Annotated in this window: 129 protein-coding genes, 3 tRNA genes, 2 rRNA genes and 1 other annotated feature (2 of these 135 only partly in view); of the genes, 11 read left to right on the top strand and 123 right to left on the bottom strand. The window is 30.4% G+C overall.

What is annotated here, in order from left to right:
* Positions 1-394: the beginning of an ABC transporter substrate-binding protein gene (locus ACH36K_RS03570; protein WP_411169589.1), read on the bottom strand. Its footprint begins 551 nt before the window's first position; 394 of the gene's 945 nt are visible here — the first part of the coding sequence; it begins with the start codon at positions 392-394; its stop codon lies beyond the left edge, outside the window.
* Positions 395-504: 110 nt separating this feature from the next.
* Positions 505-1,350, bottom strand: coding sequence for a helix-turn-helix domain-containing protein (locus ACH36K_RS03565; RefSeq protein WP_411169588.1), 846 nt, complete (start codon positions 1,348-1,350; stop codon positions 505-507).
* 67 nt (positions 1,351-1,417) lie between these two features.
* On the opposite strand from ACH36K_RS03565, the gene ACH36K_RS03560 reads away from it, so the two are divergent.
* Positions 1,418-2,152: an alpha/beta hydrolase gene (locus tag ACH36K_RS03560; protein WP_411169587.1), complete on the top strand. Its 735-nt coding sequence runs from the start codon at positions 1,418-1,420 to the stop codon at positions 2,150-2,152.
* A gap of 62 nt (positions 2,153-2,214) precedes the next feature.
* On the opposite strand, the gene ACH36K_RS03555 is transcribed toward ACH36K_RS03560, so the two are convergent.
* From ACH36K_RS03555 to cdaA, 25 genes are all read right to left on the bottom strand, one after another.
* Entirely contained in the window at positions 2,215-2,379 is a 165-nt protein-coding gene (locus ACH36K_RS03555) for a hypothetical protein (RefSeq protein ID WP_322379274.1), read from the bottom strand.
* A 26-nt stretch (positions 2,380-2,405) separates the two neighbouring features.
* Positions 2,406-4,232 carry a glutamine--fructose-6-phosphate transaminase (isomerizing) gene (glmS, locus tag ACH36K_RS03550; protein WP_411169586.1) on the bottom strand — a complete coding sequence of 609 codons (1,827 nt, stop codon included), beginning with the start codon at positions 4,230-4,232 and terminating at the stop codon, positions 2,406-2,408.
* A 682-nt stretch (positions 4,233-4,914) separates the two neighbouring features.
* Entirely contained in the window at positions 4,915-5,175 is a 261-nt protein-coding gene (locus tag ACH36K_RS03545) for a GIY-YIG nuclease family protein (protein WP_411169585.1), read from the bottom strand.
* A 95-nt stretch (positions 5,176-5,270) separates the two neighbouring features.
* The gene (locus ACH36K_RS03540) at positions 5,271-5,906 is read right to left on the bottom strand and encodes a CatA-like O-acetyltransferase (protein ID WP_411169584.1); all 636 of its coding nucleotides are present in this window, start codon (positions 5,904-5,906) and stop codon (positions 5,271-5,273) included.
* A 261-nt stretch (positions 5,907-6,167) separates the two neighbouring features.
* Positions 6,168-6,620 (bottom strand): hypothetical protein, encoded by a 453-nt coding sequence (locus ACH36K_RS03535; protein ID WP_411169583.1) that lies wholly within the window; start codon positions 6,618-6,620, stop codon positions 6,168-6,170.
* Positions 6,621-6,840: 220 nt separating this feature from the next.
* Complete coding sequence (gene menA, locus ACH36K_RS03530; RefSeq protein ID WP_411169582.1) at positions 6,841-7,797, bottom strand: 1,4-dihydroxy-2-naphthoate polyprenyltransferase; 957 nt, start codon at positions 7,795-7,797, stop codon at positions 6,841-6,843.
* 79 nt (positions 7,798-7,876) lie between these two features.
* A complete protein-coding gene (locus ACH36K_RS03525; protein WP_322412729.1) occupies positions 7,877-8,296 on the bottom strand; it encodes a hypothetical protein in 420 nt (139 codons plus the stop codon).
* Positions 8,297-8,367: 71 nt separating this feature from the next.
* A complete protein-coding gene (ygiD, locus tag ACH36K_RS03520) occupies positions 8,368-9,144 on the bottom strand; it encodes a 4,5-DOPA dioxygenase extradiol (RefSeq protein ID WP_411169581.1) in 777 nt (258 codons plus the stop codon).
* A 66-nt stretch (positions 9,145-9,210) separates the two neighbouring features.
* Positions 9,211-9,834: a DsbA family protein gene (locus ACH36K_RS03515; protein ID WP_411169580.1), complete on the bottom strand. Its 624-nt coding sequence runs from the start codon at positions 9,832-9,834 to the stop codon at positions 9,211-9,213.
* Between the two features lie 133 nt (positions 9,835-9,967).
* Positions 9,968-10,396 (bottom strand): Rrf2 family transcriptional regulator, encoded by a 429-nt coding sequence (locus ACH36K_RS03510; RefSeq protein WP_411169579.1) that lies wholly within the window; start codon positions 10,394-10,396, stop codon positions 9,968-9,970.
* A gap of 143 nt (positions 10,397-10,539) precedes the next feature.
* Positions 10,540-12,582 carry a beta-galactosidase gene (locus ACH36K_RS03505; protein ID WP_411169578.1) on the bottom strand — a complete coding sequence of 681 codons (2,043 nt, stop codon included), beginning with the start codon at positions 12,580-12,582 and terminating at the stop codon, positions 10,540-10,542.
* A 130-nt stretch (positions 12,583-12,712) separates the two neighbouring features.
* Complete coding sequence (locus ACH36K_RS03500) at positions 12,713-14,989, bottom strand: glycoside hydrolase (protein ID WP_411169577.1); 2,277 nt, start codon at positions 14,987-14,989, stop codon at positions 12,713-12,715.
* Positions 14,990-15,008: 19 nt separating this feature from the next.
* Positions 15,009-15,857, bottom strand: a complete 849-nt coding sequence (locus ACH36K_RS03495) for a carbohydrate ABC transporter permease (protein WP_411169576.1) — start codon at positions 15,855-15,857, stop codon at positions 15,009-15,011.
* Positions 15,857-16,819: a carbohydrate ABC transporter permease gene (locus ACH36K_RS03490; RefSeq protein ID WP_411169575.1), complete on the bottom strand. Its 963-nt coding sequence runs from the start codon at positions 16,817-16,819 to the stop codon at positions 15,857-15,859. Before ACH36K_RS03490 ends, ACH36K_RS03495 begins: the two co-directional genes overlap by 1 nt.
* A 147-nt stretch (positions 16,820-16,966) precedes the next feature.
* Entirely contained in the window at positions 16,967-18,250 is a 1,284-nt protein-coding gene (locus ACH36K_RS03485) for an ABC transporter substrate-binding protein (protein WP_411169574.1), read from the bottom strand.
* Positions 18,251-18,340: 90 nt separating this feature from the next.
* On the bottom strand, positions 18,341-19,660 hold the full coding sequence (locus ACH36K_RS03480; protein WP_411169573.1) for a glycoside hydrolase family 30 protein: 1,320 nt from the start codon (positions 19,658-19,660) through the stop codon (positions 18,341-18,343).
* A gap of 51 nt (positions 19,661-19,711) precedes the next feature.
* Positions 19,712-20,740: a LacI family DNA-binding transcriptional regulator gene (locus tag ACH36K_RS03475; protein ID WP_411169572.1), complete on the bottom strand. Its 1,029-nt coding sequence runs from the start codon at positions 20,738-20,740 to the stop codon at positions 19,712-19,714.
* A gap of 452 nt (positions 20,741-21,192) precedes the next feature.
* Complete coding sequence (gene glmM / locus ACH36K_RS03470) at positions 21,193-22,536, bottom strand: phosphoglucosamine mutase (RefSeq protein ID WP_411169571.1); 1,344 nt, start codon at positions 22,534-22,536, stop codon at positions 21,193-21,195.
* 114 nt (positions 22,537-22,650) lie between these two features.
* Entirely contained in the window at positions 22,651-22,950 is a 300-nt protein-coding gene (locus tag ACH36K_RS03465) for a YerC/YecD family TrpR-related protein (protein WP_411169570.1), read from the bottom strand.
* A 100-nt stretch (positions 22,951-23,050) separates the two neighbouring features.
* Positions 23,051-23,884, bottom strand: coding sequence for an AIM24 family protein (locus ACH36K_RS03460; RefSeq protein ID WP_411169569.1), 834 nt, complete (start codon positions 23,882-23,884; stop codon positions 23,051-23,053).
* Positions 23,885-24,035: 151 nt separating this feature from the next.
* Positions 24,036-25,106 (bottom strand): butyrate kinase, encoded by a 1,071-nt coding sequence (gene buk, locus ACH36K_RS03455; RefSeq protein WP_411169568.1) that lies wholly within the window; start codon positions 25,104-25,106, stop codon positions 24,036-24,038.
* A gap of 25 nt (positions 25,107-25,131) precedes the next feature.
* On the bottom strand, positions 25,132-26,040 hold the full coding sequence (ptb, locus tag ACH36K_RS03450; protein ID WP_411169567.1) for a phosphate butyryltransferase: 909 nt from the start codon (positions 26,038-26,040) through the stop codon (positions 25,132-25,134).
* 238 nt (positions 26,041-26,278) lie between these two features.
* Positions 26,279-27,880, bottom strand: a complete 1,602-nt coding sequence (locus ACH36K_RS03445; RefSeq protein WP_411169566.1) for an NAD(P)/FAD-dependent oxidoreductase — start codon at positions 27,878-27,880, stop codon at positions 26,279-26,281.
* Positions 27,881-28,091: 211 nt separating this feature from the next.
* Entirely contained in the window at positions 28,092-29,351 is a 1,260-nt protein-coding gene (locus ACH36K_RS03440; RefSeq protein ID WP_411169565.1) for a YbbR-like domain-containing protein, read from the bottom strand.
* Positions 29,324-30,175 carry a diadenylate cyclase CdaA gene (gene cdaA / locus ACH36K_RS03435; protein WP_411169564.1) on the bottom strand — a complete coding sequence of 284 codons (852 nt, stop codon included), beginning with the start codon at positions 30,173-30,175 and terminating at the stop codon, positions 29,324-29,326. The genes ACH36K_RS03440 and cdaA overlap by 28 nt, the downstream gene beginning before the upstream one ends.
* Positions 30,176-30,326: 151 nt before the next feature.
* On the opposite strand from cdaA, the gene ACH36K_RS03430 reads away from it, so the two are divergent.
* On the top strand, positions 30,327-31,322 hold the full coding sequence (locus ACH36K_RS03430; protein ID WP_411169563.1) for a hypothetical protein: 996 nt from the start codon (positions 30,327-30,329) through the stop codon (positions 31,320-31,322).
* 64 nt (positions 31,323-31,386) lie between these two features.
* A complete protein-coding gene (locus ACH36K_RS03425; RefSeq protein ID WP_411169562.1) occupies positions 31,387-31,977 on the top strand; it encodes a cell wall hydrolase in 591 nt (196 codons plus the stop codon).
* A gap of 114 nt (positions 31,978-32,091) precedes the next feature.
* On the opposite strand, the gene iadA is transcribed toward ACH36K_RS03425, so the two are convergent.
* The 10 genes from iadA to ACH36K_RS03375 all read right to left on the bottom strand — a co-directional run bounded on the left by iadA (position 32,092) and on the right by ACH36K_RS03375 (position 44,131).
* Positions 32,092-33,264 (bottom strand): beta-aspartyl-peptidase, encoded by a 1,173-nt coding sequence (iadA, locus tag ACH36K_RS03420; protein WP_411169561.1) that lies wholly within the window; start codon positions 33,262-33,264, stop codon positions 32,092-32,094.
* Between the two features lie 17 nt (positions 33,265-33,281).
* Positions 33,282-34,427 carry a tetratricopeptide repeat protein gene (locus tag ACH36K_RS03415; protein WP_411169560.1) on the bottom strand — a complete coding sequence of 382 codons (1,146 nt, stop codon included), beginning with the start codon at positions 34,425-34,427 and terminating at the stop codon, positions 33,282-33,284.
* A 21-nt stretch (positions 34,428-34,448) separates the two neighbouring features.
* Entirely contained in the window at positions 34,449-34,973 is a 525-nt protein-coding gene (locus ACH36K_RS03410; RefSeq protein WP_322545415.1) for a chromate transporter, read from the bottom strand.
* Positions 34,973-35,509 carry a chromate transporter gene (locus ACH36K_RS03405; RefSeq protein WP_411169559.1) on the bottom strand — a complete coding sequence of 179 codons (537 nt, stop codon included), beginning with the start codon at positions 35,507-35,509 and terminating at the stop codon, positions 34,973-34,975. Before ACH36K_RS03405 ends, ACH36K_RS03410 begins: the two co-directional genes overlap by 1 nt.
* Positions 35,510-35,793: 284 nt before the next feature.
* Positions 35,794-37,413, bottom strand: a complete 1,620-nt coding sequence (gene ptsP, locus ACH36K_RS03400) for a phosphoenolpyruvate--protein phosphotransferase (protein WP_411169558.1) — start codon at positions 37,411-37,413, stop codon at positions 35,794-35,796.
* A 335-nt stretch (positions 37,414-37,748) separates the two neighbouring features.
* Positions 37,749-38,783 (bottom strand): ribonucleotide-diphosphate reductase subunit beta, encoded by a 1,035-nt coding sequence (locus tag ACH36K_RS03395; RefSeq protein WP_411169557.1) that lies wholly within the window; start codon positions 38,781-38,783, stop codon positions 37,749-37,751.
* A 27-nt stretch (positions 38,784-38,810) separates the two neighbouring features.
* A complete protein-coding gene (locus ACH36K_RS03390; protein ID WP_411169556.1) occupies positions 38,811-41,042 on the bottom strand; it encodes a ribonucleoside-diphosphate reductase subunit alpha in 2,232 nt (743 codons plus the stop codon).
* Positions 41,043-41,266: 224 nt separating this feature from the next.
* A complete protein-coding gene (locus ACH36K_RS03385) occupies positions 41,267-41,623 on the bottom strand; it encodes a Spx/MgsR family RNA polymerase-binding regulatory protein (RefSeq protein ID WP_411169555.1) in 357 nt (118 codons plus the stop codon).
* A gap of 53 nt (positions 41,624-41,676) precedes the next feature.
* A complete protein-coding gene (locus tag ACH36K_RS03380; protein ID WP_411169554.1) occupies positions 41,677-43,452 on the bottom strand; it encodes a sensor histidine kinase in 1,776 nt (591 codons plus the stop codon).
* Positions 43,436-44,131, bottom strand: coding sequence for a response regulator transcription factor (locus tag ACH36K_RS03375; RefSeq protein WP_411169553.1), 696 nt, complete (start codon positions 44,129-44,131; stop codon positions 43,436-43,438). The genes ACH36K_RS03380 and ACH36K_RS03375 overlap by 17 nt, the downstream gene beginning before the upstream one ends.
* A gap of 200 nt (positions 44,132-44,331) precedes the next feature.
* Here ACH36K_RS03375 and ACH36K_RS03370 point away from each other — a divergent pair, with 200 nt between their 5' ends.
* A complete protein-coding gene (locus tag ACH36K_RS03370; protein WP_411169552.1) occupies positions 44,332-45,192 on the top strand; it encodes a YitT family protein in 861 nt (286 codons plus the stop codon).
* Between the two features lie 147 nt (positions 45,193-45,339).
* On the opposite strand, the gene cwlD is transcribed toward ACH36K_RS03370, so the two are convergent.
* From cwlD to ACH36K_RS03050, 64 genes are all read right to left on the bottom strand, one after another.
* The gene (gene cwlD / locus ACH36K_RS03365; RefSeq protein WP_411169551.1) at positions 45,340-46,029 is read right to left on the bottom strand and encodes an N-acetylmuramoyl-L-alanine amidase CwlD; all 690 of its coding nucleotides are present in this window, start codon (positions 46,027-46,029) and stop codon (positions 45,340-45,342) included.
* Positions 46,030-46,158: 129 nt separating this feature from the next.
* Positions 46,159-47,775: a Na/Pi cotransporter family protein gene (locus tag ACH36K_RS03360; protein WP_411169550.1), complete on the bottom strand. Its 1,617-nt coding sequence runs from the start codon at positions 47,773-47,775 to the stop codon at positions 46,159-46,161.
* Positions 47,776-48,058: 283 nt separating this feature from the next.
* The gene (gene rpsI, locus ACH36K_RS03355; protein ID WP_411169549.1) at positions 48,059-48,451 is read right to left on the bottom strand and encodes a 30S ribosomal protein S9; all 393 of its coding nucleotides are present in this window, start codon (positions 48,449-48,451) and stop codon (positions 48,059-48,061) included.
* Between the two features lie 25 nt (positions 48,452-48,476).
* The gene (gene rplM / locus ACH36K_RS03350; RefSeq protein ID WP_411169548.1) at positions 48,477-48,911 is read right to left on the bottom strand and encodes a 50S ribosomal protein L13; all 435 of its coding nucleotides are present in this window, start codon (positions 48,909-48,911) and stop codon (positions 48,477-48,479) included.
* Between the two features lie 170 nt (positions 48,912-49,081).
* The gene (gene truA, locus ACH36K_RS03345) at positions 49,082-49,816 is read right to left on the bottom strand and encodes a tRNA pseudouridine(38-40) synthase TruA (RefSeq protein ID WP_411169547.1); all 735 of its coding nucleotides are present in this window, start codon (positions 49,814-49,816) and stop codon (positions 49,082-49,084) included.
* A 27-nt stretch (positions 49,817-49,843) separates the two neighbouring features.
* The gene (locus tag ACH36K_RS03340; protein ID WP_411169546.1) at positions 49,844-50,647 is read right to left on the bottom strand and encodes an energy-coupling factor transporter transmembrane component T family protein; all 804 of its coding nucleotides are present in this window, start codon (positions 50,645-50,647) and stop codon (positions 49,844-49,846) included.
* A gap of 11 nt (positions 50,648-50,658) precedes the next feature.
* The gene (locus ACH36K_RS03335; protein WP_411169545.1) at positions 50,659-51,519 is read right to left on the bottom strand and encodes an energy-coupling factor transporter ATPase; all 861 of its coding nucleotides are present in this window, start codon (positions 51,517-51,519) and stop codon (positions 50,659-50,661) included.
* Entirely contained in the window at positions 51,504-52,349 is an 846-nt protein-coding gene (locus ACH36K_RS03330; RefSeq protein ID WP_411169544.1) for an energy-coupling factor transporter ATPase, read from the bottom strand. Before ACH36K_RS03330 ends, ACH36K_RS03335 begins: the two co-directional genes overlap by 16 nt.
* 206 nt (positions 52,350-52,555) lie before the next feature.
* The gene (rplQ, locus tag ACH36K_RS03325; protein ID WP_322459178.1) at positions 52,556-52,897 is read right to left on the bottom strand and encodes a 50S ribosomal protein L17; all 342 of its coding nucleotides are present in this window, start codon (positions 52,895-52,897) and stop codon (positions 52,556-52,558) included.
* Between the two features lie 14 nt (positions 52,898-52,911).
* On the bottom strand, positions 52,912-53,859 hold the full coding sequence (locus ACH36K_RS03320; RefSeq protein ID WP_411169543.1) for a DNA-directed RNA polymerase subunit alpha: 948 nt from the start codon (positions 53,857-53,859) through the stop codon (positions 52,912-52,914).
* Between the two features lie 102 nt (positions 53,860-53,961).
* Positions 53,962-54,582, bottom strand: coding sequence for a 30S ribosomal protein S4 (rpsD, locus tag ACH36K_RS03315; RefSeq protein ID WP_411169542.1), 621 nt, complete (start codon positions 54,580-54,582; stop codon positions 53,962-53,964).
* Between the two features lie 23 nt (positions 54,583-54,605).
* Entirely contained in the window at positions 54,606-54,998 is a 393-nt protein-coding gene (gene rpsK, locus ACH36K_RS03310; protein WP_411169541.1) for a 30S ribosomal protein S11, read from the bottom strand.
* Between the two features lie 15 nt (positions 54,999-55,013).
* Positions 55,014-55,379: a 30S ribosomal protein S13 gene (rpsM, locus tag ACH36K_RS03305; RefSeq protein WP_317274669.1), complete on the bottom strand. Its 366-nt coding sequence runs from the start codon at positions 55,377-55,379 to the stop codon at positions 55,014-55,016.
* Between the two features lie 219 nt (positions 55,380-55,598).
* Complete coding sequence (gene rpmJ / locus ACH36K_RS03300; protein ID WP_016205879.1) at positions 55,599-55,712, bottom strand: 50S ribosomal protein L36; 114 nt, start codon at positions 55,710-55,712, stop codon at positions 55,599-55,601.
* Positions 55,713-55,752: 40 nt separating this feature from the next.
* Entirely contained in the window at positions 55,753-55,971 is a 219-nt protein-coding gene (infA, locus tag ACH36K_RS03295; protein ID WP_322412699.1) for a translation initiation factor IF-1, read from the bottom strand.
* A gap of 7 nt (positions 55,972-55,978) precedes the next feature.
* Positions 55,979-56,290, bottom strand: a complete 312-nt coding sequence (locus tag ACH36K_RS03290) for a hypothetical protein (protein ID WP_411169540.1) — start codon at positions 56,288-56,290, stop codon at positions 55,979-55,981.
* Positions 56,291-56,341: 51 nt separating this feature from the next.
* Positions 56,342-57,091: a type I methionyl aminopeptidase gene (map, locus tag ACH36K_RS03285; protein WP_322412562.1), complete on the bottom strand. Its 750-nt coding sequence runs from the start codon at positions 57,089-57,091 to the stop codon at positions 56,342-56,344.
* The gene (locus tag ACH36K_RS03280; RefSeq protein ID WP_411169539.1) at positions 57,091-57,741 is read right to left on the bottom strand and encodes an adenylate kinase; all 651 of its coding nucleotides are present in this window, start codon (positions 57,739-57,741) and stop codon (positions 57,091-57,093) included. The genes map and ACH36K_RS03280 overlap by 1 nt, the downstream gene beginning before the upstream one ends.
* A 22-nt stretch (positions 57,742-57,763) precedes the next feature.
* Positions 57,764-59,038 (bottom strand): preprotein translocase subunit SecY, encoded by a 1,275-nt coding sequence (secY, locus tag ACH36K_RS03275; RefSeq protein WP_411169538.1) that lies wholly within the window; start codon positions 59,036-59,038, stop codon positions 57,764-57,766.
* Between the two features lies 1 nt (position 59,039).
* Positions 59,040-59,480, bottom strand: a complete 441-nt coding sequence (rplO, locus tag ACH36K_RS03270) for a 50S ribosomal protein L15 (protein WP_411169537.1) — start codon at positions 59,478-59,480, stop codon at positions 59,040-59,042.
* A gap of 21 nt (positions 59,481-59,501) precedes the next feature.
* Entirely contained in the window at positions 59,502-59,681 is a 180-nt protein-coding gene (rpmD, locus tag ACH36K_RS03265; RefSeq protein WP_322412614.1) for a 50S ribosomal protein L30, read from the bottom strand.
* Positions 59,682-59,693: 12 nt separating this feature from the next.
* On the bottom strand, positions 59,694-60,191 hold the full coding sequence (gene rpsE, locus ACH36K_RS03260; protein WP_411169536.1) for a 30S ribosomal protein S5: 498 nt from the start codon (positions 60,189-60,191) through the stop codon (positions 59,694-59,696).
* Between the two features lie 19 nt (positions 60,192-60,210).
* Positions 60,211-60,573 carry a 50S ribosomal protein L18 gene (gene rplR, locus ACH36K_RS03255; protein WP_411169535.1) on the bottom strand — a complete coding sequence of 121 codons (363 nt, stop codon included), beginning with the start codon at positions 60,571-60,573 and terminating at the stop codon, positions 60,211-60,213.
* A gap of 20 nt (positions 60,574-60,593) precedes the next feature.
* Positions 60,594-61,136, bottom strand: a complete 543-nt coding sequence (rplF, locus tag ACH36K_RS03250; RefSeq protein ID WP_411169534.1) for a 50S ribosomal protein L6 — start codon at positions 61,134-61,136, stop codon at positions 60,594-60,596.
* A gap of 60 nt (positions 61,137-61,196) precedes the next feature.
* The gene (gene rpsH, locus ACH36K_RS03245; protein WP_411169533.1) at positions 61,197-61,595 is read right to left on the bottom strand and encodes a 30S ribosomal protein S8; all 399 of its coding nucleotides are present in this window, start codon (positions 61,593-61,595) and stop codon (positions 61,197-61,199) included.
* 31 nt (positions 61,596-61,626) lie between these two features.
* Complete coding sequence (locus ACH36K_RS03240; RefSeq protein ID WP_008681179.1) at positions 61,627-61,812, bottom strand: type Z 30S ribosomal protein S14; 186 nt, start codon at positions 61,810-61,812, stop codon at positions 61,627-61,629.
* A 15-nt stretch (positions 61,813-61,827) separates the two neighbouring features.
* On the bottom strand, positions 61,828-62,370 hold the full coding sequence (rplE, locus tag ACH36K_RS03235) for a 50S ribosomal protein L5 (protein WP_411169532.1): 543 nt from the start codon (positions 62,368-62,370) through the stop codon (positions 61,828-61,830).
* 22 nt (positions 62,371-62,392) lie between these two features.
* The gene (gene rplX, locus ACH36K_RS03230; protein ID WP_322458564.1) at positions 62,393-62,707 is read right to left on the bottom strand and encodes a 50S ribosomal protein L24; all 315 of its coding nucleotides are present in this window, start codon (positions 62,705-62,707) and stop codon (positions 62,393-62,395) included.
* A gap of 17 nt (positions 62,708-62,724) precedes the next feature.
* Positions 62,725-63,093 (bottom strand): 50S ribosomal protein L14, encoded by a 369-nt coding sequence (gene rplN, locus ACH36K_RS03225; protein ID WP_411169531.1) that lies wholly within the window; start codon positions 63,091-63,093, stop codon positions 62,725-62,727.
* A gap of 28 nt (positions 63,094-63,121) precedes the next feature.
* A complete protein-coding gene (gene rpsQ, locus ACH36K_RS03220) occupies positions 63,122-63,376 on the bottom strand; it encodes a 30S ribosomal protein S17 (protein ID WP_016205891.1) in 255 nt (84 codons plus the stop codon).
* 22 nt (positions 63,377-63,398) lie between these two features.
* Positions 63,399-63,611 (bottom strand): 50S ribosomal protein L29, encoded by a 213-nt coding sequence (gene rpmC, locus ACH36K_RS03215; protein WP_032117032.1) that lies wholly within the window; start codon positions 63,609-63,611, stop codon positions 63,399-63,401.
* Positions 63,611-64,045 (bottom strand): 50S ribosomal protein L16, encoded by a 435-nt coding sequence (gene rplP, locus ACH36K_RS03210; RefSeq protein WP_008681186.1) that lies wholly within the window; start codon positions 64,043-64,045, stop codon positions 63,611-63,613. The genes rpmC and rplP overlap by 1 nt, the downstream gene beginning before the upstream one ends.
* 17 nt (positions 64,046-64,062) lie before the next feature.
* Positions 64,063-64,731: a 30S ribosomal protein S3 gene (gene rpsC / locus ACH36K_RS03205; protein WP_411169530.1), complete on the bottom strand. Its 669-nt coding sequence runs from the start codon at positions 64,729-64,731 to the stop codon at positions 64,063-64,065.
* A gap of 19 nt (positions 64,732-64,750) precedes the next feature.
* Entirely contained in the window at positions 64,751-65,086 is a 336-nt protein-coding gene (rplV, locus tag ACH36K_RS03200; RefSeq protein WP_016205894.1) for a 50S ribosomal protein L22, read from the bottom strand.
* Between the two features lie 21 nt (positions 65,087-65,107).
* Positions 65,108-65,392 carry a 30S ribosomal protein S19 gene (gene rpsS / locus ACH36K_RS03195; RefSeq protein ID WP_136006846.1) on the bottom strand — a complete coding sequence of 95 codons (285 nt, stop codon included), beginning with the start codon at positions 65,390-65,392 and terminating at the stop codon, positions 65,108-65,110.
* Between the two features lie 68 nt (positions 65,393-65,460).
* Positions 65,461-66,294 carry a 50S ribosomal protein L2 gene (gene rplB / locus ACH36K_RS03190; RefSeq protein WP_411169529.1) on the bottom strand — a complete coding sequence of 278 codons (834 nt, stop codon included), beginning with the start codon at positions 66,292-66,294 and terminating at the stop codon, positions 65,461-65,463.
* Between the two features lie 64 nt (positions 66,295-66,358).
* Positions 66,359-66,649 (bottom strand): 50S ribosomal protein L23, encoded by a 291-nt coding sequence (rplW, locus tag ACH36K_RS03185; protein WP_411169528.1) that lies wholly within the window; start codon positions 66,647-66,649, stop codon positions 66,359-66,361.
* On the bottom strand, positions 66,649-67,269 hold the full coding sequence (gene rplD / locus ACH36K_RS03180) for a 50S ribosomal protein L4 (RefSeq protein ID WP_411169527.1): 621 nt from the start codon (positions 67,267-67,269) through the stop codon (positions 66,649-66,651). The genes rplW and rplD overlap by 1 nt, the downstream gene beginning before the upstream one ends.
* A 24-nt stretch (positions 67,270-67,293) precedes the next feature.
* Entirely contained in the window at positions 67,294-67,923 is a 630-nt protein-coding gene (gene rplC, locus ACH36K_RS03175; protein WP_411169526.1) for a 50S ribosomal protein L3, read from the bottom strand.
* A 78-nt stretch (positions 67,924-68,001) separates the two neighbouring features.
* The gene (gene rpsJ / locus ACH36K_RS03170) at positions 68,002-68,310 is read right to left on the bottom strand and encodes a 30S ribosomal protein S10 (protein ID WP_322413296.1); all 309 of its coding nucleotides are present in this window, start codon (positions 68,308-68,310) and stop codon (positions 68,002-68,004) included.
* 644 nt (positions 68,311-68,954) lie between these two features.
* Positions 68,955-70,148: an elongation factor Tu gene (gene tuf / locus ACH36K_RS03165; RefSeq protein ID WP_411169517.1), complete on the bottom strand. Its 1,194-nt coding sequence runs from the start codon at positions 70,146-70,148 to the stop codon at positions 68,955-68,957.
* Between the two features lie 187 nt (positions 70,149-70,335).
* Positions 70,336-72,399: an elongation factor G gene (gene fusA / locus ACH36K_RS03160; protein ID WP_411169525.1), complete on the bottom strand. Its 2,064-nt coding sequence runs from the start codon at positions 72,397-72,399 to the stop codon at positions 70,336-70,338.
* A gap of 75 nt (positions 72,400-72,474) precedes the next feature.
* Entirely contained in the window at positions 72,475-72,945 is a 471-nt protein-coding gene (gene rpsG / locus ACH36K_RS03155) for a 30S ribosomal protein S7 (RefSeq protein ID WP_411169524.1), read from the bottom strand.
* Positions 72,946-73,096: 151 nt separating this feature from the next.
* Positions 73,097-73,477, bottom strand: coding sequence for a 30S ribosomal protein S12 (gene rpsL, locus ACH36K_RS03150; RefSeq protein WP_322458589.1), 381 nt, complete (start codon positions 73,475-73,477; stop codon positions 73,097-73,099).
* Between the two features lie 64 nt (positions 73,478-73,541).
* Positions 73,542-73,781: a ribosomal L7Ae/L30e/S12e/Gadd45 family protein gene (locus tag ACH36K_RS03145; protein WP_322458590.1), complete on the bottom strand. Its 240-nt coding sequence runs from the start codon at positions 73,779-73,781 to the stop codon at positions 73,542-73,544.
* Positions 73,782-73,935: 154 nt separating this feature from the next.
* Positions 73,936-77,469: a DNA-directed RNA polymerase subunit beta' gene (gene rpoC / locus ACH36K_RS03140; RefSeq protein ID WP_411169523.1), complete on the bottom strand. Its 3,534-nt coding sequence runs from the start codon at positions 77,467-77,469 to the stop codon at positions 73,936-73,938.
* A 21-nt stretch (positions 77,470-77,490) separates the two neighbouring features.
* Positions 77,491-81,198: a DNA-directed RNA polymerase subunit beta gene (gene rpoB / locus ACH36K_RS03135; RefSeq protein ID WP_411169522.1), complete on the bottom strand. Its 3,708-nt coding sequence runs from the start codon at positions 81,196-81,198 to the stop codon at positions 77,491-77,493.
* Positions 81,199-81,551: 353 nt separating this feature from the next.
* Positions 81,552-81,917 (bottom strand): 50S ribosomal protein L7/L12, encoded by a 366-nt coding sequence (rplL, locus tag ACH36K_RS03130; protein ID WP_411169521.1) that lies wholly within the window; start codon positions 81,915-81,917, stop codon positions 81,552-81,554.
* A gap of 31 nt (positions 81,918-81,948) precedes the next feature.
* Complete coding sequence (gene rplJ / locus ACH36K_RS03125) at positions 81,949-82,452, bottom strand: 50S ribosomal protein L10 (protein WP_411169520.1); 504 nt, start codon at positions 82,450-82,452, stop codon at positions 81,949-81,951.
* Between the two features lie 37 nt (positions 82,453-82,489).
* Positions 82,490-82,618, bottom strand: a sequence feature (ribosomal protein L10 leader region).
* A gap of 42 nt (positions 82,619-82,660) precedes the next feature.
* Positions 82,661-83,350, bottom strand: a complete 690-nt coding sequence (rplA, locus tag ACH36K_RS03120; RefSeq protein WP_411169519.1) for a 50S ribosomal protein L1 — start codon at positions 83,348-83,350, stop codon at positions 82,661-82,663.
* Between the two features lie 52 nt (positions 83,351-83,402).
* Entirely contained in the window at positions 83,403-83,828 is a 426-nt protein-coding gene (gene rplK, locus ACH36K_RS03115) for a 50S ribosomal protein L11 (RefSeq protein WP_008681208.1), read from the bottom strand.
* Between the two features lie 69 nt (positions 83,829-83,897).
* Complete coding sequence (gene nusG / locus ACH36K_RS03110; RefSeq protein ID WP_411169518.1) at positions 83,898-84,419, bottom strand: transcription termination/antitermination protein NusG; 522 nt, start codon at positions 84,417-84,419, stop codon at positions 83,898-83,900.
* A 33-nt stretch (positions 84,420-84,452) separates the two neighbouring features.
* Positions 84,453-84,686 (bottom strand): preprotein translocase subunit SecE, encoded by a 234-nt coding sequence (gene secE / locus ACH36K_RS03105; RefSeq protein WP_322458501.1) that lies wholly within the window; start codon positions 84,684-84,686, stop codon positions 84,453-84,455.
* 51 nt (positions 84,687-84,737) lie between these two features.
* A complete protein-coding gene (gene rpmG, locus ACH36K_RS03100) occupies positions 84,738-84,887 on the bottom strand; it encodes a 50S ribosomal protein L33 (RefSeq protein WP_008681213.1) in 150 nt (49 codons plus the stop codon).
* A 174-nt stretch (positions 84,888-85,061) separates the two neighbouring features.
* Positions 85,062-86,255 carry an elongation factor Tu gene (gene tuf, locus ACH36K_RS03095; RefSeq protein WP_411169517.1) on the bottom strand — a complete coding sequence of 398 codons (1,194 nt, stop codon included), beginning with the start codon at positions 86,253-86,255 and terminating at the stop codon, positions 85,062-85,064.
* 138 nt (positions 86,256-86,393) lie between these two features.
* A tRNA-Thr gene (locus tag ACH36K_RS03090) sits at positions 86,394-86,469 on the bottom strand.
* 86 nt (positions 86,470-86,555) lie between these two features.
* Complete coding sequence (gene sigH, locus ACH36K_RS03085) at positions 86,556-87,203, bottom strand: RNA polymerase sporulation sigma factor SigH (RefSeq protein ID WP_411169516.1); 648 nt, start codon at positions 87,201-87,203, stop codon at positions 86,556-86,558.
* Positions 87,204-87,253: 50 nt separating this feature from the next.
* Entirely contained in the window at positions 87,254-87,766 is a 513-nt protein-coding gene (locus ACH36K_RS03080; protein ID WP_411169515.1) for an NYN domain-containing protein, read from the bottom strand.
* 20 nt (positions 87,767-87,786) lie between these two features.
* Complete coding sequence (gene rlmB, locus ACH36K_RS03075) at positions 87,787-88,683, bottom strand: 23S rRNA (guanosine(2251)-2'-O)-methyltransferase RlmB (protein WP_411169514.1); 897 nt, start codon at positions 88,681-88,683, stop codon at positions 87,787-87,789.
* A gap of 40 nt (positions 88,684-88,723) precedes the next feature.
* Positions 88,724-89,140 carry a Mini-ribonuclease 3 gene (locus ACH36K_RS03070; protein WP_411169513.1) on the bottom strand — a complete coding sequence of 139 codons (417 nt, stop codon included), beginning with the start codon at positions 89,138-89,140 and terminating at the stop codon, positions 88,724-88,726.
* Positions 89,141-89,189: 49 nt separating this feature from the next.
* A complete protein-coding gene (gene cysS, locus ACH36K_RS03065) occupies positions 89,190-90,590 on the bottom strand; it encodes a cysteine--tRNA ligase (protein ID WP_411169512.1) in 1,401 nt (466 codons plus the stop codon).
* 11 nt (positions 90,591-90,601) lie between these two features.
* The gene (locus ACH36K_RS03060; protein ID WP_411169511.1) at positions 90,602-92,314 is read right to left on the bottom strand and encodes a proline--tRNA ligase; all 1,713 of its coding nucleotides are present in this window, start codon (positions 92,312-92,314) and stop codon (positions 90,602-90,604) included.
* Positions 92,315-92,659: 345 nt separating this feature from the next.
* Entirely contained in the window at positions 92,660-93,328 is a 669-nt protein-coding gene (gene ispD / locus ACH36K_RS03055) for a 2-C-methyl-D-erythritol 4-phosphate cytidylyltransferase (protein ID WP_411169510.1), read from the bottom strand.
* Positions 93,329-93,343: 15 nt separating this feature from the next.
* On the bottom strand, positions 93,344-94,435 hold the full coding sequence (locus ACH36K_RS03050; protein WP_411169509.1) for a PIN/TRAM domain-containing protein: 1,092 nt from the start codon (positions 94,433-94,435) through the stop codon (positions 93,344-93,346).
* Between the two features lie 257 nt (positions 94,436-94,692).
* On the opposite strand from ACH36K_RS03050, the gene ACH36K_RS03045 reads away from it, so the two are divergent.
* Entirely contained in the window at positions 94,693-95,088 is a 396-nt protein-coding gene (locus ACH36K_RS03045) for a DUF1573 domain-containing protein (protein ID WP_411169508.1), read from the top strand.
* Positions 95,089-95,158: 70 nt separating this feature from the next.
* Here ACH36K_RS03045 and disA read toward each other — a convergent pair whose 3' ends face one another.
* From disA to ACH36K_RS03025, 4 genes are all read right to left on the bottom strand, one after another.
* Positions 95,159-96,223 (bottom strand): DNA integrity scanning diadenylate cyclase DisA, encoded by a 1,065-nt coding sequence (gene disA, locus ACH36K_RS03040; RefSeq protein WP_411169507.1) that lies wholly within the window; start codon positions 96,221-96,223, stop codon positions 95,159-95,161.
* Positions 96,224-96,239: 16 nt separating this feature from the next.
* Positions 96,240-97,607, bottom strand: coding sequence for a DNA repair protein RadA (gene radA, locus ACH36K_RS03035; protein ID WP_411169506.1), 1,368 nt, complete (start codon positions 97,605-97,607; stop codon positions 96,240-96,242).
* Positions 97,608-97,777: 170 nt separating this feature from the next.
* Positions 97,778-98,503, bottom strand: a complete 726-nt coding sequence (nagB, locus tag ACH36K_RS03030; protein ID WP_411169505.1) for a glucosamine-6-phosphate deaminase — start codon at positions 98,501-98,503, stop codon at positions 97,778-97,780.
* A complete protein-coding gene (locus ACH36K_RS03025) occupies positions 98,500-99,222 on the bottom strand; it encodes a GntR family transcriptional regulator (RefSeq protein WP_411169504.1) in 723 nt (240 codons plus the stop codon). Before ACH36K_RS03025 ends, nagB begins: the two co-directional genes overlap by 4 nt.
* Before the next feature lie 132 nt (positions 99,223-99,354).
* Here ACH36K_RS03025 and ACH36K_RS03020 point away from each other — a divergent pair, with 132 nt between their 5' ends.
* Together ACH36K_RS03020 and ACH36K_RS03015 are read left to right on the top strand one after the other, a co-directional pair.
* Positions 99,355-99,516 (top strand): hypothetical protein, encoded by a 162-nt coding sequence (locus ACH36K_RS03020; protein WP_411169503.1) that lies wholly within the window; start codon positions 99,355-99,357, stop codon positions 99,514-99,516.
* Between the two features lie 150 nt (positions 99,517-99,666).
* Positions 99,667-99,894, top strand: coding sequence for a glutaredoxin family protein (locus tag ACH36K_RS03015; protein WP_411169502.1), 228 nt, complete (start codon positions 99,667-99,669; stop codon positions 99,892-99,894).
* An 80-nt stretch (positions 99,895-99,974) separates the two neighbouring features.
* Here ACH36K_RS03015 and ACH36K_RS03010 read toward each other — a convergent pair whose 3' ends face one another.
* From ACH36K_RS03010 to ACH36K_RS02985, 6 genes are all read right to left on the bottom strand, one after another.
* On the bottom strand, positions 99,975-101,435 hold the full coding sequence (locus tag ACH36K_RS03010) for an NADP-dependent glyceraldehyde-3-phosphate dehydrogenase (protein ID WP_411170648.1): 1,461 nt from the start codon (positions 101,433-101,435) through the stop codon (positions 99,975-99,977).
* 8 nt (positions 101,436-101,443) lie between these two features.
* Positions 101,444-101,671, bottom strand: coding sequence for a glutaredoxin family protein (locus ACH36K_RS03005; protein ID WP_322412497.1), 228 nt, complete (start codon positions 101,669-101,671; stop codon positions 101,444-101,446).
* Positions 101,672-101,697: 26 nt separating this feature from the next.
* Positions 101,698-102,633, bottom strand: a complete 936-nt coding sequence (gene trxB, locus ACH36K_RS03000; RefSeq protein ID WP_411169501.1) for a thioredoxin-disulfide reductase — start codon at positions 102,631-102,633, stop codon at positions 101,698-101,700.
* A 60-nt stretch (positions 102,634-102,693) separates the two neighbouring features.
* Positions 102,694-102,819: a hypothetical protein gene (locus ACH36K_RS02995; protein ID WP_322379428.1), complete on the bottom strand. Its 126-nt coding sequence runs from the start codon at positions 102,817-102,819 to the stop codon at positions 102,694-102,696.
* Between the two features lie 22 nt (positions 102,820-102,841).
* Positions 102,842-105,280: an ATP-dependent Clp protease ATP-binding subunit gene (locus ACH36K_RS02990; protein WP_411169500.1), complete on the bottom strand. Its 2,439-nt coding sequence runs from the start codon at positions 105,278-105,280 to the stop codon at positions 102,842-102,844.
* Between the two features lie 66 nt (positions 105,281-105,346).
* The gene (locus tag ACH36K_RS02985) at positions 105,347-105,802 is read right to left on the bottom strand and encodes a CtsR family transcriptional regulator (RefSeq protein ID WP_411169499.1); all 456 of its coding nucleotides are present in this window, start codon (positions 105,800-105,802) and stop codon (positions 105,347-105,349) included.
* Positions 105,803-105,960: 158 nt separating this feature from the next.
* Here ACH36K_RS02985 and ACH36K_RS02980 point away from each other — a divergent pair, with 158 nt between their 5' ends.
* On the top strand, positions 105,961-106,596 hold the full coding sequence (locus ACH36K_RS02980; RefSeq protein ID WP_411169498.1) for an MBL fold metallo-hydrolase: 636 nt from the start codon (positions 105,961-105,963) through the stop codon (positions 106,594-106,596).
* Between the two features lie 39 nt (positions 106,597-106,635).
* Here the strand turns inward: ACH36K_RS02980 and ACH36K_RS02975 are convergent, their stop codons facing one another.
* The 7 genes from ACH36K_RS02975 to ACH36K_RS02945 form a co-directional block, all read right to left on the bottom strand.
* Positions 106,636-106,806, bottom strand: coding sequence for a DUF362 domain-containing protein (locus ACH36K_RS02975; protein WP_322458838.1), 171 nt, complete (start codon positions 106,804-106,806; stop codon positions 106,636-106,638).
* 106 nt (positions 106,807-106,912) lie between these two features.
* Positions 106,913-107,116 carry a heavy-metal-associated domain-containing protein gene (locus ACH36K_RS02970; RefSeq protein WP_322458837.1) on the bottom strand — a complete coding sequence of 68 codons (204 nt, stop codon included), beginning with the start codon at positions 107,114-107,116 and terminating at the stop codon, positions 106,913-106,915.
* 14 nt (positions 107,117-107,130) lie between these two features.
* Positions 107,131-108,036, bottom strand: coding sequence for a stage 0 sporulation family protein (locus ACH36K_RS02965; protein ID WP_411169497.1), 906 nt, complete (start codon positions 108,034-108,036; stop codon positions 107,131-107,133).
* Between the two features lie 2 nt (positions 108,037-108,038).
* Positions 108,039-108,974: a DNA polymerase III subunit delta' gene (locus ACH36K_RS02960; RefSeq protein WP_411169496.1), complete on the bottom strand. Its 936-nt coding sequence runs from the start codon at positions 108,972-108,974 to the stop codon at positions 108,039-108,041.
* A 17-nt stretch (positions 108,975-108,991) separates the two neighbouring features.
* A complete protein-coding gene (locus tag ACH36K_RS02955; protein ID WP_322413024.1) occupies positions 108,992-109,321 on the bottom strand; it encodes a cyclic-di-AMP receptor in 330 nt (109 codons plus the stop codon).
* A 92-nt stretch (positions 109,322-109,413) separates the two neighbouring features.
* Positions 109,414-110,043, bottom strand: a complete 630-nt coding sequence (gene tmk, locus ACH36K_RS02950) for a dTMP kinase (RefSeq protein WP_322458713.1) — start codon at positions 110,041-110,043, stop codon at positions 109,414-109,416.
* A 15-nt stretch (positions 110,044-110,058) separates the two neighbouring features.
* Positions 110,059-110,268, bottom strand: coding sequence for a sigma factor G inhibitor Gin (locus ACH36K_RS02945; protein WP_411169495.1), 210 nt, complete (start codon positions 110,266-110,268; stop codon positions 110,059-110,061).
* 145 nt (positions 110,269-110,413) lie between these two features.
* Between ACH36K_RS02945 and ACH36K_RS02940 the strand changes: the two genes are divergently transcribed.
* Entirely contained in the window at positions 110,414-111,565 is a 1,152-nt protein-coding gene (locus ACH36K_RS02940; RefSeq protein WP_411169494.1) for a M20 family peptidase, read from the top strand.
* Positions 111,566-111,585: 20 nt separating this feature from the next.
* Here ACH36K_RS02940 and ACH36K_RS02935 read toward each other — a convergent pair whose 3' ends face one another.
* A complete protein-coding gene (locus tag ACH36K_RS02935; RefSeq protein ID WP_411169493.1) occupies positions 111,586-112,104 on the bottom strand; it encodes a hypothetical protein in 519 nt (172 codons plus the stop codon).
* Positions 112,105-112,389: 285 nt separating this feature from the next.
* Between ACH36K_RS02935 and ACH36K_RS02930 the strand changes: the two genes are divergently transcribed.
* Together ACH36K_RS02930 and ACH36K_RS02925 are read left to right on the top strand one after the other, a co-directional pair.
* A complete protein-coding gene (locus ACH36K_RS02930; RefSeq protein WP_411169492.1) occupies positions 112,390-113,337 on the top strand; it encodes a magnesium transporter CorA family protein in 948 nt (315 codons plus the stop codon).
* Positions 113,338-113,419: 82 nt separating this feature from the next.
* Positions 113,420-114,340 (top strand): LD-carboxypeptidase, encoded by a 921-nt coding sequence (locus ACH36K_RS02925; RefSeq protein WP_322381985.1) that lies wholly within the window; start codon positions 113,420-113,422, stop codon positions 114,338-114,340.
* A 34-nt stretch (positions 114,341-114,374) separates the two neighbouring features.
* Here ACH36K_RS02925 and ACH36K_RS02920 read toward each other — a convergent pair.
* The 4 genes from ACH36K_RS02920 to ACH36K_RS02905 form a co-directional block, all read right to left on the bottom strand.
* A tRNA-Cys gene (locus tag ACH36K_RS02920) sits at positions 114,375-114,449 on the bottom strand.
* A 5-nt stretch (positions 114,450-114,454) separates the two neighbouring features.
* Positions 114,455-114,530: transfer RNA gene (locus ACH36K_RS02915), tRNA-Phe, on the bottom strand.
* Between the two features lie 7 nt (positions 114,531-114,537).
* Positions 114,538-114,654: ribosomal RNA gene (gene rrf, locus ACH36K_RS02910) — 5S ribosomal RNA — on the bottom strand.
* A 55-nt stretch (positions 114,655-114,709) separates the two neighbouring features.
* Positions 114,710-115,343: ribosomal RNA gene (locus tag ACH36K_RS02905) — 23S ribosomal RNA — on the bottom strand (it continues 2,273 nt past the right edge of the window).

The following is a 115,343-nucleotide window of genomic DNA, read 5'->3' as shown; positions in this document are numbered from 1 at the left end:
TTAATTTAGTCATCGTTTCCTCTCCAAATTTTGAAGTTCCCACAATAACATCAGGATTTAAGCCTAAGATAACTTCTGAATTAGGATTCATTTTATCTCCTATTAAAGTTGCATCTTTAAAGTCTTCTTCTAAATATTTAGGTACCTTGCCAGCAACATCTAATACTCCTACTGCTTCAACCCCTAAAGTTGCTGCATCTTCCATTCCTTCTAAGCTTGCAAGAACTACATTCTCAACCCTTTTATCAAAAGAATATTCTTTACCTAAATAATTTATTGTAAATGCTGTATCTTTATTTTCTGCATCATTTTTTTCTGAAGAACCTTTTGCAGTACAAGCAGTTAAGCTTACTAATAAAACTGTTGATAATAATAATGTTAAATATTTTTTCATAGCAATCCCCCATCGTTATTGATAATCATTTTCAATTCATAATTATTTTAGCAAAATCTAATGAAATGTAAAATGGACTTTCGGGATATTTTTTTGTACTTTTGCCGAATCTACTTCTTAATTATTATACTTGTAACAACATTATTATTAATCTCTCTATATTTTCTAGGGCATATTCCTACATTTTTTTTAAAAGTTTTACTAAAATAAAAACAATCATTATATCCAGTCATATCAGCTATCTCAGAAATTGTATAAGAAGAAAATTTTAATAATCTTTTAGCTTCTTTTAATCTATATTCTGTTAAGTATTTTACAGGCGACAATCCTGTAACCTCTTTAAAAACATCACTAAACCTTCTTCTATCTATTTCTAAAATATCTGATATCTCACTTACTGTTATTAATTTATTAAAATTTTTATTTATATATTCAACTCCCTTATTTACTAGCTTTAATTTATTACTATATTGTGACACTCTTACATTCTTTATTAGTGAATTTATTAAATTTATAAAATCTACTTTACAGGAAAATTTTGAGTAGTTATCTGGACTTAATGATTTATCAGTAATAGTTTCACAATACTTTAGTAAAGACAGCCTGTCCTCAATTTCTAAATAAAAAGATTCTTTTTCTATGTTTTCGAACTTTTCTGTAGTCAAAATATTTTTATAATGAACTACGTAGTATTCTATACCTAAATCCTCTGTTTCAACTTTTATATTCATATTTGATCCACAGTGCAGTATTGTATTTTTATTTAAACTATATTTTTTATCATTTACAGAAAATGAACATTCTCCTCGTATAGGTATTACTATTCCACATAAATTTTTTGCAGTTTTTCTATTAATATCTTTTTCTTTAGGCGGTAAACTGCTCTTAAAAATATCAACAAACTCCATAGAATTTTCAGAAAAATATTCAATTAACCAATTAATACTTCGTTTCATAATCGTTGACCTTTTCCTTTTGTTATTTTATACTTATTACTAAATCTTAGCACAAGGGGGTAAATTTATGAATAATTTTAAGATAAAATCGAATTATACTAATAGCTTTTATGATATTAATTTCTATATTCCGGAAGAATCAGAAACTGATAATTTACCGTTAATAATAGTCCTAGACGGTGGAAATTGTTTTGAAATAGTAAAATCTTGTGTAAAACAACAAGGTCCAGTACACGTTAAAACTGGAGTTAAACCTTCAATAGTTGTAGGTATATCTCATCAAGAATTTGAAAAAAAAGAAAAAAGATTTTTAGACTTTACAGCTCCAGCAGAAGAATACTTCATAGATGAAAAAAGAAAATTTATGATACCTGATAATCTTGGAGGTAGTGAGAATTTTAATTCTTTTATAGAAAAAGAACTTCTACCAATAATTGAACCTAATATTAACTTCGATAAAAATAATATTACTATAATTGGTCATTCTTTAAGTGGTTATTATGTATTATGGAATTTATTAAAAGGATCAAATATATATAAAAATATAATTTCTTTTAGTCCTTCAGTGTGGTGGAATGACTATGAACTTTTAAGCTTCCCTAACCTAGAAAATAGCGAAAAGAATATATTTATAGGTGTTGGAGAAAAAGAAGGTTATATGGTTGACGGAGCTCAAAAAATATACAATAAAATTAAAAGCTTTAATAATAACTGTGATATCTATATTGCACCAGAAGAAAATCATGGTTCTGTAGTAGTTACTAGTATAAGTAGGGCTCTTAGATATATTTTTTCACTTTAATAAAAAAACTGCACACTCATCCACTAATGTTGAGAGTGTGCAGCCTTATATTATACTTATTACTAAATTTCTTTAGACAGCTTTTCTAAATCATCTATTATAACTTTTACTAAATCTAATTTTCCTTTAGCATAATCTTTATCATCTAGCCAATCCATTCCTAATTCTAATGCTTTTTCAGTTTCTTTGTATTCATTTAATAAAGTATTAATTAATTCTTGACTCATAATTATTTATCTCCTTTATAATAAATTTATTCAACAGTAACTGATTTTGCTAAGTTACGAGGTTTATCTACGTCACAGCCCTTTTGCTTAGCCATATAATATGATATTAATTGAAGTGGAACTACTGATAATACTGGTGTTAATAAAGAGTTTGTCTTTGGAATGTATATTACATCATTACAAACTTCTTTAGCATCATCATCTCCTTCATTTGCTATTGCTAAAACTCTTGCCCCTCTTGTAATTACTTCTCTGATGTTGCTTATCATCTTATCTTTTAATCTGTCTTCTGTTAATAAAGCTATTACTGGAGTTCCTTTTTCTATTAATGCTATTGGACCATGCTTTAATTCTCCACCAGCATAAGCTTCTGAATGAATATATGATATTTCTTTTAATTTTAAAGATCCTTCTAATGCTACTGCATAATCTAATCCTCTTCCTAAGAAGAAAAGATCTTTATCCATATAATTTTTTGAAGCAAACTTTTGAAGTTCATCTTTTCTTTCTATTATTTCTTTTACCTTTTCTGGTAAGTTTAATAACTCTTCTTTAATACTTTCTGATAAATCATTATTTAATGTTCCCTTAACTTCTCCAAAGTATATTCCTAAAATATACATAGCTATTAATTGCGTTTCATAAGCCTTTGTTGAAGCAACTGCTATTTCTGGACCAGCCCAAGTATAAACAACATGATTAGCTTCTCTTGAGACTGAACTTCCAACAACATTTGTAACTGCAAGAACCTTTGCTCCTATTTTCTTAGCATCTCTAAGAACTGCTAATGTGTCAGCTGTTTCTCCTGATTGACTTACAACTATTAATAATGATTTTTCTGTTATTAATGGATCTCTATATCTAAATTCTGAAGCTATATCAACTTCAACTGGTATTTTAGCTAATTTTTCTATAATAGTTTTTCCAACTAAACCTGCATGGTAAGCTGTTCCACATGCTACTATAAATACTCTATCAAAAGCTTCAAGTTCTTCTTTTGTAAGATTTATATTCTCTAATTGTATAGGTGAATTCTTTAAAACTCTTGATGTTAATGTATCTTTTATTGCCTTTGGTTGTTCATGGATTTCTTTTAACATGAAATCTTCATATCCACCTTTTTCAGCTGCATCAACATCCCAAGTAACATGGTAAATTTCTTTATTTATAGCTTCTCCATCTTCTGTTTTTATTTCTATTCCATCTCTATTTATTATTACAAACTCTTTGTCCTCTAATAAATAAATATCTCTGGTATGGTTAAGAACTGCAGGTATATCTGAAGCTATAAAGAATTCTTCTTTACCTAATCCAACTATTAATGGACTGTCTTTTCTAACTGCAATTAGTTTATCAGGTTCATTTTTGCAGATAACACCTATAGCATAGCTTCCTTCCATTTTAGTTGTTGCCTTTGTTACAGCTTCAAATAAATCACCTTTGTAATAGTAATCTATTAAATTAGGAATAACTTCTGTATCAGTTTCTGAATAAAATTCATATCCCTTTGTTTTAAGCCATTCTCTTAATCTCATATAATTCTCTATTATTCCATTATGAACAACACTTATTGTTACATTCTCATTTGTATGAGGATGTGAATTTATATCAGACGGTTCTCCATGAGTCGCCCATCTTGTATGTCCTATTCCTATAGTTCCATTTAAAGGACTCTGCTTTAAATTATCGTCTAAATTCTTTAAACGTCCTTTAAACTTTCTTACTTTAATATCTCCATCTTCTAATATAGCTACGCCTGCTGAGTCATATCCTCTATATTCAAGTTTTGATAATCCTTCAACTAATATTTCAGATGCTTGTTTCTTTCCTACAAATCCAACTATTCCACACATATATTTTCTTCCTTCCTTTTCTTCAACTGTATTTTTAATTATTAATGCTAATAAAGAATTTACTTCTTTATTGAAGGTTTTAACACCAAGCTAATGTTGTCCTGCAAATCACTTTACAGTTTTATTAGCTGTTAACGGTAGTGTGCATACCGTGGGGCACCCGCCGAAGTATCGATACTCCCCAACCTCGTCAACTTAAGTGAGCCTCCAAATTTTACATTTGGCAAGGTGAACTTACTCCTTGGAATGAATATGAGAAGGAGTTTCCTTTTTCCCTTTAAATCTAAAATATTATTAAATCTATTTTAAACAGGAAACTCAACTCCTTTTAGTCGTTGAGTAAGTTCCACCAACCAAATCGTAGATTTGGGGTGTCACTTAAGTTCTGGCGCTTTAATATTATTAATTAATTTCATCTCCTTTAATATCAATTTTTAACACTATATTTTATGCATATAAAATTAAAAGCTACACTAATTCTATCATATTTTTTCCTAAAATCAATGATTTTTATTTAAATTCAATTAATTTTAGCTATTTATTCAAATTACTTTATTATTTCTTTAGTTTACTCCTGTTTACTCCTATTAATAACTATACATGTAGATGTCTAGACATATATCTTTATACTATTTGTAATTTCTAATATAAAAATAGCAATATAAGACTCATTAACATAGTTTTATATTGCTACACTTTTATTAAAATATTCTATTAAATTTAACTTCTCTTTTCTAGACAACTTCTTTATTTCACATTCTCTTTTCATTGCATCTTTTTTATTATCAAATTCTTCAAAATATACAATCTCTACCGGAAGCCTAGCTCTTGTATATTTGGCTCCTTTTCCATTATTATGAGTTTTAAGTCTTTTATCTAAATTGGTTGTCCACCCTGTATATAAAGTATTATCTGAACATCTTAATATATATACGTAATTCATTTTCTTCTCCTAATATTATTTAATGTTATTATCAGCTAAGTTATATAAACGTACTCATATAAGTAAATTATACATTGAATAATATTATTTATATACTATAAATGTATTTCTGGATTATCTAAAATTTCTTGAATTGTGTTAAAGTATTGTCCAACATGCATACCATCAGCTAAAGCATGATGCAACTGAATAGACAATGGCATTTTAATTTTTCCGTTTTCCTCAAAATATTTACCCCATGCTATTCTTGGAATACTATCAACAGGATTCATATGAATTGGAAGAGTTATATTAGTAAATGAAACCCAAGGAATACTTGTAATATATAAGACATTATCACAACCTGGCTCGTCTTCCATAACTACAGTCTTCTTTATTCTCTCCATTTCCATTAATGTACTAGTTTTAAAATCATTAAATCCTTCTATAAATTTTACCGTGCAAAAACTAAATACTTCACTTTCAGTCATTAAAGTAAAGGATGGGTTTACAGTTTCATGTTCAATTACCTTATCTTCTCTTATCCTAAATCGAAATTCTTTTATGTTATTTGCTGTTTTTGTGGCCACATACAAAAATGATATAAAAAACGGTATTTCATTTTCTTTAATATATCTATAAAATTTTGTAATATCAATATTTGCACAAATACTAAAATGTGGATAATTAAGTTCCTTAAAATGATTATAGTGCTTTTTTCTATTCCAAGTTTCCATATCTATAAACTTCATTATATATCACTCTCCATAAAAATATTAATATGTATATCTCTTAATATTATCGTATGGTTACTAAATTTACATTACATTTTATGTAAATTATAACATAAATATATTCTTACTGGTTAATTATTTCTATAAAAGTAATTTTTTAATAAGATGTAAAACTTACATTAAAAAAGCTACTAATTAATATTCATCCATACATAATAATAAAACAATAGGGCTACCCCAATTTAGAAATTGCTTTCTATTTTAGAATAGCCCCTTGACTTATTTCTTTAGTGTTTCTTCTATTTTATTTTTCATTTCTGTAATTTTTTCTTTGCTTACATCAACACCTTGTCTAATTGCAGTATCATATTCATTAGATAATTTCTCTAAATTATCTACAGCTTCATTTAAATAATTGTCCTCTACTGAGCCTTTTACAGAATTTAATTTATTATTAAAGTCAGTTTTAAATTTTTCCCACTCCTCAGGATTAAGTTTTTCCTTTTGCTTTTCTACCTCATCCTTTAAACTTACATATAACTCATTTATATAAATTTTACCAGATTGCAACTTACTATCTGTATCTGATTGTGGTGTAGTTTGATCAGGATTTGATTGGTCACTTGATTGTGGTTTTGTATTATCTATTGCTGGCTTATCTATATTTTTCTGTTTACATGAAACTAATCCTATACTAAAAACTATCATTAATCCAATTATTATTTTCTTCATATAAATCTCTCCTTTCTAGCTTTAATTTTATTTTTCCTTTAAATTTATAAATTATGCTATGAAAAGTTTTATATGGATTAATCACTATATTTTTATTTAGATCCTGTTATGCAGTTTTCTCTAATGCATCTTTTAATTTAAAATGAAGGCAATAACATTTAAGTTACTGCCTTTTTATTATAAGTTTTTGATATGCATTTTAGAATAATTTCATATTATTCTAAATATAAGATAATAGTAATCCTAATATTATGGTTACTAAATATACTACATTAGTAACCACAAAGTTCTTTACTGCTAATATAAAAGTATCCTTCTTAGTTTGAATTTTATTAAACTTATTTATATTTTCTTGTACAACTTTTAAGACTAATAAAGTAACTATTGAAACTATAGGTAATACTTTAAGTAATACCCCTATTATTATTGCTATAAAACCAATATAATAAAGCCATTTAAATACCTTTAACGCATTCTCTTTACCAATATATATTGGAAGCGTGTACCTTTCATTTACTATATCTTCCTCTATATCACAAATATTATTTGCAAGCATTATATTTGATATTCCCATAATAGCTGGTAAGCTTATTAATAATATATAAATTAATTCAATTACATTAAAGCTAAGACTTATATTTTTAAAATTTGAAATATTAATTGATAATATTCCTAAATCAAATATATGTATATATATAGTTAAAAATGTTATTATAAATCCCATTGTTAATCCTGAGAATATTTCTCCAAATGGTGTTCTTGATATAGGAATTGGGCCAAATGAATATGTAATCCCTATAATAAAAGAAACTATTCCAATTAATAAAACTATTATATTAGTGTTTTTTACTAATAATAATCCTAATCCAGAAGCTACAACAAGCATAATATAAATAGTTAATCTAACTATTCTTGGATTTAATTTATCTCTAACTATAGCGTTATGAGTTTCATATCCATAGCCTTCTTTTTTAATAGCTTTTTTATAATCCATATAATTGTTAATTGCAGTAGTAGTCATATCGAATATAATCATTGATAAGAACATTATAATTGCATTTTTAATATTAAAATTATCGTATCTGTACATAGTGTAAAAAGTTCCTAATAAAAATGGAATTACACTTGCTACTTTAGTTTGTATTTCTACTAACTTTAAAAAGCTTTTTATATTCAAAAATATTCCTCCTTAAAAGCATTTTAAATATAGGACTTTTTAATTTATTTAAAAAATAAAAAGGGGCTATGCCTCCTTTTTACTTCAAAAATGCTTGTGCTTCTAATCTAACTGCTTCTTGATTTTCTTCATCGTATTCTGAATGCTTATAAAAATATTCTGCCATTTGGAATCTCTTAACTCTTGAGATGTTAAGTTCTTCTGCTAAGCTATCTAAAAATCTAACTTCTGACATTTCATATTCTGCATCTGCTAATGCAACTCTAGTTAACTCAAAAAATACTATATTTATTATTCTCTCACCAGCATTTTTTAAAGTTTGTATAGTTTCTTCATGTGTAACCTCTTCTAACTCAAAGTCTTCTAGGCTCATTTCTTTTAAAGCTCTCTCAATTAACTCTCTTTCCTGTTTCTCTATTTTATCATCAACTAAAGCAAATTCTATAAGTAAGTTGATATATGCTGTTCCTATCTCTTTATTAAGTTCATTTAAAAACATATCCCCATCCTCCTTTGTTTTTGTTATATGTATTATATCACACTTTAATTGTGTAGAAAATAAACTTATTGTTAACCTATCTTTATGCACCTCATAGACATAGAACCATGTTGTATACTTTCATGAATAAACTCTACTTTATCATTTTCTTCTTGTAATCCTGCTATATATAGTAATGGTAAATAGTGTTCATCTGTTGGAACTGATAATTCAGCTTCGACTCCATTTTTTTTATAGTCTATCAAGCTCTTATGATCTCTATTTTTAATTGCTTCTGCAATATCATTGTCAAACTTTATAGCCCAATCAAAAGGTTCTGAATACATATCATAATTCATTTCTCTTAAGTTATGAACTATATTTCCACTAGCTATTATAAGAATTCCCATATCTCTAAATTTTGATAATTTCTTTCCTATTTCATAATGTTGTTCTTCATTTAATAATCCATTTATGCTTATTTCAAATGTTGGTATATTAGCATTAGGATACATATATTTTAATATCCCCCATGCAGCATGGTCCAATCCCCATTCATCTGTAAGCATTGCTTTATTATCAGCTAATTCTTTAGCAACTAACTCAGCATACTCTTTGCCTCCATCAGGATTATATTTTATATTATATAATTCATCTGGGAATCCATAAAAATCATAGATTTGCTTTGGTTTATTACTGTAGGTTAAATAAGTTCCTCTTGTCTTCCAATGTGCTGAAATTATCATTATTGCCTTTGGTACTTCTAAACTCTTTCCTAATACTTTTAATGCTTCTGTATAATCATTATCTAATATTACATTCATAGGGCTTCCATGTGAAAGAAATAGAACGGGCATTTTCTTACTCATATTATTTTCCTCCTTATTTATAATTTTATTAATGAGATCTAAGTTAGATCATCTTTTATTTATCATCTATATAGATAGTATTTTGTCTAATTCTTCAAAGCTACTGTAACCTTGTGCTATTATTGTTCCTTTATTACCTTCTACCATAATAACAGTTGGGAAACTCATTGCTCCCATTGAAGCTACCATATTAAAAACTGAGTAAGTTTCATTTATCAGCTCCTCTGATAAAAACTTCTTTTCAAACTCATCTTTATCTATTCCAGACTCTTCTGCTATTGTAGTGTAAGTTTCTAAGTTGTTAGGATCTTTTCCATCAACAAAAAACGCTTCTTGAAGCTTTTTAAGAAAGTCAAATGCAGTATCCTTCTTTAGCTTTTGTGCTAAAACTAAAGCCTTTGCTCCAGGTAAACTATCTAAAACTATATTTTTATTACCTAACACATTTTTGTTAAATCCTTCTCCGAACTTTCTTCCTGTTAATCGCTCTATATTTATATTATGACTCTTTATATAATTTCCTAAATCATCATTAATAACCTTAACATTTTCGTCTATCCACATTCCTCCTGGTAAAATTACAAAATCATATTTATCATTGTATTTTTCTTGTATTTCAGTTATTACGTTACTAAAACCATAACACCAACCACACATTGTATCCATAATATAATATATTTTTTTCTTCATATTTACTTATTCCTCCTAAATTCAAATAATTTTTAAATAGTAACTATAAACTTTGAATATTCTTTATATAATCTCTTAAACAATTTCGTTGTAACTACAGAAGTTACAACTACTATAAAAAAATAGAATATATTTATTCCATCTTTTTAATTAGTCCTTCAACTATATCTTTCATAGTGACGCCTTTTAAAACATTTTCCATGGCATCTTGAGCTTTAAAAAGTATAACTTCTAATACAAGCTGAATATTAGCACCGATTGGACACTTAGGATTAGGATTTTCATGCATTTGAAAAAGCTGACCTTCTTCAACAACATCAACTGCTCTATATACATCTAATAAAGAAATTTCTTCTATATCTTTTAAAAGATATGCTCCTCCACTTCCCTGATTTACACTAACTATACCAGCTTTTTTTAACATACCCGTAACTCTTCTAATAATTACTGGATTAGTATTTACGCTTTCAGAAATCCATTCTGAAGTACATAATCTATCTTTTTCCATAGATATTACTGATAGTATATGAACAGCTACAGAAAATCTGCTACTTATTTTCATAATAATCCCTCCCGTTGTAACTATTATAGTTACAACCAAATTAAATGTCAATATATTATTTACAATCAAAAAAATGGGGCTGTCACACTAAATAATTAGTGCGACAGCCCCTTCATTAATTGTACCTTCTTAATTTTTATATTTTATTTCAGTATCCATACATCTTTTGCTTTAATTTTCATTCTTCCCTCTAATGACTTTTTAGTTATTAATTCTATATATTTCCTTTCACCTAAATCTATTTCTACATCTACATCTTTATGATTTAGTATAAATATATATTCTACCCCATCCTTCGTTCTTTTAGTTATTTCTAAATCCATTATTCCTTCTAAAATACCATTAATATTATTTTCTTTTAAATATTTTTTCATTAACATTTTAATAAAATTGTCTTCAATATTTGAAGCCAAATAAATAGCTTTACCATTACCAAAATCATTTTCTGTTATCACTGGAGTATTTTTATAGAAGTCTGTTTCATAAGTAGCTATTTCTTTTGCTCCTTCTAAATGAACAACATCACAAATTAAATTACATTTATAACTTCCATCTAAATTTTCAAATCCTTTAATTTTAGTGTTTACCTTTATATAATTTTGCATATCAGGATATAACGCATCTGTTTCTTCAACCCATATACCTAGTAAATCTCTGAAAGCGCCTGGATATCCACCTAATATTACCAAATCATTTTCATCAACTATTCCACTAAAGAACGTTGTTATAAAAGTGCCTCCATCTCTTACAAAACTTTCTATATTTTTTTTGTTTTTTTCTGAAACCATATATAATATTGGCGCAATTACTATTTTATACTCTGATAAATCGCTATCTGGTTGCACTATATCTACAGGAGTATTTAATCCATGTAATATTCCGTAGTACTTTTGAATTTGTTCTAAGTATTTTAAATCTACGCTTGGACCACTAGAGTACTCTACTGCCCACCAATTATCCCAATCCATAATTATTGCAACCTTTGATTCTATATTTGAACCAATAATTATATCACTTAAGCTATTAAGCTCATTCCCTAGCTCCATTAACTCTCTACCAATTCTTGTATTTTCATTCCCAACATGTGGTATAATGGCTGCATGGTATTTTTCACAAGCACCTCTTGATTGCCTTATCTGAAAGAACATTACACCATCACTGCCTTGTGCAATACCTTGGTAACTTAATAATCTCATAACACCTGGTCTTTTTAAAGCATTATAATCTTGCCAGTTTTGTTGATTTGGCGTTTGTTCCATAATTAAAAATGGTTGCTTCTTTAATCCTCTTACAACGCTATGCCTAAAAGCTACATCACTCGGCTTGTCTAAATTAGATGGATAATTATCCCACGAAGCTATATCATAGTGCTTAGCCCATTCAAACAAATTAATATTTGTTGAAATTCCCCATATGTTTGTTGTAACAGGTGTATCAGGCATATGTTCTCTTATTGCTTCTTTTTCATTAATAAAACAACCTAGAATACTATTTGACATAAATCTTTTATAATCTATTGCCATTCCTTGAAAATTAGTACCATCTCGACCTGCTAATCTGCCTGGTAATATTTCACTTAAAGCCGATGGAACTTCTATTTCATCCCATTCATAATAAGTATGACTCCAGAAAGTAGTGTTCCATTTATCATTTAAATTTTCTAAAGTTTTGTACTTTTCTTTAAGCCATAATATAAATGCTTTCCTACAATTTTCACAATAGCAATATGTTCCATATTCATTATTTATATGCCATAATACTATAGCTTTATTTTCCTTATAATGCTCTGCCATCTTACTTGCTATAATACTTGATAACCTTCTATAATCTGAGCTGTTTGGACAGAAATTGCTTCTACCTCCATGATGTCTTTTATTCCCATAAGTATCTACAGGCAATATATCTTTATACTTTTTTGATGCCCAGGCTGGTTGTGCAGCTGTCGGCGTTGCCATTACTACACTAATTCCGTTCTTATATAATCTGTCAATTATTTCATCTAACCATTTAAAATCAAAGGTATCTTCATTTGGTTGTAATTTTGCCCAAGAAAACACAGGTAATGTAACTATATTCATCTTCATTTTTTTTAAAATCCTTATATCTTCGTCCCAAATTTCTTCAGTCCATTGATCTGGATTATAATCGCCACCATAAAATAAAAATGGTACTTTTTTCCTAATCACTTATATCCCTCCCTAATCGTCCTTAAAAATACTTATATCTAAATTCATATTAATTACATATAGACTTATCATTTTAATAGACTATCTTTAAAATATTAAAGATAGTCTATTAATAAATTTTTAAAATACACTAATTTGAATATACTTTTACATAATCTAATGTAATATAATTATCAAAATAACTTTGCTTCCTTTCTCCTAAGCATTTAATTACTACTTCATGTTCACCGTTTAACAATTCCCCACTATCAAAAATTAAAGCTCCATCTAACCTACTAGGATTATAGTAATCTATTATGCCTTTATCTAATCCATCAATCATTATTGATGCAATCCCCATACCTGAATCCTTTGCTCCATATATCTGTACTCTATTCCCATTAAACTTAAATGATACAGTGTTTTCTTTAGTGCTAGTATAGTGATTATCTTTCATATAGGCACCTTGTTGCTCATTATAATAACTCCACCCATTAGAATAGTTGAATTCATTTATTCCACTACCTTTTTTATTATCATTTAATAAAATTGTATATGGTAGATTATCATCTTTAAATACTCTAAGCTCATTTATGCTAGCCCAATATTTCGCTGGCGGTTCTAGTATTGTTAATTTTACATATCTTGCTTTAATCGTATTAAATCTATCAGACTGAATTTTATTATAATCACTTAAATTATTCACTACCTCTATCCAATTTGTATTATCACTAGAAACCTCTATTTTATATTTATATTGCTTGTCCTTTTCTTCCCATATAATTTCTGTAGAATTTATATCATATGTTTCCATTAAGTCAATGGTTACCCAATGATTTTTATTACCATCATTAGCACCCCATCTTGTAATACCATTACCATCATTTATATTTTTCACTACATTTCCTTTAGATATCTCTTCATTATCTGTATACGCATTTTTACCTAATGCAATATTTTCTCTCTCTTTATATGAAATATTGGAAATAATATAAGTTGTTATTGAATTTGCCTTAGAATCAACATATAGACTATCACTTGTAATATTAATATCTTCTAATTGAGCTAAATTTTCATTATCTGAAGTTCTATAAGACTTTGCTATTTTCTCTCCTCCAGAAAATTCAGATAAATCAAAGTTATATGGAATATTACTATTACTATCATTAGTAACTACTAAAACTAATTCATCAGTAGATTCATTATAGGCTGCTAGAGTTTTGGAATTGTTTGACTCAATTACTTTAAACCCTGGTTTAACAAATTTAGCATAATTAGCCATGCTGTAATACTGTTTAGTTATATAATACTCCTCTTCTCCTTGAAAATTTGCATGTATTAGCCCGTGATTATGTCCACCCGCTTCATCTTCTACAGCCTGCCAATAACACCAAGTTGTTGTTCCCATATCTACTATATCTGTTCTTATTTTATTTGCTTGTTCAATTGCGCTAGTCATATCATTATGATTGTGTCCTGAACTTCCTCCTAAAGATACCTCTGAATTCCAAAGACTCTTGTTTTGATTTGCTGCAAGTTCTTTTAACTCTTTTCTTTTATCTCCCGCATAAGTATGTGTATGAATAGAAGTTATATAATCCTTAGATTGTTGTTCATATGAAAGATATGATGCTATTGTATCATTAATGTTATATTCTTCTGGTGCACTTATTGTTGTATTTAACCCAGCTTCTTGTAACTGTCTTCCTAATTCTTTTATAACAAGATTTTGTTTATCTCTATCGAAATGACATCCTTCTTGATTATTGTAGCTAGTCCACCAAATAGAATTGGGTTCATTTAACGCAGCTACCGTATCAAATTCAATCCCAAAATTATCTTTAAAATACTTTATTACTTCAGTTAAATAATTAGCGAAATCGTCATACATATCATCTTTTAAGTTATTACTTCCATTCCAGTTTCCTGCTGGAGAACCACTTTTTGTCATCCAATAAGGTGGTGAATTTGAAAAAGCTTCATAGAAATCCACTCCAAGTTCTTTTGATTTCTGAAGTATTAACCTTTGTCCTTTGTCTGCATTCCAATCCCACACTCCTGCTGATGGCTGATAACTCTCAATCGATGCTCCTATCCTTGGTTGTTTACCTAATGATGGGGTCAATGTTCCACCTGCTCCAATATTGTATCTAACAGCATTTAATCCCAACCCTTCACTTTGACTAAATAACTTCTTTGTAACTTCATCAATTTTTGATTGATCCTTCCAATTTCCTAGTACATTTGCCCACCATGCTAGCGAAGTTCCCCATCCCTCTATTGTTTGGTAATTAATTTTAGGATCAATATAAACGCGAGTCCCTTGATCAATTGATTTAGAATCCGCTTTTACAGATACTCCAAAATTGCTAACCAATATTGAAGTCATCAACGCAATAGATGTCACTAAACTTACTACAGATTTCATAAATATCCTCCATATATAATTATTTTAATGAGCTATTACCTACTATGTTTGTTTGATAAATATACTTTTGCCCTAAGAAATAAACTGCTACCATTGGTATTGTTAACAATAATGATGCTACCATAACTATATTCCATTCTGGTGTTGCACCAGCATTATATGTAGCACTCATAACTTGTACTCCTAATGCCAAAGGCATTTTTTCAATATCATTTATATATATCAAAGGTTCCATAAAAGCCCCCCAGTTATAATTAAATGTAAATATTGCTACAGTAACTAAAATCGGCCTAAGTAATGGCAACATTATCTTTCTGTATATACCAAAGTACCCTAACCCTTCAAGTTGTGCCGCCTCATCATAAGCAACCGGTATGCCAGTTATGAACTGTCTAATTAAAAATATATTAAAAGCTCCACCGAATAAATTTGGTATTATTATCGGAAGAAGTGTATTTATCCACCCTAATTTACTAAATATTATAAACTGAGGTATCATTGTTATTTGTGAAGGTATCATCATTGTAGCTAAAAGAATAATAAATAATATATTTTTCCCTCTTGCTCTTATTCTAGCAAATCCATAGGCTACGAAGGAACTTGCAAAAACTTGCCCAATAACACAAAATACAACAAGAATAATACTATTTAACAAATATTTAAGTATTCTTTCATTAGTAAGCACATCAAAATAGTTTTGCCAATTGAACTCTTTGGGTATTAATGTAAAAGCCATTTTTGTCGTAGTTTCTGGTGTAGATAATGATATTGATATCATATAAATAAAAGGAGTTACTAATACCATTCCTATTACACATAACACCATATATAATATGATTCTTCTTAGTAAAGAAATTTTTGTATTCATTACTCTTTTACCTCACTTTCGTAATATACCCATAAATCAGATGACTTGTATACAATTAATGAAAAAACTATAATTATAATAAACAAAATCCATGAAATACTTGATGCATATCCCATCTTATAAAACTTAAATGCATTATCAAATAAATATGGTACCATCATATTACTAGCGTTATTTGGCCCTCCTGCAGTCATAATATAAATTTCCGAAAATGCTTGAAGTCCTTTTATTATTCCCATTATTAAGTTAAAGAAAATAACTGGACTTATCATAGGTACTGTAATACTCATAAACTTTCTAAATTCTCCTGCTCCATCTAAGCTAGCTGATTCATATAAATCATTTGAAACACCTTGCATAGCAGAAAGTATTAAAACCATATTAATACCAACACCCCAAACTGCTAAAAACACAAATGATAGTTTTACCCATTTAGGATCTAATAGCCATGCCGGACCATTCACTCCGAATATAGATAAAAATTTATTTAAAAGCCCTGTATCTGGTGCTAATATCCATTTAAATACCATTGATGAAACTACAATAGGAACTACTGCTGGCAAATAGAATATAGTCCTGAAAAACTTTATTCCTCTTAGCTTTATGCTTAGCAAATATGCTAATAATAATGAAAATGCCATATTTAATACAACAGAAATAATAGCATAATAAAATGTATTATATATAACTTGTCTAAATATCTTATCCTGTGTTAATAATTTTATATAATTATCCAATCCCACAAAATTAGGTTTTGTAAATAAGTCCCAATCAGTTAAACTAATAGCTAATGATGCTATTATAGGTCCCAAAGTTAAAAATAAAAAACCTAAAATCCATGGTGATACAAAAATATAAAACCATTTTTCTTCTTTTTTTTCTCTGTTAGTACGCTTTCTCCTAATTTTTTTCTTATATTTATTTTTAAGCTTACTTTCCTCTACAATAATATTACCCTCCATACCTTTTCTCCTATTTAAGTATTTTTCTAAATTATTTTATATTTTTTAAGATAATCCTAACCATTTTTTACACTTTAAGTGGAGCTTTATACTCCACTTAAAGTGTAAAATTATATATTTTATTTGTCATATATAATTTTAAGATTATTATTTAAACATTTCCTCTAATTGTACTTGAATATTATTTAATACTTTTTCTGCACTTTGTTCTGTTCCATTAAAGTATTCTGCTAGTCCGTCTTCAAATACCTTTAGCATTTCATTCCAGTGTTCAGAAAGTGGTGTATTAAAAGCCATTTCAGCTGAATCTTTACATGCTTGAATATTAATAGGATTTTTACTCCATTCTGCCTTACTAAATTCATCACTATTTAAAACTTGTAAGTTAGCAGGTGCATCTTCTTTATTTGTCACTATTGGCATTTGACCTTTTTCACTTGTTAAATATTCAATTACTTTATAAGCTTCTTCTGGATGTTTAGATTTACTAGAAATCGCTAGTCCAGAACCAAATGAGGCTGTTGCACTTACTTTATTCTTCCATAATGGAGCTATATCCCAATTTAATGCTTCTACCTTGCTTAATGAATTGACATTCCAGAAACCTGTTATTACAAAAGCAGCTTTTCCTTGAGCAAATAATTGGTCTGGCTTAACGTCTCCTAAGTTTGCAAAGTCACTAGGTGATGGGGCTACCTTATATTTATATACTAAATCATTATAGAACTGTAATGCTTCAATATTTTCCTTGCTATTTACTATTGGCTTACCATTATCATCTAGAATTTTTCCTCCATTTTGATACATAAAACTCATCCACCATGGCCACCATGCACCTGCTGCGAAACCATATTGTTTAACTTTATCCCCTTCTTTAATTGTAAGTTTTTGTGCTGCATTTAACATATCATCCCAAGTCCAATCAGCAGTTGGATATTTAACACCTGCTGCATCAAATAAATCTTTATTGTAATAAACTAACATATTACCACCTCTATCTGGTAATGCATAAGTTTTTCCATCTCTAGTATATTGTTCATAAGTAGTTCCAAAACGCTCTTCTAGATTTATGCCATCTTTATTTAAGTAATCATTTAGTGGAACTAATTGATTTTTGCTTGAATATACATGTATTTCATCTGAAAGCTCCATTATATCTGGTGCTGTATTACCTGCTATCATTGTTTGTAATTTTTGATTATACTCCTTTGGTATATATACCAAATTAACTGAGATTTCAGGATATAGTTCTTTTGCTGCATCTAATCTCTCTTGATAAATTTTTTGATCTTCTTCACTCCCCCACATAGTCATTGTTAACTCAACATTTTCTTTTGCTTCACTATTTTTTTTATCCTTAGCACCGCAACCTGTTAATAATCCAACAGTAAATACTGAACATAATAGAATTGATAAAATTTTCTTTTTCATAACTCTCCCTACCCTTTAAATTTATTTTAATTTTAAATTTTAAACTTTTTAATTATTCTGTTAAGCTGATTTTATTTATTTATCTTAAAATTAATTAATTATTACCGTAGTAACACTTTTTCCAGGCACAACAAATTTATCACAATATTCTCCATGGTAAATATTCTCTAAATTATTTCTATTACTCGTCTCGTATATAATTAAATTTTTATATTTGTTTTCCTCATTAAACTTCAAATTAATTTCTTCATTACAGTCCGCATTATTAATAATAACTAGCTTGTATCCTTTATCTGTAATAAAAGCTAAAGTCATTATTTCATCACTACTACTTTCACAACGTATTCTGCAATCACCTTTTTTTACAAATTTACTATAATTCCCCATTACCCATAATCTCTTTGTTTCTTCAATATCTTCTGTTCCTTCATTTGTATAAATTAATCCATCTCTATAATTATATTTTGATACAGCTATCCAATATTGCCAGGATACAACCTGTGGAATGGTGAGATCTTCATATATTTCATTAGCTAATTTTAGGGCTGAGTCCATTCCATAATCTCTACCATCCTGCATTTCAGTCCACTCACTCATATGAAGTTTTATATCTGGATAATTTCTCTTTATAAATTCTGTGGCCTTTTCCTTGTCCTCAGTTGTTGAAAAATATGAGTGGACATGAAATTCCTTTAATTCTTCCTTTAACTCCTCATCATCAAATATATCTTTAATATATTCTTCTGCTCCCTGCCAATGTCCAGCCTCAATAGCGGCAATTTTCAAACCACTATTACTCTCTTTTATTTTTTTGCTTAATATTTTTATAAGTTTTACACATTCAGAAGTAGAATAATGACATCCTTCTTGACCTTTTATTTTCTTCCAATCCCAATGCGGCTCATTAATAGGGCTTATCCACTCTATTGGTATATTTCTTTCTTTAGTTAAATACTCACAAACATTGATTAAATATTCCGAAAATTCTTTATAGCACTCATCTTTTAAGTTAGATGTACCATCTATGTTACCTGATACATATCCTGATTTTGTCATTGATGCCACTGGGCTATTTGCAAACGCCACTATTCTATTGACACCAATTTTATTTATTTCATCTAAAACCTTTAAAGCATTTTTATCTTTTTCCCAATTATACGAACCATCTTCTACTTTAAAAGATTCTGTTCTTCTCCATCTATCTTTTATCTCTTCCCCATTCCCAGCTCCAATGTTGTATCTATAAATAGCCATTCCTATACCTTTATCTTTGTGAAATAGCAATTCAATAATTTTTTTTCTGTTTTCATCGCTCCATCCACCAATAATCTGTGACCACCAAGCACCCGAAACCCCAAATCCCTCCATTGTTTGATATTTATCACTAGGTAATATACTTACTTTCACCATTTCTCTCTCTCCCCTAACATTACTAAGAACTTTGTAAATTTTATTTTTAAGTTATTTTATTTGTTTAATAGAATTTCTTTTTACTAACTTAACATCAATTTTTTTATGATAATCACATTTAATAAAATTATTATCTTTTATTATATCCATGATAGCATTTCCCATTTCCTCATAATTTTGATTGACAGTAGTCAACTTAGGGTTTATCAATTCACACATATATGTGTCATCAAACCCTGCAATTGAAATATCATTCGGAACATTTATATTATTATCCTGACAATAAGTAATTGCGCCTAAAGCAATTAAGTCATTTATACATATTACAGCTGTTGGTCTTTTATTATTTTCTAGAAGTTTTTCCATACCTAGCTTTCCTTCATTCACTGAAAATCCACAAGGAATTGTCCATGATTTATTATATTTTAAATTTTTTTCTTTTAAAGCTTCTTTAAAATATTCAATTTTTAAGTCTGTTGAACTTATGCCTCTAATACCACCTACAACTCCAATTTTTGTATGCCCTGATTCATAAAGATGATCTACTAAAGCAAATATTCCACTTCTTTCATCAGTGCTTACTATGCTACAATCTATACCTTCTACATATCCATTTACCATAATTATAGGTGTATGCTTTATTATACCTTCAATTAACTCCCGATTTTTTTTATTTGAAGTTGTTTTATTTATTATTCCTCCTATTAAAACAATCGCCTTTACTTGCTTTTGAGATAATGTTTTAAGATATAATTCTTCATTTTTATAATTATTCATAGAATTACATAAAAAGGTTACTAGACCTTCTTCTATTGCCCTCTTCTCAATTTCAATAAATATTCTTGAAAAAAATGGACTTGTTATATCTGGTAATATTACTCCAATAGTGCTTGTATCTTTTTTATATAAACTTATAGCAAGAGAATTAGGTTGGTAATTTAATTCTTTAATTTTACTTAAAACCTTCTTTTTATTGCTCTCCTTTACCTTTCCATTATTATTAATTACTCTTGAAACAGTTGCAACTGATAAATTGCATTCTCTTGCTACATCATATATTGTTATATTTTTACTTTTCATATTTCCTCCTAAATTTTTTCTGCAATTATTCCTCAATTTGTAACTCATTACTTTTATAAGTGTAATTCATTACTTTAGTAATTATAATCTATTGCTTTCATGAATGTAACCCGTTACTTTTATGAGTATAATTCATTGTTTTTATAATGTAACCCGTTACTTTTACAAGTATAATTCATTGCTTTTATAAGTGTAACCTGTTACTTTCATAAGTATAATTTATTGCTTTTATAAATGTAACCCGTTACTTTTATAGGTATAATTCATCGCTTTTATAAATGTAACCCGTTACTTTTATTTGTTCATATGCCTTATATATTTATAGTATCTTTCCATTAATTGAAAATGATTACAGTTTAATTCTATATTTTTTGTTTTTTTTTGTCAATACCCTCTTTAAAAATATCTTTATTTACACTAAAAAAGGGCTGAACTTAATCAACCCTTTACTTTTATATTTTACTTAATATTAAATCTACTAAGCCATGTGCCATTTTATCTATTTCTTCTTGGTTTTCGCCTTCTAACATAACTCTAACTAATGGCTCTGTTCCTGAAGGTCTTATTAAAACTCTTCCTTCTCCATGTAAAGTTTCTTCTATTTTCTTTATTTCATTTACTATTTCTTCATCTTCTAAATATATGTTTTTCTTATCATTTGGAACTTCGGCATTAACTAATACTTGTGGAAGTTCTTTCATTATTCCTGCAAGTTCACTTAAAGTTTTTCCACTTCTTTTTCTTATTGCTGAAACTTGAAGTGCTGTAACTAATCCATCTCCAGTTGTATTATAGTTTAAGAATATTATATGTCCTGATTGTTCTCCGCCTAAAATATAACCATCCTTAACCATTTCTTCTAACACATATCTGTCTCCAACTTTAGTCTTTATTGTATTTATATTTTCCTTTTTACAAGCAATGTCTAACCCTAAGTTACTCATTACTGTTACAACTAAAGTATCATCTTTAAGCTTTCCTAAATCTTTAAGGTGTTTCGCGCATAGCATTAATATGAAGTCCCCATTTATAAGATTTCCTTTTTCATCTACGGCTAAACATCTATCTGCATCACCATCAAAAGCAAAGCCTAAATCACATTTCTTTCTTACAACGTAATCTTGTAACTCTTCTGGATGAGTTGATCCACAGTTTTCATTTATATTAGTTCCATCTGGATTGTCGTTTATAACATAAACTTCTGCACCAAGTTCTCTAAATGCTTTAACAGCAGCTTTATAACAAGCTCCATTTGCGCAGTCTAAAGCAACTCTTAAGCCTTTTAAATCTACTGGAATTGTTGATAAAGCATAATCAGTGTACTCATCAAGAGCTCCAACTTCAATAGATGATCTACCTAAGTCGTGTCCTGTTGGGCTTGGTACTCCTTCGAATCCACTTTCTATAACTCTTTGTATTTCATCTTCTAATTCATCTTGCAGCTTGTATCCTTTGTTATCAAAAAACTTTATTCCATTATATTCAACAGGGTTATGTGATGCTGAAATCATTATACCTGCATCAGCATTATATTCTCTTATTAAATGAGCTACCGCTGGAGTTGGTACAACATCTAAAATAACAGCTTCTGCTCCTACTGATAGTATTCCTGATACTAGTGCAGCTTCTAGCATATCTCCTGATATTCTAGTGTCTTTACCTACTAATATCTTTGGTTTATGAGTTCCTTCTGTTAGTACATAAGCTCCTGCTCTACCTAACCCATACGCTAAGTTAGCTGTTAACTCTGTATTAGCAATACCTCTAACTCCATCAGTCCCAAATATTCTACCCATATTTTTTTACCTCACTTTTTCTACTAGTTTATTGATTTCACATAATATCATAGTAATAGTATACATTTTTCAATTATATATTACAACTTTTATATATTACAATTTTTATAATTTCTATTTCTCATTTAGTCTATCTAATATTAAGTTATATCCTCCAGTTCCATAGTTTAAGCACTTGTTGACTCTACTTATAGTTGCTGTGCTAGCCCCTGTTTTTTCTGCTATTTCTGTATATACTTTTTTTTGTTTTAACATTTTAGCAACATACATTCTTTGTGCTAATGACTTAATCTCATTTATAGTTGCAACATCTTCAAAGAAGTTATAACATTCATCTATATTTTCAAGCTTTAATACAGCTTCAAAAAACAAATCTAGTTCAGGATTCTTAAGTTTACTTTCAACTATTCCCAAATATCTCACTCCTTGTTTTATTTCAAATAATTATTACAAATTAAATTATAACTATCTTTTTAGCAGTTTACAACTTTATTAATATGAAGTGAAAGTTATTTTAAATTTCTGTATCAATTCTTCCTTCAGGAGATTTTAAATCCTTTAGCCCTGTTTCTTTAAGCTCTTCATATATAGCCTTAGTTGGTACTAGCCACACTTCTCCCGTTCCCTTATAAACATTAAGTAATCCTTCTCCATTAAAGGCTGTTCCTATTAATGTTGTTCCTGATTTCTCTACTGAAAATTCTATATTTCCACTTCTTAAAATAGCAAAGTTTCCATCAACCTTTAAAGTATCTCTAAACATTTTACATCTTAATATTTCTTTATCTGGTACTGGTATTTCTAATACTACTATTCCACTACCTCTTAGTCTTGTTTGATAAACTCCTTCATTTCCAAAAAGCATTGAAGATACAGTTTTTTGCATTGCTGGCTCTACTTCTATTCCTTCTTCACAAGCATAAAACAAACCATCATCTACTATTATTTCTTCATCTTCTAACTCTATTAATGTAAAATGTCCAAACCTTGGCTCTAGAAAAACTTCACCAGTTCCTTTAAGAGTTGGCTTAAACATTGGCTCTCCTGTTACTTTACTGGAAAAAAACTTTTTTCCAATTCCTAAGATCCCCCCAGTTTTATTTTCTATTTCTACATTTCCTTTCATATAGCTTAATGCTCCTGACTCTATTTTAACTGCACTATCATCTAATATTATTCTTACTTGTCTCAGTTTAACTGTGGATTCTTTCATAAAACTAAGATATATTGATAAGTTTAGATCATCTGATCCTTCTAGATCATCATATTCTAATATCTGAAATATACTATCATTTCTCATTTCTGATAGCATTGTCATTTTATTATTTGTATTAAACGAAGTTCTCATAAAACCCCTCCCTTATCTATATTTTACCATAAATTTATATTTGTAAACTACTATGTAAATTTAGGTATATTATATATAAAGTTAATACTAAAGCCTTAATAAAAAGCTACTATAAATATCAAATGTTAATATTCATAGTAGCTTTGTTCCTTTAGTTATATTCCTTTGCTTCTTCTTCTCCAGTCATTACTCTTATTGCTCCCTGTGCTAAAGCTAATAATTCATCTTCTCCTGGATATACTGTAATATCTGCTATCCAACCTATTCTCTTTTTTAATTCTTCTACAACTTTTTCTGAGTAAGCTATTCCTCCTGTAAAAATTATTCTATCAACTTTTCCTCCTAAAACTGTCGCCATTTCACCAACTGATTTAGAAATTTGATATATAAATGCATCAAAGCATAACTTCGCTTCTTTATTTCCTTCTGCTGCTAATTTTAGTACATCTCTTGCATCATTTGTATTTAAGTATGCTACAAATCCACCTTTTCCAAGTATCTTATTGTATACTTCTTGTTCTGTGAATTCTCCACTATAGCACATTTTTATAAGAGCTCCTACTGGTATTGATCCCGCTCTTTCTGGTGAAAATGGCCCTTCTCCATCTAATGCATTATTTACATCTACTACTCTTCCATTTTTATGGGCTCCTACTGAAACTCCGCCCCCCATATGAACAACTATTAAATTTAAATCTGAATATTTAGTTCCTGATTCCTTTGCATATCTTTTTGCTACAGCTTTTTGATTTAAAGCATGAAACTTACTAACTCTTGGTAACTCAGGAACGCCTGAAACTCTTGCTATATCATTAAGTTCATCTACAACAACTGGATCTACTATAAAAGATGGTATGTTCAGTTCATTACCTATTTGACTTGCAATTATTCCTCCTAAATTTGATGCATGCTGTCCTTGAATACCTTCTTTTAAATCTTCTATCATCTTTTCATTAACCTTATAAGTACCACTTTCCATTGGCTTTAGCATTCCACCTCTACCAACTATCGCATCTAAAGTTTTTAAATCAATATTATTTTGCTTTAGTACTTTTATAATTATCTCTTTTCTAAATAGAAACTGATCATAAATACTTTCATACTCTCCTATTTCTTCTGCAGAGTGTCTTAAGGTTTCTATAAAAACCTCTTTTTCATCTTGGTAAACACCAATTTTAGTTGAAGTTGATCCTGGATTGATGATTAATAATTTGTAAGACATAACAAAGCTTCCTCCATTCCTTATTTTACTTTTTAGCTTCTGCAACTAATGCTGCTAAAGCAATGGAGTTTACCTTCGTTTCAAAACTATCGGCTCTTGATGTTAAAATTACAGGTGCAGATGTTCCAACCAAAAGTCCTCCATTTCTTGATTTTGATGTATATGTTAAAGTTTTATACATAACATTAGCTGTATCAATATTTGGAAGTAATATTATATCTGCCTTTCCTGCTACTTTTCCTGTTATTCCTTTATGATGTGCTGCTTCTTCTGATAGCGCATTATCAAGAGCTAAAGGCCCGTCTACTACACACCCTTTAATTTGTCCCCTATCATTCATCTTTGATAATAATGCTGCATCTACTGTTGCTGGCATATCTGAATTTACAACTTCTACAGCGCATACAGGTGCTACTTTAGGAACTTCTATTCCACAAGCATGTGCTACATCTACTGCATTATTTAATATTTGAACCTTTGCCCTTAAATCTGGATAAGTATTAAATGCTGCATCTGTTAGTAAAATTAATCTATCTACTCCTTGTATTTCAAATACAGAAACATGTGACATAAGCTTTCCTGTTCTTAATCCTATTTCTTTGTTGAGAACACTTCTTAAAAATGTGGCTGTATCTACTAATCCTTTCATAACCATATCAGCTTTACCAGTTGATACTAACCTTATTGCTTCTAAAGTCGCTTTCTTTATATCTGTTTCGTGAACAACCTCAAATTGTGAAAGATCCATATCAATCTTTTCTGCTATTTCTTTTACCTTATTGGAATCTCCTACTAAAATGGCATCTGCAATTCCTCTTTCTTTAGCTGCTTTAACTGCTTCTAAAACTGGTTCATCTTGAGCTACAGCAACTGCCACCCTTTTCTTAGTACAACCATTAATCTTCTGTAATAAATCATCAAAATTCTTACTCATTTTAGCACCCCTCATACTCATTATGTAAATTTTTATTTTAATAATTAATGACTATTCTAAAAATTGAGAATTTTCTTTCTTTAATGCTTATTATAGTCCTTAATTAATCTTTACCCTCAACCCTTTTTTGTTAAAATTATATCAATTAGTGATATAAACTACAAATATTTCCTTTTCTCTTTTATATTGTATCAAAAAAAATTCTGAAAACTTGAATTTTCAGAATTTTCTCTAATATTTATTTTATTGGCTTATATTCTTCCATTATTTTTTCTGCAACCTTTAATCCATCAACTGCTGCTGATATTATTCCGCCTGCAAACCCAGCGCCTTCCCCTGCTGGGAATAGACCTTTTATTGATATACTTTGAAGCTTTTCATCTCTAGTTATTCTTACAGGAGCAGATGTTCTTGTTTCTATACCTGTTAAAACTGAATCGAAATCTCCATATCCTTTTATTTTCTTATCAAAATCAGCTATTCCTTCTTTTAATGCTTCTATTACATAATCAGGAAGACACTCTCTTAAATCCTTAAATACATAACCTGCTGTATAGCTAGGAATAACTTTTCCTAATTTTGTGCTTACTCTGTCTTCCATAAAATCTCCAACTAATTGTACTGGAGCTTTATATTTTCCTCCACCTACTTTAAATGTTAAGCTTTCATAGTGTCTTTGGAACTCCATTCCTCTAAGCGGTGAATCTCCTTCAAAATCATCTGGTCCTACAGTTACCACTAGAGCTGAATTTGCATTAGCTAAATCTCTTGCATGATAACTCATTCCATTTGATACTAATCTTTCATTTTCTGAAGCTGCTGCAACTACAACACCACCAGGACACATGCAAAATGAATAAACTGCTCTTTTTAACTTTTCACTTTGATAAGTTAATCTATACTCTGCTGCTTTAAGCTTTGGATGTTCATGCATATCTCCATATTGGCTTTTATTTATAAGTTCTTGAGGATGCTCTATTCTAACTCCAACTGCAAAGGCTTTTGGTTCCATAAACACTCCTGTTTTATGTAACATTTCATATGTATCTCTGGAACTATGTCCAATTGCTAATATAAGATTTTCACATTCTATTTCTTTTCCATTAACTATAATTGATTTTAGTTCACCAGCTTCACTTTTTATCTCTTCTAATTTTGATGAAAATAATACCTCTCCACCTAATTCTTTAATTCTCTCTCTTATATTTTTAACTACACCCTTTAAAATATCGGTTCCAACATGAGGCTTTCCTACATAGGTTATATCTTCTGGTGCACCAGCTCTAACTAACCCTCTTAATACATAGTCACATCTTCTATCTTTGATTCTTGTAGTTAATTTACCATCTGAAAAGGCCCCTGCTCCCCCTTCTCCAAATTGAACATTAGACTCTGTATTTAATTCACCTGTTTTCCAGAACTTATCAACAGTCTCTGTTCTCTTATCTACATCTTCTCCACGTTCTATTACCAAAGGCTTATATCCTTTTTCTGCTAATAATAAAGCTGCAAATATTCCTGCCGGTCCAAATCCAACTACTACTGGCCTATTTTTTAGTTCTTTTCCACCAAAAACTATATCGGCATCATAATGAGGCTCTTCTAGCTTTACATCTTTATCTCTTAATTTATTGACCAATTTCTCTTCATTTTTGTGCTCTACTTCTACGCAATATATATACTTTATATCATTTTTCTTTCTTGCATCTAGGCTTTCTTTTACTATTTTGAAATTTTGGATTTCATCTATAGAAATTTTTAGTTTTTTAGCTACTTTTTTTATTAATAAATTTTTATCTTCATCTATTTTTAAGGCCATATTATTAACTCTAATTGCCATAATTAAATCTCCTCTCTATTGGATATTTATAATATATCTATCAATTATAATACTCATTTGATAGCACCTTATTTTAACATATATTCATTCTTATTAGAATTATTTTTATATGTATTATCTACTACTATTTCAAAACTTTAAACTTTTATACTTTCCTCGATATTAAAAAGATACATAACCAAATTAGCTATGTATCTCTTTATTTAGATTATTAATTATTTTCTGAATTATTATTGTTCTCTGGCGGCTTTTGAGCTACTTCCTTAGAGACAGTAAATGTTGCATTCTCAAAAGATACTATACTAAAATTATTATTTAGCTCTTGTAACGTAACCTTTGGAGTTTGTTCAAAAGTCCCATCTTCTTTAAAGGAGCTTACATCTAATGTTGCTTTAATATTATCTGGAGTAACATTAGTCATTTCGTCTTCATATCCCCTTATTGTAACCCTTATGGTATCTTTATTTAATTTAATTTTCAAACCTTGAACAGCTCCAAGTAAATCATATTTTACATTAAAGTCCTTTGTTATAAGTTTTATTACACTTACTTTAGCTGTTAAATACTCATCTCCCTGAGCTAATTTTACTCCATCTGGAACTATTATTCCAAGTGAAACATCTTTATTTTCTGTTATTGAGCTTAAATCTAAAGGGGTTGTTGTTACTTCATTTATAGTATCTAATATCTCTTTAGGTCCTAATATTTCTACTGCTTTCTTATCGCTTTCTATTGATTTCATTTTAAATTGATTAGGTAGCTGTCCACTGGTAGCAATATTAACTTTTACAGCTTTCCCTTTGCTTACCTTTATTTCTACATTAGCTACTTTATCCGATGTAGAAATATCTGTTACTTCTTTTCCACTTTCATCTATGGCTTTTATATCATAACTCTCAAGGATACTCTCATAAACATCTTCCTTTGTTCCCGATACTACTAATTTAGAAACTCTGCTAACAGCAGATTCTGCTCCACTAATTTTAACCTCATTTGGCTTTATTGTTGCTTCAGATGCAAAGTATCCTTCACGTGTATTAACTTTAATATTTGAAGTTACTGGCATAGATTTTTCCACCATATCTTCTATTCTAATTGACACTGTTAAGGCGTTATTATTTTTTAGGCTTACAGTAATAGGATAATCTACTATAGTAACCGGCACCTTATTTTCACCCTTTTTCCAAGCATATTCGCTTAAGTCAACTTGAACTTTAAAATCACTTTTCTTTATTTTATTTATATCGCTTGTGTTTCCTTCAACCTTTAAAGTTACATATAGTTCTTGATTTGGAGTTAATGCTAACTTAGAGTTAGTTAAAGCTTCTGTATTAATTAATTCAACTGGTATTTTACTTATTTCTGTAGTTCTTATTTTATTTTCTACATTGGTTACATAAACCCATAAGCCTATAGATAATAAGAGGCATATTATTGGTACTACTAATTTGGTTTTTTCCTTCTTATCCAAGCCTTCACCTTCTCCCCAGCTGATTTTACATTCTTTTTATCATTATGCTGCATCATTTTCAATAAAATTACTCTTAATTTCTCTTTATCATAATTTCTTGTTAATCTACCATTTATAGCTAGCGATACAATACCAGTTTCTTCTGAAACAACTAATACCATAGAATCTGAAACTTCGGATAGTCCAATCGCTGCTCTATGCCTAGTTCCAAGCTTTTTATTTATAGTATTATTATTAGTTAATGGAAGAACACATCCTGATGCTAGTATTCTATCCTTTCTTATTATTGTTGCTCCATCATGAAGTGGTGTGTTAACTACAAATATATTTTCTAATAAATTTGAAGATACTTTTGCATCTAAGATAGTTCCTGAATTTAATATCTCACCTAATCTTGTTGCTTGTTCTATAACTATTAATGCTCCTGTTTTAGACTCTGCTAGGTTACTTATAGCATTAATTATTTCATTTACAGTTATATTTCTTTTTTCCTCATCTTGAATATTGTGTATTTCTTCAAATGCACTTCTCCCTATATGTTCCAACGCCCTTCTTATTTCTGGTTGAAATATTATAACAACAGATAAAAGTCCAATTGTTAAAGTCTTGTTTAAAATAAAATTAAGCATTTCTAGTTTTAAGATATAGCTTATAGGTATTAATGCTATCATCAATATAATACCCTTTAAAAGTTGCTCTGCCCTTGTTTCTTTTATTAATATATACCCCTTATAGAATATATAAGCAACTACTATTATATCTAAAACTGACCATATAGATATGTTTTTTATTGTGTTTGTTATTAACGTACTGATCTCCTGCACAAAGGGCACCCCCCTAACTTTCATATACTTTAATTATACACCAATTAGTAAAATCTTAGTATAATACTTTAAAATTTTTTAATTATATAATATTTTCCACTTTACTATAATATAAATTTATGTAAAGAGATTAATATGGAGGGATGGTTTTATGAAAGAAAAATTTACTATCTTAATAAAGGAGCATAAGTTTTTGTTTGTATCTTTAATATCAGCATTATTACTTTTATCAATTGTGTTCTTTTTTCTTATATACAATTCAGATTCAAATAAAACTAAAAGAAATTTAAAACATATGATTGTTGAACTAAATGAAGTCAATGCAAGTCTTGAGTATGGCATAAAAGATATGACAATTGATACAAATAAATCTTATGAACTTTTAATTTCTGGTTCAAATAAACTTAAAGAGCTTTTGTCATCTCTTTCTGAAGTAGAAAATGTAAATGCAGAAGTTTCTTCTATGAAAAATGATTTAAATAATGCTTTATTATCAACAATAAATTTATATGATAATTGTATATATATATTATCTAATCCTAAAGATATAAGATCTAGCAGTGATTTAGATACCTTTAATAATCTTAAAGAAAAATGTCTAAAAGATTATTCTATTGTAAATGAAAGCAAAATACGTATAGAACTTTCAGATAAAACTCTTGAATTTTTTAATAATACTTATAATTATGTAAATACTCTTATTAAATTAAATAGAGATTCTGAATTTCAAAATACAAAACAACGTGAATTTATTATTAAACTTGAATCTTTTAAATCAACAATAGATACACTTAATGAAGACTTAATACCTGCTATAAATAAAATAAGGGAAGATAAGAGAGACTTACAGGTTATTATTGACGATTTATATAAAAAAGAAAAATCTTATGAGGGTTTGAAAAAAGAAGTTATATCTTTATCTATACCAGATGGTTTTATGAACATATATAACTCTTTAGATGAATATTTAAAAATATATCAAATTTATTTAAAATCAATTAAAGAAGCTGTAATATATGAAAAAACTTGTTCTGATATAAGTAAATATTCTAAAGAGATAGATAAAAATTATCAAAATGCTTCTTCTAAGAGAAATGATGTCTTAGATGCTTATTCTTCTTATAAAAATAATCTACAAAAAAATTAGTATTATATTTTTTCTTTTGGCAATACTAATTTTGGATTATATATTATCCAAAAGGAGGTTATTTATGAAATATTTAAAAACAATACCTATTTTATTTTTAACCTTTTTATTTTCAGCAGAAATACCTGTGTTTGGTTATAGAACTACTACCACATCCACCAGTGCTAAAATTAGTTCTAATAACCTAATAAGCAATGACTTAAATGTAGCATTCAATAGTACTTTTATAAATATTCCAGAAGAAAAGGTGGTTGAGGTTTTCAATCACAACGACAACCAAATATATCTAACACAAGATGACTTAAATTTAATGGCTAAAATTGTTTATGCTGAAAGTAAAGGTGAGCCCTATGAAGGCAAAGTTGCCGTAGCGTCGGTTATTCTAAATAGGGTACTAAGTCCAGGATTCCCAAATAGCATTAGAGATGTTATTCTTCAACCAAATGCTTTTTCATGTGTGGTAAATGGTGAAATATCAGTTACTCCAACTGAAGAATGCTATAATGCTGTTTACGAAGCTATAAAAGGTAATGATCCAACAAATGAAGCTTTATTCTTCTATAATCCTTCTATAGCGACTTGTTCTTGGATGCAAGGTGTTGAAAAAACTGATAGCAAAGCTATAGGGCAACATTTATTTTTTAAAACAAATTAAATAGGTAGATAGTTTAAAAGAGTTTCTAGAAAAATTCCTGGTTTTTAAATAGGGAGTTTTCAGTAAACTAAAACAAAAAAAGAAGTGATATTTTATCATATCACTTCTTTTTTGTTACTCAAAAGTACCTTTCGCTATCGGCTCACCATTTTTAACCATTATTTTACCCTTAGCTATAACTGTATCTATTTCTAATGAATTTTCATTTACTAAAACTAAATCTGCATCTTTTCCTGCATCTATTGACCCCTTATTTGAAAGCTTTAATACGCTTGCTACATTAGATGTAATAACTTTAATTGCATCCTCTATTTTTAAATTATGAGTTTTTATACATTCTTTTACCTCTCCATATAGAGTTGATACAGAACATATTCCAAGCCCAGTTAAGTTACCATTATTATCAAAAATAGGCATACTTCCATTTCCATCTGATGAAAAAGTAACATTAGATATATTTACTCCATTCTCTAATAAAAGCTTTAATGCTTCACTCGCTCTTAATTCTTCTGGTTCTAAAAATTTAGGATCAGAACTTGTAGTAAGATCTATGAATCCACCTTCTTTTGCATAATTCTCTCCAACCTTAAATAACTTTCTACTTCTATTTATATGAGTTGGTAGCAATTGAGTTGGCGGAATCTCTGTTTCTTCAATTAAAGAAAATAAATAATCTAGTTTTCTTGCTCCATCACCTAAATGAATATTAACTATTCCAGCTTTTCCTGATAGCAATCCTCCTACCCTGGCTTGAGCAACTGTATTTGCAAACTCATTATATGTAGCTTGAGAGCTTCTATGATCAGATAAAGCTACTTCACCTACTCCAATAACTTTATCCATTAGCATTATATCACCTTTTATATTACCAGTTATAGTTTTTACTGGTATATCATAAGAGCCTGTATAGCAATATGTAGTTATTCCTTCTTCTTCTAAAGCTTTTGCTTTTGCTAGTAAACTTCTCATATCTCTGCAAATTGCATCTGTACCTATACATCCTACTACAGTAGTTATTCCTGCTCTTGTTAAATCTGTTAGCTTTATCTCAGGGGTTCTAGTTTTAAATCCCCCTTCACCTCCGCCTCCATTAATATGTACATGACAATCTATAAATCCAGGAAAAAGTAGCTTCCCTTTCCCTTCTATAACATTTATATTTATAAAATTCTCAGGAATTTTTAAATTTTCATATATTCCTTCAATTTTATCTGAAGATATTACTACATCCTTTTCTCCTTGATATTCAGGAGAGTAAACTTTAATTCCTTTTATTACTGTTAGCATATTGGTCACTCCTATAGTTAAATATTTAAAATACCTTTTATAATATTATTATTATAAATTGAATTTTGATACTTATTTACTAAAGCCTGTGCATAAAATTTACTTTTTTCTATATTTATCTCTTTATACAATAGGGCTATTTTATAATAAGCTTCTTCTATATAGTTCCCATTTTCATATTTATATATATATTGCTCAAAATATTTTATTGCCTCTTCATTCTTTTCTATCTTTTCGCTTGCAGAGGCTAGTAAAAATAATATATCATCATTTAGATGACTTTTCTCGGAATAAATAATAGTTTTTTCTAATAATACTTTTGCATCATTATACTTTTCTTGTGAAAAGAGATTTGTTGCATTTATATAATTACTAGTTATCTCACCTTCTGTTAATGGATTTTCTATTTTCTCATTGTTTTTATCTTGTATATTATTTTGCTTCGCTTCATCCTTTGAGCTGGAATTTTCACTTTCATTAATTGTATTAGAATTCTCTATATTATTTGAAGCGCTTAAATTATCACTTAACAGCTTTTCTTCAACTAAAGGTGTATTTTTAAGCTTTCCCATAACAATTGCTCCTGTTGATACAATCATAAATATAATAAATGTTATTATTATAGACTTAAAAACTATTTTATTATTGTCTTTTATATCTAAAATTTCATTTATCTCTTTATTTATGCTCTTTGCAGTAATATTATTTTTATCTACTGCAAATACTTTCTTAATATAAAATTTACTATTATCATAAAGCCCCTTTTTCATATAGCATATAGCTAAATTATTGTTTACTCCTATTAAGTTAAAATCACTTTCATTACATGTATTTAAAATCTCTATGGCTTCATCTATATTAAGATTTCTTATTAATTCTTCGGCTTCTTCAAATAATTCTTTTCTACGGAAATCTTTTTCTATATCTATTAGATATGATTTTGAAATATTGTCGCCATTATAATCTTTATTTATTTTCCATAATGAAACTGCTTCTTCTATATTTCCCTTTAAATATAAAAGTAGTCCCTTTAAATTTAATAAATTTGAATCTTTTAAATTTCTTGATATTCCTATCTCACATTGCTCTATAGCTTTATCTATATAACCTTTATTATATAAATCAAGTGCCTTTTCATAGACCTTTTTATCTTTATTCTTCATACTTTCGTTACCTCATTAGATTTATGAATAAAATATTAATCCTATAATTGCGGCTATTACTATAACTAATATAGGATGAACCTTTTTACTTAATAGTACTAATCCTATTATCGTAGTTATTATAATACTCTTTAAATCTAAATAAGATTCTTTTGCTAAGTCTAGAAAAGCTTTTAGTATTAATGCAATTAATACAGGCCTCATTCCCATTAAGGCTGATTTTACTATTGTAGATTCTTTAAACTTTTCTAATGTTTTACTTATAATTGATACTAATATAAATGACGTTATTACAACTCCTAAAGTGGCCATAATACTACCTACAACTCCTGAAACCTTATAACCTACAAATGTGGCAGAATTTATTGCAACTGGTCCAGGAGTCATTTGAGATATACCGATTATATCCATGAATTCATTTATATTAAGCCAATTATTATTTTCCACTATTTCTCTTTGAATAAAGGGAAGCATAGCATATCCCCCTCCAAAACTAAATGCACCTATTTTGAAGAAAGAAAAAAATAATTTTATTAAAAGCTGCATTAGCTCACCTTCTTTCTTAAAAATATAGCTCCATATATAGCCGCTAATAATATTACTATAACTGGATGAATATTAAAGAAAGTTAATGCTATAAGTGCAATTATAATTGTAATTACAGTCCTTGTGTTTTTTGGCAAGCCCTTGCTCAAACTTACTGCTCCAACTAATACTAGCATCGGAACTGCAGCTGTTATACCCTTAAAAGCCGCATTTACATAATAATTATCTCTAAATTGCATAAAGAAAGCTGCAATTATAATTATTATTAAGAAGGATGGTAATACTACTGCTAAAAGAGCCATTATTCCCCCTATAACTCCTCCTATTTTATATCCCAAAAATATAGAACAATTAACTGCTAATGCCCCTGGAAGACTTTGTGAAACTACTAATATATCTATGAACTCTTCTTTTTCAATCCACTTTTTATTTTTTACAACCTCTTCCTCTATTAAAGGTATCATTGCATAACCTCCACCGAAGGTGAAAGCTCCTATTTTAAAAAAAGAAATAAACATTTCTAAAATTTTTCTCATTTGCTCCTCCTCTTATTAAAAATAACTCTTATATACATAATTTTAATATAGCTTTTACAATATTAGTTTACTTTTAATTATATGCTTTTATTAAAAAAAGTCGATATATATAGGTTTACTTATTCCGTCGCTTTGCTCCAAGTCATCGCAAACCTATATATATCGACTTGAAAACTGAAGGAAGGAAATTATAAAAAGTTATTGATAGGGTAAACTTTTTATAATTTCCTAAAGAGTAAAAATAAAAAGCCGCATTTATATGATGCGACTTTTCATAAGTTTAATTATTCTTGTTCTAATATTATCTTCTTAGCTGTTAACATTGATGTAGCACTCATTGAGAACTCATCTAATCCATATTCAACTAATGTTGGGATAGCAGTTTCGTCTCCTGCCATTTCTCCACACATTCCTACCCACTTGCCATGCTTGTGAGCTCCATCTATAGTCATCTTGATTAATCTTAATACAGCTGGGTGCATTGGGTTGTAAAGGTATGATACCTTTTCACTCATTCTATCAGCAGCTAATGTGTATTGGATTAAGTCATTTGTTCCTATAGAGAAGAAATCAACATACTTAGCTAATTCATCAGCATATACAGCTGCAGCAGGAATTTCTACCATTATACCCCATTGGATTTTTTCTGAGTATTCTTTTCCTTCTGCTTTTAATTCAGCCTTACATTCTTCAACGAATTCTTTAGCAGCTTGGAATTCTTCTAAGCCTGAAATCATTGGGAACATTACTGCAAGGTTTCCATAAACAGAAGCTCTTAATAAAGCTCTAATTTGAACCTTGAATATGTCTTTTCTATCTAAACATAATCTAATAGCTCTATATCCTAAGAATGGATTCATTTCTTGTGGTAATGGTAAGTATGGAAGTGTCTTATCTCCACCGATATCTAGTGTTCTTATAACAACTTGCTTTCCATCCATTATTTCAAGAACTCTTTTATAAGATTCGAATTGTTCTTCTTCAGTTGGAGCAGAATCTCTGTCCATATATAAGAATTCAGTTCTAAATAAACCAACACCATCTCCACCATTTGCAACAACTGCTTCAGCATCTGCAGGTGATCCTATGTTTCCACAAACTTCAACTCTTCTTCCTGACTTAGTAACTGTTTTAACAGTTATTAATTTCTTTAATTCTTCTTGTTCTGCTAAGAATTTTTCTCTCTTTGCAGTATATTCATCTATAACTGATTGTTCTGGGTTTATTATACATATTCCTTCAATACCATCAACTATAACCATATCTCCGTTTTTAACTGATGTAGTTATATCTTTTAATCCAACTATTGCAGGAATTTCTAATGTTCTTGCCATAATAGCAGAGTGAGAAGTTCTTCCTCCAATGTTAGTTAAGAAACCAACTACCTTACTTCTATCTAATTGAGCTGTGTCTGATGGAGTTAAGTCATGAGCTACAACTACAGTGTTTGCTTCTGTAATTGCAAAAGCATCTCCGCCTTTACCTGCTAAGTTAGCTATGATTCTCTTTGAAACGTCCTTTATATCAGCAGCTCTTTCCTTCATATATTCATCTTCCATTGAATCAAAAATCATTACAAATGTATTTGTAACGCCTTCAACTGCTCTCATTGCATTTATACTATTTGACTCTATTTCTAATAACATTCCGCCAGTAAATTCTGGGTCATCTAATAAAGTTAAGTGAGCTTCGAAAACTTGAGCTTCATGTTCTCCAATCTCTGCTAAAGCTTTATCTCTAATTGCAGTTAATTGAACCTTTGCTTGCTCTAAAGCTTTTTGTAGTACTGCCTTTTCTGCTTCTACATCAGAAACCTTTGTGTCTGTTATTACTATTTCTTCGTGTTCTTGTAAAAATACTTTTCCTATTGCATAACCTTTAGACGCAGCTATACCTTTTTTCATTTCCGAGATTCCTCCTTAATAATGGCTATAAATTCAAATTAATATATGAAATTTATAGAAGTACTAATCTGTTTTATAAATTACAACTACAATGTATTATATCATATTTTTTCTGTATGTTAATAATAATGCACATAATTTTTATTATTTTCTCTTACTAATTTTAATTTTCTGTTTATTTTCTTTTGCTATTTTCTATATGAGTATAATTATACTAAAAATTTTTACAATAATTTCAAACCGCTTCATTTTTTATACTTTTGTATCTGCAAATTTTATAAATATAAAAGCTATCTATAAACTAAATTTAAAAATTTATAGACAGCTTTTGTTTTTTATAAATCGTCAATAAGTGCTCCAGCTTTTGCATAAGCAGTTGATTTTGCTTCAAAAAAATCTGTTTTAACAGAATTTGCATCTGCTAATATATCTACCCATGCAGCTGGATTGTTATCATATCCAGGATAAATTTCTTCTAATCCAATAGCTTTCATTCTTAAATTTCCTAAGTACTTTATATAATCATTTATTAGATCTTTATTTATACCTTGAATATTATCGCCAATAACATAATTTCCCCATGCTATTTCATGTTCTACTGCAGTTCTCATCATTTCCTTCAATTGATTCTTTATATCTTTAGTAAACATTGCTGGTTCTTCTACTTGTAACTCTTTTAATATATTTCTAAATAACCAAAGATGAGTATTTTCATCTCTATTTATATATCTAATTTCTTGAGCTGAACCAGGCATTTTACCATTTCTTTCTAAATTATAGAAAAACATGAATCCTGAATAAAAATATATTCCTTCTAATATATAGTTAGCCATTATAGTTTTTATAAGATTTTCTTGAGTTGGTGCTTCTAAAAAGTTATTATACAATTCACCTATAAATTTATTTCTCTCTAATAATATCTTATCATCTTTCCATTGATATAATATTTCATTTCTCTTTTCTGGAGAACATATTGTATCTAGCATATAACTATAACTTTGGGAATGTACTGCTTCTTGAAAAGCTTGTATTGTTAAACATAAATTCACTTCACTAGCTGTTATGTAGTTATTTATATTTGATAAATTCGCTGTCTGTATTGAATCTAAAAATATTAAAAATGACAGTATTTTATCATAAGCTGTTCGTTCTTCATTAGCTAACTTATTATAATCCTTTAAATCTTGAGCTAGATTTATTTCCTCTGGTATCCAGAAATTATTCATTGCTTGCCTATACCAATCTGAAACCCAAGTATATTTCATATTATTAAAGTCATTTAAGTTAGTAGTATTTCCATTTATCATTCTCTTTTTAGATGTTTCAATATCACCAAACTCATTAAAAAGAGGTTTTTTATTTATAAGCATTTTCTTTCCTCCAAGACTCTATTCCTATTATGCTGAGCAACTTTCACAATCATTTACTGTTAATGACTTTGAACGCACATAGTATATTGATTTAACTCCTGATTTACATGCTTCTATATATAGATTCATGATTTGTCTCATAGTATAGTTTGTTGTTATATATAAATTAAATGATTGCCCTTGATCTATATGTCTTTGTCTTATTCCGTTAATTTGGACACACCATTTTTGATCAATATTATAAGCTGAATTATAATACCAATAGTTTTCTTCATTTAAGTTTGGTGCTGTCTTAGGTATTATGCTACCTTTCTTCTCTTCAAGCCAAAATCTAGCCATTACTGGATCTATGCCTTCAGAAGTTCCTGCTATAGTTGCCGTTGAACCATTTGGAGCTACAGCTATTAAGTAACCATTTCTCATTCCATAAGTATTTACTTCTTCTCTTAATAAGTTCCACTTCTCTGATTTATATTCTCTAAGTTCAAAGTAGTTTCCATTATCCCAATCTGACCCTTCAAAGCATGAATATCTTCCTTTTTCTTTTGATATAGTCATACTTGCCTTTATTGCATGATAGTTTATTCTTTCATAAACATCATCTGCAAATTCCTTGTGCTCATCTTCTGTCCAATGTATTAAATTATTTGCAAGCATATGATGATATCCACTTGTTCCAAGTCCAATAGCTCTGTACTTTTTATTAGTAACTTCAGCAAATGGTACTGAATAATAGTTTAAATCTATAACATTATCCATAGCTCTTATTTGTGTTTCTACAACATATCCAAGTTCTTCATCATTTTTGACATCAACATTTCCTAAAACTACTGATGATAAATTACACACCACAAAGTCTCCTGGCTTTGTTCTTTCAACTATTATTGTATCTCCATTTTCATCTGTTATTTCTGATTTTTGAATATCCATTGCACTCATGTTTTGCATTATTTCAGTACAAAGGTTTGATGAGTAAATCATTCCCTTATGCTTATTTGGGTTCATTCTATTTACTGTATCTCTATAAAAAGCAAATGGAGTTCCCGTTTCAGCAGCACTTTTTATTATTAATCTAACAATTTCTTTAACTGTCATAACTCTTTTGCTTATTCTTTCATCTTCAACACATTCATAGTATCTCTTTTCCCATTCTTCTCCATAGGAATCTTCTAGTGAGTACCCCTTTATTAATCTAATTTCATGTGGGCACATCATATACCAATTTGAATCTATATCATTTTCTGCAAGCTTCCAGAACAAATCTGGATAACAAAGACCTGGGAAAACATCATGAGCTTTTTTTCTATCATCGCCATTATTAGTTTTTAGTTGAAGAAACTCTGGTAAATCTTTATGCCAAGCATCTAGCCATATAGCAACTGATCCATTTCTTACACCTAATTGATCAACCGCTATTGCTGTATCATTAAATAGCTTAACCCAAGGGATTACACCTCCTGAAGCACCTTTAAATCCTCTTATTGGTGACTCTAAAGCTCTAATCTTACCAATATATATTCCCATTCCACCACCAAACTTTGAAACTTCTGCAAAGTTATCTAATGATTTATATATCCCCTTCAAACTATCTTCTACTGTATCTATAAAGCATGAACTTAATTGATAAAATGGCTTTCTAGCATTTGACATTGTTGGAGTTGCCATGGTCGCCTTAAGTGAGCTTAGAACATCATAAAATCTTTTTGCCCAATTTACTCTAGCTTCCTTTTTCTCTGGAATTGCTAAATGCATAGCGATTCCCATAAACATTTGTTGAGGTAACTCTAATGTACTTCTATCAAAATCTTGAATTAAGTATCTTTTTGCTAAAAGATTTATACCACTATACGTAAATAAAAAATCTCTTTCAGGTTTAATTTCCTTTTCTAATTCTAAAATTTCTTCTTTAGTATAATTTTCTAGTATGTACTTACCATAAAGTCCTTTATCAGTTAGTTCACTTATAAATCCATATAAATTACCATATAAATTTTCTTCCTTTTTAAGATCCCTGTTTTTTCTTATTTTATCATAAAGCTTAAATACATAAAGTCTTGCTGCAACATATTGCCATGCTGGTTCTAAATCAGATGTAAGCTCTAATGCTACTTGTATTATTGAATCTCTAATTTCTTCTTCTTTTACATTAGGTCTAATTATATGTTTTAATGCATCTAAAAGTCTTTCCTCAGTATAAATTCCCTGACTATTATCTATTCCATCTAAAGCTAACTTGCAAATATTAAACAAATCTATCATACTTATCCCCTTCCACTATATATGGTATATAACCTTACGTCTCTTTCCATAATATACAACATATAGTTAATTATAATTTCAATTCTTACCTTTGTAAAATTTAATAATCTAATATTAAGCAAAGAAAAATGGAGATATTCATTTAATATCTCCTTATTTCACCTCTAATAATAGTTTTTATCAATAATTTTTATTATCTACAATTAATAATCAAATACTATTTATTACTTCAACTTTTCTATCCATTCTGCTTCTTTAAATCCTACTAATACAGTATCATCTTTCACTATTATTGGTCTTTTAACTAACATTCCATTAGATGCTAAAATATCTAGAAGTTCATCTTCTGGCAGTACCTTAACCTTATCCTTTAATTGCATTTCTCTATATAATACACCTGATGTATTAAAGAATTTATTAATTCCTAAACCACTTTTAGATATCCAATTTTTTAATTCATCTTTTGTTGGATTTTCTTCTGCTATATGCCTATCTATAAATTCTATATTGTTTTCAGTTAAAAACTTTTTTGCCTTTTTACATGTAGTACATTTTGGATATTCAATAAATAAAACTGACATTTTATCACTCCTACGTCTAATTATTATTATTTACTTAATACTATTATAACATATTATTTCTTAGGTATGATTAAATATATTTTAAACATGTCACCTTCTACTTCAATGTTTATCTTTCCACTATGAAGTTCAACTATACTTTTAGTAATAGCTAATCCCATTCCAGAACCTTCTATTGATGAATTTCTCGATTTATCAGCTCTTGTAAATCTTTCAAATATATCTTCAGTATTAAAATCCATTTCATAATTTGATATGTTTTTAAAGGATACTTCAACTGAATTTTCTCTAGAATTTATATCTATGTAAACTCTAGTATTATTTAAAGAATATTTTAAAGAATTTACTATTATATTTTCAAAAACTCTTGACATTAATTTGCCATCTAACTCAACAAATATTTCGTCTTCATTTGAGCTTACTTTAAACTCTAGGTTCTTTTCTTCATATAAATTTGAATACTCTCCAACCCCTTGATGTACTAATGAAACTATATCTATTTCTGTTTTTTCTATTTTCATCTTGCCACTATTTAATTTAGACACTTCGAATAAATCCTCTATAAGAGTTTTTAATCTTTTTGAGTTCCTGTCTAATATAGTTAAATAGTCTTTTCTTTCCTCTTCTGTTATATTAGGATCATTTAATATATTTACATAATTTATTATTGATGTAAGTGGTGTTTTTAAATCATGAGAAACATTAGATATAAGCTCTGTTTTTAACTTTTCATTTCTTACTTTTTCGTTTAAAGCTATTCTATATCCATCTTTTATTTGGTTTATATTATCTACTAATTCTTTAACTTCTCTTTCACCAATATTTTTTAAACTGTATTCTAAATCTCCTGAATTAATTTTCTTTAAACCATCATTGATTACCGATATATCCAAACTCTTCTTTAATGAATATAGTACACAAACTAATGGTATTAACACTAAAATTAATGTTCCTTTAAATGGATATCTAGTTAAAAATGTTACTAATACATTTTGATTTCTTATTCCTGCAACTAAATATAAATAAACAAGTATTACTGCTATTGCCCCACTAAAGGAAAATATTATTTTATTTCTTGTATTCTTGTACTTAAATCCATATCTTAATACATAGAAAAGTCTTTTTAATATTTTAATTTCTAAATAAATCTTATCACTATTAAATATTGAATTAACTATTATCTTTAATAAAAGAAGTAATGTTAATATAGTTGACAATATCATAATCTTTGCTGTTAGTGATTCTGTTTTTATAAGATATGTATACATGCTAGGATGCTTATAGTATATTTCTATATAATTATCAATGTTTTGACTATTTACCTTATCAGTAGTACTTTTAACATAGTAATTATATTTATCTTTATTATCTATTCTAACTGATGAAAATCCAAGTTCTTTAAGATATGCATTTATTTTATCTTCTAACAATGCCACATTATTATCATACTTTTGTATAAATTTATATAAATTTATATCACTTGTTGTAAAATCGCCTGTTTCTTTATTTATTAAAACATAGAATAAGTTACCATAAAAATAAGCATTTTCTGATAAATGCTCGTTTTCATATTCTATAGAACTAATATCATTTAAATTATTTGTACTCTTATATATATATTTAGATATATCTCTACTTTCATAATATATCATTGAATCTATATACTTTTCTTTATTTAATAGTGCATCAAAGGTACCTGCACCTAATTCAGCAAATACATTATTAAAAGATTGATAATACCCTATAGTTAAGGTTACTAATAAGACACATACTGTTAAAATTTCTATTCCCCATACTCCGGTTATATAGTCTTTAATCTTCTCTTTCAATTTTATATCCAACTCCCCACACTACCTTTATATATTCAGGGTCCTTTGTATTAATTTCTATTTTTTCTCTTATTCTTCTAATATGAACAGTTACAGTATTTTCGCTTCTATAAAATGGTTCTTCCCAGACCTTTTCATAAATCTCCTTTATAGAAAAAACTCTACCTAAGCTTGAAGCTAGTAATTGAAGTATTTTAAATTCTGTAGCTGTAGCTTTTATTTCTTCTCCTCTTAAGAATATCGTCTTTTCTTTATTATTTATTACTAAATCTTTTACCTCTATTATATCAGGACTTTCCCCTTCTAGCTCTAATGGCTTTTGATATCTTCTAAGTTGAGATTTTACCCTTGCTACAAGCTCTAAATGATTGAATGGCTTAGCTATATAATCATCAGCACCAACATTTAAGCCTAATATTTTATCACTATCTTCTCCTTTGGCTGATAACATTACTATAGGTAAATTTCTTTTTTCTCTAATTTTTAGACAGGTTTTTATTCCATCCATTCTAGGCATCATTATATCTAATACAATCAAATGTATCTTTTCTTTATCTAGAACTTCTAAGGCTTCAACTCCATCTTTAGCTTTGAAAACCTTCATTCCTTCTCCTCTTAAATATATATCAATGGCATCTCTGATTTCTTTTTCATCATCAACAACTAAAACGTTAAACATACTTTCACCTCTTAATTTATAATACCTTATAACTATAATATCTTATATTATGAACTTTTACTAATTATAAAAATTACATTTTTATTAAAATAATTAAATATCTTATAAGTTATTATTAACATATCTACCTATTTGATATATAATTTTAGTGATATAATTTTTAACGTATATTTTTAACAGATGAATTTAAGGAGTTTGATATGTTACACAAGTTCACGATCAACAAGCATATGATTCTAGATTTTTTTATAATTTTTATTGGGTGCTTAATTGCATCTCTTGGTGTTAATTTATTCTTAGTTAATGCCAGACTTCTTAGTGGTGGGGCTACTGGAGTTGCACTTATATTACAATACTTATTTGAAGTTCCTTCAGGTATAACTGTTTTTGTAATAAATATACCATTATTTTTTGTAAGTTATAGGATGTTAAATAAAAGATTTACTCTATATTCAGCAGTTGGTATGGTATCTTTATCCCTTTCTCTTATCTTAACTAAAAGATTTTCTCACTTAGTTAAAGTAGATGATATATTACTTTACTGTATCTATGGAGGAGTATTATGCGGACTTGGATATGGATTAGTATTTTCACGAAATGGCTCAACTGGTGGTACTGATATAATTGCAATGATACTTAGAAAGAAGTATTCAAATTTTGAAATAGGTAAGCTAAGCTTTGGAATTAACTGTATAATAGTTTTTATAGGTGCTTTGATATTTGGGCTTCCTAAAGCATTATATACCTTAATTTCTATGTTTGTTCAAGGAACTATAGTAGATAAAGTTATTAATGGATTTAACAGTAAAAAACTACTATTAATTTTAACAGAAAAAGAACAAGATATAATTGAATATGTTATTAAAGATATGAATAGAGGAGTTACCTCGCTTATTGCTGAAGGTGAATATACTCATGAATTAAAGAAAATGCTTTATATAGCTGTAACTTCTTCTCAAATGGTGCATTTAAAAAATAAAATATTAAGAATAGATCCTAAGGCATTTATTACAATAATAGACGTTTCTGAAGTTAATGGAAAGGGATTCCATAAAATATAACCTAATTTATTTTAATAAGTATATTATTATGCAAAAAGAAACAAGATATATTATTTTTTATAAAATATATCTTGTTTCTTTAGTTTATTATAGAATTGAAATATCTTCGACAATAAGTTTTGATATATTTCCCCGGAAATTTACCTATTAACTATTTTGCTTATTAATTTCTTCAAAATATTTTTCTATTCCAAGGAATATTCCTTGAACTATTAAATTTTGATGTTCTTCTGTTCGTAACTTTTGTTCTTCTTCAGGATTAGATAAAAATCCACATTCAACTAATACTGAGGCTCCTTCATAATTATCTCTTAAAATTAAATAAGAATCTCCTGCTGGCTTTGATACTCTTTTATTATTATCTTTAACAGTTTCCTTTAATGATTCTTGTATATTGTCTGCTAACTTTTTACTTACATCATTTGATGAATGCCATACCTGTGCACCAAAACACTTTGATTGTGGGAACATATTTTGATGAATTGAAATAAAAACATCACATTTTGTTTCCTGTTTAAGATCTCTTCTCTTTTTCAAGTCTTCTCTTTTCTTTTCTTTTATAGTTGAACCTTTTTCCTCTAAACCTGTATCACTATCTCTAGTTAAATAAACCTTATATCCTTTACCCTCTAAGACACCTTTAAGCTTTAAGCTTATTTGTAAATTTATATCCTTTTCTATAATACCTGTTTTTGATTTAGCTCCACCATCAAATCCACCATGCCCTGGATCTATTAAAATAATTTTTTGATCTGTTTCTTCTGCCAAAACTCTAATAGATGTAAAACATAAAAGTGACATAATGATAGATAAAAATATTAAGTTAAATTTCTTCATTAGTATGCCTCCATAATATTTATAAAATTGATTATAAAAATATTATGTCCAATTTATTTATTTTTCTTACTAATAAAAAAATCTCTAGTTTAGGAACTTATATCCTTTACTAGAGATTTTTTTATATTTTTAACTATTTTCTATAACACTTTCTGCTATATTAGTTGAATGGTCACCTATTCTTTCTAAGTTACTTAATAAATCTAAGAATATAGCTCCTGCATATGCATTGCATGTACCATCATAAAGTCTTTTTATATGAAGCTCTCTATATTTCTTTTGTAATCTATCTACTTCTGCTTCTATAGACTCTATACTTTTAGCTTTCTCTACATCCTTTTTAGCATAACTGTCTATTGCTACATCTAAACATTCAGTAGCCTTATTATACATATTATGTAATTGTTCTATTGCTTGATTACTATATTCAAACTTCTTAGAAATTTTTTGTTCTGTTAAATCAGCTATATTTTTAGCATGATCTCCTATTCTTTCTATATCATTTATAACATGGAAGGTCGCTGCTACAATACTTAATTCTTTATCAGATAAATCACATTTTGAAAGCTTAACTAGGTAAGTTGTAATTGCTTCATTTAAAGTATTTACAACAACTTCATTATCATATACTTTCTTAATTAACTTTTCATCATTACTTTCAAAAGCTTCTATAGCTAAAGCTAACCCTTTTTTAGCTTTATTAGCCATTCTTAGTGTTTCTTTTGCAACTTGTCCAGCAGCAATAACTGGAGTTTCTAATAATCTATCGTCTATATACTTTGGTCCTGGTTTATCTTCCTCATCATCTCCTGGTATTATTCTATTTACTATTTTAATTAATAGTCCAGTAAGAGGTAGCATTATAGCAGTATTTACTATATTGAATACTGTGTGAGCATTAGCAATTTGTCTACTAACATCTCCTGGGCTTAATGTAGATACAAAATTACCTAAAATTCCACTTAATAATACTGGTATAAATATTAATGTTCCACCTAAATTAAATATTAAATGCATTATCGCAGCTTTATGTGCTGTTTTATTTGTTCCAACAGATGCTATCATAGCTGTAATACATGTACCAATATTACATCCAAATACTATTGGAAGTGCATTATGTATATTTATTGCCCCAGCAGATGCTAAAGCTACTAAAATTCCTGTAGTTGCTGATGAGCTTTGAAGTACAGCAGTTATAACTGCTCCTGCAATTATCCCTAAATACCACTTATCACCTACTGTTGCTAATATTTCTTGGAATATAGGTGAAGCTGTTAAAGGTTTCATTGAATCACTCATTTGTCCCATACCAACAAATAAGATACCAAATCCTAATATTATGTTTCCTATATCTTTTCTCTTTTTGCCCTTTGCAAACATAACCATAAATGCCCCTACAAAAACAAATAGAGGAGCAATTTCATCTAACTTAAAGGCAACTAATTGTGCAGTAATTGTTGTACCAATGTTAGCTCCCATTATAATTCCTGCTGCTTGCGCTAAGTTCATTAATCCAGCATTTACAAATCCTACCACCATTACAGTTGTAGCACTACTGCTTTGTATTACGGCTGTAACTATTGCACCTACTAATACAGCAACTATTGGATTTCTAGTTACTTTTTCAAGTATTGACTTTAATCCATCTCCAGCTGCATTTTCTAGGCCATCTCCCATTAACTTCATTCCATAAATGAACAGCCCTAATCCACCAACTAACTTTATAATAACCATTAATGATTCCAAAGTTATTCTCCTTTTCAACATTATTTTTACAAGTTTAGTTTACATTATTTTTTAACATTTGTTAAGTAATTAAACATATTTTTAACCTAAATTTAATATAACTACTAAACTTATTAAATTAATATAATTAAAAAAGATGTTTATTATAAATTACTATGCTTTATAATTTAAGAAATTATAGTCATCTGTTAGCTATCGTTAAAAAACATAAGTTTCTATAACTTTTTATAAAAAAATAAATCCCACAACCATGCGGTTTGTGGGATTTGTGAAGTTCCATATATTATCTCTTTGAGAATTGTGGAGCTCTTCTTGCCTTTTTAAGACCATATTTCTTTCTTTCTTTCATTCTTGGATCTCTAGTTACGAAACCTGCCTTCTTTAATTCTGACTTTAAGTTTTCGTCAGCTTTTATTAAAGCTCTAGTTATTCCGTGTCTTATTGCTCCAGCTTGACCTGTGAATCCACCACCATGAACGTTAACTAAAACGTCGAATCTATCTTTAGATTCAGTTAAAACTAATGGTTGATTAACTATCATTCTTAAAGTTTCTAAACCGAAATAGTTTTCTATTTCTCTGTTATTTATAACTACTTTACCATTTCCTGGTACAAGTCTAACTCTTGCAATTGATTTTTTTCTTCTTCCAGTACCCATGTATTGAACTTTTGCCATTTTTATTCCTCCTCCCGAGCTTGTATTAGTACTTTAATTCAAGTACTTCTGGTTTTTGAGCATCATGTCCGTGCTCAGTACCTCTATATACTTTTAGCTTCTTAAGCATTTTTCTTCCTAAAACGCCTGTTGGAAGCATTCTTCTTACAGCTTCTTCGAAAGCGAATTCAGGCTTCTTAGCTAATACTTCTCTATATGGAGTTTCCTTTAATCCACCTGGATATAAGCTGTGTTTTCTCATTAATTTTTGATCTAACTTCTTACCAGTTAAAACAACTTGTTCTGCATTGATTACTATAACGAAATCTCCACAGTCAACATTTGGTGTAAATGTTGGTTTATTTTTTCCTCTTAAAATTGAAGCAACTTGGCTAGCAACTCTTCCTAGTGGCTTTCCAGCAGCGTCAACAACATACCATTTTCTTTCAACTTCTTGTGCCTTAGCAATGTATGATTTCATGTTTTTCCCTCCCTGAACTTACATTTGTGCTTTACTTATTAAGTACTGCTTTTATGTCAAGACCCGGGGCTAGTGGATCTTATATACATAAATTATTCTAACAAACATACATTATTATAATACACGCTTACGGGCGTGTCAACATGTTTTTTAATTTATTATTGTTAATTTTAATAATAAACTTTTTCTAATACTAAACCTGTTGCTGGAACACATATTCCAGCTTTTGTTCTATCTTTATCATATATTATATTTTGTATATCTTCAGGATTTATTTTATTAGTTCCTGCCATTAACAATGTTCCAACTATTATTCTAACCATATTATATAAAAAACCATCACCGGTTACATAAATTTTTATTATGTCGTTACTTTCTTCAATATATAATTCTGTTATTGTTCTAATAGTTGTTTTTGTAGAGCTTCCACTACTTCTAAATGCAATGAAGTCATGAGTCCCAATAAAATATTTACAAGATTCTTTCATTGATTCTACACTTAGCTTTCTTTTTACATGATATAAATAATCTTTTCCTATTGCAGATGGAACCTCTCTGTTTAATATAGAGTAAGAATAAGTTTTTCCATCTGAACTATATCTTGAATGAAAATCTTCATTTACCTCTTCAGATTTTAAAATAACTATATCATCAGGCAATCTATAGTTAATTGCTTCTCTAAATTTTTCTGATGGTATTTTGCTTTCTGTTTTAAAATTTGCAACAAATCCTTTTGCATGTACACCAGCATCAGTTCTTGAGCTTCCTATAACCTCAATATCCTCATTAGTTAAGAGGCTTATGGCTTCTTCTAATGTTTTTTGTATAGTACTTCCTACTTTTTGTTTTTGCCATCCCAAATAATTAGTACCATCATATTCTAAAGTAAGCTTAATATTTCTCATAACTTAAATCACTTTTACTCATTTTTTCTAAATAACAAATCTCACTGCTAAGCTTCCGATAAATAAAATAGAAAATAAAGCAAATGCAATAGTGTCCTTTCTTGTAAACTTTAATTGTTTCATTCTAGTTCTACCATTTCCACCCCTATATGCTCTAGCTTCCATGGCCATAGCAAGTTCATCAGCTCTTCTAAAGGAACTTATAAATAATGGTACTAATAATGGTATGAGACTTTTAGCTTTTTGAATCATTCCCCCTGTTTCAAAATCTGCTCCTCTTGCTTTTTGTGCCATCATTATTTTATCTGTTTCATCCATTAATGTTGGTATAAATCTTAGTGCTATAGTCATCATCATAGCTAATTCATGTGCAGTTTCTTTTCCAATAGGTTTTAATAATCTTTCAATTCCATCAGTTAGCTCAATAGGTGATGTAGTTAATGTTAATACTGATGTACCCATTATCAAAAATATTAACCTTAAAGCCATAAATGCAGCAGTTCTTAATCCCTCTTGATATATTTTTACAAATCCAAATTCAAATATTAATGTACTTGAAGTACCTTTTATCATAAAAATATTTAAAATAGCTGTGAAAATAATAAGGAAAAATACTGGTTTTAAACCTTTGTATAAGTACCTAGGTGGCAATTTAGCAACATATACAGTTAATGCTAAAAATGCAACTATTAATATATATCCAATAAACTTATCTACTACAAATAGACAAATTATAAATAGTATTGATAATAATATCTTTGTTCTAGGATCCAGCTTATGAACAAAAGTTTCACCTGGTATATACTGACCTATAGTTATATCTTTTATCATTTTTGTTCCCCCTAGTTTTTAACTTCCTTTAATATTCTTAGTAATTCTTCTTTTCCCTGACTTATAGTATAAACTTCATCTGAAACATTAAATCCCTTATTTTTTAATTCTCTCATAAGATAGGTTACTTGTGGAACTGCAAGCCCTATACTTTCTAAAGTATCCACTTCTTTAAATACCCTAGATGGGGTTCCCTCTAAAGCCACTTCTCCCTTATTCATTACTATTATTCGTTCTGCAAGTTTACCCACATCTTCCATACTATGGCTTACAAGTATAATTGTCATTTTATACTCATTATGTAAAACCTTTATTTGAGCTAAAATATCATCTCTTCCTTTTGGGTCTAGTCCTGCAGTTGGTTCATCTAGTATAAGTATTTTAGGTTCCATAGCAATTACACCAGCTATAGCTACTCTTCTCTTTTGTCCCCCACTTAAATCGAATGGAGATTTATTCTTATATTTATCATAATCTAGGCCAACCATTTCCATTGCTCTTTTTACTCTTTTTGTTATTTCTTCATCAGATAATCCTAAATTTCTTGGCCCGAACTCTATATCTTTTTCTATAGTTTCTTCAAATAATTGATACTCTGGGTATTGAAATACAAGTCCAACCTTTTTTCTTATATCAGTAAGTTTTATACCTTCTTTTGTAATGTCCTCTCCATCAACTATTATTCTACCTGAACTTGGCTTAAGCAGCCCATTCATGTGTTGTATTAATGTTGATTTTCCTGACCCTGTATGGCCTATAAGTGCTACAAACTCACCTTCATTTATTTCAATATTAACATTATTTAATGCCATTTTCTCAAAAGGTGATTTGGGCATGTATACATGTACTAAGTTTTCTATTTTAATTGACATAACGCATTCACCATCTCATCTACATTTAAAATATTTGTATCTATATCTATACCATCTTTTTTAAGTTCATAACATAATTCTGTAACTTGAGGAACATCTAATCCTATTTCTTTCATTTCTTTAACATTAGAAAACACTTCTCTTGGATTTCCTTGTAATATTATTTTTCCATTATCCATTACAATAACTCTATCTGCTTGTGCTGCTTCATCCATATAATGAGTGATAAGAACTATTGTAATCCCATATTTTTTATTTATTTCTTTTATATTATTTAATACTTCTCTTCTACCAGAAGGATCTAGCATAGCTGTTGGCTCATCAAAAATAATACATTGAGGCTTCATTGCTAAAATCCCAGCTATTGCGATTCTTTGTTTTTGCCCACCCGAAAGCAAGTGTGGTGCATGTCTTTTATATTCATACATTCCAACCTTCTTTAAGCTCTCATCTACTCTTTTCCTTATTTCTTCTGGTGGTACTCCTAGATTCTCTGGTCCAAAAGCAACGTCTTCTTCAACTATAGTAGCTACTAACTGGTTATCAGGGTTTTGAAATACCATTCCAGCCTTAGCTCTTATTTGCCATAAATTATTAGGATCTGAAGTATCAAGTTCATCTACTATAACAGTTCCTTCTGATGGTACTAAAAGTGCATTAATATGTTTTGCTATAGTTGATTTACCAGATCCATTATGTCCTAAAACAACTAAAAATTCTCCTTTTTCAACCTCAAAATTTACGCCATTAACTGCGTATCGTTCCTCTTCTCCCTCATGTACTCTATATTTAAAAGATACATTATCACATTTAATCATTGTTTCTTTCATATATAGTCCCCTCCTTTTATCGCTTAACTTCTGCTCTTAAGTACTATATAAAAATTCATAGTGTATATACATTCAGCATAATAATATTATAATATACATTCATTTAATTACAATTACTTTAATATTAAATTTATGAATTCTTATATACTAGTTAAATTTTAATATGTAAAAATGGGGACTAAGTTTTTAACTTAATCCCCTTTATATTATACTAATTCAAGTATAACAACTTCCGCTCCGTCCCCTCTTCTTGGGCCTTTTTTGTACATTCTAGTGTATCCACCATTTCTTTCTGCGTACTTTGGAGCAACATTGTCAAATAGGTTTTGAACTACTTCTTCTTCGTTAACAAAAGCTAAAACTTGTCTTCTAGCGTGAAGGTCACCTCTTTTTGCTAAAGTGATCATCTTTTCAGCTAATCTTCTAGTTTCTTTTGCTCTTGTTTCAGTTGTTTCGATTTTACCATGCTTTAAAAAGCTTGTAACAAGGCTTCTAAGCATAGCTCTTCTTTGGTCAGTAGGACGACCTAATTTACGATAACCTGCCATGTGGATTTACCTCCTTACTCATCGTTTAGTCTTAATCCTAAGCCTAATTCCTTAAGCTTTCTTTCGACTTCCTCTAAAGATTTCTTTCCTAGATTTCTTACCTTCATCATGTCATCCATTGATTTTCCAGCAAGTTCTTGAACTGTATTTATTCCAGCTCTCTTTAAACAGTTATATGATCTAACTGATAAATCCAACTCTTCTACAGTCATTTCTAGTACTTTCTCTTTTTTATCTTCTTCTTTTTCTATCATAATCTCTACATCATTAGTACTATCTCCTAATGACATAAATAATTTAAAATGTTCTATAAGAATTTTTGCTGATAAGCTTATTGCTTCATCAATCTTAATAGTTCCATTAGTCCAGATTTCTAAAGTTAATTTATCATAGTCAGTAATTTGACCTACTCTTGTATTTTCTACAGTGAAATTAACTCTTTTAACTGGCGTATAAATTGAGTCTACAGCAATTGCTGATAATGGAAGATCTTCACTCTTATTTTTATTTTGAGTTACGTATCCTCTTCCTCTATTAACTGTTATCTCCATATATAACTTACCATTATCATCTAATGTTGCAATATGAAGATCTTTGCTTACAACTTCAACATCTCCATCAGTTTTTATATCTGCACCTGTAACTACTCCTGGTCCTTGAGCATCTATATATATAGTCTTTGGACCTTCACCATTCATTATTAAAGCTAAAGATTTAATGTTTAATATTATTTCTGTAACATCTTCTTTAACTCCCTGTACAGTTGAAAATTCATGTAGTACTCCGTCTATTTTTACTGATGTAGGAGCAGCACCTGGAAGTGATGATAAAAGTATTCTTCTTAAAGCATTTCCAAGAGTTATACCATATCCTCTTTCTAGTGGTTCAACTACATATTTCCCGTAAGTACCATTTTCATTTGACTCTATACATTCTATTATTGGCTTTTCTATTTCTAACATGCACAAACCCTCCTTAAATTTTAAATGGCAACCTTATTCTGAGGGCAACTGCTTATATATTTGTATTGTAAGATTGCTCTTACAAATACAAATATTAAACTATTACTTGCTGTATAACTCAACGATAAGAGTTTCATTAACTGGAACGTCAATATCTTCTCTTGCTGGTTCAGCAACTACTTTACCTGAATAATTTTCAACGTTTGCTTCTAACCATTTTGGTAATGTCTTTGGATTTTCAACAAATGTCTTGAATTTTTCAGTTCCTCTACTCTTTTCTGTAACTGTAATTTCATCATTAACAGAAACTTTAAATGAAGGAATGTCAACTTTCTTACCATTAACTAAGAAATGTCCATGATTAACTAATTGTCTAGCTTCATTTCTTGAAGCACCATAACCTAGTCTGTAAACAACGTTATCTAATCTCATTTCTAATAATTTAAGTAAATTTTCACCAGTAATACCCTTCATATGATCAGCCTTTTCATAATAAGTTCTGAATTGGCTTTCTAATACTCCGTATATTCTTCTAGCTTTTTGCTTTTCTCTTAATTGTACACCGTAGTTAGATATTTTTTTCTTAGCTGCTCCATGTTGTCCTGGCGCATAACTTCTTCTAACAAAAGCACATTTATCTGTATAACATCTATCCCCTTTAAGGAATAATTTCATACCTTCTCTTCTACATAATCTACATGTAGCTCCAGTATATCTTGCCATTAATTACACCTCCTATATGAATACTAGACTCTTCTTCTCTTTGGTGGTCTACATCCGTTATGTGGGATTGGAGTAACGTCTTTAATTAAAGTTACTTCTAATCCTGCTGCTTGTAAAGATCTTATAGCCGCTTCTCTTCCTGCGCCTGGTCCCTTTACATATACTTCTATACTCTTTAATCCGTGTTCCATAGCCGCTTTAGCTGCTGTTTCTGCTGCCATTTGAGCTGCGAATGGAGTGCTCTTTCTTGATCCTCTGAAGCCTAAAGCTCCTGCACTTGACCATGATAAAGCATTTCCTGTAGCATCAGTTAAAGTAACTATTGAGTTATTGAAAGTTGATTTGATGTGTGCAGCACCATGCTCAACGTTCTTTCTTTCTTTTCTTCTTCTAGTTTTTTTAACTTTTTGAGCCATCGAATTCCCTCCTCACTACTTCTTCTTATTTGCGATAGTTTTCTTTGGACCTTTTCTAGTTCTTGCGTTAGTTTTAGTCTTTTGACCTCTAACTGGAAGACCTTTTCTATGTCTAATTCCTCTATAACATCCAATTTCTACTAATCTTTTAATATTTAAAGCAACTTCTCTTCTTAAGTCACCTTCAATTGTTAAAGTTTTTACATATTCTCTAATTTTTGTTACTTCTTCTTCAGTAAGATCTTTAACTCTTGTATCAGGATTAACTCCTGTTTGTGCTAAAATCTTATGTGAAGTAGAAAGTCCTATACCATATATATATGTTAGACCTATTTCAACTCTTTTTTCTCTTGGTAGGTCTACTCCTGAAATTCTTGCCATTAAAACTTACACCTCCTGATATTGAAATGCATACAACTTAATTATATGTGTATTTTATATAATAAAATCATAGGTCAATAGAGATTCCCTCTACTGTCAGCCGTACCTAAAATTTATCTACTTAATTAAATGCCTATATAATCATATTTGACTTTAAGTTAAAAGTCAATAAGTTTTACATAGTTAAATAATACTTTTTTTGCCTATACTTTGATTGTATTAGCCTTGTTTTTGCTTGTGCTTAGGATTTTCACAGATAACCATTACTTTTCCTTTTCTTCTTATAATCTTGCACTTTTCGCAAATAGGCTTAACTGATGGTCTTACTTTCATCGCTAACCCTCCTTGTAATACTTGACGGTAATCTCTACCTTTATTTAGCTCTCCATGTAATTCTACCTCTTGATAAATCGTATGGAGAAAGTTCAATTGTAACCTTATCTCCCGGTAGAATTCTTATGAAATTCATTCTTAATTTTCCTGATATATGTGCTAGAATTTTGTGACCACTCTCTAGTTCAACTTGGAACATAGCATTTGGTAATGATTCTAGTACTATACCTTGCATTTCTATTACATCATCTTTTGACATAAGGTAATCAACCCTCCTTAACAATGCCTTTAAGTTTTAGAAATCTTTTTATTTTTAAATCAGTACCTCTATCTTTTGATATGATAGATTCTTTAATCTCATCATCTACATCATCTAAAACATTTATATGTTTTAAATTCTTTTTTTTAGGCATCTGAACTGTTTTAGTGCTCCCATTACTAAGAATTGCATAATTATCACTTAAATGGCCTATTATTACATATAAATGATTTTTATCTCTTCCTGTTTTTGAAAGAACCACTTTCCCAATTAAGTCATTGTTTTGCAAACTTTTCACCTCGATGATTACCTTAGTCATAAATCTACAAGCCACCTTTTGGTATCATGCGAATTTATAACTAAGCAACACTTATTTAATTAGTGTTAATATTTCGGGTCCATCTGGTAAAATTACAATAGTATTTTCGTAGTGTGCAGATAGACTTCCATCACTAGTTACTACAGTCCAGTCATCATTTAATGTTTTAACTTTATAGCTTCCTACGTTAACCATAGGCTCAATAGCTAGTGCCATTCCTGAAGCTAACTTTGGGCCTCTGCCAGGCTTACCAAAATTAGGCACTTCTGGATCTTCGTGTACAACTCTACCTATACCGTGTCCTACGAAATCTCTTACTACAGAGAAACCTGAGGCTTCAATGTAGTTTTGTATTTCATGTGATATATCAGTAAGCCTGTTACCGATCTTAGCATATTCAATTCCTTTAAAGAAACTTTCTTCTGTTACTTTAATTAACTTAGTAGCTTCCTCTGTTACGTTTCCCACTGCAAAAGTTCTTGCAGCATCTCCGTGAAAGCCATTAAGTAAAGCACCACAGTCTACACTAATTATATCTCCATCTTTTAATACATAACCTCCTGGGATCCCATGAACTACTTGCTCGTTAACAGATATACATAGTGAAGCTGGAAAACCATATAGCCCTTTAAATGAAGGCTTTGCTCCATGCTTAGTTATAAATTCTTCTGCTATTCTATCTAATTCAGCAGTAGTTATTCCTGGTCTTACTTTTTCTTCAACTAGTAGTAATGTTTCAGCTACTATTTTACCTGATAATCTCATTAGGTCAATTTCTTTGTTATTTTTAATGATTATCATTATTTAACTCTCCCTAAGATATTACAGATACCTTCGAATACTTCGTTAATAGCTTTTGTTCCATTCACAATTGAAAGTAAGTTTCTTTCTTTATAAAAATCAATCAGTGGTTGTGTCTGTCTCTCATACACATCAAGTCTTTCAGATACAGTTTCTTCTGTATCATCTTTTCTTTGGATTATATCACTTCCACAAACATCACATTTGCTTGTAACAGTTGGTGGATTAAACTTTATATGATAGCTAGCTCCACATGATGGGCACACTCTTCTACCTGTCATTCTTTCTAATATAAATCCAGTAGGTACTTCAATTAGTAAAGCGGTATCAAGCTTTTCATTTCTTTCAGAAAGAAAATCTTGAAGTGCTTCTGCTTGAGCGACTGTTCTTGGGAATCCATCTAATAAATACCCATTTTTACAATCTTCTTTCTGCAGTCTATCTTTTACCATATCAATAGTAACTTCATCTGGTACTAACTGTCCTTTATCGATGTGCTTCTTAGCTTCTATTCCTAATGGAGTGTTTTCAGAAATATTTTTTCTAAATATATCTCCTGTAGAAATATGTGGTATTGAGTATCTATTACTAATTGATTTTGCCTGTGTTCCCTTTCCTGCTCCAGGAGGACCTAATAATACTATCTTCACGGGCATCATCTCCATTACTAATCTATTTTAAGAATCCTTGATAATGTCTCATTACTAATTGTGAATCTAATTGTCTTGAGAAATCAAGTCCAACACCAACCATAATTAATAATGATGTACCACCAAATTGAACTCCTTGTAACTGTGTATTTGAAATTAGTATTGGTAGTATCGCTAGTAAAGCTGCAAATACTCCTCCAACTAATGATACTTTAGTAAGTACTTTTTCAAAATACTTTTCAGTTGCATCTCCAGGTCTTATTCCTGGCACAAACCCTGCTGATTTATGCAGATTCTCTGCCATTTCATCTGGCTTAAATGTAATTTGTGTATAGAACCAAGTAAAGAATATAGTTAATATTGAATACATTACAGGATACATCCATGTTTTTTCATTAAATACACTATACTTACTTCCTGTTATCCATACAGCCCAGTCATGACCTGGGAAAAATTCTGCAATTGTTTTAGGAAACATCATAACTGACATAGCAAATATTATTGCTATAACAGCAGATCCTATTATGCTTAAAGGTATGTGAGTACTTTGGCCTCTCATAACTTTATTTCCAACAGCTTTACCAGCATATTGAACTGGAATTCTTCTTTCTGCTAATGAGAAGAATATTACTACTCCTAATAAAGCAATTGCAAAAACTACAAATAATAAAATTTCAACTATAGTAATTTTTCCTTGATCCTTTAATGTAAATAATGACATTAAAGTTACAGGTAACTGAGATACTATATTTACAAATATTAATATGGATATACCATTTCCAAAGCCTTTAGCTGTAATTTGATCACCTAGCCACATACAGAATGTTGAACCTGCAACTAATGCTACTAATACAACGATTATTCCAGTCCATTGCATTCCTTGCGCTGCACCTCTTGCTGCAACCATACTATATGTTCCGAAAGCAAGAATAAATCCTATAAATATTGATAATATTCTAGTTATCTTTTGTATCTTCTTTCTTCCTTCTTCACCTTCTTTAGATAATTGCTCTAGAGAAGGAATTGCTATAGTCAATAATTGAACTATGATTGAAGCATTAATATATGGTGTTACGCTTAAAGCAAATATACTAAACTGTCTAAATGCTCCACCAGATAACAAATCGTAGAAACCAAATATAGTTCCGCTACTAGCTAAATCATTTAGAACTTCTGTGCTAATTCCAGGAACAGGAATATGTATTCCTATCCTGAAGATTGCAACTAAAAATATAGTCCATAAAAATCTTTTCTTTAATTCGGGAACCTTCCAGGCATTACGTAGGGTTGATAGCATACTAAATCACCTCAACTTTTCCTCCAGCTGCTTCTATCTTTTCAGCCGCTGATTTTGAGAACTTACATCCTTTAACAGTTAGGCTCTTCTCTAATGTCCCATTTCCTAAAATCTTAACTCCGTCTTTTACCTTACTTATAACTCTTCTTTCAAGTAAAACTTCTGGTGTTATTTCTGTTCCATTTTCAAATATATTTAATCTATCTACGTTTATGCTAACATATTGTTTAGCAAATATATTTGTAAATCCTCTCTTAGGAAGTCTTCTATATAGTGGCATTTGACCGCCTTCAAATCCTGGTCTTACTCCACCGCCTGATCTAGAATTTTGGCCTTTTTCACCTTTTCCGGCATTTCTACCTAATCCTGAACCAGTACCTCTACCAACTCTCTTTGGAGCTTTCTTACTTCCTGCTGCTGGTTTTAATTCATGAAGTTTCATTACTCAATGCACCTCCTCTTATTAAACTTCTTCTACTTTTAGTAGATAGTCAACTTTGTTGATCATTCCTCTGATTTGAGGAGTTTCTTCATGTTCTACTGTCTTACCGATCTTTTTTAGTCCAAGGGCATGTGCAGTAGCAATATGGTCTTTCTTTCTTCCAATTAAACTCTTCATTAGAGTAACTTTAATTTTTGCCATTGCTTTTCCCTCCTAACCTAAAATTTCTTCTACAGTTTTGCCTCTTAATTTAGCTATATCTTCAGCTGTTTTTAAGCTTGCTAAACCGTTAATTGTAGCATTCACCATATTTTTAGGATTGTTTGAACCTAATGACTTAGCTCTAACATCCTTTAATCCTGCTAATTCTAATACAGATCTTGCTGGACCTCCAGCGATAACTCCTGTACCTTCTTTTGCTGGCATTATAAGAACATTACCAGTTCCGAATTTTCCATATATTTGATGAGGAACAGTAGTTCCAACTATTGCAACACTTACTAAATTTTTCTTAGCGTCTTCTATTCCTTTTTTAATTGCTTCTGGGATTTCTATTGACTTACCCATACCAACGCCTACGTGTCCGTTTTCGTCACCTACAACTACTAAAGCGCTGAATCTGAAGTTTCTACCACCCTTAACAACCTTAGTTACTCTGTTTATGTTAACAACCTTTTCTTTAAGGTCTAGTGTGCTAGGATCGATTCTCATGTATTTCCCTCCTTATTTATTAGAATTTTAGGCCTGCTTCTCTAGCAGCTTCAGCTAAAGTTTGAACTCTTCCGTGATATACGTATCCACCTCTGTCGAATACTACTTCTGAAATTCCTTTTTCTAAAGCTTTTTTAGCTATTAATTCACCAACCATTTTAGCTGCTTCTTTATTTCCACCTGATTTTTCATCAAATGCTTTATCTAAGCTTGAAGCTGAAACTAAAGTTACTGAATTAACATCATCTATAATTTGAGCATATATATTTTTTTCACTTCTATATACTGAAAGTCTTGGTCTTTCAGGAGTACCAGAAATTTTCTTACGTACTCTTAGGTGACGTCTTTCTCTACTAGCTTTTCTGTCTACCTTCTTGAACATAAAGGTTTCACTCCTTTCTATTATTTCTTACCAGTTTTACCTTCTTTACGTCTGATCACTTCGTTATCATACTTAATTCCTTTACCCTTATATGGTTCAGGCTTTCTCCATGATCTTATATCAGCCGCAGCTGCTCCAACCTTTTCCTTGTCGATTCCCTTTACTACAACCTTAGTTGCAGCTGGAGTTTCGAAAGTTACACCTTCGATTGGTTCTATTTCAACTGGATGTGAATATCCTAAGTTCATTACAAGCTTCTTACCTTGTAATTGAGCTCTGTAACCAACACCTATTAGTTCTAAGTTCTTTTCAAATCCCTTTTCAACTCCGATTATCATGTTGTTGATTAATGCTCTAGTTAAACCATGAAGAGCTCTGTGCTCTTTTTGATCGCTAGGTCTAGTTACAACAACTTGGTTGTTTTCAACTGCTATATTCATGTCTGTATTCATAGCTTTAACAAGTTCGCCCTTTGGACCCTTAACTGTAACAACATTGTCTGCTGAAACAGTTACAGTTACGCCTGCAGGTATAGCTATAGGTAATCTACCTACTCTTGACATAATCGCACCTCCTGTTTTACTTGTTCTATATGTTAATTTAGTTACTTTCTATTTTGAAAATTACCAAACGTAGCAAACTACTTCTCCGCCTAATCCAGCTTTTCTTGCATCTCTATCAACTAATAAACCTGTTGAAGTTGATATTATAGCAATTCCTAGTCCACTTAGTACCTTTGGAATTTCATCTTTCTTGCAGTAAACTCTTAGTCCTGGTTTAGATATTCTCTTTATACCAGTTATAACTCTTTCTTTATCTGCGCCATATTTAAGAGATATTCTTAACATTGGAACAACACCATCGTTATATTCCTCTAACTCTTTAATATATCCCTCTTGTAATAATATATTTGCAACAGCCTTCTTCATATTTGATGAAGGAACTTCTACTACTTCATGTCTTACAGCATTTGCGTTTCTAATACGTGTTAGCAAATCTGCGATAGGATCTGTCATAACCATTTAATGTGCCTCCTTTCACTACATCAGTTTTTTACCAACTTGCTTTCTTACAACCAGGTATTTGACCTTTATAAGCAAGTTCTCTAAAACATATACGGCAAATACCGAACTTCTTTAATACTGAATGTGGTCTTCCACATATTCTGCATCTTGTATAAGCTCTTGTTTTATATTTAGGTTCTTTTTTCCACTTTTCAATAATAGCCTTACGTGCCACAGTTTTCCCTCCTTATTATTGAGCAAATGGCATACCAAGGAATCTTAATAATTCTCTTGCTTCTTCGTCAGTGTTTGCTGATGTAACGAAGATAATATCCATTCCTCTAACCTTATCGATTTTATCGTATTCAATTTCTGGGAATATTAATTGCTCTTTTACTCCTAGTGAGTAGTTTCCTCTACCATCAAAAGCTTTGCTTGAAACTCCTCTGAAATCTCTAACTCTTGGAAGAGCAATAGCCATTAATTTGTCAGCAAATTCGTACATTTTTGCTTTTCTTAATGTAACCTTACATCCTAAAGCCATATTCTCTCTTATCTTAAAGTTAGCAACAGATTTCTTTGCTCTAGTTAAAATTGGCTTTTGACCTGCAATTATGCTTAAATCGTTAACTGCAGCTTCTAATATTTTTTGATTGTCCTTAGCTTCACCAACTCCCATGTTGATAACTACCTTTTCAAGCTTTGGAACTTCCATTATATTTTTATATCCGAACTTTTCAATCATAGCTGGAATTACTTCTTTTTGATACTTTTCTTGAAGTCTTGTTGTCATAATTAGTACCTCCTTTCAGATTCTAGAATGTTTCTCCGCACTTCTTACAAACTCTAACCTTAGTACCATCTTCTAAGATTTTACTGCTTATTCTTGTAGCATTTTTACATTTTGTGCAGTATAACATAACTTTTGAGCTATAAATAGCTCCTTCTCTTTCAATTATTCCACCTTGAGCATTAGCTCTAGTTGGCTTTTGGTGTTTTTTAATTATATTAACTCCTTGAACAATAACTTTACCTGTTTTAGGATATACCTTTAAAACTTCACCAGTTTTCCCTTTATCTTTACCTGAAACAACTACAACTGTGTCGTTCTTTCTAACATGTACCTTCAAATGAGACACCTCCTCTATTATAGAACTTCAGGCGCTAATGATAAAATCTTGTTAAATTCGTTATCTCTTAGCTCCCTAGCAACTGGTCCGAAGATACGAGTTCCTCTTGGTTGCTTATCATCCTTTATAATAACAGCTGAATTTTCATCAAACTTAATGTATGAACCATCAGCTCTTCTTAATCCTCTAACTGATCTAACTATAACAGCTTTTACAACGTCTCCTTTTTTAACAACTCCGCCTGGTGTTGCACTTTTAACGCTAGCAACTATTACATCTCCAATGTTACCGAACTTTCTTTTTGATCCGCCTAAAACTCTTATGCACATTATTTCCTTTGCGCCTGAGTTATCTGCTACCTTTAGTAAGGTTTGTTGTTGTATCATTGAATTACCCTCCTTTCAGTCTTAAAGCCTATTTAGCTTTTTCAACTATTTCAACAAGTCTCCATCTCTTATCTTTAGATAATGGTCTAGTTTCCATAATTAAAACTCTATCATTTATTTTAGCTTCATTGTTTTCATCATGAGCTTTAAACTTAGTTGTTCTATTAACTGTTTTACCATATAATGGGTGTCTAACCTTAGTTTCAACAGCAACAACGATAGTTTTATCCATTTTATCTGAAACAACTCTACCTATTTTTTTCTTTCTTAATCCTCTTTCCATTAAGAGTTACCTCCTTTCAGATTTACTGCTCGAAAGCCCTGATCTCTTCTTCTCTTATGATGGTTTTGATTTGGGCTATAGATTTTTTTACTTCTTTTATTCTCATAGGATTTTCTAATTGACCTGTAGCTAATTGGAATCTCAAGTTGAATAACTCAGCCTTAAGGTCATTTAATTTAACCTTTAAATCTTGAGGATTATTTGCTCTTAATTCTTTTAATTCTCTAGCCTTCATTATTCTTCACCACCCATTTCCTCAAAATCTCTTCTTGTAACGAATTTACACTTTACAGGAAGCTTGTGTGATGCAAGTCTCATAGCTTCTCTTGCAACTTCTTCATTAACTCCTGATAGTTCGAATAAAACTCTACCAGGTTTAACTACTGCTACCCAATATTCTGGTGAACCTTTACCTGAACCCATTCTTGTTTCAGCTGGCTTCTCAGTTACTGGCTTATCTGGGAAAATCTTTATCCAAAGTTTTCCACCTCTTCTGATATATCTGTTTATAGCAATTCTGGCAGATTCTATTTGGTTACTAGTTATCCAACCACAAGTTGTAGCTTGAATACCAAAATCTCCGTATGCAAGGAAATTACCTCTAGTAGCTTTCCCTTTCATTCTACCACGTTGTACCTTACGATGCTTAACTCTTTTAGGCATTAACATGACTAATTCCTCCTTTCTTACGCGTTAACTTCTTCCTTCTTTTCAACTTTTTTAGTTGGAAGAACTTCTCCATTATAAACCCAAACCTTTACGCCGATTTTTCCGTAAGTTGTATCAGCTTCAGCAAATCCATAATCTATATCTGCTCTTAAAGTTTGTAGTGGAATTGTTCCTTCATGATATTGTTCAGTTCTAGCTATTTCAGCTCCACCTAATCTACCTGAGCAAGCTGTCTTAACACCTTTAGCTCCAAGTCTCATAGCTCTTTGAATGCTTTGTTTCATAGCTCTTCTGAATGATACTCTCTTTTCTAATTGTGCAGCTATATTTTCTGCCATTAATTGAGCATTTGCCTCAGCATTTTTAACTTCTACTATATTGATTAATAAGTTCTTTCTATCAACTAAGTTAGCTAATTTACCTTTTAATGCTTCTATTCCTGATCCACCTTTTCCAATTATAACTCCTGGTTTAGCAGTATATATATTTAACTTAACTCTTTTAGAAGCTCTTTCAATTTCAATCTTTGAAATACCAGCTGAGAAAAGTTCTTTCTTTACGAATTCTCTGATTTTGTTATCTTCTATTAGATTGTCTGCAAAATTCTTCTTTGAAGCATACCATTTAGCATCCCAATCTTTGATAACTCCTACTCTAAGTCCGTGAGGATGTACTTTTTGACCCACTTGATTTCCCTCCTTCTTTCTAAGCTCTTTCTTTAACCACAAGTGTTATATTACTTGTTCTTTTGTTAATTCTAAATGCTTTTCCGTGATCCATCGGTCTAAATCTCTTTAGTGTTGGACCTGCACCAACGAATGCTTCTGCTACATATAATCTTTCTACGTCCATTTCATGATTATTTTCTGCATTAGCAACAGCTGATTTTAAAACTTTGTTTATAGCAACAGCTGCATCTTTCGGAGTATATTGTAAAATAGCGAAAGCCTCTTGAATATTTTTTCCTCTTATTAAATCAAGAACTACTCCTACTTTTGTTGGAGACATTCTAACATATTTAGCTATAGCTCTAGCTTCCATTTATGTTCCTCCTTTCCGGGATTACTTTCTTTTTCTTGCTGCTTTTTCGTCATAATCGTGTCCTCTGTAAGTTCTTGTTAAAGCGAACTCACCAAGCTTGTGTCCTACCATGTCTTCGCTAACGAAAACTGGAACATGCTTTCTTCCATCGTGAACAGCAATTGTATGACCAATCATTTGTGGGAAGATAGTTGAACTTCTTGACCAAGTTTTAACAACCTTCTTATCTCCACTAGCATTCATTTCTTCAATTTTCTTTAAAAGTCCTTCATGTACAAAAGGCCCTTTTTTTGTTGATCTACTCACTATAATTTGCCTCCCTTCATAATCTATAGGCTGACAAGCCATGAAGAGAAATTTAGATTCTCTTCATACTACTTATCGTTTCTTCTCTTTATTATGAATCTGTCAGAATACTTCTTATTCTTTCTTGTCTTGTATCCAAGTGCTGGTTTACCCCATGGAGTAACTGGACTCGGTCTACCGATTGGTGATCTACCTTCACCACCACCATGAGGGTGATCGCAAGGATTCATTACAGAACCTCTAACTGTAGGTCTCCATCCCATGTGTCTCTTTCTACCTGCTTTACCGATATTGATTATATCGTTAGTAGTATTTGATACAGTACCGATTGTAGCTCTACATTCGATTCTTACATATCTCATTTCTCCTGAAGGTAATCTTAATGTTGCATAGTTACCTTCTTTAGCCATTAATTGAGCTGTAGTTCCAGCTGATCTTACCATTTGAGCTCCCTTACCAACTTGTAACTCAACGTTGTGAACGAAAGTACCTACTGGTATATTCTTTAATGGAAGAGCATTTCCTGCTTTAATATCAGAATCTGGACCTGAAACTATAACATCTCCAACTTTTAATCCTACTGGAGCTATTATATATCTCTTTTCACCATCAGCATATACTACTAATGCAATGTATGCTGTTCTGTTTGGATCGTATTCTATTGTAGCAACCTTTGCTGGAACACCATCCTTATTTCTCTTGAAATCTATTATTCTATATTTTCTCTTAGCTCCACCACCGTGGTGTCTAACAGTTATTTTACCTTGAGCATTTCTACCACCACTTTTGTTTAATGATACAAGAAGTGATTTTTCTGGTGTACTTGTTGTTATTTCTTCAAAAGTAGCCATTGTCATTTCTCTTCTTGATGGGGTAGTTGGTCTAAACTTTTTAACTGCCATGTAAATTCCCTCCTTACTTTAAGCTTCTCTGGTATTTTCATACCAATAATACGCTTTATTTGCGTTATTGCATTCCTTCAAAGAATTCTATGTTCTTGCTATCTCCTGCTAAAGTAATGATAGCTTTTTTGAAGTCTGCTCTCTTTCCTACATGTACGCCCATTCTCTTTGTTTTTCCCATAGTTCTTACTGTTTGAACTTTTTCAACTTTAACGCCGAATATTTCTTCTACAGCTCTCTTAATTTGAACTTTGTTTGCATTAATTTGAACTATGAAAGTGTACTTTTTGTCTGCCATAGCAGTCATAGTCTTTTCAGTGATAACAGGCTTTCTTATAATATCATAGCTTGTCATTATGCGTACACCTCCTCAATTTTTGATACAGCATCCTTAGTTATGATTAATTTCTCAAATTTTAATAAATCATAAACATTGATGTTGTTAACTGGCATTATTTCAATATCAGCAATATTTCTAGCTGACTTGTAAAGAACTTCATTAGCTTCTCCAGTTATTATTAAAGTTTTCTTAGCTTCAAATGCTTTTAAAACTTCAACCATTTTCTTAGTTTTTGGAGCTTCAAATGCTAATGTTTCAAGTACTACCATTTGTCCGTCTTGAACTTTGCTAGTTAATGCAGACTTCATAGCTACTCTTCTCATGCTCTTTGGCACTGACATTCTATAATCTCTTGGTTTTGGTGCGAATACAACTCCACCTTTGATCCATTGTGGAGCTCTAATAGAACCTTGTCTTGCTCTACCAGTTCCTTTTTGTCTCCAAGGCTTAATTCCGCCTCCTCTAACCTCAGCTCTTGTCTTAGCTGATTGAGTTCCTTGTCTCTTGTTTGCTAATAAAGCAACTACAACTTGATGCATAGCATCAGTGTTAACTTCAACTCCGAACACATTATCATTTAATTGGATATCTCCAACTTGTTTTCCTTCTTGATTAAATAATCCTACTGTAGGCATCCTGTTTCCTCCTTTCTACAGAAATTAAGCTTTAACTGCGTTTCTTATTACTACTGTACCTTTATTAGGTCCTGGGATACCACCCTTGATTAGTATTAAGTTCTTTTCAGTTATAACCTTAACTACTTCTAAGTTTAATACTGTTGTGTTAACAGCTCCCATATGTCCTGGCATGTTCTTGTTCTTGAAAGTTCTTGATGGATCTGATGAAGCACCCATAGAACCTACTGCTCTGTGGAATTTAGAACCGTGACTCATTGGTCCTCTGCTAGCATTCCATCTTTTGATAACCCCTTGGAATCCCTTTCCTTTAGAAACTCCAGATACATCAATTTTATCTCCAGCTACGAATAAATCAGCTTTGATTTCTTGACCAACTTCATAAGCTGAACAATCTTCTAATCTGAATTCTTTTAGCTTTCTTCTTAAAGAAACACCTGCTTTAGCAAAATGTCCCTTCTTTGGTTTGTTAACTAATTTTTCTCTAACATCTCCAAAGCCTACTTGTATTGCTTCATAACCATCTTTCTCGATAGTTTTCTTTTGAACAACAACACATGGACCAGCTTCTACTACTGTTACAGGAACAACTTTTCCATTTTCATCGAAAATTTGAGTCATACCTATTTTTTTTCCTAATATAGCTTTTTTCATGTATTTACACCTCCTAAACGTATTAGCGGACTGCTTAGCAATCATAACCGTTCAAACTGTTTATTTAATAAGTATCAACTATAGCTTGATTTCGATATCAACACCAGCTGGTAAGTTTAATCTCATTAATGCATCAACTGTTTTTGGTGATGGATTAACGATATCGATTAATCTCTTGTGTGTTCTGATTTCGAATTGTTCTCTAGAATCTTTGTATTTATGAACAGCTCTTAATACAGTAACAATATCTTTTTCAGTTGGTAGTGGTACTGGACCTGCAACCTTAGCTCCTGTTGATTTAGCTGTTTCAACAATTTTTTCAGCTGATTGATCTAATATTGTGTGATCAAAAGCCTTTAATCTGATTCTTATTTTTTGTTTTGACATCTTGGTTTCCCTCCTTTTCATGTACGCTTTACTTCTAACGCACAACAGCGGATGTTCTATAAACTGTTCCTGGTGTTTCATATTTGAAAACACACTTTTATAAAACCCCTGTCGTTGGATTCTAGATCCTAACATACTCATCAAGAATTAACCCGGAAGTCCGGCAACCTCTTGATTCATCGCTGTTTGCTATACAACTTCTTTATTATACTATCTTTACATAGCATTTTCAAGAGTTTTTTAGCCTTTTTTGATAATTTTTAAAGTATGCTTTTTTATACCTTCAAAACATATTTTATTTTGCAAATATATTTTATATGTGTTTTCGATATTTATCAATATATTTTTTTATAGTATTATTTTACATATTAATATAAATTAAAATTTATATTAATATTATTGACTATTCAACATATATTAATCCTTTACAATAAAAAGAAAATATTTTTATAAATTTCTTTAATTATATTATCTACATATTATAAAAATATATATGCAATAGCATTTATTTATCATGCATATTCTATCTATTAACTCTTTTCTATATTATTATAAAAAAAGAGAGCAAGGGCGTCCCCTTACTCTCTAAATGTGATCACACTTAATATTTAAATTTACATTCAAATCTATTTTATAAGAAATTATTACTCTATTATGCTAGTAACAACTCCTGAACCTACAGTTCTTCCACCTTCTCTGATAGCGAATCTTAATCCTTCATCCATAGCTATTTGATTGATTAATTCAACGTTCATATCGATGTGGTCTCCTGGCATAACCATTTCCATTCCGTCTGGTAACTTAATTGAACCAGTAACGTCTGTTGTTCTGAAATAGAATTGTGGTCTGTATCCATCGAAGAATGGAGTATGTCTTCCACCTTCTTCTTTTTTAAGTACGTAAACTTGACCTACGAACTTTTTGTGTGGCTTAACCGTTCCAGCTTTTGCTAAAACTTGACCTCTTTCGATGTCTGTTCTTTGAACTCCTCTTAAAAGAACTCCAACATTGTCTCCAGCTTGCGCTTCGTCTAGTAACTTTCTGAACATTTCTATTCCTGTTACTACTACTTTTCTGCTTTCTTCTTGTAATCCAACGATTTCTACTTCGTCTCCTACCTTAAGAATTCCTCTTTCAACTCTTCCTGTTGCAACTGTTCCTCTACCAGTGATCGTAAATACATCTTCTACTGGCATTAAGAATGGCTTATCTGTTGCTCTTTCTGGAGTTGGAATGTAGCTATCTACAGCATCCATTAACTCAAGTATTGGAGCGATTGCTTTTTCGTCTGTTGGGTTTTCTAATGCTACTAAAGCTGATCCCTTAACTACTGGAATATCGTCTCCTGGGAAGTTGTATTCTGATAATAATTCTCTAACTTCCATTTCAACTAATTCTAATAATTCTTCGTCGTCTACCATATCTGCTTTATTTAAGAAAACAACTATGTAGTCAACTCCAACTCTTGATGCAAGAAGAATGTGCTCTCTTGTTTGAGGCATTGGACCATCTGCAGCTGAACAAACTAAGATTGCTCCATCCATTTGTGCTGCACCTGTAATCATGTTCTTAACATAGTCAGCATGTCCTGGACAGTCAACGTGAGCATAGTGTCTGTTTTCTGTTTGATATTCAACGTGAGAAGTATTGATTGTAATACCTCTTTCCTTTTCTTCTGGAGCCTTATCTATTGCAGCATAATCAAATGCTTCTGCAAATCCCTTTTTTGATAAAACAGTTGTGATTGCAGCTGTTAAAGTTGTCTTACCGTGGTCAACGTGACCGATTGTTCCAATGTTTACGTGTGGTTTACTTCTTTCGAATTTTTGCTTTGCCATTGTAAAATCCTCCTTTATGGAAATTAATTATATGAACCTTCTTAATTATTATATCTAATTTACTTCTAATTTTCTAGAGTTATATAAATTTTCATCATATTATTTCATAATACTAAAATTTATATAATGTAACGTTGCTCATACTTTAATTATCAGCAACATTACCTAAATTTATTACTAAAGTGAATTAATTTCTTTCACTCTTAATTTTTTCTTGAACACTCTTTGGAACTTCTTCGAAGTGATCGAATACCATTGAGTAAGTACCTCTACCTTGAGTTCTTGATCTTAAAGTAGTTGCATATCCAAACATTTCTGAAAGTGGAACGAATGCTCTTATTATTTGTGCACCGTTAATAGCTTCCATACCTTCGATTCTTCCTCTTCTTGAGTTAAGATCTCCCATTACGTCTCCCATGTATTCTTCTGGAACTGTAACTTCAACCTTTTCCATTGGCTCAAGTAATACTGGATCTGCTTTAGCCATAGCGTTTTTAAATGCCATAGAACCAGCAATCTTAAATGCCATTTCTGATGAGTCAACTTCATGATATGAACCATGAACAACTTTAACTTTGAAGTTAATAGTTTCATAACCAGCTATAATACCATTCTTAGCTGCTTCTTTAATACCATTATCTATAGCTGGAATATATTCTCTTGGAATAGCCCCTCCAACTACAGCATTTTCAAATGTGTATTCTCCTTCAGTAGGTTCCATTTCAATAACACAGTGACCGTATTGTCCTTTACCACCTGATTGCTTAGCATACTTAGCTTCAGCTTTAACAGCTGTTCTAATTGTTTCTTTGTAAGCAACTTGAGGAGCTCCAACATTACACTCAACTTTGAATTCTCTTGTTAATCTATCAACAATGATTTCTAAGTGAAGTTCTCCCATACCAGCAATAATTGTTTGACCAGTTTCTTGATCAGTATGAGTTTTGAAAGTAGGATCTTCTTCAGCAAGTTTAGCTAATGCTAAGCCCATCTTTTCTTGACCAGCTTTTGTCTTTGGCTCTATAGCTACAGATATAACTGGTTCTGGGAATTCCATTGATTCTAATACTATTGGATTACTTTCTAAACAAAGAGTATCTCCTGTTGTAGTATTTTTTAATCCAATAATTGCTCCTAATTCACCTGCTTCTAATGCTTCTACTTCTTCTCTTGAATTAGCATGCATCTTAACAAGCCTTCCTATTCTTTCTTTTTTACCCTTTGTTGAGTTTAGTACGTATGTTCCACTTTCCATAATACCTGAATAAATTCTTGTAAATGCAAGTTTTCCAACGAATGGGTCAGTTGCTATTTTGAATGCTAAAGCTGCCATTGGAGCTTCATCAGACGCTTCTCTTGAATCTTCTTCACCTTCTAAAGTAGTTCCTTTAATAGCTGGAATATCTAACGGTGATGGTAAGAAAGCAACAACTCCATTAATCATTTGCTGAACACCTTTATTTTTATAAGATGAACCACATATACATGGAACTATTTCATTAGCTATAGTAGCTTTTCTCAATCCAATCATTAACTCTTCTTCAGTTAACTCTTCACCTTCAAGATATTTTTCCATTAAATCTTCGTTATTTTCAGCTATAGCTTCTAATAAAGCCATTCTGTATTCTTCAGCTTGATCAGCTAAATCAGCTGGTATTTCTTCAATTCTAACGTCTTTTCCTAAATCATCATAGAACATAATAGCTTTATTAGTTATTAAGTCTATCATTCCCTTAAATTGGTCTTCTGATCCAACAGGAATTTGAATTGGAACTGCATTAGCTTTTAATCTATCTCTTACAGTGTTTATACATCTGAAGAAGTCTGCACCTGTAGCATCCATCTTATTAACATATATCATTCTTGGAACACCGTATTTGTCTGCCTGTCTCCATACAGTTTCAGTTTGTGGTTCAACCCCACTCTTTGCATCTAGAACTGTAACAGCTCCATCAAGTACTCTTAATGATCTTTCAACTTCAACTGTGAAATCTACGTGACCTGGAGTATCTATAATATTTAATTCATGTCCTTGCCATTCACATGTTGTTGCAGCAGAAGTAATTGTTATACCTCTTTCTTGTTCTTGAACCATCCAGTCCATTGTAGCTGCCCCTTCATGAACTTCTCCAATTTTGTGGCTTCTTCCTGTATAGAATAATATACGCTCAGTAGTTGTAGTTTTACCAGCATCTATATGAGCCATTATTCCAAAGTTACGGAATTTATCTAACGAATATTTTCTAGCCATTTGTATGTCCTCCTCTCAACGAGTAATTTTAAATTCGACAAAACTGTTTTGGCAAAAGCCAAAACAGTTTGTATATTAGTATCTGTAATGAGCAAATGCTTTGTTTGCTTCAGCCATTTTGTGAGTATCTTCTCTTTTCTTAACAGCTGCTCCAGTGTTATTAGCTGCATCCATTAATTCCCCAGCTAATCTTTGAGCCATTACTTTTTCGCCTCTTTTTCTTGAAGCATCTAAAAGCCATCTTAATCCTAATGTCTGTCTTCTTTCTGGTCTAACTTCGATAGGAACTTGGTAGTTAGCACCACCTATTCTTCTAGCTTTAACCTCTAATAAAGGCATTACATTGTTCATAGCTTCTTCAAAAACTTCTAAAGCATCTTTTCCTGTTTTTTGCGCCATTATTTCAAACGCGTCGTAGCATATTTTTTGTGCTACTCCTCTTTTACCATCTTCCATTACATTGTTTATTAACTTTGTAACAACTTTTGAGTTATATATTGGATCTGGTAATACATCTCTTTTTGCGATATGTCCTTTTCTTGGCACTTTTCTTCCCTCCTTAACATTGTAAATTTAAGTTCATTGGTACTCTGCAATTAAACATTGCCGTAAAGTGCTTCGCCTTTTCATCTATATAAACTTAATTTATAAATCTATGTAAATGCTGAAGACAAGCACTACTGTAGTTTAGTTTAAACTACTTTTTTGCCTTCGGCTTTTTAGCACCGTATTTTGATCTTCCTTGCATTCTGTTAGCTACTCCAGCACAGTCAAGTGCTCCTCTTACGATATGGTATCTAACACCAGGAAGGTCCTTTACTCTACCACCTCTTATAAGAACAACACTGTGCTCTTGTAAGTTGTGTCCTACACCACCAATGTATGCAGTTACTTCGAATCCATTTGTAAGTCTTACTCTCGCTACTTTTCTTAAAGCTGAGTTAGGCTTCTTTGGAGTAGTTGTTTTAACAACTGTACAAACTCCTCTTCTTTGTGGACACTCGTTAAGTGCTGGTGACGCTGACTTGTTGATAATAGTTTTTCTGCCTTTTCTTACTAATTGGCTAATAGTTGGCATTTTTTCACCTCCTGAAAATTTTTATCTATATATCTAATATTTAAGATAAAAGCTTATTAATGAATTAGTCTAATATAAGTACTGAAGATGCTTTAACATCTATACCACACATTTTTCCTAATTCTTTCATAGTATTAATAATAATAATTTTAACTTTTTTTTCATTCGCTAATTCTATTAACGGATTAGTTAAATTACTGTCTGCATCTTTAGCTACATATAAAATAGTACCTTTTCCATTTAGTATAGATTTAGTACATTGTTTTATTCCAATTACTTTATTACCTACAATTCTATCTATCATGAAATCACTCCCTATATAAAAGTTCATAGAGGCTAAGTTCATAACTTTGCCTCCATGAATTCATGTAGACAATTATACTGTAGTGTAGCTTTTAAAATCACACATCTCGTATTTTATCATTTAAGCATACACATGTCAATAAAATTGCAATGTATTATTCAATTGATTCTAATGCTTCATTTTCTACTAAAACATCGTCAACATCTAGTTTTACATCTCTATATCTCATCATTCCAGTACCTGCTGGTATTAACTTACCAATAATAACATTTTCTTTCAGTCCTACTAATGGATCTATCTTTCCTTTAATAGCAGCTTCTGTAAGAACTCTTGTAGTTTCTTGGAATGATGCAGCTGATAAGAAACTATCTGTTGCTAAAGCAGCCTTAGTTATACCAAGTAATGCTTGCTCCCCTTTAGCTTCTTCTCCACCAAATTCTCTTACTCTTGCATTTTCTTCTTCGAAGTCAAACATATCTATCATAGTTCCTGGTAATAGCTCAGTATCTCCTGAATCCGAAACTTTTATTTTTCTAGTCATTTGTCTAACAACAACTTCTAAATGTTTATCATTAATATCAACACCTTGAAGTCTATAAACTTTTTGAACTTCAGATAGTAGATATTTTCTAGCTCCATCTATGCCTTTAATTGCTGCTATATCATGTGGATTTACTGAACCTTCAGTAATTTCATCACCAGCTTCTATAAAGTCATCGTCTGATACCTTTAATCTTGAACCAAATGGTATTTCATAACTACGTTCTTCACCATCATTTGAAGTAACAAATACAGTTCTCTTTTTCTTAGTTTCTTCAATTTTTACTGTACCTGTAATTTCACTTACTATAGCTAAACCTTTAGGTTTTCTAGCTTCAAATAATTCTTCAACTCTAGGAAGACCTTGTGTTATATCGGCTCCAACAACTCCCCCTGTATGGAAGGTTCTCATTGTAAGCTGAGTTCCTGGTTCTCCTATTGATTGAGCTGCTATAATACCAACAGCTTCACCTATATTTATCTTTTGTGCAGTGGCCATATTCATACCATAACATTTAGAACACACACCAACTTTACACTTACATGTAAATACAGATCTAATTTTAACTTTCTTAACTCCTGACGCTGCAACTTTTTCTGCAACATCTAGTTCCATATATTGATCAGCTTCAACCATAACTTCTCCTGTTGTTGGATTAATTATTGGTTCTGCTGTATATCTTCCGTATAGTCTTTCTGCTAATCCTTCGATTGCTTCGTTTCCTTCTTTTATTTCAGAAACATATATACCTTCTGTTGTTCCACAATCTATCTCTCTTACAATAACATCCTGTGATACATCAACAAGTCTTCTTGTTAAGTAACCAGAGTCAGCAGTTTTAAGAGCTGTATCGGCATTACCTTTTCTAGCTCCATGAGTAGATATAAAGTATTCTAGAACTTCAAGTCCTTCTCTAAAGGATGCTCTAATAGGTAACTCTATAATCTTACCTGTTGGACTCGCCATAAGACCTCTCATACCAGCTAATTGCTTAATTTGAGACTTAGATCCTCTGGCTCCAGAGTCTGCCATCATGAATATTGGATTAAACTTATCCAAACTTTCCATTAACGCGTCGGCAACATCTTCTGTTGTCTTAGTCCATTTTTCTATAACTCTTTCATATCTTTCATCTTCTGATATGAATCCTCTTTTATACATCTTTTCTATTTTATCAACAGTTTCATCAGCTTCTTTTAATAGTGTGTACTTAGCTTCAGGTACTATCATATCAGAAGCTGCTACTGTTACAGCTCCAATAGATGAATAATGATATCCTAATGCTTTAATTTTATCAAGCATTATTGATGTATTAGTTGGACCATGTACAGTGTAACATTTATCTATAATTGTTCCTAAAGACTTTTTAGTTATTAAGAAATCTACTTCTAAGTTGAACTCTTCCTCTTCCTTAGTTCTATCTACAAAACCTAAATTTTGAGGTATTGATTCATTGAATATTATCTTTCCAACTGTTGTCTTTATTATTCCTGATTTCTTTTCTCCATTTACTTCTTTAAACATTCTTACATTAATTAATGCATGAATTGCTATTTCACCAACTTGGTAAGCCATTATAGCTTCATCCTTAGAAGCAAATATCTTACCTTCTCCCTTAGCATCACTTTTATCCATAGTTAAATAATATGATCCTAAAACCATATCTTGTGTAGGTACACAAACTGGTTTACCATCAGAAGGCTTCATAATATTTCCTGCTGCAAGCATTAAGAATCTTGCTTCTGCTTGTGCTTCAACTGATAGTGGAACGTGAACAGCCATTTGGTCTCCATCAAAGTCAGCATTATAAGCCGTACATACAAGTGGATGTAGCTTTATTGCTCTACCTTCTACTAAAATCGGTTGGAATGCTTGAATTCCAAGCCTATGTAGTGTAGGTGCACGGTTTAATAAAACTGGATGATCTGTAATAACTTCTTCAAGTACATCCCATACTTGATTATTTACTCTTTCAACCATTCTCTTAGCACTCTTTATATTATGTGCTACACCATCTTCTACTAACTTCTTCATAACAAATGGTTTGAATAATTCTAAAGCCATTTCTTTTGGAAGTCCACATTGGTACATTTTCAACTCTGGACCTACAACTATAACTGATCTACCTGAGTAGTCAACTCTTTTACCAAGTAGGTTTTGTCTAAATCTACCTTGTTTACCTTTAAGCATATCTGATAAAGATTTAAGAGGTCTATTTCCTGGTCCTGTAACAGGTCTTCCTCTTCTACCATTATCTATAAGCGCATCTACAGCTTCTTGAAGCATTCTCTTTTCATTTCTAACAATTATATCTGGTGCTCCTAAATCTAAAAGCTTCTTTAATCTATTATTTCTATTTATAACTCTTCTGTATAGATCATTTAAGTCTGAAGTTGCGAATCTTCCTCCATCTAATTGAACCATTGGTCTTAAATCTGGTGGAATTACAGGTATTACATTAATAACCATCCATCTTGGGTCGTTTCCTGATTTTCTAAAAGATTCAACTACTTCTAATCTTCTTATGATTCTAACTTTCTTTTGACCAGTGCTTGTTTTTAGTTCTTCTTTGAGGTCTCTTGATTGGCCTTCTAAGTCAATTTCTCTAAGTAACTCTTGAACTGCTTCAGCACCCATTCCAGCTACAAAGCTTTCTTCACCATACTTATCAACAGCTTCTCTATATTCTTTTTCATTTAAAAGTTGTTTCTTTAATAATGGTGTTTCCTTAGGATCTATTACAACATATGATGCAAAGTATAATATTTTCTCTAAAGCTCTTGGTGACATATCTAAAAGTAATCCCATTCTTGATGGAATCCCTTTAAAGTACCAAATGTGAGAAACTGGGGCAGCCAGTTCAATATGCCCCATTCTTTCTCTTCTTACTTTAGCTTTAGTAACTTCAACTCCACATCTGTCACAAACTATTCCCTTATATCTAACTCTCTTATATTTACCACAATGACATTCCCAGTCTTTAATAGGTCCAAATATTCTTTCACAGAATAAACCATCTCTTTCTGGTTTTAAAGTTCTATAGTTTATAGTTTCAGGCTTTTTGACTTCTCCTCTTGACCATTCTCTTATTTGATCAGGTGAAGCTAAACCTATTTGTATAGCATCAAAATTATTGAATTCAAACAAGGGTATATCCTCCCTTCAAATTTAGTGTTCATCATTTACAAAATCATCAAGTTCTAAATCTTCTTCTTGGAATCCATCTAATGCAAAGTTATCAAACTCAACATCTTCCTCAACTTCTTCCTCTGATATTGTATAACTATCATCTACATTTATATCATCAGATACAACATCTTCTGTACCCTCAATATTAACTTCTAACTCTTCCATATCTTCTTCAGCGAATTCTTTAAGTCTAACTTCTTGATTCTCATCATTTAATACTTTAACGTCTAAGCATAAAGCTTGAAGTTCTTTAATCAGAACTTTAAATGATTCTGGAACTCCTGGCTCAGGTATGTTTTCTCCCTTAACGATAGCTTCATATGTTTTAACTCTACCTACTACATCATCTGATTTAACAGTTAATATTTCTTGTAGTGTATGAGCAGCACCATATGCTTCTAACGCCCAAACTTCCATTTCTCCAAATCTTTGACCACCGAATTGTGCCTTACCACCAAGTGGTTGTTGAGTTACTAATGAATATGGTCCTGTTGATCTTGCGTGAATCTTATCATCAACTAAGTGAGCTAGCTTTAAGATATACATTATACCAACAGTTACTTCGTTATCAAATGCTTCTCCTGTTCTACCATCATATAAAACAGTTTTTCCATTTGCATTATATCCCGCTTTTTCTAAGCATTCTTCAATATCTTCTTCAGTAGCTCCATCAAATACAGGAGTAGCTATATGCCATCCTAATTGACTTGCTGCCCATCCTAAATGAACTTCAAGTACCTGCCCGATGTTCATACGAGATGGAACCCCAAGTGGGTTCAAGCATATTTGTAATGGTCTACCATCAGGTAAGAATGGCATATCTTCTTCTGGTAATACTCTTGAGATAACCCCCTTATTACCGTGACGTCCAGCCATCTTATCTCCAACAGAAATCTTTCTCTTTTGAGCTATATAACATCTAACTAGTTCATTAACTCCTGGATTTAATTCATCGCCATTTTCTCTAGTAAATACCTTAACATCTACTATGATTCCAGCTTCTCCATGAGGTACTCTTAATGAAGTATCTCTTACTTCTCTAGCTTTCTCTCCAAATATAGCTCTTAGTAATCTTTCTTCTGCAGTTAATTCAGTTTCTCCTTTAGGCGTTACTTTACCTACAAGAATATCTCCTGATCTAACCTCAGCTCCAATTCTTATTATTCCTCTATCATCTATATCTTTTAATGTATCTTCACTTACATTAGGAATATCCCTAGTTATTTCTTCTGGTCCTAGTTTTGTATCTCTTGCCTCACATTCGTATTCTTCTATATGAATTGAAGTAAAGACATCTTCTCTAACTAGTTCTTCAGAAATAAGCATGGCATCTTCATAGTTATAGCCTTCCCAAGTTATGAATCCCATTCTAATGTTTTTACCTAGTGCTATTTCGCCTAAATCAGTTGATGGACCATCAGCTAAAACTTGGTTCTTAAACACTATTTCACCCTTATCTACTAAAGGTCTTTGGTTTATACATGTACCTTGGTTACTTCTCTTAAACTTCAGAAGTCTATAAGTATCTATACCACCGTCTACGTCTCTCTTAATTCTTATTTCATTAGAGCTTACGTAAACTACTTTCCCTGCATTTTTAGCCTTTGGAAGAACTCCAGAGTCTACAGCTGCTTTAAATTCTATCCCAGTACCTACTATTGGCGCCTGAGGTTTTAATAAAGGAACAGCTTGACGTTGCATGTTAGATCCCATAAGTGCTCTTGAAGCATCGTCATTTTCAAGGAATGGTATCATAGCAGTAGCTACTGAAACTATTTGTCTTGGTGAAACATCAATTAAATCAACTTCTTCAGCATTTACTACTAATACTTCATCTAGGTATCTAACTGTTACTCTTTTATCAACAAACTTTCTGTCCTCACTAATAGGCTCTTTAGCTTGTGCTATAAGATATTGGTCCTCTACATCAGCTGTAAAGTATTCTATTTCATCAGTTATTATACCTTTTTCCTTATCTACAACTCTATAAGGAGTTTCTATAAATCCATATTCATTAACCTTAGCATATGTTGCTAAAGAGTTAATAAGCCCTATGTTTGGTCCTTCTGGAGTTTCTATAGGACACATTCTACCATAATGGGAGTGGTGAACGTCTCTAACTTCAAAACCTGCTCTTTCTCTCGAAAGACCTCCAGGTCCTAAAGCTGATAACCTTCTTTTATGTGTTAATTCTGATAATGGATTTGTTTGATCCATGAATTGTGATAATTGTGAACTACCAAAGAATTCTTTTATAGCAGCTGCAACAGGTCTTATGTTAATTAACATTTGAGGTGTTATAGCTTCTTGGTCTTGAATAGTCATTCTTTCTTTAACTACTCTTTCCATTCTTGATAAACCGATTCTAAATTGGTTTTGTAATAGCTCTCCAACTGATCTTAATCTTCTATTTCCTAAGTGGTCTATATCATCAACATAGCCAACATTATATGGTAAACCCAATTCGTAGCTTATTGTCGCAAATATATCATCCCTTATTATATGTTTAGGAATAAGTCTGTTTATGTTTTTCTTTATTTCTTCTTTTATAACATCTTCATCTTCATAATTATCTAATATCTCTTTTAATGTTGGGTAGTGAACAAGCTCTCTAACATTTAAATCATCAATATTAAATGATATAAATTTCTTAATGTCTACAAAATGGTTACCAATTACTCTAACCACTTTATCTTCTACTAGTATGTCTGCTGAGTTAATACCAACATTTTGAATTTCTTCTGCAACAGATCTGCTAATCTTTTCACCTTGCTCAACCATAATTTCCCCTGTTTGAGGATTAATTATGTCTGTAGCTGCTACTTGATTAACTAATCTTAAATTTAAAGCTAACTTCTTGTTAAATTTATATCTACCAACTCTTGATAAATCATATCTCTTCGCATCGAAGAATAATGAATCTATAAGAGATATAGCACTATCTACTGTAGGTGGTTCACCAGGTCTTAATCTCTTATATATTTCTAATAAAGCTTCTTCTTTAGTCTTAGTATTATCTTTTTCTATTGTAGCTTTAAATCTTTCATCTTCTCCAAAATAGTCTAAAAGTTCTTGATCACTTCCAAATCCCATAGCTCTTGCTAATATAGATATAGGAAGCTTTCTTGTCTTATCTATTCTTACATAGATAATATCGTTAGAATCTGTTTCATATTCTAACCATGCTCCTCTATTTGGAATTACTGTTGATGAATATAATTTTTTACCAGTTTTATCAACATTAAAATTGTAATAAACGCCTGGTGATCTTACTAATTGACTTACAATAACTCTTTCAGCACCATTTATGATGAAAGTACCTTGCTCTGTCATTAATGGGAAGTCTCCCATAAATACTTCTTGTTCTTTAATTTCTCCAGTTTCATTATTTTGTAATCTTACTGAAACTTTTAATGGTGCAGCATAAGTAGAGTCTCTCTCCTTACACTCTTCCACTGAATACTTAATATTATCCATATCAAGCTTATAATCAATGAATTCAAGCACAAGATTACCAGTAAAGTTTGTAATAGGATTGATATCATCAAAAACTTCATGAAGTCCTTCCTTTAAAAACCACTGATATGAATCTAATTGTACCTCAATAAGATTTGGCATTTCAGTTACATCTTTAACTTTACCAAAACTCATTCTAGTTCTTTTTCCGACTTGGACAGGATGTACCATGAATTTTCACCCCTTGTATAAAACTAAAATAACCAAAAGCACACTTTCCCTAAGGACTTATGCTTTCGGACAGCATCACTTATTAGTATAACCATCTTCTGTTCGATTATACATTTTTTTCATATGAATATATAGCTATCCATATTGAATAGTACATTTAATGATACTATCATACTATTCTTTTAATGTCAATTAATTTATTGTATAACTTATGTTAATCTATAATAAATTACATTTCAAGTAATTTTTATATAAAACTATATAAAGTATCCCAGGATTTTGATATTTTATATAGTTTTATTTGAGCAATTAAAAAGGTGCCTTTAACAGCACCTTTTCAATTTAAAAGTTAATTACTTAACTTCTACTTCAGCTCCAACTTCAGCTAATTTAGCTTTCATGTCTTCAGCTTCTTCTTTTGATACAGCTTCTTTTATTGTCTTAGGAGCTCCATCAACTATTTCCTTAGCTTCTTTTAATCCTAATCCAGTTAATTCTCTAACAACTTTGATAACTTTGATCTTTTGTGATCCAGCGCTAGCTAATACTACGTCGAATTCAGTCTTTTCTTCTGCAGCTGCAGCACCTGCAACAGCTCCTGCAGCAGCTACTGGAGCAGCCGCACTTACACCAAATTCTTCTTCACAAGCTGTAACTAGCTCGTTTAATTCTAAAACAGTCATTTCTTTTATAGCTTGAATTATATCTTCTCTTGTCATTTTAATTGCACCTCCAAATTTTTATCAGTTATTATTCAGCTGACTCTGATTCTTTTTTTTCTTTAATTGCATTTAATAAATATGCAACGTTTGATAATGGAGCTTTGAAGCTTCCAAGAAGTTTTGCGATAAGAACTTCTTTTGATGGTATTGTAGCAAGTTTTTCAACTTCTTCTTTATTGTATAAAGTTCCTTCTACCATACCAGCCTTTAATTCTATCTTCTTATGATCCTTAGCAAATGTATGTAATACTCTTGCTGGAGCAGTAGCATCTTCATATCCGAACGCTATAGAAACTGGTCCTTCTAAATATTCATCAAGACCTTCGATTCCTAATTCTTTAGCTGCTAATGTTACTAGGTTGTTCTTATAAACCTTATATTCAACACCAGCTTCTCTTAAAGATTTTCTTAAAGCTGTATCTTCTTCAACTGTTAAACCTTGATAGTCTGCTAAAACGATCGCTTGAGCTTTTTCTAATTTTTCTTTAATCTCAGCAACTTTAGCTTCTTTAATTTGTCTATTCTTGTTCATTACTGTGTGTCCACCTCCTCACAGTTTTCAACTGCAAATTTATATTAAGAAAGGCCTTCCCATAGACATAGGAAGACCAAATAATTACTTACCTTGGTATTCCTCGGTAGGCAATTATTTTAAACCTTTCGGCACCTACTGTCTTTGGAATCAGTATTCTCTTTAACAACAGATAAAATTATATTACACAACTATCCGTTTGTCAATACTAATCTAAAACTTTTGTTGGGTTAACCTTTGCTCCAGGACCCATAGTGCTTGAAACAGATACTGACTTAACGTATTGTCCCTTAGCAGCTGCTGGTTTAGCTTTTATTAAAGCATCCATTAAAGCACGGAAGTTTTCTTGTAATTTTTCTACACCAAATGATTTCTTTCCAATTGGGCAGTGAACTATAGCAGTTTTATCTACTCTATATTCAACTTTACCAGCTTTTATTTCAGCAATTGCTTTAGCAACATCAAATGTAACTGTTCCTGATTTTGGGTTTGGCATTAATCCTTTAGGTCCTAAAACTCTACCGATTCTACCAACAACACCCATCATATCTGGCGTAGCAACTACTACATCGTAGTCAAACCAGTTTTCGCTTTGGATCTTTTGAACTAATTCTTCCGCTCCTACGAAATCTGCACCAGCTTCTTGAGCTTCTTTAGCTTTTTCTCCCTTTGCAAACACTAAAACTCTTACAGTTCTACCTGTTCCATTTGGAAGAACAACAGCTCCTCTAACTTGTTGATCTGCATGTCTTGGGTCAACCCCTAATCTAACATGTAGTTCTATAGTTTCATCAAATTTTGCCTTAGCAGTCTTTACTGCTAAATCTAAAGCTTCAGATGGAGTGTATAATGCACTCTTATCTATTAATTTTGCGCTTTCAATATAATTCTTTCCCATAATTTGCCTCCTTTGTGGTATTAGCGGTTTTTACCTCCCACTTTTTTACGAATTACTCTTCAATAGTTACTCCCATACTTCTTGCAGTACCTTCGATCATGCTCATAGCAGTTTCGATTGTAGCTGCATTTAAGTCAGGCATCTTTAACTCAGCAATTTTTCTAACTTGATCCTTAGTTAATTTTCCAACTTTAGTTCTGTTTGGAACTCCTGAACCACTTTCGATTCCTAATTCCTTCTTTATAAGAACTGCTGCTGGTGGAGTTTTTAGTATAAAACTAAAAGATCTATCTTGGTAAACTGTTATAACAACTGGTATTATTAATCCAGCTTGGTTAGCAGTTTTTGCGTTGAACTCCTTACAGAATCCCATGATGTTAACACCGTGTTGACCTAATGCTGGTCCTACTGGTGGTGCTGGTGTTGCCTTACCTGCAGGAAGTTGAAGTTTAATCATTCCTGTTACTTTCTTAGCCATGTATTATTCCTCCTATACTGTGGTAATACGGACCTTAGTCCTCCCACTTTATTAAAACATTAGCTTATATTAAACTAATTTTTCAACTTGTGTAAATTCTAGTTCAGCTAAAGTTTCTCTGCCAAACATATCAATTAACGCTTTTATTTTGCGTTTTTCTAGATTTATCTCTTGGATTATAGCAATAAATTCTTTTAATGGTCCAGAGATAACTCTTACACTTTCCCCTACCTCCAAATCTATTTCTACCGGAGTTTCTTGAACTCCCATAGACTCAACTTCTTCATCGGTAAGAGGAACTGGTTTAGAAGCTGGGCCAACAAACCCAGTTACGCCTCTAGTGTTTCTAACCACATACCATGACTCATCAGTCATTAGCATTTTTACTAACACATATCCAGGAAACTTCTTTTTAAGAGAAATCTTTTGTTTCCCATCTTTCTCTTCTATCACTTCTTCCATAGGCACTTGAATGTCTTGAAGTAAGCTTTGAAGATTTCTATTTTCAATGGTTTTTTCAAGATTTACTTTAACTTTGTTTTCGTAGCCTGAGTATGTATGTACAACATACCATCTTGCTTTTTCGCTCATATTTCCTTATAGGTGGTTACCACCTAAACCTCCTTACTTTAGTTTTAAAATGAATTTAAAGAGGTTTTGAAAAATATAATCTAACCCGCCTACTAATACTATATATATCAGTACGACTACGCCAACTGCAATTAACGCTTTTTTAGTATCATTTTTAGAAGGCCAAGTTATTCTTTTAACTTCTGCCTTAACCTCTCTAAAAAATTTAAATACGCCACCTTTATCAGGTGAATTTTTAGTTAAATTTACATTTTCCTTAACAGCCATTACTTCACATCCTTAATTTTTGTGAGTATATGTCATCACTATATCAGCTAACTATTTAGTTTCTTTATGAAGTGTATGTTTTTTACAGAACTTGCAGTATTTATGCATTTCTAATCTGTCTGGGTTATTTTTCTTGTTCTTCATTGAATTGTAGTTTCTTTGCTTACACTCTGTGCATGCTAAAGTTATCTTTACTCTCACAGTCTGCACCTCCAGTTTACCGTAAATAATATAAAACCTTATTACTTTATGTTAATTTAATTTCGTTAATTACCTAAACACATTATCACAAAACATGCATTATGTCAATATATAAGCCTTTGTAAAGGACTAGGTAATCCCACCCAGCCCTAAACTATATACTAATAATACATATTACTCTATTATGCTAGTAACAACTCCTGAACCTACAGTTCTTCCACCTTCTCTGATAGCGAATCTTAATCCTTCATCCATAGCTATTTGATTGATTAATTCAACGTTCATATCGATGTGGTCTCCTGGCATAACCATTTCCATTCCGTCTGGTAACTTAATTGAACCAGTAACATCAGTTGTTCTGAAATAGAATTGTGGTCTATATCCATCGAAGAATGGAGTGTGTCTTCCACCTTCTTCTTTTTTAAGTACATAAACTTGACCTACAAACTTTTTATGTGGCTTAACTGTTCCAGCTTTCGCTAAAACTTGACCTCTTTCGATGTCTGTTCTTTGAACTCCTCTTAAAAGAACTCCAACATTGTCTCCAGCTTGCGCTTCGTCTAGTAACTTTCTGAACATTTCTATTCCCGTTACTACTACTTTTCTGCTTTCTTCTTGTAATCCAACGATTTCTACTTCGTCTCCTACCTTAAGAATTCCTCTTTCAACTCTTCCTGTTGCAACTGTTCCTCTACCAGTGATCGTAAATACATCTTCTACTGGCATTAAGAATGGCTTATCTGTTGCTCTTTCTGGAGTTGGAATGTAGCTATCTACAGCATCCATTAACTCAAGTATTGGAGCGATTGCTTTTTCGTCTGTTGGGTTTTCTAATGCTACTAAAGCTGATCCCTTAACTACTGGAATATCGTCTCCTGGGAAGTTGTATTCTGATAATAATTCTCTAACTTCCATTTCAACTAGTTCTAATAATTCTTCGTCGTCTACCATATCTGCTTTATTTAAGAAAACAACTATGTAGTCAACTCCAACTCTTGATGCAAGAAGAATGTGCTCTCTTGTTTGAGGCATTGGACCATCTGCAGCTGAACAAACTAATATTGCTCCATCCATTTGTGCAGCACCTGTGATCATGTTCTTAACATAGTCAGCATGTCCTGGACAGTCAACGTGAGCATAGTGTCTGTTTTCTGTTTGATATTCAACGTGAGAAGTATTGATTGTAATACCTCTTTCCTTTTCTTCTGGAGCTTTATCTATTGCAGCATAATCAAATGCTTCTGCAAATCCCTTTTTTGATAAAACAGTTGTGATTGCAGCTGTTAAAGTTGTCTTACCGTGGTCAACGTGACCGATTGTTCCAATGTTTACGTGTGGTTTACTTCTTTCGAATTTTTGCTTTGCCATTGTAAAATCCTCCTTTAATCTTTGTAATAAACTTTGCCTAGCGTTTTGTATCGTTTTGCTTAATATATTGAGCTTACTACAAAGATTTAAGTAATTTATAAATTACAACAATCATTATTAGTAAGCACTCAACTATACTGGAGCTCACGATCGGGATTGAACCGACGACCTCCGCCTTACCAAGGCGACGCTCTACCTACTGAGCTACGTGAGCATTTCCATATAATGCTTCTATAGTTTAATATACCAATTATAAAGTTTACTATTGTTCAAAAAATTTGTCAATAAAAATTTAGCGACTTATTTTTCTGTATATAGACATTTTTCAAGCTTTCGCTTTACTCTTTGTAAGGCATTATCTATAGACTTAGCTTGCCTATCTAAATCACATGCTATTTCTTGATATGATTTACCATCTAGATAGGATTGAAGCACTTCCATTTCTAAGTCTGATAAAACTTTAGCCATTTCACCTTCTATATGCTTTAGCTGCTCTTTTCCTATTAAAAGCTCTTCTGGGTCTGTTATTTTTAATTCTGATAAAACATCTATTAGTGTTCTATCTGATTCTTCTTCATATATGGGCTTATTTAAAGATATATATGTGTTTAAGGGAATATGTTTTTGTCTTGTTGCTGTCTTTATAGCCGTTATTATTTGTCTAGTAACACATAGCTCTGCAAAAGCCTTAAAGCTTGTTAATTTATCAGATTTAAAATCCCTTATAGCTTTATATAATCCTATCATTCCTTCTTGATAAATATCTTCTTTATCTGCCCCAATAAGAAAATATGATTTCGCTTTAGCTTTTACAAAGTTTTCATACTTAGATATTAAGTATTCTTGTGCTCTGCTATTTCCTCTTTTTGCTTCATCAACTACTTCTTCATCTAGTTTGTTTTGAAATTCCACAAACGGACTAGTATCTTTTTTGGTATTCTCCACCATATATCACCCCTTTAAGCCCTCTATTATGATAAATATATTAATCAAAATTATTAATCACTTCGTCTTATAGCTTCTAATTTTTTAAATATGTCTTCATCAACATTATCTCCCAAGTGATTTTTAGATAATGACATATTTTTTTGTGCCTTTTTGTTAATTCTATTTTGAGTTTCTAAAACTTCATTATAGAACTCAAGAGCAGATATTCTTACTGCACCTCTTTGGAATATAGTTTGTTGTTCAAGCCAATCTGATGTAACAACATAAACTTCAAATCTTCTACCTAAGTTATGTACTTCTCTTTCTATATAAGAATCTGCTGTTTCACCATCTTTTGTAAAAACTATACTTATGTTTTTATTTATATCTTGCTTTTTTTCAATGCTCCTATTAACCTTATGAGCATCAAATACTATTATTATTTTGCATCCTTCATAAACTGAGTAGTTATGTAAACTATCTATTAAACTCTGTCTTGCTCCATCAAAGCTATAGTCTTTTTGTTTCTTCAAATTAGGCCAGCTGTTTATTACGTTATATCCATCAACAAATATAATTTTCACATGTTACCTCTTTGATTTTGTTATTTTATTAGTCTTCCCTTTAATATTTCATACATCATTATACCACCTGCAACTGAAGCATTTAAAGAGTTAATTTTACCTATCATAGGAATTTTAACTAGTTTATCACATTTTTTCAAAGTAAGCTTAGATATTCCTCTTCCCTCACTTCCTATAACTACTGCGCATGGTCCACTAAAGTTAGCTTGATAACTATATTCTTCTCCGTCTATATCTGCACCATAAATCCATAATCCTGCTTCTTTTAATTCATCTATTGCTGAATTTATATTAGTTACTTTTGTTATTTTCATATGTTCAATAGCTCCAACTGAGCATTTATAAACAGTAGAAGTTATTCCTACATTTCTTCTTTTTGGTATTATTATTCCATGAACTCCACATAGCTCAGCTGTTCTTATTATAGATCCTAGGTTATGAGGATCTTCTATTTCATCTAATATTACAACAAATGGATCTTCTTTCTTCTCTTTTGCTAAATTTAGTATATCTGCAATTTGGCAATATTTAAACGGAGTAACTAAAGCTACAACCCCTTGATGGTTTGTTCCATTAGTCATTATATCAAGTTTCTTTCTATCAACTTCTTTTAATACTAAACCTTTTTCTTTTGCTATATTTATTATAACTTTAATTGATCCTTCCATGTTACCATTAGCAATATAAAGACATTCTATTGTTCTATCACTTTTTAATACTTCCATGACAGCATTTCTACCGATAATTAGATCTTCTCTCGCTTCTACTTCTACTGCATTATTAATATTTTCTCTTGAATAATCTTTTGCTTTTCTATTTTCTTTTACATCATACTTTTTACCTTGTGATGAATTGTTTTCAAGCATTTGTCTTTCCATTCTAGCTTTCATTCTAGACTCTCTATTTCCCTTTGTCATCTTAAATCACTCCTTACGTCTATTATATACTTTTCCTTAGTTATGTTAACTGTAATTCTGTAGATTTTTCTAATATAATATATAGCCTTTCTTTATTTCCTGTTAAATATAAATATCCTACTAAAGCTTCAAATCCAGTAGCATTTCTATAGTCTATTACCTCTGCATTTTTAGGTATTGTTGCAGATTTTGTATTTCTTCCTCTTTTGTAAATATATAATTCATCTTCTGTTAAGGTATCTTCTATACTATGCATTATAGTTGATTGACTCTTAGCTTTAACATAACCTATTGCTTTTACATGTATTTTATGAGCTGATAATTCAGTATTGTTAGAAAGTATATGATTTCTTATATATATTTCATATACACCATCACCTATCAGTGCTAACTGCAAAGGATTTAATCTCCTAGCTTCTTCTTTACTAAATTCTCTCACTCTTAAATCCTCTAACATATTTTTTCTCTCCTTTAAATAAAGGCTGCACTAATGCAGCCCTTTAACCTTAATTTACCTTTTTCCACCTTACTCCTTGAGGTGTGTCTTCTAAGATTATATTTCTAGCTTTTAAATCATCTCTAATTTTATCTGCTAATGCAAAATCCTTATTTTTTCTAGCCTGTTGTCTTTGCTCTATTAGATTTTCTATTTCTTCTTCTAAACTTCCTTTAGTAGAATTTTGAAGTATTCCTAATGGTTCCCCTAATTCTCTTATTAAGCTTAGCACACTTTCACAAAGCTCCTTTGATGAATCTATTGATACATTAGTATTTATATCTTTTATAAGATCAAAAATAGCTGTAATAGCATCAGCTGTATTAAAGTCATCATCCATTTTTTCTATATATCTTTGTCTATAAACATCTAAAAATTCTAGATAAGCCTTTTCTTTATCACCCATAGACTCTTTTTTAACTTCATCTATTAAGTTTTCTAAATTAGAGATTGCATTATATAACCTTTCTGTTGATGACTTTGCAGATTCAAGAAGTTCATCGCTAAAGTTTAATTGTACTCTATAATGTCCTGATAACATTAAAAACCTTACTACATCAGCATCATATTGTTTTAATATATCTCTTGCTGTTAAAAAGTTATTTAGTGATTTTGACATTTTTTGATTATTTATATTTAAGAAAGCTCCATGTAACCAATATCTAGCGAATGTCTTTCCAGTTAAAGCCTCACTTTGTGCAATTTCATTTTCATGATGAGGGAAAGCTAAATCCATCCCACCAGCATGTATATCTATGGTATCTCCTAATATTTTCTTTGCCATACATGAGCATTCTATATGCCATCCTGGTCTTCCCATGCCCCATGGACTTTCCCAAGCTGGTTCACCCGGCTTTTGCGCCTTCCATAATGCAAAATCCATAGGATCTTCTTTTCTTTCATCTACATTTATTCTTGCTCCAGCCTGTAGATCTTCTAAATTTTGACCAATTAACTTTCCGTATCCTTGGAATTCCTTTGTTCTAAAATAAACATCTCCATCTACTTCATATGCATAGCCTTTCTCAATTAAGCCTTCTACAAACTCTATAATATCAATAATATATTCAGTTGCTCTTGGATTTACTGATGCTCTTTTTATGTTTAATCCATCAGCATCTTTATAATATTCATCTATATATTTGTCTCCAACATTACTAACTGTTGTACCCTCTTCATTTGCCTTTTTTATCATTTTGTCATCTATATCTGTAAAATTTTGAACAAATCTAACCTTATATCCTCTGTACTCTAAATATCTTCTTATAGTATCAAAGATTATGAAAGTTCTACCATTTCCTATATGAAAATAGTTATACACAGTAGGTCCACATACATACATCTTAACCTCGCCTGGTGTTAATGGTACAAATTCTTCTTTTTTTCTAGTTATGCTATTGTAAATCCTCATCTAATTACCTCCTATCTCACAGATAATTTATTTTTCTTAAACTCTTCTCTTACTCTATCTATAACTTCTTCAAATTTTATATTTTCCATATCTGATGATCTTAACTTAAATTCAACTTCTCCATCAACAATTTTCTTACCAACTGTTATTCTCATTGGTATTCCCATAAGATCTGAATCTTTAAATTTAACTCCTGCCCTTTCGTTTCTATCATCTAGTATTGCATCAAAACCTATGGCTTTTAACTCTTCATAGATATTGTTAGCAACTTTCATTTGTTCCTCATCTTTGATATTTACTGGAATAATATTAACATGGTACGGTGCTACAGATAAAGGCCATACTATTCCATTCTCATCATTATGTTGTTCAATTATTGATGCCATTGTTCTTGTTACACCAATTCCATAACACCCCATCATAAATGGTTTTTCCTTACCACTTTCATCTATAAAATTAGCATTCATAGCTTCTGAATATTTTGTTCCTAATTTAAATATATGACCAACTTCTGTTCCTCTTGATATAGTTACTTTACCACCACAAACCGGACAATTTTCACCTTCAGTTATATTTCTGTAATCTCCAACTACACCTTCAAAATCTCTTCCGTAATTTACACCTTCAATGTGGTATCCTGTTTCATTAGCTCCTACAATGAAATTGTACATATTAACAATTTCTTCATCAACTAATAAAGTATCTACTTTTATATTTATAGGACCAGCAAATCCAACTTGTGCATTAGTAGCCTTAAAGACTTCTTCTGGAGTAGCCATATTTAAATTTACTGCTCCACCTAAAGCATTTGAAACTTTAACTTCATTTACTTCTCTATCTCCTCTAACAATTACTGCTACTATTTTACCATCAGCATTATATATTAGAGTTTTTGCAAATTTCTTTTCTGTTGTATTAAAGAATTTAACAAGTTCTTCTATTGTTTTTACATTTGGAGTCTCAGTTTTTATTAATCCCTTTAATTCTTCTGCTTCAGCTCTTTCAACTGTTGCTGGAGCCTTTTCTATATTTGCAGCATAATCACAAGCTGTACAGAATACAACATCGTCTTCTCCTACTTCTGATTTAACCATAAATTCTGCTGAGTTTGAACCTCCAATCGCACCTGAATCAGCTTCAACGCATTTTGCATCTATTCCACATCTATTAAATATTTTTATATATGCTTCGTGCATTTTATTATATGATAAATCTAATCCTTCTTGATTCTTGTCAAAGCTATATGCATCCTTCATTATGAATTCCCTTGATCTCATAACTCCAAATCTTGGTCTTCTTTCATCTCTATACTTAGTTTGTATTTGATAAAGATTTACTGGTAATTGTTTGTATGATTTAATCTCATTTCTTGCAATGTCAGTAAATACTTCTTCATGAGTTGGTCCAAGACAGAAATCTCTGTTATTTCTATCTTTAAGTCTGAACATTTCCTCTCCATAAACATCCCATCTTCCAGACTCTTGCCAAAGTTCTGCTGGTAATACTGCTGAAGCTAAAAATTCTTGTGCTCCTGCACTATTCATTTCCTCTCTTATTATATCTTCCACATTTTTTAAAACCTTTAATCCTAAAGGCATGTAATTATAAATACCTGACGCCATCTTTCTTATCATTCCAGCTCTTAGCATTAACTTATGACTATCTATCTCAGCTTCTGCTGGAACCTCTCTTAATGTTGATATTAACATATTGGACATTTTCATTTCTGCTTCCTCCTATTATTGTTATTAATTTATATTTATTTTCTAATTCATATTGAATATTATTTATTTTAAAATAATAAAAAAAGCCCACCCTAATTAATTAGGGCGAACTTATATCGCGGTACCACCTAAATTTGTTCTCTAAAATGATAACGGTATTAAACCGATAGTTTTTGCCTACAACTCCAAAGCTGGTTCAAATCCTGTTGAAAATCTTACAGCCTATGAATTTTCTCTCTGATTGGCGGATTTTACTATTCTTCTTCACTGTTTTAAGTCTATTAAATTTTAGCTTAATTAATTATATATTCTACTAAAACTTATGTCAATATAGCAAGTTCTGTATTATAATAGCTTTTCTGCAAGTATCAAATCTTCAGGAGTAGTGACTTTTATATTAGTATAATCTCCATTATACAAATATACTTTATTGTTGTAGTGCTCTACTACCATAGTATCATCTGTAACACTTATATTTTCTTCTTTGATTTTCTTATGGCACTCCTTTATAACTTCCAGCTTAAAAACTTGCGGAGTTTGAATTGCAAATAAATCTTTCCTATCTGGAGTATGTTTAGAAAATCCATTTTCGTCTACAACTTTTATTGTGTCCTTTGGCGTGACTCCTGGTGCTGCTGCTCCATAAAGCTTTGCATATTTTATTCCATCTTTAATTATTTTTTCAGATGTAAATGGTCTTGCACCATCATGAATCAATATAATTTCAGAATCATTAATCTCCATTAAAGCATTAAACACTGAATCTTGTCTCTCTTTTCCACCCTCAACTATCATGTCAACCTTTAAGGAGTATATTTCCAATATCTCCCTTTTGCAAAACTCTATTTCATCCTTTGGTAAAACTAAAATTATATTATCTACTTCTTTACAGTTAATAAATTTAGTTAAGGTATAATATAAAATAGGCTTGCCTTTCAACTCTATATATTGCTTACTAATTTTAGAACTCATTCTTTTGCCTTTTCCACCAGCTAAAATTATAGCACTTATCATATTAACACCTACTAACTATTCTTTTGGTTTTGCAAATATCATTCTTCCTGCTGCTGTTTGTAATACTGATGTTACTAGAACAATTATTTGTTCTCCCATGAACTTTCTTCCACCTTCTACAACGATCATTGTCCCATCATCTAAGTACCCAATTCCTTGTGTTGCTTCCTTACCATCTTTAACAACGATAACCTTCATTTCTTCTCCTGGAAGTACAACTGGTTTTATTGCATTTGCTAATTCATTAATATTAAGAACAGGTACACCCTGAAATTCTGCAACTTTATTTAAATTAAAATCATTGGTTACAACTTTTCCCTTAAGAGTTTGAGCAAGTTTTAATAGCTTACTATCAACCTCTTGTATTTCTGGAAAATCTCCCTCCCAAATTTGTGTCTCTATTTCTAGTTCCTTTTGTATCTTATTTAATATATCAAGTCCTCTTCTTCCCCTATTTCTCTTAAGAGAATCTGCTGAATCTGAAATATGCCTAAGTTCGTCTAGTACAAAATTTGGTATAACTAAAGGACCTTCAACAAATCCTGTTTGACATATATCAAATATTCTACCATCAATTATTACAGATGTATCTAACACCTTAGGATTAACTTTGGCTGCTCCTTTTGACTTTTTTTCTTTAATATTATTTTTTCTTAAATTTACAAGAAGATTTGATATATCATCTTTCTTCTCAATAAATATACTTGCAAATATTATTGCAAATATTAGATTTAATAATACAAACAGTATTGGTCCTAACCCATAAAGGCTTATACTATTTAATGGTAGTCCTACAAGAGACGTTAATATTAAAGATATTAAAGCTCCTAAGCCACCATAAAGAAGTTCTGCCGCTGTAAGTCTTTGAATGTTTTTTTCAATATACTCTATAATTTTAACGATAGAGTCATAAATACGTGGTGAAACAAAGTATAGTATAAGTCCAAATAATATAGTTAAAAAAATACGTAATGATATAATTCCAATTGGTTTAGATAAAAAAGATACGTTACTTAAAAAAGTAATAGTTTGTATTAACCCACTAATAATATATCCGCTTATGAAGCCTATTATAGTAAATATAACTCTTATAATCTTTTTTAACATAATGTCACCTCCCTATTATTTTTGTTTTATTTTTAATATCATTTGTGCCTTCTTAAGAAGTTTATATTATTATACCATATAAAGGTATTATCTAAAATGAATAATTATTAAAATCTTATTAATTTAAAATACCCCCTATAAAATAAGATATTTATTAGATATCATTATATTAAAGTTGATTCACTAAATCATTTTAAATTTTATAAGAATAACTATATTTTATAAACAGCCATAAATTTTCTAAGGAGTTGAAGCATATGAAGGACATAATTTTTGATAATTTTCAAAACGATGTTAACGAATCATTACTAAGACATAAAAGTATTTTAGATATAATAACTAAATATAGTGAATCGAGTGCTAGAGTTAACAGAGCCATAGCTAAAGCTGTAACTAATTGTGGTTGTATTAAAATTTCTGCTCAAAAACAAGATATTCCTTCCGAAAATAATGAAGATGATTTTAGCTATACATTAAGTAATCATATTGAAGGAAAACTTTGTAATAATTGTCTTGAAATTATTGAAAGTGAAATTGGAAATAATCTTTTTTATCTTACTTCTTTATGTAATTGTTTAGAGTTAAACTTGTATGATATCTTATTAAAAGAAGAGGATAAAATGAATATTCTAGGTAAATTTACACTTAGATAAACTCAAAGCAGGTTTTTTTAACCTGCTTTTCTATTATCGGCTATTTCCATTAAATTTATACATAATTTTGTTAAATTTCGTTTTTTAAGTATATTTGTTCTTTTATTCTTCTTAATCCATTTCTTATTGCTTTTGCTCTAGCTTCACCTATTCCATCAACTTTATCTAAATCATCAGTATCAGCCTCTATTACATATTTAAGCTCTTTAAAATGTTTTATCAAATTCTCAATTACAGAAACTGGTATCCTTGGAACTTTAAATAATATTCTAAATCCCTTTGGTGAAATTAAAGAGTCAACTAAAGACATCCCTGAGTACCCCAATATTTTAGCTATTAAATCTAAGTCAACTAATTCTTCAGAACTCATTCTCTGAATTTCATTATATATTTCATTAAAGTCCATTCCTTCTTTACAGTAATCTCTTATTAATAAAATTCCATCTCTCTCTATAAACTTTATTAACTCGCTAAGTTGCATTGAAATAAGTCTTCCTTCATTCCCAAGTTCAACTATATATCGTTGTATTTCTTCTACAACCCTCATTACCATTTCGGTTCTTTGTATTGCTGTTACAACATCAAAAATGGTAGTTAAATCCTGAAACTCTAATAGATTCAGATTATTTATTACTCTTTCTAATACATTTACATATTTTTCCAACGTCTGTATTGCTTGATTAGCTCTTGCTAATATAACACTGCTTTCTTGTAATACATATTTTAAATCGCCTTTATAAACAGTAATTATATTTCTTCTTTGAGAAATTGCAACAACTATATTGCCTGTTTGCTTTGCTACTCTATTAGCTGTTCTATGCCTAGTACCAGTTTCATATGTAGTAAGTGTATGATCTGGTACAAGTTGAGCATTAGCACAAATAATTCTTTTTAAATCCCCACTTAAAACTATAGCTCCATCCATCTTAGCTAATTCATAAACATATGCTGGTGAATATTCCGAATTAATATTAAATCCACCATCAACAAGCTTCATTGAGTCTTCACCATCACCAATAACTACTAAGCCACCAGTCTTAGCTCTTAATATGTTTTCTAAACCTTCTCTTAATGCTGTTCCTGGACTCATAAGTTTTAAAATATTTTTTATTTCTTCATCATCTTTTATTCTCATACACTCACCTATTCTGTTAGAATATCTTACTAATAGCCTCTCTTAAATTGCTTACTCCTATTATATTAATAGAATTACTATTAACTTTATCCTTATTTCTTTCTGGAATAATAGCATTCTTAAAGCCCATCTTCTCAGCTTCTTTAATTAGCCTATCGCAAGATGAAACGGGTCTTATCTCACCAGTAAGACCAACCTCTCCAACTATGACCATTCTTTCTAATTTAAATCCAGTATTTTTTACACTTGATAAAAGTGCTAACGCAAGCCCTAAGTCTCCTGTTGTTCCATCTAAACTAAGACCACCAACTACATTTACATATACATCATACTTATAAAATGGCACTCTTAGTTTTTTCTCTAAAACTGCTAATATAAGTCTTAACCTTTGATTATCTATTCCAACAGCGGTTCTACTAGCCATATGCATATTTGTTTCACTAACTAGAGCTTGCATTTCAACAAGAATTGGTCTAGTTCCTTCCATTATGCCTATAACAGCTGATCCCTCTTGATTAAAGTTAGTATCTTCTAAGAATATTCTCGAAGGATCATATATTTCCTTTAATCCTTCTTCAGCCATTTCAAATACACCTATTTCGCTAGTTGTTCCAAAACGATTTTTCATAGTTCTAAGAACTCTAAACTCTTCTGTACGTTCTCCTTCAAAATATAATACCGTATCTACCATATGCTCTAGTACTCTTGGCCCAGCAAGTTCTCCTTGTTTAGTTACATGAGCAACTATAAACAATGGTATATTTTGGTTTTTGCCTATTCTCATTATAGCATTAGAGCATTCCTTTACCTGAGACACACTTCCTGGAGCTGATGTAACAGACTCTTTATAAACAGTTTGTATTGAATCTATTATTACGAAAACAGGCTTTAACTCATTTATGTATGCTTCTATTAAGTCAAGATTAGTTTCTGATAATATATATAGTTGCTCTGCATTAGCTCCTAATCTATCTCCTCTTATTTTAATTTGTTCTTCAGATTCTTCACCAGAAACATATAATACTTTTCCATATGTCCTTGATATTGAATTTGCTGTTTGTAGTAACAATGTTGACTTACCTATTCCAGGATCTCCTGATATTAATGTTAATGACCCTCTTACTAAGCCTCCACCCAAAACCCTATTTAACTCTTTTAAGCCAGTATTATATCGTTGTTTTTCTCCAGATTTAATTTGTCCTATACTCTTTGGCATATTATCTAAAACTCTTATATTATTTACTTTGCTTTTAATTTCTTTTTGAGTTTCTTTTATTTCTTCTACTAAGGTATTCCATTTGTTACAATCTGGACATTTCCCTAACCATTTAGGAGATTCATATCCGCATTCTTGACAAACAAACATGGATTTAATCTTAGCCATAGCATATTACCTACCGATCTTGTTTATTTTTGTATAATAAATAATATTTATTAAAATTACTATAATTAATATATCATAACAATATTATAAAAAACAATTTTTATAAAAAAAAGAATTGTAATTTATAGTATTACAATTCTTTTGTATTCTTATTATTTTAAAATTTAATTTTATAATAATTTTGCTGCTGCTTCATCAATTATAACTACGACATCTCTGTGCATTTGTAACATTGATGCTGGCATATTAGTGCTTATTTTTCCACTTACCATTTCTTTTACAGCTTCTGCTTTTCCTTCTCCACTTGCTATAACTATTATCTTTCTTGATTTCATTATTCCACCAAGTCCCATTGTTAAAGCTTTTGTAGGAACCTCATCTATTGAATTAAAGAATCTAGCATTAGCTTTTATTGTATCTTCTGTTAATCCTGTTAAGTGAGTTCCAGATATTAATACTTCATCTGGCTCATTAAACGCTATATGTCCATTGTTACCTATTCCTAATAATTGAATATCAGTTCCACCTAATTCTGCTATTTTAGTATCATATCTTTTGCATTCCTCTTCTATATTTTCCGCTAATCCATTTGGAACATAAGTTTTAGTTTTATCTATGTTAATATGATTAAATAAATTCTCATTCATGAAATATCTGTAACTTTGAGAATGTTCACCTGATAATCCTATATACTCATCTAAGTTAACAGTGGTGATTTTAGAAAAATCTATTTTTCCTTCTTTATTCATTCTTATTAATTCATTATACATTCCTATTGGAGATCCACCAGTTGCTAAACCTAATACAGCCTTAGGATTGATCTTTATTATCTCTGCCATTTCATCAGCAGCTCTTTTACTTAATTCTTCGTAATTTTTAGTTATTATCACTTTCATCGTATTTTTCCCTCTCTCCTAGATATATTAACTTGCAATATAAATTTATCTGATCTATAAATCGCTTCTTCTAAAAAAATCATTTTGTTATTATGATCATAAGTTTTGCTTACAATCTTTAACATAGGTACTTGTTCATCTACCTCAAATGTATTCTTTAACTCATCATTCATTATTACAGACGCTATTGATGACTTAGAATAATCAACTATGTATCCAAAGCCTTCTAGTATTTTAAATAATGACCCATTAAGCATTTCCTCATCCATGTATCCACAATAATCTACAGGTATAAATACTGTTTCTAAAGCAACGCACTCATCATCAACTATACGCTTTCTTTTTATTTTATATAGTTCATCTAAAGAGAATATATCCGATAAATGCTCTGGAGTATTTATTTTGCAAAATTCAACAACTTCAGATCTTAAATCTTTACCTATTTGCTTTATTATTTCAGTAAAACTCATCATATCTTGTTGTTTAAATGTTTGTTCACATACAAAAGTTCCTTTACCTTTAATTCTTAAAAGAACACCTTCTTGAACTAATTCTCCAATCGCTTGTCTTATGGTCATTCTACTTACACCATAAATTTCACATAACTCTCTTTCACTTGCTATACATTCTCCAGGTTTCCATACACCTTCAGATATTTTTGATATTAAATCATTCTTTAATTGATAATAAACCGGAATCGGACTACTTTTATCTATCATTATTAAGCCTCCTATTAATATTATACAAAATATAGTTATAGATGTCTAGACCAGTTGTATAATTTATTTAAACTGTTATAAAAATAATTTTTTTGCAAAAAATAAGTTTATAAATATCAAGGAGTTGATTCTATGATTAATAAAACTTATTTTTCTAATGTTCAATCTAGGAACATAGTTCGGGATACTACTAAGAAAAATTTATCAGAAGAGTTCTCATCTAGCTATATAGATGTCTCTTTAGATAACATTGTTCTAAATTCTAACCTAGAAGATCAAAATATTATTAAGTAGATTTAATTTATATTTTCCCATTGATATAATACCATATTCTTTATTTTAATAAAATATATGTTAGTTATTGTATTTACCATCAAAATGGTGTAAAATTTATATTAAATAATATTAATTATCTATTGATAATAGCAAAGGAGTGTTTGACTAATGGTTAAAGTTTATAGTACAAATTCTTGTCCATGGTGCGTAAAAGCAAAAAATTATTTAAAATCAGTTAATATTGAATTTGAAGATTTAAATGTACAAGAAGATATGACTGCAAGAGATGAAATGATTAATAAATCAAAGCAAATGGGAGTTCCTGTTTTAGATATAAATGGAACAATTATAGTAGGCTTTGATAAAAAAGCTATAGATTCAGCTTTAAATATCTAATATTAAACATAAAAGAAGATATTTTATTATCTTCCTTTTAAATAAAATAGAGAAGTGAAATTTCACTTCTCTATTTTAATTTATCTTACTAAATTAATTACTGTTGCTTTTGGTCTAGACATAGACTCTATTGAATATCTAATTCCTTGAGTACCAATTCCAGAAGCCTTAACTCCTAGGAATGGGAAATGGTCTGGTCCTCTTTCAGTCTTATTGTTTACTTGTACTGTACCAACCTCTAATCTATCTGCCACATAAAATGCTTCGTTTATATTCTCTGTAAATACAGATGATTGTAATCCATATTCTGACTTATTAGCAATTTCAATAGCTTCATCCTTATCTTTAACTCTTATTATAGGTAAAACTGGTCCAAATGGTTCTTCCCAAGCTAATCTCATATCTGTTGTTACATTATCAAAAAGAGTTGGATAAATCATATTTTCTTCTCTCTTTCCCCCAACAAGTAAATGAGCACCCTTTTCCCTAGCATCATCTATAAGTTCCCAAACAAAATCTGCTGATTTACTATCAATTAGCGGAACTATATCAACATCTTCTTCTAATGGGTTTCCTATTTTTAGCTTTTCAACTCTTTCTTTAACTTTTTCAACTAGTTTATCTGCAACTTCATTTACAACTAGTATTCTTTTCACTGCTGTACATCTTTGTCCTGAATAAGAATATGCTCCTGAAACTATATTAGATGCTGCAAGATCTAAATCAGCATCCTTTAATACTATAGCTGCATCTTTTCCACCAAGCTCCATAAGTAATGGAACCATTGTTGTTATTCTTGATATTCTAGTACCTATTTCTGTACTACCTGTAAAGTTTATAAAATCTATTCCAGGATGTGTAACAATATAGTCACCTATTTCGCTCCCTCTTCCTGTAACAGTATTTAAAACTCCTGCTGGTACTCCAGCTTGCTCAAATACTTTAGCTAGATATAATCCACATAAGCTACCTTGAGTTGCTGGTTTTAAAACTACTGAATTTCCTGCAACTAAAGCTGGTGCTATTTTTGATGCTGCTAAATTTATAGGATAGTTAAATGGAGATATAGCTAAAACTACTCCTAGCGGTTCTCTTGTTACTAAAGATATTTTATTTCTTTTGAAACCAGGGAAGCTATCTCCTGGAATACTTTCTCCAGATAAGTTCTTTGCTGTATCAGCTGTAAATTTTATATAATCTGCAGATCTTAATATTTCTGACTCAGCACTTTTCCTATCTTTTCCAGTTTCTCTCATCATTATATCTGATAATTCTGCTACTCTTTCTACTAGTATATCAGCCGCTTTATAAAGTATTTCTGATCTTTTACTTACAGGGATATTTCTCCAATTCTTTTGCGCCTCTTTTGCACTTTTAATAGCAAAATCAACTTCTTCAGTAGTCATTTCTGGAACCTTTCCAACTAAGCAATTTCCTATTGGTGAATATATCTCTATGAACTTTTCATTTTGGCTAGTAGTCCACTCACCATTTACTAAATTTCTAAATGTTCTTTCCTTACCTTTTATACAACTAAACATCATATCACCTACTTCTTCTTAGCTAGTTCTATCTTATTCTTATCAAAACCAACTATTATTTCACCATCTATATTAATTACAGGTACAGTTCTTTGACCTGAAACTTTAAATACTTCTTCTCTATCTTCATGCTTATCTGCTACATTAATTTCGCTATATTCCCATCCTTTCATTTCAAAAAATCTTTTAGCTTTTATACATGATGGGCACCATGATGTTGAATATATTTTTATCATAATATCTCTCCTTTAATCTTTCTTAATTATTTTTTCTTTTCTACAACATATTTTTCTGCTTGTAATGCTGCTATAGTTCCATCTGCAACAGCAGTTGTTATTTGTCTATATTCCTTTTCTCTAACATCTCCAGCTGCATATATTCCTTCAACATTAGTTCTCATTCCTTCATCAGTCTTAATATATCCATTATGAGTTAAATTTATATAATCTTTAAAATGATCTGTTTTAGGTTCTGTTCCTATGAATCCAAATACCGCATCCATAGGAATTTCTTTTTCAGAGCCATCTTTAGAATTTTTTATTATAGCTTTTTCTACAAAATCATTTCCATCAACATTAACTAAATCTTCATTAAATAAAACTTCTATCTTAGGATGATTCATAACTTCTTCAATTGTTGCTTTTTCACCATTAAAGTAATCATGTCTTCTTATCATAACTACTTTAGTAGCAAATTTAGTTAAAAACAGAGCTTCTTCTAAAGCAGAGTTTCCTCCACCTACAACTCCGACTATTTTTCCTTCGTACATTGCTCCATCACATACCGCACAGTAGTGAACTCCTTTTCCTGAGAACTCTCCTTCATTCGGAATAGGTAACTTCTTCGGAGTAGCCCCAGTTGCTATTATTACTGTTTTGGTTTTATATATATAACTATTTGTTTCAATTATTTTTTCTTCTCTACTGAAATCAACTTTTTCAACCATATCAAATTCATCAATTTCAGCTCCAAGTTCTTCTGCTTGTTGTTGCATTAAATCAGCTAGTTCAGTACCAGAAACCTTTTTGAATCCAGGGTAATTTTCTATTGTATAACTATTCCTAACCTGTCCCCCTAATATTTGATCTTCCAATAAAAGCATATCTAACTTAGCTCTTGTTGCGTATATAGCAGCAGTTAGACCCGCTGGACCACCACCTATTATAATTAACTCTTTATGTTTAATTTCCTTACTCATAGCTCGCTCCTTCTACCCCCCAGGGGTATATTCTTTAATTTAATTATATGCTTCTCTAACCTAAAATGCAACTATTTTTAAATAATAATTTTTATTAATTACTATTTTAAACTTTATTTCTCTTAATATTATTGCTTTTTCTATAGAAATTATTAATAAAAATAAAAAGAAGAGAAGATCTTCCATTTTAAAAATCCCCTCATCTATACTATGATATATGCTTAAAATAAAGTTCCTCTCCATTACAATATACTTCTAAATTGTCTCCACCCTTTATGCATCCTTTTAGCATTTCTTCACTCAATTTATCTTCTAATTCTTTTGTTATTATTCTTCTCAAAGGCCTAGCACCATAATTTATATCTACACCTTTATTTACTAAGAACTCTTTACTTTCTTTATTTAAATTTATTGTTATTTTTCTTTCTTTTAATTTATCTATTGTGTTATTTAGCATTAAATTTACTATTTTTAATATATCACTATTTTTTAATTGATGGAAAACTATAATATCATCAATTCTATTTATAAATTCTGGTTTAAATTGTCTTTTTATTTCTTCCATTATATTTTTTTTCATTTTCTCATATTCATTATCTTCTAAAGTAGCCGAAGTAGAAAATCCAACTATACTTTGCTTTTTAATATCATGAGCTCCTATATTAGATGTCATTATTACAATAGTATTTTTGAAATTTACTACTTTTCCTTTACTGTCCGTTAATCTTCCATCCTCCATTATTTGTAGTAATATATTAAATACATCTTGATGAGCTTTTTCAATTTCATCTAGTAAAATTACTGAATAAGGATTTCTTCTAACAGCCTCTGTTAATTGACCACCATCATCATGTCCTATATATCCTGGTGGAGCTCCAATTAATCTTGAAACTGAATGCTTCTCCATATATTCAGACATATCTATTCTAATTAAATTTTTTTTGTCTCCAAACATTGTTTCTGCCAATGCATTAGACAATTCAGTTTTTCCAACTCCTGTAGGTCCACAAAATATAAATGTTCCTATTGGCCTGTTAGGATCCTTTAATCCTACCCTTGCTCTTCTTACAGCTTTAGCAACAGCCATTACCGCTTCCTTTTGTCCTATTACTCTCTCATGTAATGCCTCTTCTAACCTTAGTAGCTTTTCTGATTCTTGCTCTGTAAGTTTTTCTAATGGAATTTTAGACCAAACAGATACTACCTTTGCTATCTTTTCCCTGTCAACTATATACTTAACATTCTCATTACTATTCCAGTTAATTCTCAAGTTATCTACTTTGTCTTTTAATTCTCTCTCTTTATCTCTTAAATAAGCTGCCTTTTCAAAATCCTGATTTTTTATTGATTCTTCCTTTTCTCTTGCAACTTCTTCTATTTTTATTTGTGTTTCCTTAACATCAGGTGGTGAAGTTAGGTTTTCTATTCTAACTTTTGCAGAAGCTTCATCAATTAAATCTATTGCTTTATCTGGCATAAATCTATCTGTTATATATCTATCTGATAATTCTACTGCCGCCTCTAAAGCTTCATCTTCTATCTGCACCCTATGATGTGATTCATATCTTTCTCTAAGGCCCTTTAATATCTCTAAAGTCTCTTCCTTTGATGGTTCTTCTATATTAACCGGTTGAAATCTTCGTTCTAAAGCTGAATCTTTTTCTATATATTTTCTATATTCATCTATTGTTGTTGCACCTATACATTTTATTTCACCTCTTGCTAAAGCAGGTTTTAAAATGTTAGACGCATCTATGGCACCTTCCGCACCTCCAGCACCAACGATAGTATGAATTTCATCAATAAATATTATTATATTCTGTGAGTTTCTTATCTCATCCATTACTCTTTTTAATCGGTCTTCAAATTCTCCTCTATATTTTGCTCCTGCTATCATTGAAGTCAAATCAAGAGAAATTAATATTTTGTCTTTTAGTATTTCTGGAACATTACCACTTATTATTCTTTGAGCTAACCCCTCTATAACAGCTGTTTTACCTACTCCCGGCTCACCTATTAGACAAGGATTATTTTTAACTCTTCTACACAATATTTCTAATATTCTTTTGTTTTCATCTTCTCTACCTATAACCGGATCTAAATTACCTTCCTTAGCCATAGTAGTAAGATTTCTACCATATTGATTTAGTAGAGGAGTTTTTATATTTTTTTTCTTATCTTTATCATCATTTTTTATATTATCTAACCTTTTTTCATATAAGTAGTTACTTATTTCATTTTTTATTAGATTTAAATTTAGTTTTAAATTTGTAAATATAGTATATGCTACACCTTCAGTATCATCTATTAATGCTAGTAAAATATGTTCTGGGTTTATACAGTTATGATCATATATCCTAGCTTTAATTAGACTATCATCAAATAACCTTTTTGTTTTTGGATTTAGTAGCATTTCTCCTACAGATATATCTATATCTCCAAAACCTAGATAGTCTTCTATAACTTTTCTTACTTTCTCAACTGTAACCCCATTGCTGTACAGTAGTTGTTTTGCATATCCACCTTCTCTTAAAACCCCTAAAAGAACATGCTCAGTTCCTATATATCCATGTTTGAAATATTGTGACTCTTTTTGAGCCTCTACTAATACTAATTGTGCCCTCTCTGTAAATTTCCCAAAAATCATATATACCTCCATACCCTATTGCTAATATTAACAACTATCAGATAAATTTTGGTTTTTAAGTTTATATTACGATAATATAACTGTTATAATTCCCTTAAGTATGTCAGCCCTTAATTTGTTTTTGTATTCACTAGATGATAAAGTTCTATCATTTAAAGATATTTTTATTATTTCATATTCTTTTTCTGTAATATTATTAGTATCTTTTAAATGTTCTAATATAGAAAGGGCATTTCCATATGTTATTGTTTCACCGATGGAATTATTAATTAAAGCTAATCTTTCATCTTTATTATCGTATGTTACTTTCTTTATTACTATGCAACCTCCACCACCTCTTTTACTTTCTATAATATAACCCTTTTCGTAAGTAAATCTTGTGGTTAATACATAATTAATTTGTGATGGTGCACATGAAAATTTATCTGCTAATTCATTTCTTTGAATTAAGACTTGTCTTTTATTTTCTTCACTTATCATATCTTTTATAAAATTCTCTATTGTATCTGAAATTCTTGCCATATTTTCACCTTCTTAAACCATTTTTCAAATTGACCTTCTTTGACTTTTATTATATATTATAAATTTTAATATGTCCATTTTATGATTTTATATATTAAATCAAAAAAGAGAATTATATCGCATATTTTACTTAAACTATATATTAGAGGTGATGGAATATGGAAATTAAGTGGATAGGCAATACTAGCTTTTTAATAAAGAACTCTCTCGGTAAAAGAATTCTTTTAGATCCAATGCAAATATATCCCTATATAGAAAAATATGATTTAAAACCAGATATAATTACATTTAGTCATACTCATAATAATGAAATTATTAATAAGTATATTGATAAGAACTGTACAGTAATAAATTCTTCCTGTTCATTTTCTAATAGTTTTATAAACTTAGAAGGATTTAAAACATTTAAAGATAATATGAATGGATTTAAACGTGGTGAGAACATAATTTATTATTTAAATATTGATAATTTTAAAATTTGTCACTTAGGTTCTTTAGGACATAAATTAGACGACGAATTAATAAATAAATTATCTGAAGTAGATTTTTTATTTATTCCAATAGGTGGCCACTTTTGTTTAGATGGATATTCTGCTGCTAAATTGGCTTTAACTTTAAAACCAAAGTACATAATTCCAATGTGTTTTAAAACTTCATCTGAGTATTTTTATTTGGATGGTCCATATAAATTTTTATCCTCTTTAAAAAATATTTTATCTTATAAATCTAATACAATATATTCTGATGATATGTCATTTAAGGATAAATGCTCCGTTATATTGTTGTCTAACTAAAAAATAAAGAACCGCTAATTTAGCGGTTCTTTATGTAAATTATGCTTGAACTGGAGCTCCTACTGGACAAACATTTGCACAGTTTCCACAATCTATGCAAGTATCCTCATCGATAACGAATTGAGTATCTCCTTGACTTATAGCATCAACTGGACATTCTGCAGCGCAAGCACCACAGTTTACACATGAATCTTCAATTTTAAATGCCATAAAAAGCACCTCCTAGTATTATGAATTTATTTCACAATCTATTTTATCATAAGGACTTAAAATTTAAAAGCCTTAAGAAGAATTTATCTAATATTAGTACTAGACTTTATATTATGCTATATCCTATCTCTTCAATTGAGCTTATTATTTTATCTATAGTTACACTTTTATCATCATATACAATATTTACTTCTTTTTTAGATAAACTTACCTCACAAGCAATTACACCTGCATTTTGTGCTATAGCCTCTCTTACGTTAATTATATCCTCATTTGTATTAATATTAGAAACCTTTAATAAGGATTTCATTTAACTTCCCCCTTTTAATTATCTTTAATAAGATCTTTAATTAAATTTTTGTCCTCTGGTAACTCAATCTCTAATTTTATGTCTGACTCATCTATAGAATCCTCATAACTACCTTCAATAAGTTCAATATCATCTATTTTGAACTCTTCTACTACCTCTTCATCACCTCTTCTATACTTAACCTTTACGCTTTCCTTAACTGTATTATTACTTACTACCTCACCCTTAGCTTCTCCTAAGCTGACAATTGATCCAGCCTTAGGTAGTCTCTTTCTTATATCTTCATACGTACTTTGCTCATAGTTTAAACAGCACATAAGCCTTCCGCATATTCCTGATATCTTAGTTGGGTTTAATGATAAGTTTTGTTCCTTTGCCATCTTTATAGAAACAGATGCAAAGTCTCCTAAGAATGTAGAACAACAAAGTGGTCTTCCACAAGGTCCTAATCCTCCTAACATCTTAGCTTCATCTCTAACACCAATTTGTCTTAATTCTATTCTAGTTTTAAATATAGTAGCTAAATCTTTAACTAGCTCTCTAAAATCTACTCTACCATCTGCTGTAAAATAGAATATAACTTTATTATTATCAAAAGTATACTCTACATCGATTAATTTCATATTTAATCTATGTTCTTCTATTTTCTTTAAACAAATTTCTAAAGCATCTTTTTCCTTTACCTTATTTTCTTTATGTTTATCTATATCTTCTTTTTCAGCAACTCTTATAACACTTTTTAATGGTGCTACTATATCAGTTTCTGGTATTTCTTTAATTCCTATTACACATTCTCCAAACTCTATACCTCTTGCTGTTTCTACAACAACAAAATTACCTTTTTTTACATCAAGTTCACTTGGATCAAAATAGTATATTTTACCGGCTTTCTTAAATCTTACACCTACAACTTTTATCATTATTAAACCTCCATAAATCCTATAAGCATAACTCTAATAGTTAATGAGAAATTTGAATTGCTTAAAAAAGCTTCTCTAGCCTCTCCAATTTTATCAATAATCTTATTGAGTTTCTTATAAGACATTTCAATAGCTAATTCCTTTATATTTTCTATTTTATCCCCATTTATTACTCCATTAATATTACTTACTTCTTTATAGATAATGATATCTCTTATAAAGGAGGCTAAAATGTTTAATATCTCTTCTTTTTTGTCCTTATATAATAATATTTTATCTTCGAAATCTAATAGATTTTTTATATTTCCCTTCACTAATACATATAATAAATCAATTAACATATTTCTTAAATCTTTTAATGAGGAATTTTTTAAAAAATCTTCTGCTTTGCCAGGAATTCCTTCACTATATGCAACAGCAGCATTTATTTCATCATTACTATAGTTTTCAAGTTCCATGCCCTCTATATAAAGTCTCACTTCATCTTTTTTTAATGGAGTAAGCTTATATATTTGACACCTTGATTTTACAGTATCTAATATCAATTCTAAACTTTCGCATAATAAAATAATAAAAACACCCTTTGGTGGTTCCTCTATAGTTTTTAAAAGAGCATTTTGAGCTTGAACCGTTAACTTATTTCCATTATAAATTATAATTATCTTTTTATCGCCTTCAAATGGTTTTTTATTTATCTCATCAACCATTTCTCTTATATCATCTACCCCAAAAGAAGCCTTTTTACACCTATAATTTATAATATCAACATAATTTCTATCTTCATTTCCACCTAAAATATTTATAGCTAATGTTCTAGCTAATTTACTCTTTCCAATACCATCTTCTCCAACTATTATATGTGCATGGGAAATTTCTCCTGATTCTATTCTTTTTTTAAAACTATTAATTATGTTTTTATGTCCGACAAATTGCCCCATTACACCCTCCAATATAATTATATCTTAATGAATTGATCTACATCTATAACAAATATAGTGGCTCCCCCAACTTCAATTTCTATAGGGTATGACATGTACATATCAACATTTCCTGTAATAGGTGTTGGTGTTGTTATGATTTGTTTTCTCGTTTTACAAACTTCTTCTACAACATCTATAACACTTTGAACTTTATCTTTTTCAACTCCTATGATTAAGGTTGTGTTTCCTGCTTTTAAAAAGCCCCCAGTTGACGCTAACTTAGTAACTCTAAACCCAGCTTCTGTAATTGCATCTACTAAATCTAATGCATCATCGTCTTGTACCATAGCTATTACTAATTTCATATTAACCCCTCCCAATAAAATTATACTCCTCTAATAATATTCTATCATAAAAGAGTTCTAATTGAGTAAAAATTTGTCCTATATTATTAATTTTATTCAATGAAATTAATAATTATATCTTTTACAGAGCTAAAAACTTCCTCTATAGATTTTTCCGCATCTACCTTTACAAACTTATCTTTATTAGCTTCATATAGATTATTATATCCTTCTCTAACTCTATAATGAAAATCCATTTTTTCTAAATCTAATCTATTAACTTCTCTATCTTCATTTTTAGTTATTCTTCCCAACCCAACTTCTGGAGATACATCAAATAGTATATTTAAATCTGGCATATATTCTCCTATTGCGAACTTATTTATTTGATATATATCTTCTATACCTATATTTCTAGCATAACCTTGATATGCTAGAGAAGAATATATAAATCTATCGCAAAGAACTATTTTTCCTTTTTCAATTTCTACTATGACTTTTTCTACTAAGTGTTGCCTTCTTGCTGCAGTATATAATAAAGCTTCTGTTTTACTATCCATTTCCGTATTTTTAGTATCTAATATTATTTTTCTTATATCTTCAGATATCTTTATTCCGCCCGGCTCTCTTGTTTTAATACATTCTACATTATTTTGAATTAAATAGTCATACACCATGTCCAAAATTGTGCTTTTACCAGATCCTTCTCCACCTTCAAATACTATAAATTTTCCTCTGTTCATCTGTTATACCTCATACTATTTAAAATTATATTTACTACAAAGCCCTTCTTTAACCTTATCTTTATAATAGTCATATTCAAAATCATCTACAGTTATTGTAGATATCTTTCTATGACAACATTGGCATAATAAGCTCTTTTCTATAATTATATCACTATATATTTCTTTTCTACAAATAATACACTTATTTTCATTTATATCTATTCCCTTTATTAATAGATCCATGTAATCCCATCCTTCTTATAATAATTTTATTATAATTCTCACCTAATAATTGTATTTTTATACTTATTTAAAAAGTTCCATTTAATAAATAATTATTTAAGTTTAAGGGAAAATTAAGAATAAGATAATTTGGGAGGAAGATATTATGAAACAAGAAATGATTTCTTATTTATCAAAATGTAAAGATGATATAAAAAAGTTAAATGATTATTTATATAATAATCCAGAAGATAGCTATAATGAGTACAATAGTTACAATTATATTTGTAAACTACTAACTAATTATGGTTTTGATGTAAAAAAAGAATTTTTAGAAATAAAAACATCATTCTATGCCTCAAAGGGTAATGGACACCCTAAAATATGCTTTTTATGCGAATATGATGCTGTTCCAAATGAAGGCCATTTAACTGGCCATAATTTATTAACATCAACATCAGTTGCAGCAGCTATTTCATTAAGTAATATAATAGATAAAATAGGAGGCTCTGTTGTATTAATAGGCTGTCCTGGTGAGTATCTTGGCGGAACAAAATCAGTAATGGTTAAACAAGGCGTCTTTGACGATATAGATGTAGTTTTGCTTGCACACCCAGATATAATAACATCAGAAAGTGGAAGTTCTTCTGCAGTAGTACCATTAAGTATAAAATTTATAGGCCATGATGGATTAAGCTTTTTGAATAAAGGAGCCTATACATCTTTAGACGGAATTCTTTTAACTTTTAATATATTAAATTCACTACTAAGGGGTTTTCCTGAAGATGTAGAAGTAAACTCTATCTTGTCTAATGGAGGCTTTACTCCTTTATTGTTACCTATAGAATCTGAAGCTAAATTTTATATAAGAAGCAAAGAAATGGATTTAGCCAAAATAGCAGAAAATAAATTAAGAGAAATTGCAATTTATGTTTCAAAACTTATAAGATTGCAATATTCTATTTCATTATATGAACCTGAAAATGAAGAGCTAATAACTAATAGAACATTAAATAGGTTATTTAGTCATAATTTAAAAGAAAGTGGAATAATAAATATCTCTGGTCCTAGAGATATTTATTCAGGATTAAGTTTAGGTATCGTTAGTAAAAGAGTTCCTTGTATTCATCCATATATATCTATAGTTAATAATGATAATATAAAATATGGAACAAAAGAATTTTGCAATGCTACAATATCTGATTATGCTTTTGAAGAAGCTATGAAAGCAGCCTTGTCATTGTCATTTACTGGATATGATATTATACTTAATGAAAATCTTCTTTCAGAAGTAAAAAATGAATTCTATAAAAAATAGGCTGTATCCCAGCCTATTTTTTATATTATTTCTCTTCTAATTAATCTACATTTTAATTCACCATGTTTTATTATCCTACTAATAAATTTATCACTTGGTTGAAATTTTATTCTTTCTATATTATTACCACTTTTATAAACACAATAGTATGATTTTGAAAAAATTCTATTACATAAATACCTTTTAGATCTTCTTAAAAATTGATACTCTTTAGGCATTAATGACTTTTCACCTATGTACAATATATCAGACATCTTTATGCTCTCTAGATTTTTTTCTTCCTTATTCCTTATTAAATTTATTATTAGCTTGTCTGCTATAATAGCATACTTATATGATACTGAGCAGCTTTTAATTTCTTTAATAATTAAAATTATAGTTATTAATACTAAAGCAATATTAACGATATGACCAATGATATGTCTATTATATTTTGATCTCTCTATAGCCTCAGCTAAATATAACATAGCTGTAACTGTAAATAAAACAACTACAATTGCTGGCACTCTTTTTTTAGCAATAATTTCTCTATGCATCATTTCTTTATTAATCCCCCGTTACGACATTACTTCTATTCATTAAAGCAATACTGAGATTATACTAATTATTTAAGTTTTTATCCACATTAAAATTTATTAATTAATGATTATATTTTTATCATTATTTTAATTTGTGTTGAATTATTTAATTCATATGCACTTTTACTATGAATATCTTCAATTATCTATATTATCAAATATTTAAAATAAAAATTTACTTATTATGTTACAAAAACATATATTAATAGTATAATTAGTTTTGTAATCTACTTAAGGAGGTCCTTTATGATACAAATTTATAAAAGTATTAGTGAACAAAATCCTTCATTAAAAGTTCTAGATAATTTAGAACCTGGTTGTTGGATTAACATTGTAGCTCCTTCTGATGAAGAATTAATTCTAATTTCAAAAAAGACTGGAGTTCCATTATCATTTTTAAAAGCTCCATTAGACGATGAAGAAACTTCTCGTATAGATATAGAAGATGATTGTTTACTAGTAGTTGTGGATATACCTTTTACTGAAATGGAAGATAATTCTCTTACATATGATACATATCCACTAGCTATAATTCATACAGAGAAACAAATTATCACTGTGTGCTTAAAGAACAGTCGTATTTTGACAGATTTCGTAAATGGTAGAGTGAAATCATTTTATTCTTTTAAAAAATCTAGATTTATATTGCAAATATTAAGTAAAATATCAACTGCATATTTAATTTACTTAAGACAAATTGATAAGAAAAGCTTAATGATAGAGAAAAGGCTACATAAATCAATGAAAAATAGAGAGCTTATTCAACTACACTCTCTAGAAAAATCTCTAGTTTACTTTTCTACATCACTTAAAGCAAATGAAATTACCTTAGAAAAAATGCTGAAATTAGATATAATGCAAAAATATGAGGAAGATCAAGATGTATTAGAGGATGTTATTATTGAAAATAAACAAGCTATAGAAATGACAGAGATATACAGTAACATACTTGCAAGTACCATGGACTTTTTCGCTTCTGTTATTTCAAATAACTTAAATATAGTTATGAAAGTTTTAGCCTCTGTTACAATACTAATGGCTATCCCAACCGTTATAGGTGGAATATTTGGAATGAACTTTATAAAAATGCCACTTATAAATAATACTTATGGTTTTGAAATAACAATGATTATAACCTTAGTATTAACTTTTGGAACTGCTTACATATTATATAGAAAAGATATGTTTTCTTAAAAATAAAGCTAGCTTTAAGTCACTAGCTTTATTTTTTTATAGTATATTAAGTATATAAATAATTTTAAGCAGGTGTTTTTTATTGTCAAAATTAAAACCATTAAATATTTCATCTACAATAGGAATTATAGCTCCAGCATCCCCCGAAGACAAAGAGTTTATAGATGAAAAAATAAGCAACTTTCAAAAACTAGGCTTTAGAATAAAAAAGGGAAAACATTTATATAGCTCTTATGGATATTTAGCCGGTAACGATAAAGATCGTGCAGAAGATTTAAACTTAATGTTTGCAGATAAAGATATAGACGCAATAGTTTGTCTTAGAGGTGGATATGGTTCCATACGAATGGCTCCATATTTAGATTTAAATCTTATAAAAAATAATCCTAAACCCTTTTGTGGATATAGTGATATAACATTACTATTAAACTATCTTGCAAAAGCTTGCAAATTAACTACATTTCATAGCCCAATGATAACTTCAAATTTTAATGACATTATAACAAAAGAGTATTTTATAAAAGTACTTACAAATAAAGACCCTAAAATTATCTATAATCTAAAAGAGATTTGTTCTGATAATTATTTTGTATGGAATGAAAAAAATTTTGAAGGTAATTTAGTAGGAGGTAATTTATCAATAATTTGCTCAACTATTGGAACACCTTATGAGATAGATTTCAAAGGTAATATTCTTTTTATTGAAGATGTTGATGAAAGTCCTTATTCTGTAGATAGAATGTTATCTCAACTTATCTCTTGTGGAAAACTTCAAAAGGTTTGTGGAATAATATTAGGACATTTTACAGATTGTACTAATAAAGATAGCGATTTCTCTATAAACGATATTATTAAACAAAAATTAGTGCCATTAAATATACCAATTATTGAAAGCTTCCCCCTTGGGCATGATTATCCTAATATAACAATACCAATAGGTGCAAAATTTGAATTTTTATCTAGCAGTAATTTACTTATGCAAAAAAAATTGTTTTTCAAATAAAAAAATCCTACAAGTAAAACTTGTAGGATTTTTTTGGAGGCGCCACCCGGATTTGAACCGGGGAATAAAGGTTTTGCAGACCTCTGCCTTACCACTTGGCTATAGCGCCATACCTGGTGGCTCGACCAGGAATCGAACCAGGGACACGAGGATTTTCAGTCCTCTGCTCTACCGACTGAGCTATCGAGCCATATATAACCTGGCGACGTTCTACTCTCCCACACAGTTTCCCATGCAGTACCATCGACGCTGTAGAGCTTAACTTTCCTGTTCGGAATGGAAAGGAGTGTTTCCTCTACGCCATCATCACCAGATATCAGAGTGTTCTCTGAAAATTGCACATGAATTATTGCCAAAATCTTTTAATTATTGGTCAAGCCCTCGACCTATTAGTATCAGTCAGCTAAATATGTTACCACACTTACACCTCTGACCTATCAACCTTGTGTTCTTCAAGGGGTCTTACTAGCTTATGCTATGGGAAATCTCATCTTGAGGGGGGCTTCACGCTTAGATGCTTTCAGCGTTTATCCCTTCCCGACTTAGCTACCCAGCCATGCTCTTGGCAGAACAACTGGTGCACCATAGGTCAGTCCATCCCGGTCCTCTCGTACTAAGGACAGCTCCTCTCAAATTTCCTACGCCCGCGACGGATAGGGACCGAACTGTCTCACGACGTTCTGAACCCAGCTCGCGTGCCGCTTTAATGGGCGAACAGCCCAACCCTTGGGACCTACTACAGCCCCAGGATGCGACGAGCCGACATCGAGGTGCCAAACCTCCCCGTCGATGTGGACTCTTGGGGGAGATCAGCCTGTTATCCCCGAGGTAGCTTTTATCCGTTGAGCGATGGCCCTCCCACGAGGTACCACCGGATCACTAAGCCCGACTTTCGTCCCTGCTCCACTTGTGGGTGTCGCAGTCAGGCTCCCTTCTGCCTTTGCACTCTTCGAACGATTTCCGACCGTTCTGAGGGAACCTTTGGGCGCCTCCGTTACTTTTT

Source organism: Clostridium sp. MB05 (genome assembly GCF_046581255.1).
Classification (GTDB): Bacteria; Bacillota; Clostridia; order Clostridiales; family Clostridiaceae; genus Clostridium.
This window is presented reverse-complemented; position numbering and strand designations above follow the sequence as displayed.

Coding starts and splice junctions, on each gene's coding strand:
- rplW (WP_411169528.1), bottom strand. CDS start 66,649: ATGACAAGCTATGATATTATAAGAAAGCCTGTTATCACTGAAAAGACT.
- nagB (WP_411169505.1), bottom strand. CDS start 98,503: ATGAAAGTGATAATAACTAAAAATTACGAAGAATTAAGTAAAAGAGCT.
- rpsH (WP_411169533.1), bottom strand. CDS start 61,595: ATGGTTATGACAGATCCTATCGCAGATTTGCTAACACGTATTAGAAAC.
- rpoB (WP_411169522.1), bottom strand. CDS start 81,198: ATGGTACATCCTGTCCAAGTCGGAAAAAGAACTAGAATGAGTTTTGGT.
- disA (WP_411169507.1), bottom strand. CDS start 96,223: ATGAGAATAAAAGATGATGAAGAAATAAAAAATATTTTAAAACTTATG.
- ACH36K_RS02985 (WP_411169499.1), bottom strand. CDS start 105,802: ATGGCAAGAATTTCAGATACAATAGAGAATTTTATAAAAGATATGATA.
- map (WP_322412562.1), bottom strand. CDS start 57,091: ATGATAATCATTAAAAATAACAAAGAAATTGACCTAATGAGATTATCA.
- rplO (WP_411169537.1), bottom strand. CDS start 59,480: ATGAAACTTCATGAATTAAAACCAGCAGCAGGAAGTAAGAAAGCTCCA.
- ACH36K_RS03060 (WP_411169511.1), bottom strand. CDS start 92,314: ATGAAAATGTCCAATATGTTAATATCAACATTAAGAGAGGTTCCAGCA.
- rpsJ (WP_322413296.1), bottom strand. CDS start 68,310: ATGTCAAAACAAAAAATAAGAATCAGATTAAAGGCTTTTGATCACACA.
- ACH36K_RS03515 (WP_411169580.1), bottom strand. CDS start 9,834: ATGAAGAAAAAAATATATTATATTATGGATACAATGTGTGGTTGGTGT.
- ACH36K_RS03460 (WP_411169569.1), bottom strand. CDS start 23,884: ATGAGAACTTCGTTTAATACAAATAATAAAATGACAATGCTATCAGAA.
- infA (WP_322412699.1), bottom strand. CDS start 55,971: ATGTCAAAAGATGATGTAATAGAAATGCAAGGTATAGTACTAGAATCA.
- ACH36K_RS03510 (WP_411169579.1), bottom strand. CDS start 10,396: ATGAAAATAAGTAGCAGATTTTCTGTAGCTGTTCATATACTATCAGTA.
- rplP (WP_008681186.1), bottom strand. CDS start 64,045: ATGTTAATGCCTAAAAGAGTTAAGCATCGTAAGGTACAACGTGGTAGA.
- radA (WP_411169506.1), bottom strand. CDS start 97,607: ATGGCTAAGATTAAATCCATGTTTGTTTGTCAAGAATGCGGATATGAA.
- glmM (WP_411169571.1), bottom strand. CDS start 22,536: ATGGGTAGAATATTTGGGACTGATGGAGTTAGAGGTATTGCTAATACA.
- ACH36K_RS03385 (WP_411169555.1), bottom strand. CDS start 41,623: ATGTCAGTTTTATTTATTGAATATCCAAAATGTACTACATGTAAAAAG.
- ACH36K_RS03485 (WP_411169574.1), bottom strand. CDS start 18,250: ATGAAAAAGAAAATTTTATCAATTCTATTATGTTCAGTATTTACTGTT.
- rpsQ (WP_016205891.1), bottom strand. CDS start 63,376: ATGGAAAGAGGATTAAGAAAGAAAAAAATAGGTAGAGTTGTTTCAGAT.
- rpsM (WP_317274669.1), bottom strand. CDS start 55,379: ATGGCAAGAATTTCAGGAGTAGACCTACCAAGAGAAAAAAGAGTTGAA.
- ACH36K_RS03320 (WP_411169543.1), bottom strand. CDS start 53,859: ATGTTAGAAATAGAAAAGCCAATAATAGAATGTATAGAGTCAAATGAA.
- tuf (WP_411169517.1), bottom strand. CDS start 86,255: ATGGCAAAGCAAAAATTCGAAAGAAGTAAACCACACGTAAACATTGGA.
- cwlD (WP_411169551.1), bottom strand. CDS start 46,029: ATGAAGAAATTTAACTTAATATTTTTATCTATCATTATGTCACTTTTA.
- secY (WP_411169538.1), bottom strand. CDS start 59,038: ATGCTATCAACCCTACGTAATGCCTGGAAGGTTCCCGAATTAAAGAAA.
- buk (WP_411169568.1), bottom strand. CDS start 25,106: ATGTCTTACAAATTATTAATCATCAATCCAGGATCAACTTCAACTAAA.
- ACH36K_RS03445 (WP_411169566.1), bottom strand. CDS start 27,880: ATGGCAATTAGAGTTAATAATATGGCCTTAAAAATAGATGAAGATAAA.
- ispD (WP_411169510.1), bottom strand. CDS start 93,328: ATGATAAGTGCTATAATTTTAGCTGGTGGAAAAGGCAAAAGAATGAGT.
- cysS (WP_411169512.1), bottom strand. CDS start 90,590: ATGAGGATTTACAATAGCATAACTAGAAAAAAAGAAGAATTTGTACCA.
- ACH36K_RS03480 (WP_411169573.1), bottom strand. CDS start 19,660: ATGGTGAAAGTAAGTATATTACCTAGTGATAAATATCAAACAATGGAG.
- ACH36K_RS03010 (WP_411170648.1), bottom strand. CDS start 101,435: ATGTTTAGTTGTATAAAAGGTAAGGAAAGAACATTTAGAAATTTAGTA.
- trxB (WP_411169501.1), bottom strand. CDS start 102,633: ATGAGTAAGGAAATTAAACATAAAGAGTTAATTATAATAGGTGGTGGT.
- secE (WP_322458501.1), bottom strand. CDS start 84,686: ATGGCTGTTAAGGAAAATGTAAATTTAACTAAAAATTCACCTGATAAA.
- ACH36K_RS03020 (WP_411169503.1), top strand. CDS start 99,355: ATGATTAATAAAACTTATTTTTCTAATGTTCAATCTAGGAACATAGTT.
- rplB (WP_411169529.1), bottom strand. CDS start 66,294: ATGGCAGTTAAAAAGTTTAGACCAACTACCCCATCAAGAAGAGAAATG.
- ACH36K_RS02980 (WP_411169498.1), top strand. CDS start 105,961: ATGGAAATTAAGTGGATAGGCAATACTAGCTTTTTAATAAAGAACTCT.
- rpmD (WP_322412614.1), bottom strand. CDS start 59,681: ATGGCAAAAATTAAAGTTACTCTAATGAAGAGTTTAATTGGAAGAAAG.
- ACH36K_RS03330 (WP_411169544.1), bottom strand. CDS start 52,349: ATGAAAGAAACAATGATTAAATGTGATAATGTATCTTTTAAATATAGA.
- ACH36K_RS03395 (WP_411169557.1), bottom strand. CDS start 38,783: ATGCTTATAAATAAAAAACCTCTTTTTAATGAGTTTGGTGATATTGAA.
- rpsI (WP_411169549.1), bottom strand. CDS start 48,451: ATGGCAAAAGTTCAATACATGGGTACTGGAAGAAGAAAAAAATCAATT.
- ACH36K_RS03335 (WP_411169545.1), bottom strand. CDS start 51,519: ATGTCAATTAAAATAGAAAACTTAGTACATGTATACATGCCCAAATCA.
- rplK (WP_008681208.1), bottom strand. CDS start 83,828: ATGGCTAAGAAAGTAACAGGAATGATTAAACTTCAACTTCCTGCAGGT.
- ACH36K_RS03495 (WP_411169576.1), bottom strand. CDS start 15,857: ATGAATACAAAAATTTCTTTACTAAGAAGAATCATATTATATATGGTG.
- rplV (WP_016205894.1), bottom strand. CDS start 65,086: ATGGAAGCTAGAGCTATAGCTAAATATGTTAGAATGTCTCCAACAAAA.
- ACH36K_RS02960 (WP_411169496.1), bottom strand. CDS start 108,974: ATGGGGCAATTTGTCGGACATAAAAACATAATTAATAGTTTTAAAAAA.
- ptb (WP_411169567.1), bottom strand. CDS start 26,040: ATGAGTAAGAATTTTGATGATTTATTACAGAAGATTAATGGTTGTACT.
- ACH36K_RS02975 (WP_322458838.1), bottom strand. CDS start 106,806: ATGGCATTTAAAATTGAAGATTCATGTGTAAACTGTGGTGCTTGCGCT.
- ptsP (WP_411169558.1), bottom strand. CDS start 37,413: ATGAAAAAAGGTATAGCTGCGTCTAAAGGTTATGCAATAGGAAAAGTA.
- ACH36K_RS03545 (WP_411169585.1), bottom strand. CDS start 5,175: ATGAATTACGTATATATATTAAGATGTTCAGATAATACTTTATATACA.
- ACH36K_RS03475 (WP_411169572.1), bottom strand. CDS start 20,740: ATGAAAAGTAAAAATATAACAATATATGATGTAGCAAGAGAATGCAAT.
- tmk (WP_322458713.1), bottom strand. CDS start 110,043: ATGAACAGAGGAAAATTTATAGTATTTGAAGGTGGAGAAGGATCTGGT.
- ACH36K_RS03405 (WP_411169559.1), bottom strand. CDS start 35,509: ATGAGAAAAATTTTAGAAATGTTTATTTCTTTTTTTAAAATAGGAGCT.
- ACH36K_RS03410 (WP_322545415.1), bottom strand. CDS start 34,973: ATGCAGCTTTTAATAAAATTATTTTTTTCTTTCTTCAAAATAGGTGCA.
- truA (WP_411169547.1), bottom strand. CDS start 49,816: ATGAGAAATATTAAGCTTACTTTAGAATATGATGGTACTAATTATTTG.
- rplC (WP_411169526.1), bottom strand. CDS start 67,923: ATGAAAAAAGCTATATTAGGAAAAAAAATAGGTATGACTCAAATTTTC.
- ACH36K_RS03050 (WP_411169509.1), bottom strand. CDS start 94,435: ATGTTAAAAAAGATTATAAGAGTTATATTTACTATAATAGGCTTCATA.
- ACH36K_RS03145 (WP_322458590.1), bottom strand. CDS start 73,781: ATGATAGATAGAATTGTAGGTAATAAAGTAATTGGAATAAAACAATGT.
- ACH36K_RS03290 (WP_411169540.1), bottom strand. CDS start 56,290: ATGACTAAGGTAATCATCGAGGTGAAAAGTTTGCAAAACAATGACTTA.
- ACH36K_RS03560 (WP_411169587.1), top strand. CDS start 1,418: ATGAATAATTTTAAGATAAAATCGAATTATACTAATAGCTTTTATGAT.
- ACH36K_RS03025 (WP_411169504.1), bottom strand. CDS start 99,222: ATGATAGATAAAAGTAGTCCGATTCCGGTTTATTATCAATTAAAGAAT.
- nusG (WP_411169518.1), bottom strand. CDS start 84,419: ATGAGCGAAAAAGCAAGATGGTATGTTGTACATACATACTCAGGCTAC.
- rpsE (WP_411169536.1), bottom strand. CDS start 60,191: ATGAGAATCGATCCTAGCACACTAGACCTTAAAGAAAAGGTTGTTAAC.
- ACH36K_RS02955 (WP_322413024.1), bottom strand. CDS start 109,321: ATGAAATTAGTAATAGCTATGGTACAAGACGATGATGCATTAGATTTA.
- rplJ (WP_411169520.1), bottom strand. CDS start 82,452: ATGAACAAGAATAGACAAATTAAAGAAGCTAAAGTTGCTGAGATTAAA.
- ACH36K_RS02935 (WP_411169493.1), bottom strand. CDS start 112,104: ATGATGCATAGAGAAATTATTGCTAAAAAAAGAGTGCCAGCAATTGTA.
- ACH36K_RS03565 (WP_411169588.1), bottom strand. CDS start 1,350: ATGAAACGAAGTATTAATTGGTTAATTGAATATTTTTCTGAAAATTCT.
- ACH36K_RS03555 (WP_322379274.1), bottom strand. CDS start 2,379: ATGAGTCAAGAATTAATTAATACTTTATTAAATGAATACAAAGAAACT.
- rlmB (WP_411169514.1), bottom strand. CDS start 88,683: ATGACAAAGGGAAATAGAGAGTCTAGAATGAAAGCTAGAATGGAAAGA.
- ACH36K_RS03070 (WP_411169513.1), bottom strand. CDS start 89,140: ATGTTAGAGGATTTAAGAGTGAGAGAATTTAGTAAAGAAGAAGCTAGG.
- ACH36K_RS03425 (WP_411169562.1), top strand. CDS start 31,387: ATGAAATATTTAAAAACAATACCTATTTTATTTTTAACCTTTTTATTT.
- ACH36K_RS02940 (WP_411169494.1), top strand. CDS start 110,414: ATGAAACAAGAAATGATTTCTTATTTATCAAAATGTAAAGATGATATA.
- ACH36K_RS03490 (WP_411169575.1), bottom strand. CDS start 16,819: ATGGAGGGTAATATTATTGTAGAGGAAAGTAAGCTTAAAAATAAATAT.
- ACH36K_RS03375 (WP_411169553.1), bottom strand. CDS start 44,131: ATGTTTAACGTTTTAGTTGTTGATGATGAAAAAGAAATCAGAGATGCC.
- ACH36K_RS03540 (WP_411169584.1), bottom strand. CDS start 5,906: ATGAAGTTTATAGATATGGAAACTTGGAATAGAAAAAAGCACTATAAT.
- glmS (WP_411169586.1), bottom strand. CDS start 4,232: ATGTGTGGAATAGTTGGATTTGTAGGAAAGAAACAAGCATCTGAAATA.
- iadA (WP_411169561.1), bottom strand. CDS start 33,264: ATGCTAACAGTAATAAAAGGAATTAAAGTTTACTCTCCTGAATATCAA.
- rplD (WP_411169527.1), bottom strand. CDS start 67,269: ATGCCTACAGTAGGATTATTTAATCAAGAAGGAAAACAAGTTGGAGAT.
- ACH36K_RS03340 (WP_411169546.1), bottom strand. CDS start 50,647: ATGATAAAAGATATAACTATAGGTCAGTATATACCAGGTGAAACTTTT.
- ACH36K_RS03045 (WP_411169508.1), top strand. CDS start 94,693: ATGAAGGACATAATTTTTGATAATTTTCAAAACGATGTTAACGAATCA.
- rplA (WP_411169519.1), bottom strand. CDS start 83,350: ATGGGAAAGAATTATATTGAAAGCGCAAAATTAATAGATAAGAGTGCA.
- ACH36K_RS02970 (WP_322458837.1), bottom strand. CDS start 107,116: ATGAAATCCTTATTAAAGGTTTCTAATATTAATACAAATGAGGATATA.
- ACH36K_RS03015 (WP_411169502.1), top strand. CDS start 99,667: ATGGTTAAAGTTTATAGTACAAATTCTTGTCCATGGTGCGTAAAAGCA.
- ACH36K_RS02965 (WP_411169497.1), bottom strand. CDS start 108,036: ATGATAAAAGTTGTAGGTGTAAGATTTAAGAAAGCCGGTAAAATATAC.
- rpmJ (WP_016205879.1), bottom strand. CDS start 55,712: ATGAAAGTAAGACCATCAGTTAAGCCTATTTGCGAAAAGTGCAAGATT.
- rplQ (WP_322459178.1), bottom strand. CDS start 52,897: ATGGCAGGTTATCGTAAATTAGGTCGTCCTACTGACCAAAGAAGAGCT.
- rplR (WP_411169535.1), bottom strand. CDS start 60,573: ATGTTCAAGAAGGTAGACAGAAAAGCTAGTAGAGAAAGACGTCACCTA.
- rpsL (WP_322458589.1), bottom strand. CDS start 73,477: ATGCCAACTATTAGCCAATTAGTAAGAAAAGGCAGAAAAACTATTATC.
- tuf (WP_411169517.1), bottom strand. CDS start 70,148: ATGGCAAAGCAAAAATTCGAAAGAAGTAAACCACACGTAAACATTGGA.
- rplF (WP_411169534.1), bottom strand. CDS start 61,136: ATGTCAAGAGTAGGTAGATTACCTATAGCTATACCTGCAGGCGTAACT.
- rpsD (WP_411169542.1), bottom strand. CDS start 54,582: ATGGCAAGATATACTGGAGCTACATGTAGATTATGTAGAAGAGAAGGT.
- ACH36K_RS03535 (WP_411169583.1), bottom strand. CDS start 6,620: ATGAAGAAAATAATAATTGGATTAATGATAGTTTTTAGTATAGGATTA.
- ACH36K_RS03500 (WP_411169577.1), bottom strand. CDS start 14,989: ATGAAATCTGTAGTAAGTTTAGTGACATCTATTGCGTTGATGACTTCA.
- ACH36K_RS03430 (WP_411169563.1), top strand. CDS start 30,327: ATGAAAGAAAAATTTACTATCTTAATAAAGGAGCATAAGTTTTTGTTT.
- ACH36K_RS02945 (WP_411169495.1), bottom strand. CDS start 110,268: ATGGATCTATTAATAAAGGGAATAGATATAAATGAAAATAAGTGTATT.
- ACH36K_RS03390 (WP_411169556.1), bottom strand. CDS start 41,042: ATGATAGATTTGTTTAATATTTGCAAGTTAGCTTTAGATGGAATAGAT.
- sigH (WP_411169516.1), bottom strand. CDS start 87,203: ATGGTGGAGAATACCAAAAAAGATACTAGTCCGTTTGTGGAATTTCAA.
- rpmC (WP_032117032.1), bottom strand. CDS start 63,611: ATGAAGGCTAGAGAATTAAAAGAATTAAGAGCAAATAATCCTCAAGAT.
- ACH36K_RS03005 (WP_322412497.1), bottom strand. CDS start 101,671: ATGATAAAAATATATTCAACATCATGGTGCCCATCATGTATAAAAGCT.
- ACH36K_RS02990 (WP_411169500.1), bottom strand. CDS start 105,280: ATGATTTTTGGGAAATTTACAGAGAGGGCACAATTAGTATTAGTAGAG.
- rplM (WP_411169548.1), bottom strand. CDS start 48,911: ATGAAATCATACATTGCTAAGGCACAAGAAGTTGAAAGAAAATGGTAT.
- fusA (WP_411169525.1), bottom strand. CDS start 72,399: ATGGCTAGAAAATATTCGTTAGATAAATTCCGTAACTTTGGAATAATG.
- ACH36K_RS03525 (WP_322412729.1), bottom strand. CDS start 8,296: ATGTTTTTAAATGAACTTAATAAAGAGATAGGAACAGCATATATCAAC.
- rplE (WP_411169532.1), bottom strand. CDS start 62,370: ATGACAACAAGACTTCAAGAAAAGTATCAAAAAGAAGTAATTCCAGCT.
- ACH36K_RS03415 (WP_411169560.1), bottom strand. CDS start 34,427: ATGAAGAATAAAGATAAAAAGGTCTATGAAAAGGCACTTGATTTATAT.
- rplN (WP_411169531.1), bottom strand. CDS start 63,093: ATGATACAACAACAAACCTTACTAAAGGTAGCAGATAACTCAGGCGCA.
- ygiD (WP_411169581.1), bottom strand. CDS start 9,144: ATGAGTAAGAAAATGCCCGTTCTATTTCTTTCACATGGAAGCCCTATG.
- ACH36K_RS02995 (WP_322379428.1), bottom strand. CDS start 102,819: ATGGAAGATCTTCTCTTCTTTTTATTTTTATTAATAATTTCTATAGAA.
- rplL (WP_411169521.1), bottom strand. CDS start 81,917: ATGACAAGAGAAGATATAATTCAAGCTATAAAAGAAATGACTGTTTTA.
- rpsK (WP_411169541.1), bottom strand. CDS start 54,998: ATGGCTCAAAAAGTTAAAAAAACTAGAAGAAGAAAAGAAAGAAAGAAC.
- ACH36K_RS03370 (WP_411169552.1), top strand. CDS start 44,332: ATGTTACACAAGTTCACGATCAACAAGCATATGATTCTAGATTTTTTT.
- ACH36K_RS02930 (WP_411169492.1), top strand. CDS start 112,390: ATGATACAAATTTATAAAAGTATTAGTGAACAAAATCCTTCATTAAAA.